Origin of the sequence: Pontibacter kalidii (assembly GCF_026278245.1) — a bacterium.
Classification (GTDB): Bacteria; Bacteroidota; Bacteroidia; order Cytophagales; family Hymenobacteraceae; genus Pontibacter; species Pontibacter kalidii.
Genome location: NZ_CP111079.1, coordinates 1 through 115,343, shown reverse-complemented (window position 1 = coordinate 115,343; position 115,343 = coordinate 1). Strand labels below are relative to the sequence as shown.

General features: G+C 52.3%; 100 protein-coding genes and 1 pseudogene (1 of these 101 running past the window's edge). 35 read left to right on the top strand and 66 right to left on the bottom strand.

From position 1 onward, the window contains the following. Window positions 1-599, bottom strand: the 5' end (the start) of a protein-coding gene (gene metG, locus OH144_RS00505; protein WP_407676620.1) for a methionine--tRNA ligase. It extends 1,441 nt beyond the left edge of the window; the window shows 599 of its 2,040 coding nt (coding positions 1-599); its start codon is at window positions 597-599; the stop codon falls past the left edge of the window. Window positions 600-739: 140 nt separating this feature from the next. Between metG and OH144_RS00500 the strand changes: the two genes are divergently transcribed. Next, window positions 740-967 carry a hypothetical protein gene (locus tag OH144_RS00500; protein ID WP_266204336.1) on the top strand — a complete coding sequence of 76 codons (228 nt, stop codon included), beginning with the start codon at window positions 740-742 and terminating at the stop codon, window positions 965-967. A 55-nt stretch (window positions 968-1,022) separates the two neighbouring features. Here the strand turns inward: OH144_RS00500 and OH144_RS00495 are convergent, their stop codons facing one another. The 3 genes from OH144_RS00495 to msrB form a co-directional block, all read right to left on the bottom strand. Next, window positions 1,023-1,370, bottom strand: coding sequence for a hypothetical protein (locus OH144_RS00495; protein WP_266204335.1), 348 nt, complete (start codon window positions 1,368-1,370; stop codon window positions 1,023-1,025). Between the two features lie 220 nt (window positions 1,371-1,590). Beyond that, window positions 1,591-1,860 carry a hypothetical protein gene (locus OH144_RS00490; protein WP_266204334.1) on the bottom strand — a complete coding sequence of 90 codons (270 nt, stop codon included), beginning with the start codon at window positions 1,858-1,860 and terminating at the stop codon, window positions 1,591-1,593. A gap of 191 nt (window positions 1,861-2,051) precedes the next feature. Continuing rightward, on the bottom strand, window positions 2,052-2,600 hold the full coding sequence (msrB, locus tag OH144_RS00485) for a peptide-methionine (R)-S-oxide reductase MsrB (protein ID WP_323134760.1): 549 nt from the start codon (window positions 2,598-2,600) through the stop codon (window positions 2,052-2,054). Window positions 2,601-2,827: 227 nt separating this feature from the next. On the opposite strand from msrB, the gene typA reads away from it, so the two are divergent. Next, window positions 2,828-4,636: a translational GTPase TypA gene (gene typA / locus OH144_RS00480; RefSeq protein ID WP_266204332.1), complete on the top strand. Its 1,809-nt coding sequence runs from the start codon at window positions 2,828-2,830 to the stop codon at window positions 4,634-4,636. Window positions 4,637-4,729: 93 nt separating this feature from the next. On the opposite strand, the gene OH144_RS00475 is transcribed toward typA, so the two are convergent. After that, window positions 4,730-5,695 carry a hypothetical protein gene (locus tag OH144_RS00475; protein WP_266204331.1) on the bottom strand — a complete coding sequence of 322 codons (966 nt, stop codon included), beginning with the start codon at window positions 5,693-5,695 and terminating at the stop codon, window positions 4,730-4,732. A gap of 484 nt (window positions 5,696-6,179) precedes the next feature. On the opposite strand from OH144_RS00475, the gene OH144_RS00470 reads away from it, so the two are divergent. The 3 genes from OH144_RS00470 (at window position 6,180) to OH144_RS00460 (ending at window position 11,060) form a co-directional block, all read left to right on the top strand. Then, the gene (locus OH144_RS00470) at window positions 6,180-7,388 is read left to right on the top strand and encodes an OmpA family protein (protein ID WP_266204330.1); all 1,209 of its coding nucleotides are present in this window, start codon (window positions 6,180-6,182) and stop codon (window positions 7,386-7,388) included. Window positions 7,389-7,609: 221 nt separating this feature from the next. Further along, window positions 7,610-9,952: a TonB-dependent receptor gene (locus OH144_RS00465; protein WP_266204329.1), complete on the top strand. Its 2,343-nt coding sequence runs from the start codon at window positions 7,610-7,612 to the stop codon at window positions 9,950-9,952. A gap of 4 nt (window positions 9,953-9,956) precedes the next feature. Continuing rightward, on the top strand, window positions 9,957-11,060 hold the full coding sequence (locus OH144_RS00460) for a PepSY-associated TM helix domain-containing protein (protein WP_266204328.1): 1,104 nt from the start codon (window positions 9,957-9,959) through the stop codon (window positions 11,058-11,060). A 529-nt stretch (window positions 11,061-11,589) separates the two neighbouring features. On the opposite strand, the gene OH144_RS00455 is transcribed toward OH144_RS00460, so the two are convergent. Further along, window positions 11,590-14,076: a DUF5686 and carboxypeptidase-like regulatory domain-containing protein gene (locus tag OH144_RS00455; protein ID WP_266204327.1), complete on the bottom strand. Its 2,487-nt coding sequence runs from the start codon at window positions 14,074-14,076 to the stop codon at window positions 11,590-11,592. A 298-nt stretch (window positions 14,077-14,374) separates the two neighbouring features. Between OH144_RS00455 and OH144_RS00450 the strand changes: the two genes are divergently transcribed. Next, complete coding sequence (locus OH144_RS00450) at window positions 14,375-15,967, top strand: hypothetical protein (RefSeq protein WP_266204326.1); 1,593 nt, start codon at window positions 14,375-14,377, stop codon at window positions 15,965-15,967. Window positions 15,968-16,075: 108 nt separating this feature from the next. On the opposite strand, the gene OH144_RS00445 is transcribed toward OH144_RS00450, so the two are convergent. From OH144_RS00445 to OH144_RS00430, 4 genes are all read right to left on the bottom strand, one after another. After that, window positions 16,076-16,828 carry an SDR family NAD(P)-dependent oxidoreductase gene (locus tag OH144_RS00445; protein WP_266204325.1) on the bottom strand — a complete coding sequence of 251 codons (753 nt, stop codon included), beginning with the start codon at window positions 16,826-16,828 and terminating at the stop codon, window positions 16,076-16,078. Between the two features lie 3 nt (window positions 16,829-16,831). Beyond that, on the bottom strand, window positions 16,832-17,596 hold the full coding sequence (gene porT / locus OH144_RS00440; protein ID WP_266204324.1) for a type IX secretion/gliding motility protein PorT/SprT: 765 nt from the start codon (window positions 17,594-17,596) through the stop codon (window positions 16,832-16,834). Then, on the bottom strand, window positions 17,545-18,267 hold the full coding sequence (gene ubiE / locus OH144_RS00435) for a bifunctional demethylmenaquinone methyltransferase/2-methoxy-6-polyprenyl-1,4-benzoquinol methylase UbiE (protein WP_266204323.1): 723 nt from the start codon (window positions 18,265-18,267) through the stop codon (window positions 17,545-17,547). The genes porT and ubiE overlap by 52 nt, the downstream gene beginning before the upstream one ends. Before the next feature lie 153 nt (window positions 18,268-18,420). After that, window positions 18,421-20,412 carry an OmpA family protein gene (locus tag OH144_RS00430; protein WP_266204322.1) on the bottom strand — a complete coding sequence of 664 codons (1,992 nt, stop codon included), beginning with the start codon at window positions 20,410-20,412 and terminating at the stop codon, window positions 18,421-18,423. A 559-nt stretch (window positions 20,413-20,971) separates the two neighbouring features. On the opposite strand from OH144_RS00430, the gene yihA reads away from it, so the two are divergent. The 4 genes from yihA to OH144_RS00410 all read left to right on the top strand — a co-directional run bounded on the left by yihA (window position 20,972) and on the right by OH144_RS00410 (window position 23,666). Then, on the top strand, window positions 20,972-21,580 hold the full coding sequence (gene yihA / locus OH144_RS00425; protein ID WP_266204321.1) for a ribosome biogenesis GTP-binding protein YihA/YsxC: 609 nt from the start codon (window positions 20,972-20,974) through the stop codon (window positions 21,578-21,580). Window positions 21,581-21,653: 73 nt separating this feature from the next. Continuing rightward, window positions 21,654-22,061 (top strand): energy transducer TonB, encoded by a 408-nt coding sequence (locus tag OH144_RS00420; RefSeq protein WP_266204320.1) that lies wholly within the window; start codon window positions 21,654-21,656, stop codon window positions 22,059-22,061. A 20-nt stretch (window positions 22,062-22,081) separates the two neighbouring features. Continuing rightward, on the top strand, window positions 22,082-22,582 hold the full coding sequence (locus OH144_RS00415; protein WP_266204319.1) for a DUF5606 family protein: 501 nt from the start codon (window positions 22,082-22,084) through the stop codon (window positions 22,580-22,582). Between the two features lie 775 nt (window positions 22,583-23,357). Further along, window positions 23,358-23,666, top strand: a complete 309-nt coding sequence (locus OH144_RS00410; protein ID WP_266204318.1) for a hypothetical protein — start codon at window positions 23,358-23,360, stop codon at window positions 23,664-23,666. Window positions 23,667-23,753: 87 nt separating this feature from the next. On the opposite strand, the gene fbp is transcribed toward OH144_RS00410, so the two are convergent. Further along, window positions 23,754-24,761 carry a class 1 fructose-bisphosphatase gene (gene fbp, locus OH144_RS00405; protein ID WP_266204317.1) on the bottom strand — a complete coding sequence of 336 codons (1,008 nt, stop codon included), beginning with the start codon at window positions 24,759-24,761 and terminating at the stop codon, window positions 23,754-23,756. 87 nt (window positions 24,762-24,848) lie between these two features. On the opposite strand from fbp, the gene OH144_RS00400 reads away from it, so the two are divergent. Continuing rightward, window positions 24,849-26,123 carry an aspartate kinase gene (locus OH144_RS00400; protein ID WP_266204316.1) on the top strand — a complete coding sequence of 425 codons (1,275 nt, stop codon included), beginning with the start codon at window positions 24,849-24,851 and terminating at the stop codon, window positions 26,121-26,123. A gap of 75 nt (window positions 26,124-26,198) precedes the next feature. After that, window positions 26,199-26,972 carry an enoyl-CoA hydratase-related protein gene (locus tag OH144_RS00395; protein ID WP_266204315.1) on the top strand — a complete coding sequence of 258 codons (774 nt, stop codon included), beginning with the start codon at window positions 26,199-26,201 and terminating at the stop codon, window positions 26,970-26,972. A 245-nt stretch (window positions 26,973-27,217) separates the two neighbouring features. On the opposite strand, the gene OH144_RS00390 is transcribed toward OH144_RS00395, so the two are convergent. Next, window positions 27,218-27,637, bottom strand: coding sequence for a hypothetical protein (locus OH144_RS00390; protein ID WP_266204314.1), 420 nt, complete (start codon window positions 27,635-27,637; stop codon window positions 27,218-27,220). 131 nt (window positions 27,638-27,768) lie between these two features. Here OH144_RS00390 and OH144_RS00385 point away from each other — a divergent pair, with 131 nt between their 5' ends. The 3 genes from OH144_RS00385 (at window position 27,769) to OH144_RS00375 (ending at window position 30,456) form a co-directional block, all read left to right on the top strand. Beyond that, window positions 27,769-28,953 (top strand): IS4 family transposase, encoded by a 1,185-nt coding sequence (locus tag OH144_RS00385; protein ID WP_266203304.1) that lies wholly within the window; start codon window positions 27,769-27,771, stop codon window positions 28,951-28,953. A gap of 375 nt (window positions 28,954-29,328) precedes the next feature. Further along, the gene (locus OH144_RS00380) at window positions 29,329-29,796 is read left to right on the top strand and encodes a Fur family transcriptional regulator (protein WP_266204313.1); all 468 of its coding nucleotides are present in this window, start codon (window positions 29,329-29,331) and stop codon (window positions 29,794-29,796) included. 30 nt (window positions 29,797-29,826) lie between these two features. Next, window positions 29,827-30,456 carry a peroxiredoxin gene (locus OH144_RS00375; protein ID WP_266204312.1) on the top strand — a complete coding sequence of 210 codons (630 nt, stop codon included), beginning with the start codon at window positions 29,827-29,829 and terminating at the stop codon, window positions 30,454-30,456. Window positions 30,457-31,069: 613 nt separating this feature from the next. Here OH144_RS00375 and OH144_RS00370 read toward each other — a convergent pair. Then, window positions 31,070-31,981 (bottom strand): ClpXP adapter SpxH family protein, encoded by a 912-nt coding sequence (locus tag OH144_RS00370; protein WP_266204311.1) that lies wholly within the window; start codon window positions 31,979-31,981, stop codon window positions 31,070-31,072. A 123-nt stretch (window positions 31,982-32,104) separates the two neighbouring features. Between OH144_RS00370 and OH144_RS00365 the strand changes: the two genes are divergently transcribed. Next, window positions 32,105-32,419, top strand: a complete 315-nt coding sequence (locus OH144_RS00365) for a winged helix-turn-helix transcriptional regulator (protein WP_266204310.1) — start codon at window positions 32,105-32,107, stop codon at window positions 32,417-32,419. A gap of 4 nt (window positions 32,420-32,423) precedes the next feature. Here the strand turns inward: OH144_RS00365 and crcB are convergent, their stop codons facing one another. The 8 genes from crcB to OH144_RS00325 all read right to left on the bottom strand — a co-directional run bounded on the left by crcB (window position 32,424) and on the right by OH144_RS00325 (window position 36,832). Continuing rightward, window positions 32,424-32,795: a fluoride efflux transporter CrcB gene (gene crcB / locus OH144_RS00360; protein ID WP_266204309.1), complete on the bottom strand. Its 372-nt coding sequence runs from the start codon at window positions 32,793-32,795 to the stop codon at window positions 32,424-32,426. Window positions 32,796-32,831: 36 nt separating this feature from the next. Further along, entirely contained in the window at window positions 32,832-33,458 is a 627-nt protein-coding gene (locus OH144_RS00355) for a class I SAM-dependent methyltransferase (protein ID WP_266204308.1), read from the bottom strand. Further along, a complete protein-coding gene (locus OH144_RS00350; RefSeq protein WP_266204307.1) occupies window positions 33,455-33,937 on the bottom strand; it encodes a GNAT family N-acetyltransferase in 483 nt (160 codons plus the stop codon). Before OH144_RS00350 ends, OH144_RS00355 begins: the two co-directional genes overlap by 4 nt. Window positions 33,938-34,018: 81 nt before the next feature. Next, window positions 34,019-34,897 carry a dimethylarginine dimethylaminohydrolase family protein gene (locus tag OH144_RS00345; protein ID WP_266204306.1) on the bottom strand — a complete coding sequence of 293 codons (879 nt, stop codon included), beginning with the start codon at window positions 34,895-34,897 and terminating at the stop codon, window positions 34,019-34,021. A 164-nt stretch (window positions 34,898-35,061) separates the two neighbouring features. Beyond that, the gene (locus OH144_RS00340) at window positions 35,062-35,517 is read right to left on the bottom strand and encodes a DinB family protein (RefSeq protein WP_266204305.1); all 456 of its coding nucleotides are present in this window, start codon (window positions 35,515-35,517) and stop codon (window positions 35,062-35,064) included. Window positions 35,518-35,602: 85 nt separating this feature from the next. Further along, a complete protein-coding gene (locus tag OH144_RS00335) occupies window positions 35,603-36,166 on the bottom strand; it encodes a hypothetical protein (RefSeq protein WP_266204304.1) in 564 nt (187 codons plus the stop codon). A gap of 74 nt (window positions 36,167-36,240) precedes the next feature. Continuing rightward, a complete protein-coding gene (locus tag OH144_RS00330; protein ID WP_266204303.1) occupies window positions 36,241-36,540 on the bottom strand; it encodes a HigA family addiction module antitoxin in 300 nt (99 codons plus the stop codon). 10 nt (window positions 36,541-36,550) lie between these two features. Beyond that, on the bottom strand, window positions 36,551-36,832 hold the full coding sequence (locus OH144_RS00325) for a type II toxin-antitoxin system RelE/ParE family toxin (RefSeq protein WP_266204302.1): 282 nt from the start codon (window positions 36,830-36,832) through the stop codon (window positions 36,551-36,553). A 290-nt stretch (window positions 36,833-37,122) separates the two neighbouring features. On the opposite strand from OH144_RS00325, the gene OH144_RS00320 reads away from it, so the two are divergent. From OH144_RS00320 to OH144_RS00310, 3 genes are all read left to right on the top strand, one after another. Then, window positions 37,123-38,364 (top strand): 3-deoxy-D-manno-octulosonic acid transferase, encoded by a 1,242-nt coding sequence (locus OH144_RS00320; protein WP_266204301.1) that lies wholly within the window; start codon window positions 37,123-37,125, stop codon window positions 38,362-38,364. Window positions 38,365-38,369: 5 nt separating this feature from the next. Next, window positions 38,370-39,293: a ribosome small subunit-dependent GTPase A gene (gene rsgA / locus OH144_RS00315; protein ID WP_266204300.1), complete on the top strand. Its 924-nt coding sequence runs from the start codon at window positions 38,370-38,372 to the stop codon at window positions 39,291-39,293. A 704-nt stretch (window positions 39,294-39,997) separates the two neighbouring features. After that, window positions 39,998-40,699 (top strand): SDR family oxidoreductase, encoded by a 702-nt coding sequence (locus OH144_RS00310; RefSeq protein WP_266204299.1) that lies wholly within the window; start codon window positions 39,998-40,000, stop codon window positions 40,697-40,699. Between the two features lie 71 nt (window positions 40,700-40,770). On the opposite strand, the gene OH144_RS00305 is transcribed toward OH144_RS00310, so the two are convergent. After that, window positions 40,771-41,442 carry a fasciclin domain-containing protein gene (locus tag OH144_RS00305; protein ID WP_266204298.1) on the bottom strand — a complete coding sequence of 224 codons (672 nt, stop codon included), beginning with the start codon at window positions 41,440-41,442 and terminating at the stop codon, window positions 40,771-40,773. 139 nt (window positions 41,443-41,581) lie between these two features. Here OH144_RS00305 and OH144_RS00300 point away from each other — a divergent pair, with 139 nt between their 5' ends. Continuing rightward, the gene (locus OH144_RS00300; RefSeq protein WP_266204297.1) at window positions 41,582-42,040 is read left to right on the top strand and encodes a peptidylprolyl isomerase; all 459 of its coding nucleotides are present in this window, start codon (window positions 41,582-41,584) and stop codon (window positions 42,038-42,040) included. Between the two features lie 327 nt (window positions 42,041-42,367). Further along, the gene (locus OH144_RS00295) at window positions 42,368-43,672 is read left to right on the top strand and encodes a dicarboxylate/amino acid:cation symporter (protein ID WP_266204296.1); all 1,305 of its coding nucleotides are present in this window, start codon (window positions 42,368-42,370) and stop codon (window positions 43,670-43,672) included. On the opposite strand, the gene OH144_RS00290 is transcribed toward OH144_RS00295, so the two are convergent. Next, complete coding sequence (locus tag OH144_RS00290) at window positions 43,650-44,381, bottom strand: hypothetical protein (RefSeq protein WP_266204295.1); 732 nt, start codon at window positions 44,379-44,381, stop codon at window positions 43,650-43,652. The two genes, OH144_RS00295 and OH144_RS00290, sit on opposite strands and share 23 nt — an antisense overlap. A 184-nt stretch (window positions 44,382-44,565) precedes the next feature. On the opposite strand from OH144_RS00290, the gene OH144_RS00285 reads away from it, so the two are divergent. Beyond that, complete coding sequence (locus OH144_RS00285) at window positions 44,566-45,579, top strand: hypothetical protein (protein WP_266204294.1); 1,014 nt, start codon at window positions 44,566-44,568, stop codon at window positions 45,577-45,579. 19 nt (window positions 45,580-45,598) lie between these two features. After that, on the top strand, window positions 45,599-45,889 hold the full coding sequence (locus tag OH144_RS00280; protein ID WP_266204293.1) for a hypothetical protein: 291 nt from the start codon (window positions 45,599-45,601) through the stop codon (window positions 45,887-45,889). Between the two features lie 101 nt (window positions 45,890-45,990). Here the strand turns inward: OH144_RS00280 and OH144_RS00275 are convergent, their stop codons facing one another. The 7 genes from OH144_RS00275 to OH144_RS00245 all read right to left on the bottom strand — a co-directional run bounded on the left by OH144_RS00275 (window position 45,991) and on the right by OH144_RS00245 (window position 53,829). Beyond that, window positions 45,991-47,517, bottom strand: coding sequence for a sigma 54-interacting transcriptional regulator (locus OH144_RS00275; RefSeq protein WP_266204292.1), 1,527 nt, complete (start codon window positions 47,515-47,517; stop codon window positions 45,991-45,993). A 294-nt stretch (window positions 47,518-47,811) separates the two neighbouring features. Further along, window positions 47,812-48,912, bottom strand: coding sequence for a vWA domain-containing protein (locus OH144_RS00270; RefSeq protein ID WP_266204291.1), 1,101 nt, complete (start codon window positions 48,910-48,912; stop codon window positions 47,812-47,814). 309 nt (window positions 48,913-49,221) lie between these two features. Continuing rightward, window positions 49,222-50,202 (bottom strand): acyl-ACP desaturase, encoded by a 981-nt coding sequence (locus OH144_RS00265; RefSeq protein WP_266204290.1) that lies wholly within the window; start codon window positions 50,200-50,202, stop codon window positions 49,222-49,224. Window positions 50,203-50,393: 191 nt separating this feature from the next. Then, window positions 50,394-51,335: a glycosyltransferase gene (locus tag OH144_RS00260; protein ID WP_266204289.1), complete on the bottom strand. Its 942-nt coding sequence runs from the start codon at window positions 51,333-51,335 to the stop codon at window positions 50,394-50,396. Window positions 51,336-51,448: 113 nt separating this feature from the next. Further along, a complete protein-coding gene (locus OH144_RS00255) occupies window positions 51,449-51,670 on the bottom strand; it encodes a hypothetical protein (protein WP_266204288.1) in 222 nt (73 codons plus the stop codon). A gap of 495 nt (window positions 51,671-52,165) precedes the next feature. After that, a complete protein-coding gene (locus OH144_RS00250; RefSeq protein WP_266204287.1) occupies window positions 52,166-53,275 on the bottom strand; it encodes a DegT/DnrJ/EryC1/StrS family aminotransferase in 1,110 nt (369 codons plus the stop codon). Window positions 53,276-53,415: 140 nt separating this feature from the next. After that, complete coding sequence (locus OH144_RS00245) at window positions 53,416-53,829, bottom strand: sugar 3,4-ketoisomerase (RefSeq protein WP_266204286.1); 414 nt, start codon at window positions 53,827-53,829, stop codon at window positions 53,416-53,418. A gap of 114 nt (window positions 53,830-53,943) precedes the next feature. Here OH144_RS00245 and OH144_RS00240 point away from each other — a divergent pair, with 114 nt between their 5' ends. Together OH144_RS00240 and corA are read left to right on the top strand one after the other, a co-directional pair. Beyond that, window positions 53,944-54,558 carry an IMPACT family protein gene (locus OH144_RS00240; RefSeq protein ID WP_266204285.1) on the top strand — a complete coding sequence of 205 codons (615 nt, stop codon included), beginning with the start codon at window positions 53,944-53,946 and terminating at the stop codon, window positions 54,556-54,558. A gap of 39 nt (window positions 54,559-54,597) precedes the next feature. After that, window positions 54,598-55,728, top strand: coding sequence for a magnesium/cobalt transporter CorA (gene corA, locus OH144_RS00235; protein ID WP_266204284.1), 1,131 nt, complete (start codon window positions 54,598-54,600; stop codon window positions 55,726-55,728). Window positions 55,729-55,937: 209 nt separating this feature from the next. Here corA and OH144_RS00230 read toward each other — a convergent pair whose 3' ends face one another. Further along, the gene (locus tag OH144_RS00230; RefSeq protein WP_266204283.1) at window positions 55,938-58,658 is read right to left on the bottom strand and encodes a hypothetical protein; all 2,721 of its coding nucleotides are present in this window, start codon (window positions 58,656-58,658) and stop codon (window positions 55,938-55,940) included. Between the two features lie 149 nt (window positions 58,659-58,807). On the opposite strand from OH144_RS00230, the gene OH144_RS00225 reads away from it, so the two are divergent. Further along, a complete protein-coding gene (locus OH144_RS00225) occupies window positions 58,808-59,713 on the top strand; it encodes a universal stress protein (protein ID WP_266204282.1) in 906 nt (301 codons plus the stop codon). A 2-nt stretch (window positions 59,714-59,715) separates the two neighbouring features. Here the strand turns inward: OH144_RS00225 and OH144_RS00220 are convergent, their stop codons facing one another. Next, window positions 59,716-60,612: an ATP-grasp domain-containing protein gene (locus tag OH144_RS00220; RefSeq protein ID WP_266204281.1), complete on the bottom strand. Its 897-nt coding sequence runs from the start codon at window positions 60,610-60,612 to the stop codon at window positions 59,716-59,718. Between the two features lie 145 nt (window positions 60,613-60,757). On the opposite strand from OH144_RS00220, the gene OH144_RS00215 reads away from it, so the two are divergent. The 3 genes from OH144_RS00215 (at window position 60,758) to OH144_RS00205 (ending at window position 62,324) form a co-directional block, all read left to right on the top strand. Beyond that, the gene (locus OH144_RS00215; RefSeq protein WP_266204280.1) at window positions 60,758-61,396 is read left to right on the top strand and encodes a hypothetical protein; all 639 of its coding nucleotides are present in this window, start codon (window positions 60,758-60,760) and stop codon (window positions 61,394-61,396) included. Window positions 61,397-61,536: 140 nt separating this feature from the next. Then, a complete protein-coding gene (gene dtd / locus OH144_RS00210; protein ID WP_266204279.1) occupies window positions 61,537-61,995 on the top strand; it encodes a D-aminoacyl-tRNA deacylase in 459 nt (152 codons plus the stop codon). Window positions 61,996-61,997: 2 nt separating this feature from the next. Then, window positions 61,998-62,324 carry a nucleotide pyrophosphohydrolase gene (locus OH144_RS00205; protein WP_266204278.1) on the top strand — a complete coding sequence of 109 codons (327 nt, stop codon included), beginning with the start codon at window positions 61,998-62,000 and terminating at the stop codon, window positions 62,322-62,324. 684 nt (window positions 62,325-63,008) lie between these two features. Here OH144_RS00205 and OH144_RS00200 read toward each other — a convergent pair. Together OH144_RS00200 and gcvT are read right to left on the bottom strand one after the other, a co-directional pair. Then, complete coding sequence (locus OH144_RS00200) at window positions 63,009-63,734, bottom strand: 2-phosphosulfolactate phosphatase (protein ID WP_266204277.1); 726 nt, start codon at window positions 63,732-63,734, stop codon at window positions 63,009-63,011. Window positions 63,735-63,829: 95 nt separating this feature from the next. Further along, the gene (gene gcvT / locus OH144_RS00195) at window positions 63,830-64,918 is read right to left on the bottom strand and encodes a glycine cleavage system aminomethyltransferase GcvT (RefSeq protein ID WP_266204276.1); all 1,089 of its coding nucleotides are present in this window, start codon (window positions 64,916-64,918) and stop codon (window positions 63,830-63,832) included. Window positions 64,919-65,257: 339 nt separating this feature from the next. Between gcvT and OH144_RS00190 the strand changes: the two genes are divergently transcribed. Further along, window positions 65,258-66,751 (top strand): sensor histidine kinase, encoded by a 1,494-nt coding sequence (locus OH144_RS00190; RefSeq protein ID WP_266204275.1) that lies wholly within the window; start codon window positions 65,258-65,260, stop codon window positions 66,749-66,751. A gap of 32 nt (window positions 66,752-66,783) precedes the next feature. Beyond that, on the top strand, window positions 66,784-67,221 hold the full coding sequence (locus OH144_RS00185; RefSeq protein ID WP_266204274.1) for a response regulator: 438 nt from the start codon (window positions 66,784-66,786) through the stop codon (window positions 67,219-67,221). A gap of 155 nt (window positions 67,222-67,376) precedes the next feature. Here the strand turns inward: OH144_RS00185 and OH144_RS00180 are convergent, their stop codons facing one another. From OH144_RS00180 to lon, 26 genes and pseudogenes are all read right to left on the bottom strand, one after another. Continuing rightward, window positions 67,377-67,973, bottom strand: coding sequence for a ribonuclease HII (locus OH144_RS00180; RefSeq protein ID WP_266204273.1), 597 nt, complete (start codon window positions 67,971-67,973; stop codon window positions 67,377-67,379). Between the two features lie 84 nt (window positions 67,974-68,057). Next, complete coding sequence (locus OH144_RS00175; RefSeq protein ID WP_266204272.1) at window positions 68,058-69,575, bottom strand: RagB/SusD family nutrient uptake outer membrane protein; 1,518 nt, start codon at window positions 69,573-69,575, stop codon at window positions 68,058-68,060. Window positions 69,576-69,584: 9 nt separating this feature from the next. Next, window positions 69,585-72,806: a SusC/RagA family TonB-linked outer membrane protein gene (locus tag OH144_RS00170; protein WP_266204271.1), complete on the bottom strand. Its 3,222-nt coding sequence runs from the start codon at window positions 72,804-72,806 to the stop codon at window positions 69,585-69,587. A gap of 945 nt (window positions 72,807-73,751) precedes the next feature. Continuing rightward, a complete protein-coding gene (locus OH144_RS00165) occupies window positions 73,752-74,801 on the bottom strand; it encodes a porin family protein (RefSeq protein WP_266204270.1) in 1,050 nt (349 codons plus the stop codon). 492 nt (window positions 74,802-75,293) lie between these two features. After that, window positions 75,294-76,730, bottom strand: a complete 1,437-nt coding sequence (locus tag OH144_RS00160) for a SusD/RagB family nutrient-binding outer membrane lipoprotein (protein ID WP_266204269.1) — start codon at window positions 76,728-76,730, stop codon at window positions 75,294-75,296. Between the two features lie 18 nt (window positions 76,731-76,748). Further along, window positions 76,749-79,010, bottom strand: coding sequence for a TonB-dependent receptor domain-containing protein (locus tag OH144_RS00155; RefSeq protein WP_266204268.1), 2,262 nt, complete (start codon window positions 79,008-79,010; stop codon window positions 76,749-76,751). A gap of 5 nt (window positions 79,011-79,015) precedes the next feature. After that, entirely contained in the window at window positions 79,016-79,357 is a 342-nt protein-coding gene (locus OH144_RS00150; protein ID WP_266204267.1) for a TonB-dependent receptor plug domain-containing protein, read from the bottom strand. Window positions 79,358-79,362: 5 nt separating this feature from the next. After that, the gene (locus OH144_RS00145; RefSeq protein ID WP_266204266.1) at window positions 79,363-79,914 is read right to left on the bottom strand and encodes a carboxypeptidase-like regulatory domain-containing protein; all 552 of its coding nucleotides are present in this window, start codon (window positions 79,912-79,914) and stop codon (window positions 79,363-79,365) included. Between the two features lie 611 nt (window positions 79,915-80,525). Then, window positions 80,526-81,603, bottom strand: a protein-coding gene (gene prfB / locus OH144_RS00140; RefSeq protein WP_266204265.1) for a peptide chain release factor 2 whose coding sequence is annotated in 2 segments (ribosomal slippage) — window positions 80,526-81,542 and window positions 81,544-81,603 — 1,077 coding nt in all. Because the reading frame shifts where the segments join, the coding sequence is not laid out codon by codon here. Between the two features lie 92 nt (window positions 81,604-81,695). Continuing rightward, window positions 81,696-82,769 carry a branched-chain amino acid aminotransferase gene (locus OH144_RS00135; protein ID WP_266204264.1) on the bottom strand — a complete coding sequence of 358 codons (1,074 nt, stop codon included), beginning with the start codon at window positions 82,767-82,769 and terminating at the stop codon, window positions 81,696-81,698. Between the two features lie 47 nt (window positions 82,770-82,816). Further along, window positions 82,817-83,368, bottom strand: coding sequence for a cob(I)yrinic acid a,c-diamide adenosyltransferase (locus OH144_RS00130; RefSeq protein WP_266204263.1), 552 nt, complete (start codon window positions 83,366-83,368; stop codon window positions 82,817-82,819). Further along, on the bottom strand, window positions 83,369-84,097 hold the full coding sequence (locus OH144_RS00125; RefSeq protein ID WP_323134758.1) for an ABC transporter ATP-binding protein: 729 nt from the start codon (window positions 84,095-84,097) through the stop codon (window positions 83,369-83,371). A gap of 10 nt (window positions 84,098-84,107) precedes the next feature. Further along, window positions 84,108-87,143: a tetratricopeptide repeat protein gene (locus OH144_RS00120; protein WP_266204262.1), complete on the bottom strand. Its 3,036-nt coding sequence runs from the start codon at window positions 87,141-87,143 to the stop codon at window positions 84,108-84,110. 121 nt (window positions 87,144-87,264) lie between these two features. Further along, the gene (gatC, locus tag OH144_RS00115) at window positions 87,265-87,552 is read right to left on the bottom strand and encodes an Asp-tRNA(Asn)/Glu-tRNA(Gln) amidotransferase subunit GatC (protein ID WP_266204261.1); all 288 of its coding nucleotides are present in this window, start codon (window positions 87,550-87,552) and stop codon (window positions 87,265-87,267) included. After that, window positions 87,494-88,300, bottom strand: a complete 807-nt coding sequence (locus tag OH144_RS00110) for a lysophospholipid acyltransferase family protein (protein WP_266204260.1) — start codon at window positions 88,298-88,300, stop codon at window positions 87,494-87,496. Before OH144_RS00110 ends, gatC begins: the two co-directional genes overlap by 59 nt. 105 nt (window positions 88,301-88,405) lie before the next feature. After that, on the bottom strand, window positions 88,406-88,969 hold the full coding sequence (locus tag OH144_RS00105) for an NUDIX domain-containing protein (RefSeq protein WP_266204259.1): 564 nt from the start codon (window positions 88,967-88,969) through the stop codon (window positions 88,406-88,408). A 68-nt stretch (window positions 88,970-89,037) separates the two neighbouring features. Continuing rightward, window positions 89,038-89,421, bottom strand: coding sequence for a RidA family protein (locus OH144_RS00100; protein WP_266204258.1), 384 nt, complete (start codon window positions 89,419-89,421; stop codon window positions 89,038-89,040). 76 nt (window positions 89,422-89,497) lie between these two features. Next, on the bottom strand, window positions 89,498-89,986 hold the full coding sequence (locus tag OH144_RS00095; protein ID WP_266204257.1) for a hypothetical protein: 489 nt from the start codon (window positions 89,984-89,986) through the stop codon (window positions 89,498-89,500). Window positions 89,987-90,231: 245 nt separating this feature from the next. After that, window positions 90,232-92,172, bottom strand: coding sequence for an acetate--CoA ligase (gene acs / locus OH144_RS21560; RefSeq protein WP_266206367.1), 1,941 nt, complete (start codon window positions 92,170-92,172; stop codon window positions 90,232-90,234). Window positions 92,173-92,211: 39 nt separating this feature from the next. After that, a pseudogene (locus tag OH144_RS21555) lies at window positions 92,212-94,089 on the bottom strand (propionyl-CoA synthetase); the annotation flags it as partial. A gap of 109 nt (window positions 94,090-94,198) precedes the next feature. Further along, the gene (locus OH144_RS00080) at window positions 94,199-95,893 is read right to left on the bottom strand and encodes a sodium:solute symporter family protein (RefSeq protein WP_266204256.1); all 1,695 of its coding nucleotides are present in this window, start codon (window positions 95,891-95,893) and stop codon (window positions 94,199-94,201) included. A gap of 28 nt (window positions 95,894-95,921) precedes the next feature. Continuing rightward, window positions 95,922-96,164 (bottom strand): DUF4212 domain-containing protein, encoded by a 243-nt coding sequence (locus OH144_RS00075; RefSeq protein WP_323134756.1) that lies wholly within the window; start codon window positions 96,162-96,164, stop codon window positions 95,922-95,924. Between the two features lie 398 nt (window positions 96,165-96,562). Beyond that, complete coding sequence (locus tag OH144_RS00070) at window positions 96,563-97,291, bottom strand: SDR family NAD(P)-dependent oxidoreductase (RefSeq protein WP_266204254.1); 729 nt, start codon at window positions 97,289-97,291, stop codon at window positions 96,563-96,565. 380 nt (window positions 97,292-97,671) lie between these two features. Beyond that, entirely contained in the window at window positions 97,672-99,063 is a 1,392-nt protein-coding gene (gene hslU / locus OH144_RS00065) for an ATP-dependent protease ATPase subunit HslU (protein WP_266204253.1), read from the bottom strand. A gap of 68 nt (window positions 99,064-99,131) precedes the next feature. Further along, window positions 99,132-100,175 (bottom strand): type IX secretion system protein PorQ, encoded by a 1,044-nt coding sequence (gene porQ / locus OH144_RS00060; RefSeq protein WP_266204252.1) that lies wholly within the window; start codon window positions 100,173-100,175, stop codon window positions 99,132-99,134. A gap of 166 nt (window positions 100,176-100,341) precedes the next feature. Then, a complete protein-coding gene (gene lon, locus OH144_RS00055; RefSeq protein ID WP_266204251.1) occupies window positions 100,342-102,828 on the bottom strand; it encodes an endopeptidase La in 2,487 nt (828 codons plus the stop codon). A gap of 225 nt (window positions 102,829-103,053) precedes the next feature. Here lon and OH144_RS00050 point away from each other — a divergent pair, with 225 nt between their 5' ends. Next, window positions 103,054-105,027, top strand: coding sequence for an OmpA family protein (locus tag OH144_RS00050; protein WP_266204250.1), 1,974 nt, complete (start codon window positions 103,054-103,056; stop codon window positions 105,025-105,027). Window positions 105,028-105,392: 365 nt separating this feature from the next. After that, window positions 105,393-106,154, top strand: coding sequence for a DUF4184 family protein (locus OH144_RS00045; RefSeq protein WP_266204249.1), 762 nt, complete (start codon window positions 105,393-105,395; stop codon window positions 106,152-106,154). A 52-nt stretch (window positions 106,155-106,206) separates the two neighbouring features. Here the strand turns inward: OH144_RS00045 and OH144_RS00040 are convergent, their stop codons facing one another. The 5 genes from OH144_RS00040 to OH144_RS00020 all read right to left on the bottom strand — a co-directional run bounded on the left by OH144_RS00040 (window position 106,207) and on the right by OH144_RS00020 (window position 112,672). After that, a complete protein-coding gene (locus OH144_RS00040) occupies window positions 106,207-106,713 on the bottom strand; it encodes a DUF6702 family protein (protein ID WP_266204248.1) in 507 nt (168 codons plus the stop codon). A 57-nt stretch (window positions 106,714-106,770) separates the two neighbouring features. Further along, window positions 106,771-107,937, bottom strand: a complete 1,167-nt coding sequence (locus OH144_RS00035) for a LysM peptidoglycan-binding domain-containing protein (protein ID WP_266204247.1) — start codon at window positions 107,935-107,937, stop codon at window positions 106,771-106,773. 13 nt (window positions 107,938-107,950) lie between these two features. Beyond that, a complete protein-coding gene (rseP, locus tag OH144_RS00030; protein WP_266204246.1) occupies window positions 107,951-109,264 on the bottom strand; it encodes an RIP metalloprotease RseP in 1,314 nt (437 codons plus the stop codon). A 53-nt stretch (window positions 109,265-109,317) separates the two neighbouring features. Next, window positions 109,318-110,469 (bottom strand): 1-deoxy-D-xylulose-5-phosphate reductoisomerase, encoded by a 1,152-nt coding sequence (locus OH144_RS00025; RefSeq protein ID WP_266204245.1) that lies wholly within the window; start codon window positions 110,467-110,469, stop codon window positions 109,318-109,320. Between the two features lie 700 nt (window positions 110,470-111,169). Continuing rightward, a complete protein-coding gene (locus OH144_RS00020; RefSeq protein ID WP_266204244.1) occupies window positions 111,170-112,672 on the bottom strand; it encodes a GH3 auxin-responsive promoter family protein in 1,503 nt (500 codons plus the stop codon). Between the two features lie 163 nt (window positions 112,673-112,835). On the opposite strand from OH144_RS00020, the gene OH144_RS00015 reads away from it, so the two are divergent. Continuing rightward, a complete protein-coding gene (locus OH144_RS00015; RefSeq protein WP_266204243.1) occupies window positions 112,836-113,270 on the top strand; it encodes an OsmC family peroxiredoxin in 435 nt (144 codons plus the stop codon). 60 nt (window positions 113,271-113,330) lie between these two features. Next, entirely contained in the window at window positions 113,331-113,840 is a 510-nt protein-coding gene (locus OH144_RS00010; protein WP_266204242.1) for a hypothetical protein, read from the top strand. A 78-nt stretch (window positions 113,841-113,918) separates the two neighbouring features. On the opposite strand, the gene dnaA is transcribed toward OH144_RS00010, so the two are convergent. After that, window positions 113,919-115,343 (bottom strand): chromosomal replication initiator protein DnaA, encoded by a 1,425-nt coding sequence (gene dnaA, locus OH144_RS00005; protein ID WP_266204241.1) that lies wholly within the window; start codon window positions 115,341-115,343, stop codon window positions 113,919-113,921.

The following is a 115,343-nucleotide window of genomic DNA, read 5'->3' as shown; positions in this document are numbered from 1 at the left end:
TCATACTCGTTCAAGGGCAGGTACCAGTGTTTCGTTTCGCGCATAACCGGCACAGCGCCGCTCAGCGTGCTTTTGGGGTTGATCAGGTCGGTGGCATTCAGCGAGGTACCGCAGCTCTCGCATTGGTCGCCGTAGGCATTCTCGTTGCCGCACTTGGGGCAGGTGCCTACGATGTAACGGTCGGCCAGGAATTGCTGCGCCTTCTCATCGTAGTACTGCTGCGTGGTCTGCTCGATGAACTTGCCGTCGTTGTAGAGTTGCAGGAAGAAATCAGAAGCTGTTTCGTGGTGGATCTTAGAAGAAGTACGGTCATATACATCAAACGACACCCTAAAATCCTCGAACGACTTTTTGATCAGCTCATGATACTTATCCACGGCCTGCTGCGGCGTGATGCCTTCTTTCTTGGCACGAATCGTGATCGGTACGCCGTGCTCATCCGATCCGCAGATAAACTTCACGTCGCGGCCCTGCAGGCGCAGGTAGCGCACATAGATATCGGCTGGCAGGTATACCCCGGCCAGGTGCCCGATGTGAACAGGTCCGTTGGCGTACGGCAGCGCGGCCGTAACAGTATAGCGTTTTGGTGTAGTGGTCATGTTTTGTCTTATAGGTGCAAATATACAAATCCGGCGCGATTGCGCCGCGCCTCCCTGGCAATTGGCAAAAACAGCTTTCAGCTATGACTTACGCTTCATTTTTCCGTAAGACAAAGCATCACCTTAAAGTATACTTGTTTATGAAGCATAACGATAGCGAAAAATCGAGGAGAGACGACGGGGAGAACCTAGGGAAAAAGGATCATGAGAACAAAGTATCTAAAAAACCCTCACCCAGGGAAGTAGACCGGGAATCTGAGAACACGCCGCCCGAGAATGAAGTGTACGTGGACCTGGAGCCGGACGAGCTGCACTTGGGCGATGACCAGAAACCGGAGAATGTGAACCGGAAGAAGAAGAAAAAGTAATATCATACTTCCTCAACAGAAAAGGCCTCCGCTACAAGTATAGCGGAGGCCTTTTTTACTGGTCGTTAGTTGGAGGTAGCGGCTGCACCTCCCATTGCATTGGCCAGTACAGGAAGTGTCTTGTAGAGTCTATTGGCGCCAGAGGGAGCAGCAACGGGCGAAGGGTGTTGGGTGTCATGGCTGGTTTGTTGAGATCAAACTGCTCTATATTACGCTTCCGGTTAATCTCGCTGGCCTGGTTATCCATATGCTCAAGCAAGGTCTCGTCTAGGTTATGCTGAAGCGTTACCCGCTTATTGGCGGGAATAGGGGGCGGCAGGTTCTCCTGGCCCTCACTTAAAGAGGTACAGGCTCCCAATCCTGCCAAACTTAGCCCTATACTGTACATTATATACTTATTCATGGTCTGGTATCGCTGTTTTAAACTTAGCTGTTTACACAAGCCTGTATTAAGGTATACGCACAGACCACAGCTTAGCACTGATTTTACACATTTCACTGACCAGCACTGCCTTCTACTTCTGCCGGGATTAGCTTAACTGCTTACATTTTAAAATAAGAAAAGCCGCTGACACAGGTTAATCAACCTGTGTCAGCGGCTTTAAACTTGCTATGCCTGAGCATCAGCGGCCTTCGCCACCCCACACGTACTCATGCCCTACCTGCGTCAGCATCAGACCGTCCGGGGCGGGGTTAATGTAGCCTTCCTTTGCCAGGTGATGCTCCGCCTCCTTCTGCACATCCTTGTAGTGCGGGTATCGTTCCTGCAGGTAGGGGTACAGCTGCTGGTAGTGAAGCACGCTGCCTTCACGCACCTCAAACGCTTTGAAGGCCTCGATGATGCACTGTGCGGTGTTCTCTATATTTTCAGCTTCTGAATGTAGCTCTTCCATAGTTCTGTTCTGTTTGGTTCAGAGTTAGAGTACGGCAGAGGGTAGTTGTTAGTTAATGGTTGTGTTGGTTATGGGCTGCTGGTTTGTACTTTACAGGAGAGGCACGCTCCGGTAGAGGAAGTATAACAACACCTGCCTCACGCCTATGGCTGAGAATCCAATAACTAATAACGAACAACTAGCAACCAACCTTACTTCTTCTCCCTGAAATCGAGGGCCGCCGAGTTAAGACAGTAGCGCAGGCCGGTCGGTTTGGGGCCATCCTCAAACACGTGGCCGATGTGGGAGCCGCAGCGGGCGCACTCCACCTCTGTGCGCACCTCCCCCGGAAACGACCTATCCTCCACCGCTTTTATCTGCTTTCGGGCAATAGGCGCGTAAAAGCTGGGCCAGCCGGTGCCGGACTCGAATTTGGTAGCGGAACTGAACAGGGGGTTACCGCAGGCGCCGCAGTAGTAGGTGCCCTTCTTCTTATTGCTGTTATACTTATTCTTAAAGGGTGGCTCGGTTCCCTCCTGCCGCAGCACATAGTACTGCTCTGGCGTGAGCTGCCTGCGCCACTCCACCTCCGTTTTCACGACCGTGTCCTGCAGGGCTGCCTCGCTCAGTTCGGCCTCCAGCTCCTGATCCAGCGGCTCATCGCCAGCTAAGGCCGTGGCAGACATAAATGCGGCACTGGTTTCTGGCTGGTTGCAGGCTGTGAGGTGTAGCAGGGCTATCAACAAAAATATTTGGATCATTTTCATACTTGTTTAGGCAGGCAAAAAGCTTGCCCCTTTTATGTATACGTTAAAATTTCCTAACCCCTTAGGAAACAAACTCTAACAAGATAATGTTTGCCCTATACCCTGTATCAGCTACGGCCACTACAGAATAAATTTAATACAACTATAACCTGTTTATTTCGAGGTACCTAGTGAAAGTCTGAAGCCTTTTCAGTATTTTTGCGGCTCGAAAAATCTATTCAATGCAAAATATTCGAAATATTGCGATCATCGCACACGTAGACCACGGCAAGACGACGCTCGTGGACAAGATCATCCATGCTTCCAAGCTATTCGCAGAGCACCAGCAGTTTGACGACCTTATTCTGGACAACAACGACCTGGAGCGCGAGCGTGGTATCACGATCGTTTCTAAGAACGTGTCGGTTCGCTATAAGGGCGTTAAGATCAATGTGATTGACACGCCTGGTCACGCCGACTTCGGTGGTGAGGTAGAGCGCGTGCTTAAAATGGCCGACGGGGTGTTACTTCTGGTGGATGCCTTTGAAGGCGCCATGCCACAGACCCGCTTCGTGCTTGGTAAAGCGATACAGCTTGGCCTGAAGCCGATTGTAGTGGTAAATAAAGTAGACAAGGAAAACTGCCGCCCCGACGAGGTGCATGAGCAGGTGTTCGACCTGATGTTTAACCTGGATGCCTCGGAAGACCAGCTGGATTTCACCACGCTGTATGGCTCTTCGAAGCAAGGCTGGATGAGCACCGACTGGACTCAGCCCACAACTGACATCACGCCGCTTCTGGATGCTATCATCGATGTGATTCCTGCCGCGCCTTACCGCGAAGGTTCGCCGCAAATGCAGATCACGTCCCTGGACTACTCTTCATTCGTGGGCCGTATCGCCATTGGCCGCGTGCACCGTGGAACACTGAAGGAAGGTATGCCGATCTCGCTTTGCAAAGCAGACGGTTCCATCAAGAAAGGCCGCATCAAAGAACTGCAGGTATTCGAAGGTCTGGGCAAGAAAGCTGTTCAGGAAGTAACTGCCGGCGAGATCTGCGCCGTGACAGGTATAGAAGGATTCGACATTGGCGATACGATCGCTGATGCGGAGAACCCCGAGCCACTTACCCGTATTTCCATCGACGAGCCAACCATGAACATGTTGTTCACGATCAACAACTCTCCTTTCTTCGGTAAAGAGGGCAAGTTCGTAACATCACGTCACCTGCGCGACCGTCTGATGAAGGAAACAGAGAAGAACCTGGCCCTGCGCGTTCAGGAAACCGACCGTGAGGACTCTTTCCTGGTATTCGGTCGTGGTATCCTGCACTTGTCTGTTCTGATCGAAACCATGCGCCGCGAAGGCTATGAGCTTCAGGTTGGTCAGCCGCAGGTAATCTTTAAAGAAATAGACGGCGTACGCCACGAACCAATCGAGCACCTGGTAGTAGACGTTCCGGAGGAAACCTCTGGCAAGGTTATCGAGCTGGTATCGATGCGCAAAGGTGAGCTTACCATCATGGAGCCAAAGGGCGACCTACAGCACCTGGAGTTTAACATCCCGGCACGCGGTCTGATCGGCCTCCGTAACAACGTGCTGACAGCTACTGCCGGTGAGGCCATCATGAACCACCGTTTCCAGAGCTATGAGCCGTACAAAGGCCCTATCCCGGGTCGTAACAACGGCTCTATCATCTCTATGGAGACCGGCCCTGGCACTGCTTACTCTATCGATAAGCTGCAGGACAGAGGCGTATTCTTCGTTGATCCGGGTGTAGATGTATACATGGGCCAGGTTATCGGGGAGCACAACCGCCAGAACGATATCACGGTTAACATCCAGAAGGGCAAGAAGCTGACGAACATGCGTGCTTCCGGTTCTGATGACAACGCGAAGATCGCTCCAGCCAAGAATTTCTCGCTGGAAGAGGCCATGGAATACATCCAGAAGGATGAGTACCTGGAGGTGACGCCAAAGAGCCTGCGCATGCGCAAGATCTATTTGGACGAGAACGAGCGTAACCGTATGTCAAGAGCTGACAACGCTTAAGTCTACGACTTATACTTACAAAAACGCCTGCTACAGCAATGTGGCAGGCGTTTTACTTTTAAGTGCAGCTGTAGCAGCTGCCTACGACACGAATCAAACAGGTCGGACCCCATCATCGCCGGTTGCAACCAGGTCTTTTGGTTCTCCTACCTTGCCTCCTATGGCTGCTACTATGGCTCCCAGCAGCAACCCAAAGAAGGCATAGATAGCCGCCTTCGAGATGGCAGAGGCGACATCACCACCTATTTGCTGGGCACGTTGCCCTACCTGTGCCCTTGTCTCCTTGTACTGTGACTTTACCTGCTCATACGTTTTGGCCCAGCTGTCCACAATCTCATTTGCCTCCGCCCTGCTTTTGCCGGTGCGCTCCATGATAACATTTACGGCCGCCTCACGGTCTGCAGCACTTGCTATCTCTGCCCCCTGGCCATACAGCCTGTCCATCACTTCATCAAAAGTAGAGCCAGCAGACTGAGGGTCTGCAGCGGCCTCGCCTACCTGGCTTTGTACGGTGCTACCTGCCTGTTTTGCCTCTTGTTCAATATTCTCAGGCTGCAGTTCAGGCTTTCCTGTTTGTTGTAATATCTGTCGGGCTTCCTGCTTAGCTGTTTGGAAATCGATGCCTCGCTGCTCCAGTTCAGTTCCTATCGCATCTGCTGCTCTGGGTGCTACTGCCGCCACACCCTGGCCGGCAAGTGAAAGCGTTTTGCCTACCACACTCCCAACGCCACTGATAACACTACCAACAGCAGTGGTTAGTAAATAGAAGGATACCAGTGTGAAGAGGCTCCAGGTCAGGATACCATGCAGAATACTATCAAACGCGGTAGGCATGCCTGCCAAGCGACCCGCCACCCAGCCGCCGGCAAAAAGAGCAAGCAACATACTTACAACCCACCATATCAGGGTGCCTGTACCAAGACCTGACATAGGGTTTTGCTCCTCTACAGGATCGATTGACCCCATACCTATACTCAAACCCAGCAGGCTAAGCGTCAGGTGTACTACCAACGCCACTGCCAGTCCCGCAAATACGGCTCCCCAGGAAATCCTTTTCATAGTACTATATCCTCTTGCAGGTCTTGTTCCTGCATATGAGGCAGGCCTGTATCCTCTTTCATTATGTAATTCATCGTTCATAGCTTTATACTTTTATGTTATTCCAAGACATTTATTTAACGGCCACAGCAGTTTCTAGTTATAGTTAATTGGTTTACAGCTGCTTAGAGCTAGATAAAGATCGCCGCGGCACCGTCAGTGGTTGTACAACTCATCCTACATGATCATTACTACACATCTTGGCACCCACTATCAGTAAGAGATGGACGGCAGCCGATTGAAAGCGCAGGTTCAAAGTGGCGCTGAGCAGCAGATAGGCTTACCTCTGCTGAGGAAAAAGCAGCACAAAGCTTTGGAATCTCCTTCACCCTGTGTATCTGTCTATTCACACAAACACAAGGTCATTAAGATAAATATTTCTATTTACATTATAATTATAACCATAAATAGTATTTATTTGCTCCTTCAACTCTACCTCTTAGCTATGAAAAAAACATTAGTAACACTCGGATGCACGGCAGCCCTGGTAGCCATTTTTTCCGTCTCTTCTCACGCCCAGTTCGATATCGGCAACAAGGTCAAAAATAAGCTGAACCAGAAAGTGGATCAGAAGATCGACAAGACGATTGATGAGTCGCTGGACGGCAAAAAGAAGAAGACAGCTGCCACTGGTGATGTAGCAGCCGATGACGGAGGCAGTAGTGCTGCTGCCAAAACACCGGAAACCAGAATGAAGGCCTGGACCAAGTATGATTTCGTGCCGGGCGATAAGGTGATGTTCTCCGATAACTTGGCCGGCGAGGAAGTGGGCGAGTTTCCGTCGCGCTGGGACCTGAACAAGGGCAATGCCGAAGTAGCCGTGCTGGGCGATGAAAAGGTTATCAGCCTGGTACAGTCAGGCACCAGCATTCACCCGCTGATGAAAGGGGAGCAGTGGCTGCCGGAAACCTTTACCATAGAAATGGATGTGTTCTTCGACAGCGATAACCCCAACGTGGCCTATTACATATTTCTGGTGGATGACATGAAAAGCTATAACACCGAGGTCAATGGTGATTTTTGGGACCCTATTGATGTAAGGGCAACTCAAGTAAAGCTTAAAACCTTTGGCTCAGAGTCGGAGGAACTGGCGGCTAAGGAAGTGAAGAACCAGTGGCGGCACGTGGCCATCTCGTTTAACAAGCGCAGCATGAAAGTATACCTTGACGAGCACCGCCTGATCAACATACCCAACGTGAACGGCAAGCCCACCGGTCTGCGCATTGAGGTGGACAAGCGGGTGGACGCCAACACCATGGTGAAAAACGTGATGATTGCTCAGGGAGGCAAAAAGCTCTACGACCAGGTAATGACCGACGGCAAAATCGTGACCTACGGCATTAAGTTCGACGTGAACCAGGCCACTATCCGGCCGGAGTCGGTGGGCACGCTGGCAAGTATAGCCAAACTGATGCAGGACGAGCCATCGCTTAAGTTTACGGTTGAGGGCCACACCGACAGCGACGGCGATGAGAACACCAACCTGAAACTGAGCCAGCAGCGGGCCGAGGCCGTGAAATCATACCTGGTAGAGCAAGGCATAGCCGAAGACAGGCTGGCTGCCAAAGGCCTCGGCGAGTCGAGGCCGCTCGACAAGAACAGCACCCCAGAGGCCAAATCAAATAACCGGCGGGTGGAGTTCGTGAAGTTGTAACCACACCGGCAGGTCCTGGCCAGGAGCTGTCATCCCTTTAATCTATACTAATGAAAGTGCCTGCTACAGTCCTGTGGCAGGCACTTTTCGTTTGTCAGGCTGCCCTAGGCTCCGGTGTTGGCACGCTTATTTAGATTTAATTTAAATAAGTCTTGCCTGTTAAAGTCCTAGCATATACTTTTGCCTTATCTATAATCAGTCTAAATAAAATTTACTTATACATGCGAAAGTATCTACTCCTGATTCTCTGGCTTTTTGCTTTGTCCGCTGGGCAGGCGCAAAGCCAAAACGCCAGCATCAGCGGCAAGGTAACCTCACCGAAAGGGCAGGCCCTGGAGCTGCTGACGGTAGCTCTGGAGGGCACCGTGCTCGGAACAAACACCAATGCGGCCGGCGAGTTCACCATCAGCAACATCAAACCGGGCACCTATACTTTGCGCGTGGGAGGCGTGGGCTATAAGGCCGTGCGCCAGCCGGTAACCCTTAACGCCGGCGATAACTTAAACCTCAGCTTCACGGTAGAGCCCAGCACCAGCTCTCTGGATGAAGTAGTGGTGTCGGCGAGCCGCACGGTGGAAACGCTGGACGAGACCCCCGCCTCAGTGTACGTGCTGGATTCGCGCACGCTGCAGGTGCAGTCGCAGATCAGCACTGACCTGTCTAACATACTCGCCAACACCGTGCCCGGCTTGGCGCTTAACAGCAACACCACCAGCAACGTAGGCCAAACCCTGCGCGGCCGCAATGCCTTGGTTATGGTGGACGGCATTCCGCAGTCTACGCCCTTGCGCAACGGCAGCCGCGATGTGCGCACCATCGACCCAAGCGCCATTGAGCGTGTGGAAATAGTAAAGGGAGCCACCGCCGTGTATGGCAACGGGGCCGACGGCGGCCTGATCAACTACATCACCAAGCAACCTAACACCAGCAAACCGTTTAGCGCCTATACTTCACTTACCGGCACCGGCATGCTCTTTCATCCGGATGAATCATTGGGCGGCCGTATTTCCCAGCAGTTTACCGGTAAGATTGAAAACTTCGACTACGTAGCCAGCGGCACCTATGAGAAAACCGGCGTGCTGCGCGACGGCGAGGGTGAGGTAATCTCCCCGGTATATGGCCTGGGCGAGACAAAGATGTACAACGGCTTTGCCAAGGCGGGCTATAATTTCAGCTCCGACCACCGCGTAGAAGCCATGTACAACTACTTCGGCAGCCGCCAGAACTCTGACTACGTGCTACAGGAGGGCGTATATGGCGTGACGCCTTCTATCGGCGTAAAGGGCGAAGTACAGGGCGAGCCGGAGGGCACCAAGTATAACCATAACGCCCAGCTGCGTTACATCGGCAAGAATCTCTCCCTGAACACAAGTATGGAGCTGAGCGCCTACCTGCAAGACTTTTATACCGTCTACGGCTATACGCCCTACTTCGAGGGCGGCGGGCAGTCTACCATTAAATCAGCAAAACACGGGGTGCGCCTGAACCTGAACACACCTTTTAGCATCAGCAGTGATGTAGAAGGCAGCGTGGTGTATGGTGCCGATTATCTGAACGACGTTACTTCACAGCCACTGGTGGACGGCCGCACTTGGGTACCGGAAATGGACCTGAAGAACCTGGCGCCTTACGCTCAGTTGCAGCTCAACATCCTGCAGCACCTGAACTTTAAGGCCGGTTACCGTTTCGATAACGTGTCTATCAACGTGGATGATTTCCAGCAGTTGGTGCTGGCCAGCGGCGCCGGCGGCGATTATGTGCAGGGCGGCGAGCTGAAGTTCAATGCCAGTACCTTTAATGCCGGCCTCCGCTACTCTGCCCTAGAGTACTTCAAGCCCTTCATTAGCTACTCACAAGGGTTCTCCATGATCGATGTGGGCCGTTATGTACGCAGCGCCAAGGAGGACTTCATCTCGCAGATGGACCTGGAGCCGGTGATTGTGAACAACTACGAAGCCGGTTTCCACAGCCAGATCGGCATTGCCTCTTTCAGCGGCGCCTACTACATAAGCACCTCCAAGCTGGGCGCCAACCTGATTGCCAACGAGGCCGGTGTATACGAAATAGAGCGTGCGCCCGAGCGTGTGGAAGGCTTTGAGGCTTTGGTAGACCTGTTCATCTCTCAAAAGATCACGCTGGGGGCCAATGCCTCTTACAGCGAGGGCAAGGCCGACATCAACAACAACGGCGAGTATAACGACACCGAAGACAAATACCTAACCAGTCTGCGCATCCCGCCCTTCAAATTTACCTCATACCTCAACCTGACACCGGTAAACAACCTAAGCGTGAACCTGCAGTGGGTTTACTCCGGCGAGCGTGATCGCTTTGAGCCAAACGCCAAAGGAGGCTATTCCTCCGGTCAGGGACCGGTAGAGGCATTCAATGTGTTCAACGTGGCCGCCTCTTACCAGGCCACCGAGAAACTGAGCCTGAACCTGGGCGTGGAGAACCTGCTCGACAAGGCCTACTACCTGCCGCAGGCCTACTGGTACGGCCGCCACGACAACTTTACAAGAGCTAACGGCGCCAGGTTCCAGTTGGGGGCTGCCTATAAGTGGTAATATTTTGAAGAGACGCGTAAAACGTACATTTTCCATTCACCATTGGTGCGGACTGATAGCCGGGATATTCATCCTGGTTATCAGCCTTTCTGGTGTTATACTTGTTTTTGATGATGACATCGACGAGGCCATGTTCGCCAGCCACTCGCAGCTGGAAAGGCCCGCCTCGTCGCTTCAGGTGGATAAATCGATCGGCTGGGTGAGGGCGGAAAACCCGGGCTGGGACATACGCGTGCCGTCGCTTCCGGCCTCGCCCAACGAGGCGCTGCTGTATGAGCTGCGGCAGGGGCAGCTGCGCAGGTGGCTCTTTGTACACTCTGAGACCGGCGAGAGACTTCATACGGTGGGCCAGGCGCACAATCGTTTCTCTTACGTGGTGCTCAACATCCACTACAACCTGCTCTCGGGCACGCCGGGTAAGATTGTGGTGCTGCTGGTGGGCGTGGCGCTGCTTTTCCTCACCATCACCGGGTTTATACTTTACCGCCGGTCTGTTATAAAGGTGCTCACTTTCCGGCAGAAGATCAGCTTTAGCAGCCGCCGCAGTATGTTCTCCGGCCTGCACCGCGTGGTGGGGGTATGGGCGCTGGCGTTTAACCTGCTGATGTGCGTCACCGGTCTGTCACTGGCTATTACGGTGGTAAATGCTGCCCTGAAGGGAGGCCCGAAAGAAGTAGCCGTGCCGGAGATAACCGCCTCCGTAGATGCGGCTTTGGCAGAGGCGCGCGCCGCATATCCTGATTTCGAGATCACCTACCTCCGCTTCCCGGTTAACGAGGAGGGGAAGATACAGCTGCTGGGCCGCCTGCACTCCGACCCCTCCTACTACGGCAGGTTCTACAGTAAGCTACAGGCAGACTATACCACCGGCGAGCTGGGTGCGCCATACTTTGTCCGCGACCAGCCCTGGCTCGACCGCTTCCTCACCTCGCTGCACCCCATCCACTTCGGCGACTTTGCCGGGCTGTTCGTGCAGCTGCTCTATGCCTTTTTCGGGTTGATGCCGGGCATACTTTCCATCTCCGGCTTCGCGATCTGGTACTACCGTCAGCCACAGCAGGAGCCAAAACCAGTGCAGAGAAGAAGGATGAAAGTGGTAAGGCAGTAGGTTGCGATCGTTTAAATAACCTTATACTACCCTTAAGTTATTGCCTGCCGCAAGATTGTATCTTGTGGCTTTCCTGGGGCCAGTTTTCAACTGGCGATGCAAAACTAAGAGCGGCTCATACTTCGCTCTTCCGGATTTGTAATCCGGAAGCACTTCATATAAGGATTTGCAATCCGGTTTTATACTTTGCGAGCGCAGTGAACCAACTACGGACTGGAAAGGGATTACAAATCCCAATAGTAGTTACTTTCAGATTGCAAATCCGAAAGAGCAATCATCCCTTCTCAGCTGCCCTCGCTCGCCTCTGGCGAGTGTGCATTACTTGGTGGCGTCCCGCCACGTGACATAATAAGTATAAAAGTATAGGCGTGAAAGTATAAACTTCAGCGGCCAGAGGACGTGGGATTGTTTACACCCGCCAGAGGCGAGCGAGGGCCATTTGTGAGAGTCATACTTATACTAGCCAAAAAGGCCGGAGCCGCAGGTTTATACTTGCGGCTCCGGCCTTTTTATACTTTAACTTATACTTCTACAGCTTAAACTGCACCGAGAACTTGAGCCCAAACTTCCGGGTCCCCTCGTCCAGGTGGGTGAGGCGGTGGAAAGCATCCACACGAAGCACTTTAAAGATGTTCTCAATGCCATAGCCCAACTCTACGTAGGGCGTGTGCCCCAGCTGCTTAAACGACTCCTGCCGATTACCTGCGGGTGTTAGCTCCGGCATCAGGTTCTGGTTACTTTGGCTGAGGCTGCCGTAGAGGATGTTGGCCGAGCCCAAAACACGCCACTTGAGCTTCTTGATGAGCGGCAGCCGGTTGAACAGCAGCCCCTCGAAATACTGCTCGTAGTGCAGCGCGGCATAGGTATCGCTGGCGAACTCAAAGTAATCCATCAGGTTATAGGTGGCGTCGTAGTAGAAGGGGGTTTCGTTGCCGGTGTGCACCTCCAGCAGCGGGTACGGCACCGGCGAGAAGATCCTGCCAGCCTCCAGCCTGTAGAGCGCATTGCCCAGGCGGCCCATCACGAACTCCTGCTCCACCCCCAGGTCCACGCGCTGGTAATCCACCGTAGAGCCCAAGGCGTTGTTAAGCCCTAGCGTATACTTCAGGCTCAGCACCGGATAACTGCCGCTGCCCAGGCTGATGCGCTCGTTGTCGTTCTCCACGTACACCTCATCTTTGGCGTAGCGCGTCAGGAAGCTTACCTCCGTGGAGGTAAAACTGCTGGAGATATCATCGGGCTTGTCGGGCCCATTCTTGTAGTAGGCAAAATCGTACTGCGGGTTAAAATAGCGTTTGCGCAGGCTGATGCGCTCGGTCACGCCGCGCAGCACGTCGCGCTGCAGGTATAAGTTGGTCTCGCGCACCATGATCGGGCGGCGTAGCTCCCCAAACCTGGAAAAGCCCAGGAAGAACGGGCTCGACTCGAGTTTATCTGACATCAACCCCACCTGCCCCAGATCCTCCGAGTGCGTAAACCCAACTTCGCTCCAGCGCTTGCGGCTGAAGATATAGCGCCCGCCCAGGCTATATTTATACTTCTGGTCGTCGGTGCCGTAGGCTGCATACCCGCGCAGCTCCAGTTTGTTGCTGAAGTTGATGTTGGTCTTGCCGCCCATCTGAAAGCGGTGCCCCTCCACGTCGTTGTAAGCATACGTATACGGCCAAGGCCCCCAACTTACCTTCCCAAAACTCTTGTAGCCGGTACCCAGCACCGTCACCACTTCTGTAAAGCGCTTCACTTTGGGCGTTTCGCGGAGGGCGTTGATGGTGGCGTATACCTGCTGGTCGGCTACACTGAGGGTATCGTGGCGGCGCTGCTCCCAGAAATCCGCTGCCTGCCTGTCGGCCCCGGCCAGTAGCTCCACCGGCTTATCGAAGAAGGTCGTCTCCTCGGGCTGGTTCACCACCACATCCCGGTAAGAAGTATACACCTTGGCTAATATGCCCGGGCGCTTCGGTGTAAGGCCCACGATCTTGATCTTCACCTCCGTGCCAGCCGGCATCCAGGCCTTCTCCCCCACCTGCTGCAGCTCCTGCTTCAGGGCAATACCCTCCACAAAGTTGATGTTGGCTGATTTACTGACAGTAGCCTCCAGCTTGCGCAGCGCGTAGCCATCCGCCGTAACCCACATGCGGCCGTTAAAGGCCAGGTCCTGCGGGCGCTTCTGTTTAAAGCTTAGCTCGTAGCACCAGTCGTCGCCGATGTAGGTGCTGTCCTCCAGTTCGTAGTTGTAGTAGCCCTTCCAGCCGTCGGCAATCGGGCTGATAAAGTTCTTCTGCAGCACGCTCACCCAATTCTGGTAGAAGTTATAGTCCTGGTAGCTGCTGCCGATCACCTGCGAGACCAGCGTACCGTCCTGCAGGCCTATGCCTGTTACCTTTGTGGCTTTGATGATCTCCTTGTTTCGCTTCGGGTCGCGGGTATAGTAAAAATCAGAGAGGGACTCGGAGATAAAGAACGGTAGTAGCTTTTTGCCATCCTCGCCGGCCAGGTACATTTGCGAGTCTACCAGCGAGGTGATGGCCTTGCCCACGACGCCCTTGCCTTTTTGCTGCCCCACGTTGTCCACATCGAACTGCATTTTAGTGTAGGCCTCGTATTGGTAAGCGGTAAGCTTGCGCTTATCGTTGGCATTTTTGTTTTCCATCACGCGGCGCATGATGGGCCAGGCCGGGTTTTCGCCGGGGCGGATCACCACCTCCTGCAGCTGCTGCGCGTTGGTGCGCAGCTTAAAGTCCAGCGTCTGCACGGCCACCCCCTTCTGCACCGGCAGCGTGAGCGGCAGGTATCCCACAAAGGCAGCCGTCAGGGAGTCGGGCGTGGTGGATAGACGGATGCTATACTTGCCCTCCACATCCGTGGAAGTACCAATAGAGGAATTCTTAACGAAGATGCCCACAAAAGGAAGGGCCTCGCCCGTCGCGGCATCCGTTACCTGTCCCGAAATACGGGTTTGCGCGTGGCTCACCAGGGAGGCAAGTATCAGCAGGAAGAAAACAATATATCTTTGCAAAGCTATATTTTTAAAAGCGAGCAAAGGTAGGAGTATTTCTCTAATTCTCCACAATATTTGTTTAGACAACAATCCACCTAAAGCACTGAATCTGTATCGGGTTTCCTGGAGTCGGACCAAGCGCACCTCTATACTTTCCCATAACATAAATCGTATTTGGCCTGTTTGGAGTATAAACATACTCCAAATTACCTTCACTGCTTTATTTCGTCCCTTGCCTAAAGCATGACCTCCGTTCACATGAAAACATTACTGTCGTTTTACGTTAAATAAGCTACTAAACAGAATCTACATCTGTATGAAACCATATTGGAGGCAGGTTATTCTTGCCCTTATCTTAATCACTTCGGCTGGCTGTGCCAGGAAGAACTTCTATGCCGAAACCCCGGTAGTAGATGCTGAAGTATACCAACGCCTGAAAACCGACCCTAAGGCCACAGACAGCGTGACGGTTAAAGCAGGCGCGCATTATAAGCGCGGTTTCCTGCACCGCCTGTTCTGGGGACAGCACCACCGCCCGCTCTGGAGTGCTCCCGTTACCGTGCCGGTGTTCGAGATGGATACCACCTGGGGCGGCCTGAAGGTGGAGAAGCTCGGCGGCGGTTTCCAGACAACCAGCTTTACCATGGTCGGCCCCAACAATAAGACGTATGCCCTCCGCTCCCTCGACAAGGAGCCCTCTGAAGTGCTGCCCAACGTATGGCGCAAGACCTTTGTGGTAAACATCCTCCGCGACCAGATCTCGGCCATTAACCCGTACGGTGCGCTGGTCCTTCCGCCCATGGCCAGGGCAGCCGGCATTCCGCACGCCGCGCCGCAGCTGGTGTATGTGCGCCCCCACGATGCCGACTTTGGCGAGCACGAGGAAGTAGCCAGCAACAAGGTATACATGCTGGAAGAAAAGTATACCGACGAGCGCATGGTGGACGAGATCACTGGCAACCCCAGCGACATAGTGGGCAGCGGCAAAATGCTAAATCATCGGTTCGGAGAGGACGATCATTTCATAGACCAGACAGCCTTCGCCAAGGCGCGCCTATTCGACTTGCTCATCAACGACTGGGATCGCCACGAGGGGCAGTGGGAATGGGCAGAGTTCGAGCGCGGCGGCAACCACTACTACCGCCCCATTCCCAAAGACCGCGACAACGCCTTTTACCGGTTCCAGGACGGCATCATCCCCTGGATCTTCAGCCGCAACTGGGCTATCCGTAAGTTCGAGTCGTTTGATGAAGACTTTGAGGATGTATATGCCCTTACCATTAACTCGCAGTTTATAGACCAGCGGGCGCTCTCTAAAGTCACCCGTGAGCAGTTCGACTCGCTGGCCGTGGCGCTGCAGCAAAGTATAACCGACGAGGTAATAGCGCAGGCGGTGCGCCAGTTCCCGGAGGCTATCTATGAGTTGGAGGGGGAGCGCACGAGCGAGAAGCTCATCAGCCGCCGGAATCAGCTGCGCGAGGCGGCTGCTAAATTCTATGAAATTCTGGCAAAGGAAGTATTAGTAATAGGCACCGACGAGGAGGACAAATTTGAGGTGAAGCGCCTGAACGACGAGGAAACAGAGGTAACCGTGCGCCGCAAGTCTGATGATATGGTGACGTACCACCGCATCTTTAAGCGCCCGGAAACAAAGCTGATCACCCTGCATGGTCTGGCTGAAGACGATAAGTTTGAGGTTAGCGGAGAGGTCAGGAAAAGCATCAAGGTAAAGATTGTGGGTGGCCGTGGGGAAGATGAGATAACGGATAAGTCCAGAGTTGGCGGCTGGGGGAAGAAAACCCGCGTGTACGACACTGTACGTGGTACGGAGTTGGAGGCCGGCCCGGAAACAAAAGACAAGCGCACCAGCGACGTACGCGTACACGCCTTCGACCGGGAGGGGTTTTAAGCAATACTTCTACCAGTAGGCGAAAAAGAGGGGTAAAAGCAGAAGTCCCCGCCTCCCTGAACTTTATACTTCAGGGAGGCGGGGACTTCTGCTTTATACTTTGCCAGCTTACTGCTCTTTCACCACAATGGTAGATGAAGCCTGGGCAGCAGGCAGCACCAGCACCTCCGCCAAATTCACATGCGCAGGGCGCGTCACGATAAAAGCGATCAACTCGGCAATATCCTGGGCCTGCAGCGGCTCGAAACCCTTGTACACCGAGGCAGCGCGCTCAACGTCTCCCTTAAAGCGGACCTCCGAGAACTCCGTCTCTACCAGCCCCGGGTTTATCTCTGATACCTTAATGCCATACTGCACCAGGTCCATGCGCATCGCCTTAGATAGGGCATCCACAGCATGCTTGGAGGCGCAGTACACGTTACCGTTCGGATACACTTCCTTGCCGGCAATAGAGCCGATGTTGACAATATGGCCGCTGCCCTGCTCCTGCAGCAGCGGCAGCACAGCTTTGGTCACGTACAGCAGCCCTTTTACGTTAATGTCTATCATGGCGTCCCAGTCTTCCAAAGAGCCATCCTGTACCGGCGCCAGGCCATGGGCGTTTCCGGCATTGTTCACCAGCACCTCCACCTTCCGCCACGCATCCGGCAACGAAGCAACGGCCTCCAGCACCGCCTCCCTGTCGCGCACGTCGAACACCAGCGGGTATACTTTGTCAGTACCCAGCTTTTGCTGCAGCTCCTGCAGGCGTTCCTCACGGCGACCCGTTGCGATGATGCGGTATCCTTTTTGCGCCAACTCTATGGCAGTGGCAAGCCCGATGCCTGAGGTGGCCCCGGTAACTAATGCAATCCTGGTCATTTCTTATTCAAAGAAAAGTATGAGTGATACGTTGTGATGGGTCAGCTTGTCGATAGAACGGCTGTAGGTACTATTTGACAAAAGCTTATGCTGGTTCATCAGGCCGTGCGAGAAACGCAGCTCCGGGGCAAACTTAAAGTAGGGGTAAAAGATATCGACGCCGATGCCATACTCCAGCGCGAGGTCAAACTTCTCCACCTCCAGGTTATTATCAACCTTAGCACCATTAGTACCTTTTCCTAAATCGATACCCGGTTTAACGCCTGCCACGATGTAAGGCCTGTAGTTGGAGCGGCGCTTGGACTTATACTTCAGCAGCACCGGCAACTCGATCATGGTGTTGCTGATCGTCTCAAACATGACGTCCTCCGTTTCCTCAACAGTAGGCACCCGGGTAAACTCTAGGGTACGGCTGTAAAACCCTACCCCCGGCACAAAGCGGGCATCCAGGTAATCGGCCAGGCGCACGTTCAGCACTAGACCGGTATAAAAGCCCAGGGAGTTTTTGGGGTTGATGGCTTCATCACTACCTTGCGCAATACGGTCAACATACTCCTGCGAGTGATGCACGTTATACTTGGTGAGCGGCAGGGACAGGTAAAAACCGTAGTGCACGGGCCGCTCGTCGTAGCCGGGCTTGTTCAGGGCGTTTACTTTTTGCTGGGCCTGGGCTGTGCCGCATAGCAGCAGACCAAGTATAAACAGGCCGCAAAAGGTTATTTTTTGCCTGTGTAGATCGAGCTTATGCCAAATGTGAGTGAATGCCATTTCGTGGTCCTAAATCCGACTTTTTGATAGATGTCTAAAAAACGCTGCCCGTCCGGGAACGCCTGCACCGACTCGGGCAGGTACGTATAGGCAGCAGTATCCTTAGAAACGAGTTTACCTACCGCTGGTAGTATATTCTTGAAATAAAATTGATAGAGCTGCTTCATCGGGAAGGCGCGCGGCATGGAGAACTCCAGCACCACGGCCATTCCGCCCGGCTTCAGCACGCGGTACATCTCCGAGAGGCCCTTCTCCAGGTTCTCAAAGTTGCGCACGCCAAAGGCCACCGTAATGGCATCAAACGTATTATCGGCAAACGGCAGGTTCTCCGAGTCGCCATACTTCAGCTCAATCTTATCGGTGAGGCCCTTCTTGGCCAGCTTCTCCCGTCCTACGGCCAGCATGCCCTCCGAGATGTCCACGCCCGTGATTTTATCCGGGTTCAGGCGCAGGGTCTCAATGGCAAAGTCGGCAGTACCGGTGGCAATGTCCAGCACCTGCTTTGGCTTTTGGGGAGCCAGCAGGCTTACGGCCTTCTTTCTCCAGATAATATCGATGCCAGCGCTCAAAAAGTGGTTCAGGAAATCATACTTGCCGGCAATGTTGTTAAACATCGTGGCCACCTGCGACTTCTTGTTCTCGTTCTGGTCTTTATAAGGTACTACCGCCATGGGTTAGGATAAAATGATTGTAACAGGGCAAAAATACTGTACCTAAAACTATATTCCGCAGATTATGTTCCGAAATATAAAAAAAGCAGGCCGGGCATGTGCCGGCCTGCTTCTGGAGTATAGTTCTGCTGGCGCGAAGGCCATGCTTTCAGTTTACTGCACTTCCTGTCCCTGCTGAATCTCCTCACGCTTCAGCACACGGAAGATCGTTCTGCGGTTCAGCTGCATGTTGTCAGCCGATGTGTTCGGCACAGCTGGTCTGCTCTCGCCGTAGCTTACCGTTACCATACGCTTAGCCGAGATGTCCTTGCCCACCAGGTAATCGAAAGCGGCGTCAGCACGGTTCTGGCCCAGTGTCATGTTGTAAGAGTCGCTGGCACGTGAGTCGGTGTGGCCTTCGATGCTGATGTTCAGCGTTGGGTTTGCCTTCATGATCTCAGCAATTCTGTCCAGCTCCTGGATTGCCTCCGGGCGCAGGTCATACTTGTCTGTAGCGAAGTAGATGTTTTCCATCTGGAAATCACCCACAGCCGCGTCCGGCGCAAGTCGCGCGATACGGGCAGCCGTCGTGTCATCCAAAGTCACGAAGAAGTCTTTTCTGATCGTCGTCGTATCGTCGAGTACAACCGGCACTTCAAACTCCTGCGTCTCCAGCACCTCGCCGTCCAGAGAGAGCTGCACCTGGTAGTTACGGCCAGACAGCACGTTCACGTTATAGGTAGCGGAGTCCGGCTTGCTCACATCGCGGTAAGAGATCGGGCGGTTATCCGCCTGCTGACCGTTGAAGATCAGTTCCACGCCTGGCAGTGTCAGGGTGCTGTCGCCCTGCACCAGCACACGGCCTTTCACATCCGCGTTTTTGATGTAGTTGATGGTGTAGATATCCTTCTCTCCGTAGCCACCAATGCGGTAAGACGACAGGTAAGCGTAGCTTCCGTCCGGCGCCAAACGGTAGTAGGTGTCATCATCCGGCGTGTTGATCGGGGAGCCCAGGTTTTCCGGACGGGCCCAGCGGCGTGCCACCGAGTCATACTTGGAAGCGAAGATATCGTAGCCACCCATGCTGTTGTGTCCACGCGAGGCGAAGAACAGGGTACCGTCAGCCGACAGGTAGGGGCTGTCCTCGTCGAAACGGGAGTTAATCGTTCTGCCCAGGCTCTTGGGGTTGCCCCAGTTGCCGCCTTTGTCGCGCTGCACCATATACAGGTCCAGGTCACCGTTCTCAGAGTAGTGGCTGGTGGAGAAGAACAGCGTGGTTCCGTCTGGCGTGATGTAGGCGTCAGACTCAAAGTCGCGGGTGTTTACTTTGTCGCTGATGCTCTTCGGTGTGCCCCAGCTTCCGTCGGGCTGGCGCTCAGACACCATAATGTCGCCGTTGTTAACCGATTGGTAGAGCAGCAGCTTTGTATCGTTGTCGAACAGTTGGATAGAGGCATCGTGGCCGGGGCTGTTCAGGGCACCTGGCACAATGCGCGGTTTCTCCCAAGAGTCCACGCCAGTACGGTTGGTCTCAAAGATATCCTCGAAGTACTCGCCATCCTCGGCTGCCTTACCACCGGTGGCTCCCTCCGCGCGGGAGGTGAACAGCAGGTAGTTGTAGTCTGACGAAATAACCGGGCTGTGCTCCGAGAATGCCGTGTTTACGTCACCACCCAGGTTCTTCACAAACACGTCCTTAGGGTTTGCTACCTCGCGCTTGGCGTTCTTAGCGTACTGGATCAGCTGCGCCACTTCCTCCTTACGCTCTACGTTTCGGGGTTTGATGGTTTTCTGGTAGTTCTGGAAGTGCTCGATGGCGCTGTCGAAGCGGTAGTTAATGTGGTCGGTACGGCCCAGCCAGTACTCCAGCTCTTTGTCCACTTTCGGGTTCAGCTCTGCAGCGCGGTACAGGTAATCAGCCGACTTCTCCTTGTCGAAGGTCAGGTAGCTGATGCCTGCAAAGTACAGGGCCTTGGCATTGTTAGGGTCCGCAGCCAGCACCTGGTCATAGTAAGGCAGCGCCGCGCGGTAATTTTCCTTCTTAAAAAATTTGTTGGCGGTTCGCATTTGTTTCCTGGTGCTTTGTGCCGATGCAGTGGCAGCCAAAAGGCATACCATGGCAAGCAGCAGAGAAACCCGCGAGAACGATTTGGCTAAATAATTCATGTGATAAAGGGTTTGTTATACTTTCCTAAATGTTTGGGTGATGGTAAATACTTTCGGATCATGATGCAGCCTCTACAGTCGGCATAGCTAATCCTGCATCTATACGAGATATATAAAATTTAGTATATGTTAAACACATATATCCCTATAAAACTTTCTGAACTGTGTACGTATTGGATCTCCGAAAAGAGTAAGCGGGCTTTTCGGGCTGCCTGCCAGCAAAGGAGGCGTAGGTATAAAGTTACTCACACGAAATTGAATCGACAGCAAATATATATAATATATTATATTAACAAGCGATATTTTTTCCACTAATCAGACAACTTTTCACAGGGTAGTTCCTATACAAGTATGAGCAAGGCCGGCGCGCTCCGAAAATTTTCTGCCGGTTTCTGCGTTACAGGTAAGGCGGCCATAAACGCCGCCAGCCGTGGAGAATTTATTCGCTACCTTTGGGGTTTATACGTTGCGCCTCCCTTAGAAACGGGGGCCTGAGGGGTGCCTCTCCTGCTAAAAACAGCGAGGGACCTCACTTACCAGAACCACAAAACGTTATAGCATGGTTATTAAGGAAGCTAAATTCTTGATGAGTAACACAAAGGTGGAGGCCTGCCCTACCCCCGATAAGCCAGAGTACGCCTTTATCGGGCGCTCCAATGTGGGCAAATCGTCGCTCATCAACATGCTTACCGAGCAGAAGAAGCTTGCCAAAACATCGGGGCAGCCAGGCAAAACCCAACTCATCAACCACTTCCTTATTAATGATGAGTGGTACCTGGTGGATTTGCCCGGCTACGGCTACGCCAAAGTGAGCAAGAGCTCGCGCGAGGAATGGCGCCGTATGATCAACTATTACCTGCAGAAGCGGGAAAACCTGACCTGCGTATTTGTGCTGATAGACAGCCGCCACGACCCGATGGCCCCAGACGTGGAGTTCATCCACCAGCTCGGCAACATGGGCGTGCCGTTTGTTATCGTGTTCACCAAACTCGACAAGCAGTCGTCCATCAAGACAGACTCAACCATAGCCGCGTGGAAGCGTAAACTGCGTGAAACATGGGATGAACTGCCCCAGATGTTCCGCACTTCCTCAGAAAAGCAGATTGGCCGCGACGAGATCCTTACCTTTATAGACGAGGTGAACGCGCAGGTGCAGAATCAGCACTGAGCGAACCAAGGTTAACATTTAACTGGAGAGGCGGCAGGCCCCGTGATGTAGAAAATTTTAAATGTTTACCCTTATGAGAACCAGAATTTCATTTTTGTTTATTTTATTTGCCATGCTGGCAGTTACGGCGAGTGCCCAAAGCGGCAGCAAGGCAACGGCTCAGGCCTCTAAAGAGGAAAACGTTTGGGTACCTGACAAGCCCATTCCTGTGGCAGACTTCTATGAGGGAGGCCAGGAGGCCATGTACAAAGCCATCTATAAGGAGCTGCAGTACCCGATGCTGGCCAAGCGCAACCGCGTGCAGGGCGACTGCATCATCAGCTTCACTGTGAACCCGGATGGGTCCACGTCTAATTTTAAAGTATTGCGCAATGCCGGTGCAGGCACTGGCGAGGAGGCGCTGCGCGTGGCCAGGCTGCTTAAGTTTAAGGCGCCCGGCTTTGGCGTGGATGCCAGCATCCCAATCGTATTTAAATTATAAACGAAACAGACATACTACCTATGCCTATTGATTTAAGACAAGTTGCAGCAGTTTCTGGCCAGAGTGGCCTGTACCGTGTAGTAAAGCCTACACGCACCGGTGTGATTTTGGAGAGCCTGGAGGAGAACCCTAAGACCATGGTAGCGCAGGCGCGCCACCGCATGTCGCTGCTCGACGAGATCTCTATCTATACTACTGACGGGGAGGGCACCGTGCCGCTTGCAGAAGTGTTTGACCGCGTAAACGAAAAGTATGGCGAGAGCCTGCCGCTGAGCGATAAGCCCGGAAACGAAGACTACAAGGAGTTTATGGCCAGCGTGCTGCCAAACTACGACGAGGACCGCGTATACGTGTCGGACATGAAAAAGCTGGCGACCTGGTACGCCATCGTGCGACAACACGTTGGCTTTACTGAGGCAGCTAAACCTGAATCAAAAAAGGCAACAGAAAAACCAGAGGCTGAGGAAAAAGCCCCTGCCGAGAAAAAGCCTTCCAAGAAGAAATCCGAGAAGGAAGCATAAATATAAAAGCCCTCCCCAACGGAGGGCTTTTTGTTTCAGCCGGCTTATACATAGCCTGAAGTATGGAAGCATAGGAGCGTCTACTTTATACTTGAGCTGTACTTTGCCCATACTTCTGCTGGCGCGGGCTTGCAGCCCGTGTCTTTTTATTCGTTGGGTTTTCAACTCGACCGGCTCCCTTTCGCTGTTCCGGACATCCCTGTCCGGAACCTTCTCTGCTACGGATTTCCTAATCCGCGTAGGGCATACTGTATACTTGATTTATACTTCCCTAGCCGCCGCTTTCCGCAACTTGAGCCAAGCTATACTTTGTAGCTCCCGGATCCTCCAGACTTACATACCTACTGTTGCATTTCATACTTTGGCTCCCTCCAGGCCGGGAGGCCTCGTCTTCCCGCATCGCGCTGTGTACATTTCCTGCCCTCGTACCTCGGGCTGCCTCGCCTCCGGCTCGGCACCGTAAATTTACAAGGCGCTCAACGGAAAGACTGGGATCAGATTCAGTAGCTGCAGCTTTAGCGTTGCCACAAGTATAAGCATGAGAAGCATAAGTGCTTTTATACTCTGTCCTTTGGCAAATAGCCTTTCGTCCAGAATCCTTGATAGCTCCCCTCGGGGTGGGGACGGGGTAATCGCAACGTGGGCTATAACGCATAAGCGGGGGAGGCATAAAAGTATACTTTATACCCTAATCAAAGTATAAAGTATAAACATTGCCGCTTTCAGCTATTTATAGTTTCAGCAGCATTTTCTAAAGTATACGTACCTTTGCCTGATGCCGTACTCACCTGCCATACTTACGGGCACCACCAACCACCTGCAGCGCATTTTTGAGGTGGATAACTTGCCCTCTACCAACCTGGAGGCGCTGGAGTTTAAGCTGGCTCACCTCGTGCAGCAGCTCCTCCGCAACGACTTCAGCCGCCTGTTGCACATCCTCTACCGTATTGACGTGGACGAGCAAAAGGTAAAACAGGCCATGGTGGATGCCGACGAGGAGATCATTGCCACCCGCATTGCCCGCCTTATACTCAAGCGGGAGATCCAGAAAGCCGAAACCAGGCTAAGGTACAGCAGCCGCTAAAAGCAAGAAAGGCAGAGAGCTTTCCGCCCGCTGCCTTTGTGATGCTGTTGTTGATTACTAATTCCAGATGTGTTGGGATGGGTTGGGTTAGTTTACGGCCACTTCGGCCTTCAGGAATTCCTCCGCCTTGTCTACCATCTCGGGCGAGCCGATAAACAGCGGGCAGCGTTGGTGCAGTTCTGTTGGCACCAGCTCCATGATGCGCTGCGAGCCGTCGGTAGCCTTTCCGCCGGCCTGTTCCACAATAAACGCCAGCGCGTTGCACTCATACATCAGGCGCAGCTTGCCCTTGGGCACTTTAGTAGTGGAGGGGTAGATGTAAATGCCGCCCTTGAGCAGGTTTCGGTGGAAATCGCCCACCAGCGAGCCAATATAGCGCGCCGAGTACTCGTTGTCCTTGCAATACTGTACATACTGCTTCACCCCTTCCGGGAAAAAGTTGTAGGTACCCTCGTTGATGGAGTAGATCTTACCCGTTTTTGGCGTGCAGATGTTCGGGTGCGAGAGGAAGAACTCGCCCAGCGTCGGGTCGTAGGTGAAGCCGTTTACGCCTGCGCCTGTGGTATACACCAGCATGGTGGAGGAGCCGTAGATGATGTAACCCGCCCCTACCTGGCGCACGCCCGGCTGCAGGCAATCTTCCATGGTGCCGTCGCAGCCTTGGTCGGAGGTGCGGCGGTAGATCGAGAAGATCGTGCCGATGGACACGTTCACATCGATGTTGGAAGAGCCGTCCAGCGGATCGATGGCAACGATGTACTTGCCGCGGGTATTGCCCGTCTGGATCGCCTCGTCTTCCTCCTCCGAAATGATGGTGCACACTTCGCCGCCGTTGCGCAAGGCACGTATAAAGCGGATGTTTGCGATCACGTCCAGCTTCTGCTGGTCCTCGCCCTGCACGTTCTGCTGACCGTAGGCGCCGGTGACATCCAGCAGGCCCGCGCGGTTAATTTCGCGGTTCACGATCTTCGCCGCCAGGGCAATGTCGCGAAGCAACTGAGACAGCTCCCCGGTAGCGAACGGGAAGTCCTCTTGCTTTCTCATGATAAACCTGTCCAGCGTTGTGCCTACAGGCAGTCCGAGTTTGTCATTCATAAAGATGATTTTTACCTATAGCTTTAAATTTATTACAAAAATATCATTTTTAGGCTATATTCCGAATGATGCCTAATTTTACCGTGTATGAGTATAGAAAGGATTAAAGTATACAAATTTGGCGGCGCCTCTGTAAAAAGCGCCGGATCGTTCCGGAACCTGGCCCGCATCCTTAAAACGCAGGGCCATGAGGGCCAGCTGCTGGTGGTGGTGTCGGCTATGGGCAAGACCACCAATGCCTTGGAGGCGCTGCTGCACCTGGCTTACCGGCAGCAAAGCTTCTCTTCTGAGTTAGCAAGCCTGAAGGATTATCACCTGCAGGTGCTGCGCGAACTGTTGGTAGATCAGGAGCACCCGGCCTTTCAGCGGCTGGAGCATTTGTTCGAGCTACTGCACGATCAGCTAAAGGGAATCACCCCGAACGACAATTTTGATAGGGTATACGATCAAACTGTCAGTTTTGGCGAACTTTTTTCGTCGGCCATACTGCATTATTTTCTGGCGGAGCAGGATATTTATAACACCCTGATAGACAGCCGGAAGTATATCCAAACCGATACTAACTGGCGCGAGGGCAAGGTAGACTGGGCCTGGACCGAGCGCCTGATCCGCCGCGACGTGCCCCACCTGTTGCAGCAAGGACTGGTGGTAACGCAGGGCTTCCTGGGGGGCACCAACAACGGCCTCACCACTACCCTGGGCCGCGAGGGCTCCGATTTTAGCGCCGCCATCTTTGCCTTCTGCCTCGATGCCGACAGCATGTACATCTGGAAGGATGTGGAAGGTCTGCTCAACGCTGACCCCAAATATTTTGCGGATACCGTGCGCTACCCGGAGATATCTTACCAGGAAACGGTGGAGATGGCCTATTACGGCGCCTCTGTGATCCATCCCAAAACCATAAAACCGCTGGCCAATAAAAAGATACCGCTCTATGTGAAGTCTTTCCTGAACCCGGAGGGCGAAGGCACTAAAATCTGCGACTGCCGCTTTGAGGTGATTGCACCGGCTTACATTATCAAAGAGAAGCAGTGCCTGGTGTCGTTTGGGGTGAAGGATTTTACCTTTATCTCGGAGAAGAACCTGGGCACGATCTTTAACGCGCTCTCGGAACTGCGGATTAAGATCAACCTGATGCAAAACTCGGCTATCTCCTTCTCCATCTGCACCGATTACAACCAGGAGCGCCTGCAGCGGCTGATACAGACGCTGCAGGACCAGTTCGTAATCCACTACAACACCAACCTGCAGCTGTATACCATCAAGAACTACAATGCAGAAAGTATAAAGCGCATCTCAGAGGGCAGGGAGGTGCTGCTGGAGCAACGCACGCGTACTACCTTCCAGATCGTGAGCCGGTAGTTTATACTTTGCTCGTTTCCATACTTGCAGCAAAAAGCTAACTTCATACGTCATTAACCGAAACTTATCTAAACTATGGAATTTATACTTGTAACCCCGCAGGCGCAGCCGCACGTGGCGCTTATCCAATTAAACAGACCTAAAGAGCTGAACGCCCTGAACCTGCAGCTGATGGGCGAGTTGCGCGATGCCCTGAAAGCGCTGGATGAGGACGATGCCGTGCGGGCCATCATCATCACCGGTAACGAACGCGCCTTTGCCGCCGGCGCTGACATTAAACAAATGGCCGGCAAAACCGCCATCGACATGCTCAACATCGACCAGTTCTCTACCTGGGACCAGATCCGCAAGACGAAGAAACCAATCATTGCTGCCGTATCCGGTTTCGCACTGGGCGGCGGCTGCGAACTGGCCATGACCTGCGATATGATCGTGGCCTCGGAAACGGCGCAGTTCGGCCAGCCGGAGATCAAGATCGGGGTGATGCCGGGAGCCGGAGGCACGCAGCGCCTGACAAAAGCCATCGGCAAGGCCAAAGCCATGGAAATGGTGCTGACCGGAAAGTTCATGAGCGCCGACGAAGCAGAGAAGCATGGGTTGGTAAACCGTGTGGTGCCGGTGGAGCTGTACCTGGAAGAGGCCTTTAAACTGGCCTCGGAAGTAGCGCAGATGTCACCGGTAGCGGCAAAACTCGCCAAGGAAGCCGTGAACCGCTCCTTCGAAACCAACCTGGACGAAGGCCTATACTTTGAACGCAAGAACTTCTACCTCTGCTTCGCCTCCGAAGACCAGACCGAAGGCATGAATGCCTTTGTAGAGAAACGCAAGCCGGAGTTTAAGGGAAGGTGATTGGATTTAGAGCGTTGGGGAGTTAGAAAGCTATTTACCCCCTCCTTGTCTAAGGAGGGGAGTTTTTACTTACTACTTTGAACTGTATTGCACGTCACTACATGTTCTTACTAAAGTAAGCTTTTATTTCCTCAGGCACTGCCTCCAACTGCTGGCAAACATCTTTAAAGGCGAAGGAACTGGATACCTAATTCCTTCAGTATTTGAGCGCGGCCAGGGTCTGCTAATTCTACACCTGTCCCGCTTCAGCCTTTTAAAATATTGTTGTTAACCCACTCCACGGCTTCCAATTTATGATAAAAGAACCTTATCTCCGGGCCATGGACACTTTCAGGAGTTGCTCTTGGTATTGTGGCCCCTGGGCTTACTACATTGGCTATAAGCCGAATATCCGAGTTGCTCCCCGCTTTTTTAATCCAATCATATTTTATTATGTCTGTCAGGAATTCGGTAGAAGCATCAAAGAAATCCTGTACATCGATTATAACGGCGCGGCAATCATGCCTTCCGATAAACTCCCGTATTCCATCCTCCACCTCTTTTATACTTTCTCCGGTGGCGGTGCCTTTCCAGATAATCGATAGTGCTTTATTGTTTTCCAGGTACCTGATTGTGCAGTAACGCCGGCCCAGGCTGTTCTTGTAATGTATAAAATTCTGCTCCATTGGCTGGGTTAGGTTTCCTTTACAGTTGTATACGGAATGCAAGGGCCTATCTGTCCGCTCTTTCGGGTTTGTAATTAGGAGTGTTCGGAAGAGTTATGGAATCGTAAAAGAAAGGATAATGCATAAAAGTTATGGCCGCTATTATATCCTCTACCAAAGTAAGTGTGGAATCCTTACTGCAGTATATTCCCGAGGAGAGCTTTTCTGCTCTTGCCCATCAGACGAGAGTTGATTACAAGGTGCATAAGTTGTATGGGCGCAGCATGTTTTACCTGCTGCTCTACGGTCTGATAAGTGATGAGAGAATAGGGCAGCGGAGCCTAGCAGATTATTTCAACACAGCCAAGTTCCGGGCGTTTGCCAAGCTCGATGCCTCTTCCCAGATCAGCCACAGCTCCCTCTCCGACAGGCTGGCCACCATGCCAGTGAGCTTTTTTGAGCAGGCCTATCAGCAGGTCTATCACCTCTTCTCGCGCCACTACGGGGAGCAGCAGGCAGCAGGCCACTCCATTACCCGGGTTGACTCGACCATGGTTTGCGAGCAGGCCAACAAATTGGAGGCCGGTATGCGTGTGGGGCGCAAGAAGGACGGCAAAAAACAGATCAAGTACACGCTGGCCCTGCAGGACCTGTTTCCCTCCTCCGTGGAGCTGTTTTCCAAACAATCCGAGTTGAGCGAGGACAAGACCATTGCCAGGCTTATCCTGGGCCAGGTAGCAGCCGAGGACAACGTGGTTGTCTTCGACAGGGGCGTGCAGCAGCGCAGGAGCTTTTGCCGGATAGATGCAAAGCAGCTTTGGTTTATCACCCGGCTCAAGAAGAATGCCCGCTGCCAAACCGGCACTTGTTTCTCGACGGCGGCTGGAGAGCGGGTAGGCAACGTGCGCATCCTCAGCGATGAGTTGTGTTGGCTCTACTCCCATGGCAAGCAGGTCGAGGTGCCTTTTCGCCTCATCAAAGCTGTGACCGACAAAGGCAAAGTGATTCCCTTGCTCACCAACCGCTTTGACGTATCGGCTAAGGCCATTGCCAGGCTCTACCGCAGGCGCTGGGACATAGAGGTCTTCTTCCGCTTTCTCAAGCAGGAGCTCAACCTCTCCCATCTGCTCACGGTCAGCCTCAACGGTATCAAAATCATCCTTTACATGACGCTGATACTGGCCATGATGCTGTTGGTCTACAGGAAAGTAAATGAGCTGGGATACAAAACCGCCAAAAGAAGATTTGCCATGGAGCTTGATGAACGTATCACGGCCTTGCTTATCGTCATAGCAGGAGGAAAACCAGAGATTGTCTTTGCCAATATGAAAACGTAAACAACTTCCGAACACTCCTAGTTTGTAATCCGGAAGTGTAGAACTATTTATTTTGTAATCCGCAGAGGAAATGTTTCGCTCATGTAAGCGGGCGGATTGCAAACCCAGAACAGAAGTTGGTATACTTCGGCCACATTTTCCCACCCTTGTTAGGGTTATCCCCAACAAGTTATACTTCGCCAGCTTTTAAAGTATACACCAACGTCTATGCCGTTTCTGCACTGCTGCCATACGTAGTCATGGGCTGCGCTATCGCTCAACTTGTTTTATGATCAAGAAGACTTTCTAATTTTTTAACTTCCTCAGCTTTTAACTCTTAACTATAAGCCTTACCTTTGCAGGAATATTTCCTAGTTAGGAATAATTCTTACTTATATGCAGCAAAACCTGACACGAGACGAATTACGACAGCGCCTGACGGAGGGTGGCCTGAAAGCCACACACCAGCGCATTGTTGTGTTCGAGTCGGTAATGGAGCTGCATGGGCACCACCCCACCGCCGAGGATGTGTTCCAGCGCCTGAAACCGGCAAACCCAAGTATATCGCTTGGCACGGTTTACAAAACGCTCGATACGTTTGTAGAAACAGGCCTGATCAAGCGTGCCCTCTCTGAGGAAGGCGGTAAGCGCTACGATGCCAACACACACGTGCACAACCACATCTTTTGCAGCAAAACAAAAGAAATCGTTGATTTTGAGGATGAGGAGCTGGAGGCTCTGCTAACAGAGTTCTTTAGTAAACGAAAGCTGGAGAACTTCGAGATAAAAGGGTTCTCGGTGCAGCTGACAGGCAATAAAGTGGAGCCCGACAAACAAATAAGCATTACACGAGTTTCTAAATAGATTTTTCAATAACCCAAAAACAAATAACACATGGCAGTTTTAGTAGGTAAAAAAGCACCTTCTTTTAAAGCAACAGCCGTAGAGAACGGCGAATTCGTTGAGAACTTTTCACTGGAGCAGTACATTGGCAAGAAGCACGTAGTTTTCTACTTCTACCCAATGGACTTCACGTTTGTGTGCCCAACTGAGATCATCGCCTTCCAGGACAGAATGGAAGAGTTTGAGCGCAAAGGTGTAGCTGTAGTAGGTTGCTCTACCGACACGCACTTCTCTCACTTCGCATGGCTGAACACTCCGCGTGAGCAGGGTGGTATCGAGGGTGTGAACTACCCACTTGTAGCAGATGCGTCTAAGACTATCGCGCAGAACTATGACGTATTGGCTGGTCACTACGACTACAATGAAGAAGGTGAAGTAACTTTTGTTGGCGAGCCGGTTGCTTACCGCGGCCTGTTCCTGATCGACAAAGAAGGTGTAGTTCGTCACCAGGTTGTTAATGACCTGCCGCTTGGCCGCTCTATCGACGAGGCCCTGCGTATGGTAGACGCCCTGCAGTATTTCGAAGAGAAAGGCGAAGTTTGCCCAGCCAACTGGTCTGAAGGCAAAGAGGCGATGCAGGCCACGAAAGAAGGCGTATCAAACTACCTTGCAAAGCACTAAGCATTATTAAGTAGCTTATTGATAGAAAAGCCCCGGCACTTGTCGGGGCTTTTTGTTTTATACTATAAGTTTCGAGTCACTAGTCCTGCTCAGGTGTAAACCCACTCTTCCCATGGAAGCAGGCTGTAAAGTCATCCTTTTTTGTCATCCTGAAAGGATCTTAGTGGCAGGTAGCATAAGCATAACTTCCCGGGGGAAGGGGCTCTCTATTTCTACCAAGTTTCTTAACAGAATGACAGGGTTACCTCCGCTCTTTCGGATTTGCAATCCGAAAGTAAGTTATTATCAGGATTTATAATCCGGTTTTATACTTTGTCAGCCATCAGACTGGGGCTAAAAGTAAAAAGAGTCGGATTGCAAATCCTCATAACAGGAACTTCGGGATTGCAAATCCCGAAGAGCAGAGAATAAACCCACCCCTACCCCTCCGAGGAGGGGAATCAGATGGCAGCTGCCGGGACTTCTCTTTTGCTGGCGCGGGTTTGTAACCCATGTCTTATTATCTCGTCGGATTTGTAATCCGACTGGGCTGGAGGCCCATGCCATAACCAGTCACGAGCGTGGACGCTCGCGCCATAGGGATACTTACAGTCTAAGCTTTATACTTGCCAGCTTACTGCTTTATCCACAGGGCACCGTTCTTGGAAGCATACTTCCCGATCTGGCCTTGTGTGTGCAAAGCCCGCAGGTAAGCTTCCGCCTCACCGGTTTTCATTCCGGAAATTACCGAAAACTCCTTAGATGTAAGCGTGCTATACTTGGCGAAAAGGGATGTAAAGGCAGTTTCGTACACCTGCTTCTTTACCTCCGGGTGCAGCTGCAGCAGCGCCTGCTCATACTGCTCGTAAGGGCGGGAGCCGTATACCAGCACACGCTTATCGTTCTCGTCTGTCACAAAGATAGTCGGGAAGCCCCGCACGCCCAGCTGGCGCGCCAGCGCCAGGTCCTGCTGGAACAACTCCACGGCCTTGCCCTCAAAATCTGCCTCAAACTGTGCTACATCCAGACCGGTTTGTTCGGCGGCGAGCGCCAGATTCTCCCAGCGGGCAATGTTTTTCTTCTCCAGGAAGATCATCTCCTTTATCCTTCGCAGGAACGCTGCGGCTTTCTCTTCGCCCTGCAATTGGGCCGCCTTAAAGGCGATGGAAGGCGGGTAAGAGGATGGCAATGGGTCTTCCAGCCACAGGTCGCCGTCTATGGGCATCTCATAATGGGCACCGGCCTCTTCCCAGTGCTGGGCCACGCTGGCTGGGCCGTTCACGTCGCGGCCACCGTAGGTTTCCCAGCTCGGCAGCAGTCCGCCCATGCGGTACTCGACCTCGAAGTATGGTCCGTACTCCAACGCCAGTTTCTTTAGCTGCGGGTCGATGCCCCAGCACGAAGAGCAGATCGGGTCGGTAAAGTATAGTAGCTTGATCGGCTTCTGTGCTGCGGCAATATTAGTAGCTTCTGTGGTTACCTGTGTTGCCGGTATTTCACACACACCAGTTTCCATATCGCAGTGCATCATTGGTTTTATCTCCATGGTCTTCTATTTTGCGTTAAACTTTGTAAAAGTTGGCCGGTTAGCTAGTAGCCAACCGGCCGTACTGAATTTCTTTTACAAAGGTCAGGCTATACTTCAGGAGAGTCAATTAGTCAAAAAAACATGACTACCAATAATATACACAGGGAGGAGGCGTGCTGCCCCGCCACAGAAATTTTAAAGCAGTTAGCAGGCAAATGGAAGCCCGAGATTTTCAGGCTGGCGCTGGATGGACCGGTGCGGTTTAATTCTTTGCTGCGTCAGCTGCCGGGCTCCAACAAGCAGTCGGTGGCCACGGCGCTCAAGGAGATGGAGGAGGCGGACATCCTCGTGAAGACCGTGGTACAGGAGAAGCCCCTGCACATAGAGTATACTTTGTCGGAAAGAGGACGGGCGATGGTGACGGTGTTTAGAAGTATGGAAGGGTTGCTAGGCTGATCTGTTACACCAGCTTTACCAGCCACATACCGGCAAAGGTAGCCAGCAGGCCCAGCACCACGCTGGCCAGGATGTAAAGTATAGCCTGCCCGTACTGCTCTGCCTGCAACAGGCTAACCGACTCCAGCGAGAAAGCAGAAAACGTAGTGAAGCCCCCAAGTATACCTGTAGCCAAAAAAGGGCGCCACTCCCCAGGCATATCCCCCTTGGCGATCAGCTCAAAGACCAGCCCCATTAAAAAGCAGCCGATAAGGTTGACTCCCAACGTGCCAAACGGAAAAGCAACAGTAGCACGAGATTGAATAAACAAGGTGAGCAGGTAACGCAGCACACCGCCTATAAAGCTGCCCGCCCCTACAACTAAAAGTATCTTCATGTATGATTGATCCTGAAAGTATAAAAGTAAAGCTTTCTATACTTTCTGCAAGAATATCGTCAGGATGCGGGGAATAGTCGTGCGGTCGTTGTCGTCGAAGTACTCGTTCAGGTCTACCAGCCGGAGGCCATTCTGCCGGGCGGCTTGCACAAAATCCGACACATGATGGGTGTAGCACTCCACTTCCTGCCTTCCCTCCTCGGTATCGAAGCGGGCCTTGGTACCGCTGTACTGCTTAAAAGGGTGCAGCTCGCCGATATACACGTGCCCGCCGTGGTTCAGCGCAAGGGCCGCCTGCTTAAAAATATACTCCAGGTCCGCGATGTGCTCCAGCACCAGGCTAAAGCTGACCAGGTCGTATGGTTGCGTGGCAAAACTCCAGCTTTGGGTAATATCGGCAAGTATAAACTCTGCCTTGTTGGAGCTTACCTTCTTCCTGGCCCGCTCCAGCATCTCCTCCGACAGGTCCACGGCCGTTACGTGCATGACCCGGCGCACCAACCACTCCGTATTTTTACCCGTGCCGCAACCGATCTCCAGGCATCGCTCGAAAGTTATACTTTTCAGCGTAGCGCGCAAGGCCACGGCCTCCAGGTCGCGGGTGCGGTTCTTGTTGGTGTCGTACTGCGGAGCCCAACGGTTATAGGCGCGTTCTATACTCATAGATCTTTCAACATCCAGATGGTGCAGGCATAGTGGCCGGAGTTGCCCAGTGCGTGCGGCAAAGGCTCGAATCCTGCTTTTTCATACATTGATACGGCTTTCGCAAGCTCTGGGAACGACTCCAAGTATAGCTGTTTATAGCCCAGTGCCCTGGCTGCTGCTATACTTTGCTGCATCAGTTTGTTGCCAATGCCCTTGCCTCGGGCCTCGGCAGTGAGGTAAAACTTAACCAACTCTGCACAGCCCTCCGGCAAGCCTTCTGTCGGATAAACGCCGCAACCGCCTACTAGCACACCATTTTCTTCCGCAACAAAATAGGTGCTGCCAGGGTGCTGGAACAGCTGGTACAAAGCATCGGTAGTAGGATCGGTGTATACCGTGCCGGGTTTGTCGATCTTAAACTCGCGGAAAACAGCGCGGATCAGCGTTGCCAGTGGCTCGTTGTCGGATGCTTGAATAGGGCGAATATGGAGCGGCATGAGGTTCTTATACTTTGAAACCTTAAGCTAATCAAAATTGCTTTTGTTTAGGCTTCCACTGGCCCCAATTTTATGCTCTTGCTAGCCTCTTCTTAAAGGCAGACTGCAACACCTGAATGAGCCACCCGTGGCCGGGGCCGCATCAAACGTTATCTCCGTTACCTCTATACCCGCCTTCCGGATCTCCTCGTTAATAGGCTTGCACAGTGGGTGGTCGCGGCTGATGATCCGGTCCTGCGACAGGGAAAGGATATTGGTGGCCAGCTCCCGCTGCTGCTCCTTGTTCACCCGGATCAGGTCGTAGTTATCGAGGATCTCACGTGGAACATGCTTGAAGCCTTCCTCATAGATAAGCGCTGCCTTGCCTCCTACGGGGTTAAACATGCAATCCAGGTGCAGCACGTTCTCGCCTTCTGCCAAGGTTCGCGCCTCAATCGGCACCACATTGAATGCATCGCCAAACTGCTCCTCCAGAAAAGCCACGCCTTCCGGGTTGGTGCGCTGCGACACAGCCACAAAGATGTTCCCTTTGTCTACCAATATGTCGCCTCCCTCTATAAAGCAGGTGGGTGAGTCCGGTATGATGATGTTGGCTTCGTGGCCGGGAATATCGTGCAGGTAGCGGAAAATACCGGCGCTCTCGTAGCGGCGGCTTTTCTTCACCATGTTGCAGAGCAGGAACTTCTCCCCGATCACCATGCCTAGGTCGCGCGGCGTGAGCTGGTCGTACACAAACTTGCCCACATAATCCGGCACCAGCACCTCCACACCGGCCTCCGTCAGCACTTGCCGGAAGGTATCGAATTCCTCCTTCAGCTGCTCTTTTTGTGGCAGCCCGTTCTTCTGATCCTCGTTCACCAGCTCCACATAGGCCGGCGCCTCACTGTAGTTCTCGTACCTCCCGATAATAACCTTCTGCAGCGTATCGGTCTCGCTGTACTGCTTTATGCTCTTACTCAATTCTATACTAGCTAAGGGTGCTTTCTGCGGTGCAAAAATAAGGCCTTAAATTGGATTTGTTATAATTTGGATTTGCGGGAGGTTTGGCAGAACAGTGTCGACAGAAGGCAGCTGGCGGCTGCACGGGACGGAGGTGAAGGGGGCTGGCATTTTCCTTCAGGGCCTTAAACAAATTTCCTGATGCTCATCATAACCCCCAAGTGGAGCGCTTCGTGGTAATTGTTAAATTGTATAGCGTCTGTTAAAGAGGCTACCTGAAAGCCCGTGCCTGTCATACGCGCATTATACGTCACAAATTTACCGGCATAGTAGTCTGCTTTCGTTTGCGCTATCAACGAGATCAAAAGCTCCTTTAACTCCGCCACCTCTTCCTCCGAAGTAGTGCCGGTAGGCTTTGTGCCTGGCTTGTATAACGCGAACAGCTCGTCGGGTACGTACCCGGGCAGGCCGGACGACTTATAAACCAGGCCTTGCTGTGCTACAATAATGTGCCCGATGTTCCAGATCAGGTTATTACTAAACCCCTCCGGCACCTTGTTGAGCTGCTCTAAAGTATATTTCTCCAGAAAACCCGAGTATAAGTTTCTGCTGGTTTCCCAAATCTTGAAGGCTGATTCCATTTGGTTGATTTGTGATGGAGGTGTGGAACGTGGTGGTCTATAAGGTGGCGTAGCTATCTCATAGATGTGGTTAGGTGCTGTTATTTTAGTTAAGTAAATTTATATTATCTCCTGTTAGATTTTTTATAATATAATCTAGTGTGTCTTTTTCTATCACTTTATTAAGTGCCAAATCAATTAGTTTACCTTTCGCCACTTCAGTCCAGTTTTTCTTTTTGAGTGATTTGCTCAGATCCTTTAATTCAATCAATTCATCAAAAAGAATTTCATTCCCAACATTTGCTTTTTTTAATTCTTTAATGATGACATCAATCTTATTTTTGATTTCTTGTATATCAGAAGGCGTATTGTTTGTTTCTCCATCTAAAGCCTGTAGATTTTTTAATTCATTTTCTATAACATAAAGCGCTATTGCTAACCCTTTCTCAATCAAACAATTTCTGTCATCACACGTTTTGATGTGTTGAGATTTATCTTCCTTGACAGCAGATTCTAAGTATTGTAGAAACACTATTTTCTCTTGAGTCAGATAAAACTCTTGTATAGAAGTCTCTACATCCGACTTACAGGATGAAATGGTGATATCGTAATGGTTTGTCCACCAATAAACACACAGGTCTTCAGCTCTTTCTTTTATTACTTTCTTCATTTGTTTTAATGGAGCCTAACGGTGTTCGTGCAGCCGGTGGGTGAGGCAGAGCCAAGCATAAAGGCTGAACCGGGTTAGGCTGCGTTCTTCTCAAAGCGCTTTATCGTTTCTAGCTCTTTTTGCTTAATGGTCATTTCTTCTTCCAAATCAAAATCGTCTTGGAGGCCGAGCCAGAATTTTGGGGAATTGCCAAAGTAGTAACTTAATCTTAAGGCTGTATCTGCTGTAATGCGCCTGTTTCCTTTCAAAATTTCAGACACTCTCGTCTGAGGTATACCAATGTCCTTTGAAAGCCTGTAGGCCGTGATGTTTAAAGGAACAAGAAACTCTTCTTTCAGTATTTCTCCTGGATGAATATTAGGTAATCGTTCCATTCTTTTCTTCTTAGTGGTAATCTATAATTTTTACTTCTGATGCTTGGCCGTTGTTCCACTGAAAAGTAATTCTCCATTGGCTGTTTATCCGGATACTGTAGAACTCTTTCAGGTTTCCTGCTAACTTCTCTAATCTGTTGGAGGGAGGAATCCGAAGGTCAGCAATATCTTGAGAGTTATGAAGCATCCTTAATTTACGTCTGCCAATTGTCTGGATTTCCATAGGCAGCTTCGCTACCCTTTCTCCATTCCAGATTTTTTCAGTTTCTTTTGACCCGAAGGATACAATCATACTTACTTATTGCGTTACTAACGTCAAAGGTAAGTATTGAGTTTAATACTTAAAAGGATTGAGTTTAATTTTTAGAAATGTAGCCTAACTACCGGCTAAACGTAACAACCTACGCTTATCCTACCTAATATAGCTGTTAACTATAACTCACCAAGTACACAAAGCCTCCCGATCCACAAACTGCACCTCCTTTGCCAACTATCCCTCCGCAAAGCGCTATATTTGCACCAGAACCAGACACTCGCAGGAGCTGCGCACGCTGCGAGGTCTTTGTAAACTAAGTATAAAACTTGAAGTTACTCTACGACATCGGCCTGAAGGCTTACAGTACAGCCATTGCCCTGGCGGCCCCCTTTAACGAGAAAGCGAAGCTGATGCGGCAGGGGCGCGAGGGGCAGTTCGAGAAGCTGCAGCAAGCGCTGCAGCAGAACCAGGCGCCGCTGGTGTGGTTCCACTGCGCCTCGCTAGGAGAGTTTGAGCAGGGGCGTCCGGTGATTGAGGCGTTTCGGGAGGCGTTCCCAACGTATAAAGTGCTGCTGACCTTCTTCTCCCCTTCCGGCTACGAGGTGCGCAAAAATTACGCGGGTGCCGATTACATCTTTTACCTCCCGTTGGATAGCGCCTCCAATGCCAAACACTTTCTGGACATCACCCAGCCCGGGCTGGCCGTGTTCGTGAAGTATGAGTTCTGGCATTATTACCTGCAGGAGCTGCAGCGCAGAAGTATACCAGTGCTTTCCATCTCTGCTATTTTCCGGCAGGAGCAGGTTTTCTTTAAAGGCTACGGCGATTTTTACCGCAATATCCTGCGCCGCTTCACGCACCTCTACACCCAAAACCGAACCTCGCTGGAGCTGCTACACCGTATAAACATCCGCAACGCCAGTATAGCCGGCGACACGCGCTTTGACCGGGTACTGCAAACGGCCACAAGCGTAAAAACCATACCTTTGGTAGAGGCTTTCGCGGCCGGGCAAGAGGTATTTATGGTAGGCAGCAGCTGGCCTGCCGATTTGGAAGTGCTGCTACCGCTAATTCAAAAGTATAAAGCAAGTATAAAATTCATCATCGCGCCGCACGAGGTGAACGAGGCGAGTATACATACCGTGATGCAGACCTTCGGCGAAGGAACCGTGCGCTTCTCCCAGACCTCTGAGGCAGATGCAGCCAAGTATAAGGTGCTGGTGATCGATAACATTGGCATGCTCTCCTCGCTCTACAGCTATGGCACCTACGCCTACATTGGCGGGGCCTTCGGCAAGGGGCTGCACAACACCCTGGAGGCGGCTGTGTTCGGGTTGCCGCTGTTCTTCGGGCCGAAGTATGACAAGTTTCAGGAGGCGAAAGAACTGGTAGCGCTGGGCTGTGCTTTTCCGGTGCAAAACGCAGAGGAGCTGCTAGAGGCTTTCGAGCGGGTGCATACAACTCCGGGGCTGCGCCAAAGTATAACTGACAAAGAAAAAGAATACGTACAAGAGCAGGCGGGCGCTACGGCAGCCATCATGGCCGATGTAAAGCAACTGCTGAAATAAACTGCATGAAAGGAGTAGTAGTAAAATCGACGGGATCATGGTATCTGGTGCGCGACGAAGAAGGTAAATTGCACCGGGCACGCCTACGCGGCAAGTTCAAGATAAAGGGCCTGAAGGTGAGCAACCCGCTGGCCGTAGGCGACCGCGTAGAATTTGACGTAGAGACAACGGGCGAGGATACGGCTGTGATCCATAAGATTACGGAGCGTGAAAACTACATCATCCGCCAGAGCACGCACAAAACAGCCTACTCCCATATCATTGCTGCCAACCTCGATTTGGCCATGCTCATCGTGACGCTGGTATCGCCGCGCACTTCCTTTGGTTTTATCGATCGCTTTCTGGTGACGGCCGAGGCCTACGATATTCCGGCCATGCTTATCTTCAACAAAACCGACCTGTACGACGAGGACATTATGGAGTACCAGCGCCAGATCAGCCACATGTATGAGAAGATCGGCTACCCGAGCCTGGCAGTGTCTGCCCATAACAACGAGGGCATAGACGAGGTGAAAGCGCTGCTGCACGGCAAAACCACACTCCTTTCCGGCCACTCCGGTGTGGGCAAGTCCTCGCTCATCAACCTTATCGTGCCCGACCTGGAACTGAAAACCTCCGAGATATCCGGCTTCTCCGACAAAGGCGTGCACACCACCACCTTTGCCGAGATGTTCGAGATCGACCCCGAAACGTTTGTTATCGATACGCCCGGCATCAAGGAACTAGGCATTGTAGATATTCCGGCGGCGGAGTTGAGCCACTTCTTTCCGGAGATGCGCGAGCGCCTGAACCAGTGCCGCTTCAACAACTGCACTCACTTTAACGAGCCTGGCTGCGCCGTGATTGAGGCCGTGCGCCACAATGATATCTCCCTCACCCGCTACGAAAGTTACCTGAGTATGCTCCATGGCGGCGATAACCGGAAGTAGTTGGAGAGCTAGAAGGTTAAAATTTAGAAAGTCACACTTATAGGGGCGCAATTCGTTACGCTTTTTCTTTTGCCACCGGATTGGTTAATCTATGGCGCAAGCGTCCGCTTGTACTTGCCTTTAGTCCTAGCTTCCTGCAGTTGGAACCAAGCTATCCTTACTAGCCCCCGCTAGCGCGAGCTTGTAGCTCGTGCTTTCTCTATTGCCACTGCTTCCCGTAGCTTGAACCAAGCAACTTTAATCTAGCCGCTGCTGATCCTCAGTCTTACAAGCCTACAGTTGCATAGTATACTTTCTGCTCTCCAGCCCGAGAGGGCTCGTCTTCGGGTATCGCGCTGTCTACATTTCCTTTGCTGTCGCAATTTCGCTAAAGCGAAACCGGAAATCTAGAAGGCGCTCAACCCAAGGACTGGGTTCTAGTTCGATAGCCACTGCTGACGGAGCTTCAGCCAAGTTCCCCTTGAAAGGGGCAGAGAGATGATAATCGTCTGCTAATTCCCCTCCTGGGAGGGGTTGGGGTGGGTTTACCTAAATAGCCAAAACTACAGCGCTTATACCTAGACTGTAGTAACTACAGAACTCCCCTCCTTAAACAAGGAGGGGCAGGGGTGGTTGGATAACCTCCTGCCCTATCCAGCTTCCAACCAATCCCTATCCGCTCCGTTACACAGGCTATACTTCTCCTCATTAATCCTCGCAAGACTATGAAACTCGAAAACGCGAATATCCTGATCACCGGCGGCACCATGGGTATCGGCTACGCCACAGCCAAACTACTCATCGGGAACGGAGCCAACGTAGCCATTACGGGCCGCGACGAAAAACGCACCCACAAAGCCGCCCGCGACCTCGGGGCCATGCCCATCACTGCCGATGTGGCCAACCCGGAGGACGTGAAGCGCACTTTTCATCTATTTATGGAGGAATACGGCCGGTTGGATGTGCTGATCAACAATGCCGGTATTGGCTTTTCTAAAGCCATAGATCAGCTGACGCTGGACGATTTCGAGCACATATACCGGGTAAACGTGTTCGGAGCGGCCATGATGGCGGCAAAAGCAGCAAAGATCTTTAAAAAGCAGAATTATGGCAACATCATCAACATCGGCTCCACGGCAGCGCTCAAAGGGTATGAGGGCGGTTCAATTTACGCATCATCGAAGGCAGCGCTTAGAAGTATGACACAGAGTTGGCAGGCTGAACTGCGCCGGTATAATGTGCGCGTGATGCTGGTAAACCCCAGCGAGGTAACCACCGCCTTCGGCCAGCCAGACCGCCAGGAGCGCGACGACCAGCCCAACAAACTGCGCAGCGAGGAAATTGCCTGGGCCATCAAGAGCGCCCTGCAGATGGACAACCGTGGCTTTGTGCCGGAGCTAACCGTGTGGGCAACCAACCCTTTCTAACCATCGCGCCAGCATATAAAAAGGGCAGGCTCCGTGAAAGCGCCTGCCCTCTCTGTCTTGTTGGCGGAGGCTTACTTCTCCGTTGCCAGCACGTCCTCCACAATATGGATCACGCCGTTGCTGCTCACCACGTCTGCCTGCACTACCCTGGCTCCGTTCACCATCACCTCGTTGCCCTTTTGGGTAACGGAGAGCTGCTTGCCGGAGGCAGTTTTGAGCGTGGTACCGTCTGTCAGATCGGCGGCAGTCAGTTTGCCGGCCACCACGTGATTGTTCAGCAGGTTGGCCAGGCGCTGCTTGTTCTCGGGCTGCATCAGGTCTTCCAAAGTGCCGTTTGGCAAGTCCTCAAAAGCGCCGTTCCTCGGAGCAAACACTGTATAAGGTCCCGTTCCGTTCAGCGTTCTCACCAGCCCGGCCTGCCGTAACGCCCCCATCAGCACGCTCAGGTCATTGTTAGCGGAAATATTCTCCACTATCTTTTGAGACGGCAGCATCTCGTTGCCACCGATTCTGGGGCCAGTCATTTCTGCATCTACATCATCCTCGTCTAATTCGCCTTCGCCGGCTTGTTTGCCAGGTGTATTTGGGTTGGTCATTCCTTCAACATCCTCTGCCCCAGGGTTAGGCACTGTTTCGTCCTGCATCTCATTGGCAGCGTTCTCATCGTTTGTGCCGCCGCAGCTCCCTAACAGCATGCTGCAGCACAGGGCCAGCGTGTACCCTGCTCTCGTTATTGTTTTCATAGTGTGTTGTTTATACTTGCGCGTGAATTATACTTGTTAAGGGTGCCCGGCGCGTAAAGCCTGGCTTATTGCTCTCTTAAACTATAATTTTCGTACTTTTGTTATCTGTACCAATTGTTAAAACCAAACAGAACCATACATGAAAACCGCAGAAATCCATACTGGCAAGGGTATAATGAAAGTTGAGTTTTATGAGAAAGACGCTCCTAAAACGGTAGATAACTTTGTAAAGCTGGCAAAAGACGGCTTCTACGACGGCCTTACGTTCCACCGCGTTATTCCTGACTTCGTAATACAGGGGGGCTGCCCAAACTCGCGCGAGGGCGCTAAGGGCGTGCCAGGCACCGGTGGCCCGGGCTACAAGATCGACTGCGAGCTGACAGGCGAGAACCAGTACCACGACCGTGGCGTGCTGAGCATGGCCCATGCCGGCCGCAACACCGGTGGCTCCCAGTTCTTCATCTGCCACAGCCGCAAAAACACCGCCCACCTCGACCGTAACCACACCTGCTTCGGCAAAGTGGTAGAAGGCGTGGACGTGATCGACCAGATCCGCGCGAACGATCGCATCGAGAAAATCGTGGTGAACGAGGAATAAACCTCCCGCAGCGCCGCTGCTAAAGTATGAAGCCGCCCCCTACAAAGTATGGGGCGGCTTTTTTCGTTATGCTGCACCAGAGCAAGGCGGTAAAACAAGGCCGGCATCCCTAAAAACAGCGTGCCGCAGCCTGATTTTTTAAAGCGAGCCCGTGCATCCTGCATAAATATGCTTATTTTTACCTAACATCTGTATGGCATCTTCAATAGAGAAACGATACTTTACCTGCCCTGCAGTGAGGATGCCACACCAGCAGAACATCATAATTACTTTACACAAATAACAGAGACGCAGGTGCATACCCTTCATCTGCCTGCAAACCCACGTATGAAGAAACTCGCTCTACACTGGCAAATCCTCATCGGTATGGCACTTGGTATAGCCTGGGGCATGTCGTCCAGCACCCTTGGCCTCAACAGCTTTACCACAGATTGGATCAGCCCTTTTGGCACCATCTTTATTAACTTGCTTAAACTCATCGCTGTGCCGCTGGTGCTCGTCTCGCTTGTCACCGGAGTTACCAGCCTCAGCGACATCAGCCGCCTCTCCCGCATCGGCACCAAGACCATCGGCATCTATCTGGCCACCACGGTGCTGGCCGTAACCATGGGGCTTATACTTGTCAACATGTTTGAGCCAGGTAAGGCCTTCTCGCCGGAGAAGCGCGAGGAGTTTAAGGAGCAGTTCGCCGCCACCACCACCGCAAGGTCCTCGGATGCCGCCGCTGTGGAGCAGCAGGGGCCGCTGCAGCCACTCGTAGACATTGTGCCCAGCAACATCTTCCGCTCCATGACCGATAACGGCAGCATGCTGCAGGTTATCTTCTTTGCCCTGCTCTTTGGTATTGCACTGATCCTCATTCCTCCTGACAAGGCACAGCCCGTGAATGACTTCTTTGAAGGGGCGAACATGGCCATCCTCAAGATCGTGGATATCATCATGATGACCGCACCCTATGGCGTTTTTGCGCTGCTGGCCGGCCTGGTGGTAGACTTTGCCGGAAACGACCCGGGGGCGGCCCTGGAGCTGCTGCTCGTGCTGGGCTATTACTGCATTGTGGTAGCCATAGGCCTGGCAGTGATGATCTTTATAGTATACCCTGCCCTGGTCGTGACGGTAGGCAAAACAAAGTATATGCATTTCCTGAAAGGAATCTTCCCGGCCCAGATGCTGGCTTTCTCTACCTCCTCCAGCGCTGCCACGCTCCCTGTTACCATGGAGTGCGCCGAGAAGAACCTGGGTATCAATAAAGAGATCTCCAGCTTTGTGCTGCCACTCGGCGCTACGGTTAACATGGACGGAACAAGCCTTTACCAATCTGTGGCGGCTGTGTTTATAGCCCAGGCCTACGGCATAGACCTGAGCCTGACGGCGCAACTGGGCATTGTGATGACCGCCACGCTGGCCTCTATTGGTGCCGCTGCCGTACCAGGCGCTGGCATTGTGATGCTGGTGATCGTGCTGCAGCAGGCAGGTATACCGATAGAGGGTATCGCCCTGATACTTGCACCGGACAGGCTGCTGGACATGCTGCGCACCACCGTGAATGTAACCGGCGACGCCACCGTATCGATGATGGTGGCCCGCACCGAGGGGCAGCTGCACCCGCCTACAGAGATAACAGTAAAATAGTATACAGACCTGCCCCGAGCGCAAAAGCCCAGTAACGGCTTTTGCGTTCTTCGGGCAACTCCTCCTTCAGTACGTTCAGGATCACTCCACCTCCAATAAAGGCTGTCAGTATTACTACAATTGTTTCAGAGACTTCCTTTACGTAGCCTACCGTCCAGCCCGCAACCAAGGCCAGCACCAGTACCCAACGTCCATACTTTTTGTAGTTGTTCCGATGGTGCTCCAGCAGGCCAAAATCGTTCACCAGAAAGTGTAGCCCCATGGCAATGGTAAACAGCAACGCTGTTTCGGTGGGATCCTCCTCCCGTTGATACAAGATGTAGCCAATAATAGCATTGTACAAGGCAAAAGAGCCAATGTGTAGCCAAAATACCCCCTGAGAGGACTTTTGCTCCTGCTGCTCTTTCGCCTGCTTTCGCTTCTCCGACACAACCGACCGCTCTAACCCATAGAATACCATCAGGCCCAAGAGCGCCACCAGGTAAATATGGTGCTCCAGAAACTCTTCCACCCAAGGTACATGCTCCTGAAGGTGCTCCTGCCCCCTGTGCAGTTCAGGAAACAGGTGCATGAATACATAAGCCACTGAAACGCCCCCCGCTCCGGATAGCCAGACACTGCGGGGCACACCTGCCAGAAAACGCAGCCGGCTGCCAAAGAAATGAATCAAAGCCAACACCAGTATTGGCCAAACTGATACGTGTCCCATACCACCAAGCTACTTCGTTTAGCAGGGTTAGGTTTTGTGCCAGCTTTATACTTTAGCCGGCTGAGAGTATTTATATTTTACTATATTGTACTTTGTATAATCTACTTAGGACTCGTTTGCTCAAAGCAAGTTAAAGCGTGCTTTGCTCAGTTACTACTCTGAAGTGTTGGTAGAAGTAAAAGCTATGAAGAAGGAGGTTATCGCCGTGCTGGAGGCAAGTTCAAGAAACTGTATATCCCAAAATATATTTAACTGCTCAAGTTCCAACCTCCAAAATATGAACAAACAAAATCCTTTTTCTCTCTATGACTTCTTAGGTTATTTAATCCCGGGAGCACTTGCAATCTATGCTGTTTTAACTATCAACTACATTGACAAATCGGCGGAGTTTAATCTTGATCTGTTTATTGATAAATTTTCTAAAGTTAACCTAGAGAACGTTTTTGTTTTTGTAATCACGGCCTACTCACTAGGCCATCTATTAAGTTACATTTCTTCCATCACAATAGAAGCTTATGCAAATTGGATGTATACCTACCCTTCAAAGTATTTACTTAGAAAAGAACAGGATAATCAGGATGAAGGAAGGAGGCATAGTTATTGGAAGAAACCTTTTCTCAAAAATTGGAAATACAATTTTTGGCGTTCAATCTTATTAATCTTGCTGCTACCATGCGTTGTTCTTGATTTTATATTAGGACAATCTCTTGGTTTCAAAACTTTATATCGAAAGGCAATTGATCCTTTCCTAAGAGATGCCATACTCTATAAAGTGATCGCTCTGACAGACAAGCTTGGCTTAACAGATCGGGCTGGCAACAATGCCATCGATATTGAGAAGCACGACTTTCATAGAATAGTCTCCCATTACACTTTTGAGAATGCAAAACAGCATCAGTTTAGAATGGTGAACTATGTAGCATTATATGGCTTCCTCAGAAACTCATGCTTGATATTCAATGTACTTTCTTGGCTTTTTGCTGTTCAGCTAGCCAGGGATTTTAGTCATCACCAGGTGCTTAGTCGTGCTAAGACAATACTTCTTTTAGCTCTAGTATGCTCCACATATATAGCATTTATGGCCTTTATGAAGTTCTATAGAAGATACACTCTGGAGGGATTAATGCTTCTTGTTGTAGATGAAAGTATAATCCCAAAAGTTAACTTTAGGGTAAAAGAAAATGTAGCAACGTTTTAGAGTAGCAGTACAAGTAGTTATGACCCTCACCACCTTCAAAGCCAGCCTCTCTGCTCCCACTCCGCCACCGGAAGCCTCGGTATACCTGCAGGCGCTGTGGCACGAAGCCAAAGGCGATTGGGACAAGGCCCATGAACTGATACAGGACCTGCCGGATAAAAACGCCGCCTGGATACACGCTTACCTGCACCGCCAGGAGGGCGACACGTGGAACGCTGACTACTGGTACAGCCGCGCAGGAAGAAAGAGGCCGCAGCAAACGCTGGAGCAAGAGTGGGAAAGCATTGCCACTGCCCTGCTATCAAACTAACCTTCCTTCCCTCTGAGCCATAAATAAAAAAGCGAAGGCACAAACACCTTGCACCTTCGCTTTGAGTAAATAAACTCTCTAACTCCTAAACTCTCAAACTCCTAAAACTGATCATCGTCCTCATCCTCCTCTTCCCCAAAGCTGGGCATCGTGAACATGCCACTGAGCAGGTCCTTGAACTGCAGCCCGGTGCTGAGGCGGCTTTTGCTGAGTTGGCTGTGCTCAGCCAGGCCATGCAGGGCGAACTCCATCATAAACAGCTTCTCCTCGCCTTTGGCTTTGGGCTGCTGCTTTTCCACCAGCTCGGCCAGGCCGGGTATACTTTGCAGCGCTTTTTTATACTCCTCGGCAGAGGCATCATTCAAAATATCCACCGTGTTGCCGTCGCCAAACCAGTCGGTTACTTTCTTGTACGGATTGCCCTCTTTGGCTTTCTTGGCTTTGTCGGGGTCGGGAAAGTATTTGAGGAACTGCGTGCGGATAGCCTTGCCCATCAGCACCTGCGCCACATGGCCGGCTCCCTCCTGCTCGCCCTCGTACACCAGCTCCACTTTACCCGTTACCGATGGTATGGTATTCAGGAAATCTGCCACGCGCACGTAGGTTCCGCTCTCGCCATTCAGCAGCGCACGACGCTCGGCGGCACTCAGCAGGTTCTCAAAAGCTGAGATCGTCAGTCGGGCCGACACACCACTTTTAGGATCTACGTACTCGCTTTCGCGGGCCTCAAAGGCCACCTGCTCTATCAGGTCTCCGATCAGATCGTTGGTCTGCACCAGTTCGTCCTGCCCGTCTTTCACACGCGCTTCCTGCTGCGTGATCTTCTTACCTGTTTCGATGGTCTTCGGGTAGTGCGTGATGATCTGGGAGTCGATCCTGTCTTTGAGCGGTGTTACAATGGAGCCGCGGTTGGTATAGTCCTCCGGGTTGGCCGTGAACACAAACTGGATATCAAGCGGCATGCGCACCTTAAACCCACGTATCTGAATATCCCCTTCCTGCAGAATGTTAAAAAGGGCAACTTGTATGCGCGCCTGCAAATCCGGCAGCTCGTTAATCACAAAAATGCCGCGGTGCGAACGCGGGATCAAGCCGAAGTGAATCACGCGCTCGTCAGAATACGGAAGCTTCAAGGTTGCCGCTTTTATCGGGTCGGCATCTCCTATCAGGTCGGCTACCGAAACGTCAGGGGTGGCCAGTTTCTCGGTATAGCGGTCTGACCGGTGCAGCCAGTTGATGGGTGTATCGTCGCCGTGCTCGTGCACCAGGTCTTTGGCATAGCGCGAGAGCGGGTGCAGCGGGTCGTCATTCAGCTCGGAGCCTTGCACTACCGGAATGTACTCGTCCAGCAGGTCGATCATCTGCCGCGCAATACGGGTTTTGGCCTGCCCGCGCAAACCCAGCAGGTTAATGTGGTGCATCGATAGTATGGCCCGCTGCATGTCCGGAATCACGGTTTCCTCGTACCCCCAGATGCCCGGGAAAACCTCCTCCTTGTTTTGCAGCCTTCTGATCAGGTTGCGGCGCAGTTCCTGCCTTACCGACTGTGGCTCGTAGCCGGCTGCCTTCAGCTGGCCCAGTGTTTTTATCTGTTGTAGTTTATCGGCTGGTATGTCGTTGTAGTTCATTTGTGCAGTTATCAGTTAGCAATTATCAGTAACCAGTTTATTGGTTGTGATGGTTTATTCTATTATTCTAACAGCTTTCCCCTTGAGGGGACTACAGGGGTGTAATCATACTTCTTTTTTATCATCCTGGAAGAATCTTGGTAGCTAGTAGTTTGAGCTTAACCTCCCTTTAACCAAACTTCTTAACAGAATGACAAAGATCCTTTTTCTCCATCTCATTAAATGAAATACCCTTATTGGGCGGTGCTCGCAAACGGCGAACTCTCGCTCTTGTTTGTCCTCAAGGGATAATTTCTAAAAGCTCTTTTTGCGGTTGCGGCCATAGTCGCGGAACACCAGGTGGCCAAGGCCTTTCAGGCTGCTGTAATAGGCCTGCCCGTTATTTACCTTCGTGAACTCGTCTACGAATTGCTGCAGGTAAGGGTCTGAGGCGATCATAAACGTGGTGATCGGGATCTTGAGGCGGCGGCACTGGGCGGCCAGGTTCAGCGTTTTGTTCACCACTTTCCGGTCCAGCCCGAAGCTGTTTTTATAGTAGCGCAACCCCTCCTTAAGGCAGGTGGGCTTTCCGTCGGTGATCATGAAGATCTGCTTGTTCGGCGTTTTGCGCTTGCGGAGAATATCCATGGCCAGCTCCAGTCCTGCTACGGTATTGGTATGATAGGGCCCCACCTCCAAGTATGGCAGGTCCTTTACCTCTATCTGCCAGGCATCGTTGCCAAACACCAGTATGTCCAGGGTATCTTTCGGGTACTTTTGCTTGATGAGCTCGGCCAGCGCCATGGCTACTTTTTTGGCAGGCGTGATGCGGTCTTCACCATACAGGATCATGGAGTGCGAGATGTCGATCATCAGCACCGTGGAGGCCTGCGTTTTATGCTCTGTTTCGGTTACCTCCAGGTCCTGCTCGGTCAGGCGCAGGTCGCCGATGCCGTGGTTTACCTGGGCGTTGCGCAGCGAGTCGGTCATGGAGATCTGCTCCAGCGCGTCGCCGAAGCGGTACTCGCGGCGGTCGGTGCTGGCTTCGTCGCCGATGCCGGTGTGCGGCGTGGCGTGGCTGCCTTTGGTGCCTTTCTTCAGTTTGCCGAAGATCTCTTCCAGCGCACTCCTTCTTATACTTTGCTCACTCTTGGCGGTAAGCTGGAAAGCGCCCCGCTCCTGCGGGTTTTCATCGAGGTAACCTTTCTTTTTCAGATCCTCTATAAAGTCGCCGATGCCGTACTCGTCGCCGGTCAGGTTATACTGCTTGTCCAGCGAACTGAGCCAGTTGAGCGCCTCCCCCACATCGCCCGAGGTAATGGTCACGAGCTGCATAAAGATCTTCAGCAGCGACTCGAAGCCCGGCTTATCATCCTGCGGAGGTACATAATCTGTGAATCGATATCCTAAAGCCATACATTATCTGGTTTATACTTCAACAACGCAGCGCCCTCTAATGTTCTTGCATAGTGTTTTATACGGTGGTAGAGGATTTATACTTGTAAAAGAAAAGATGGCCCTGTACACGGTATCCTTCACCCTATAATACATGGCGCAAGCGTCCGCTTGTGCCTCCGTACATGCAGCTATGAGGCACAAGCGGACGCTTGCGGCAGATTCTTTAACTCCCCTTCCTGTTTTTAGTAAGGGGCCGGGGGATGGTAACATAAAGAAGGGCAGGCTGCTGCTGCAACCTGCCCTTCTTTATACTTTATTTCCTGCTGCTTACGCTATCCAGCGGAACTTGTATTCTAACTCTGGCACTTTCATGCGTTCTGCCACGCGCTTCAGGCGGGCTGGCAGGGCCATTACATAGTCACGGGCACGCTCGCCGGCCTCGTCCAAGCCAGTAAGCGTTTCGATCTTCCATTCCTTGATCAGGCCGTCCAGGATATCGGTGTAGTCTGCCGAGGTATAAACGCCCATGCGTTGCGCGGCATCTGTAAAGTGGCCGAAGGTTTTACCCAGGTCTACTCCCAGTTCGCGCATATAATGAGCCGGCATCACGATCTTCTTGCGCATCATGTCTTCGAAGGCCAGCATCATCTCGTTCGGGTCGGCCTCAAAAATCTTGCTTACGAACGCTTTGTAGGCCTTGGCGTGGCGGGCCTCATCGGCTGCTACGTGGCCACACAGTTTAGCCAACTGGTTATCGCCCTGCTTCTTGGCAATCTGGGCCACGCGGCGGTGCGAGATATTGGTAGCTGTCTCCTGGAAAGAAGTATAAACAAACGAGCGGTATGGGTCATCATCTGTCTGCAGGTCAAATCCGTCAGCGATCAGGTACTGCGTAGAGGCCTCCATCTCACGCATGTTGATTCGCCCGCTCAGGTACAAGTAACGGTTCAGGGCGTCGCCATGGCGGTTTTCCTCGGCCGTCCAGGCGCGGTTCCACTTCATCCATGGGCCTTGCGGGTCTTTCGGCAGGCCTTCTATCGTCATCAGCCAGCTCTCATAGGTAGGCAGTGCCTCTTCTGTAATGGTGTCGCCCACCAGCACGGCCAGCAGGTCGTAGCTCAAGTCGCGGGCACGCTCGCGCAATTCCTTTACTTCATCAAAGAAGTTATCAACGGTGGCGTCCGGTAAAAGGTCGGCTGGTTGCCAGCTATCTTCTACGGTTTTAAGAAACTCGGAGATCTTTTCTCCCACGAAGTCTTCCATCCATTTTATAACTTCTGCACGGGAGGCGAGTGCTGATGTAATCATGTTGCTGTTGTTTAATTGAATGCCAAATATAGCTATTAAAATATTGATAGTGACCCGTAACCCTGACAAATTAGCTGCAGAAACACCTAATTTTGGTGATTAAGGGGCTCACTATACCGAAAAATCCATTAAAAGCCGGTTTAACTCTAGCTTACGGATAATTGAAGAGAAGGTAAACAAATCAGTGCTATTTACTGCCGATACCGTAGCCTGTTGTAGTACTTGCGGAGGAAACCGAGGTCGATTTTGCACCTGTTTAAATGCCCGATAAGCCGGTACAAAAATGGGGTGCGTGTGGTTTGTTTCAGTAGCTGCAGCAACTGCTCCGCCTCGGTAAAATTCCCGGTCAGGTAAGCATGCCGCGCCTCATACTTCAGCCGCCCGGCCAGTGCGTTGCGTTCGTGCTCCGTCTGTACCAGCTCTGCGGCTCTCTTGCATACTACAACAGTGGAAGCCAGCAATTGGTTGCCTTTCCCATACCATCCACTAGAAAGGGAGCTATGGTGCAGGCGTCGTTGGGTGGTTATTTCGGGCAGGTAGGCATACTTATACTTCCGGGCGGAGCGCACCCAGAAGTCGAAGTCTTCATAGGCTAACCCTTCGTCGTAACCGTGTAATTCCTCAAACACCTCACGGCGGATGAGCATGGTAGGCGGACAGATAAAGTATCTTTCCAGCACCTCAGCAAACACATCACCATCCGGGGCAGCTTTATACTTCTGGCTGTGGTAGTACAAGTGCTTAGAATCATCAGAGATATACTCCGCATCACTGTATACCACCCCATACTCCGGGCCCAGGCTCTGAAACTGCGCTACCTGCTGCGCCACCCGCTCGGGCAGCAGCACATCGTCGGTGGCAAAGTCGAGTATGAATTCGCCTGCACTGGCGCGCCAGCCAATGTTAAAGGCCTTGGTGTTGCCCTGGTTCTGACCCGTGCTGATGAACTTTAGCTGCGGGTGCGCCCGCACGTACTCGCGGATAATGCGGACGCTGTTGTCGGTGCTGCAGTCGTCTACGATGAGGATCTCCAGGTTCGGGTAAGTCTGCGCTAAAACAGAATCCAAGGCTTCGCGCAGGAAGCGCTCATGGTTATAGCACAGGCAGATGATGGAGACGAGCGGTTGGGGCATGGGCGAAGATAGGGATTATACTTCATACACTTCTGGCGCAAGTATGTATACTTGTGTCCTACTATGGTGTTGGATTTGTAACTCAACTGGCTTGGAAAGCTATCTTACTTTAGCTATACTTTATACTTTTCTGGCGCAAGCGTCCGCTTGTTCCTTTTCTTAGCCCCTGCTTCCTGCTGTTTGGCACAAGCTATACTTGCTAGCTGCCGTTCATCCTCCAGAATACATTTGCTGGCGCGGGTTTGCAACCCGTGCCTTGTTATACTCTCGGATGTGTAATCCGAGTGGCTCGCAGAGCCATACTTATACTTGCCAGTTTGTACTTTATAATTCACTAGCTGCCTCTATTAGCTGCTGCTTCCTTCCACATGAACCAAGCTATCCTTGCTAGCTACTGCTGATCCACAGCTTTACACCCTACTCGTTTCATTTTCGACTGTGGTGCTCTCCAGCCCGAGCGGGCTCGTCCTTTGGCATCGCGCGGCCTATTGAAGCTGCTCCTCACTCCGCTCCGGGCTGCTGAGCAAGCTCAGCACCGCATCAATAGAAGGCGCTCAACCCAAGGACTGGGTATCATTTCGATAGCTGCTGCTAACGGAGCTTGAACCAAGTCCCCCTTTGAAGGGGGCAGGGGGATGTAATCGCCTGCGGATAATTCCCCTCCTCGGAGGGGCTAGGGGTGGGTTTATACTTGTAGGGACAGGCCGCTACCTGTCCACGCGAGAACATTGGCTATAGCATTTATACTTCAACTATAGCAACCACCCCTGCCCCTCCTTGGCTAAGGAGGGGCAGGGGTGGTTGGATTCGGTGCAGTCAAGCAATAATCACTACCGCCCGAAAAACGCCTTTACCTTCTCCACCACCCGCTGCTGCTCAGCCTCGGTTAGGCCGGGAAAAAGCGGCAGACTGAGGCTGGTGCTAGCCAATTTCTCTGCTATCGGGAAATCACCTGCTCTGTGACTCAAGAAAGTATAAGCCGGTTGCAGGTGCATTGGTATGGGGTAATGAATGGCTGTGCCTATGCCCTGCTCCTGCAGGTAGGCCTGCAGCTCGTTTCTATACCTGGTGCGGATGTTGAAGATGTGGTAAACATGCCCGCAGTGGGGTGCTGTTTGCGGAAGTATAAGGTCACCGGTGTTTTGCAACTCCTGCAGGTATACGTGTGCCAGGCGCTTCCGCTCGGTATTCAGTGCCTCCAGGTGCTGCAGCTTTACCCGCAACACCGCCGCCTGCAGCTCATCCAGCCGCGAGTTTATACCTACCTGCTCCGAAGTATACTTTTGGCTCTCACCATAATTCCTATACTTTCTGGCAAAGGCTTCCACAGCATTATCAGAAGTCACCACGGCACCGGCATCGCCTAAGGCGCCCAGGTTTTTGGTAGGGTAAAAGCTGAACGCTGCGGCATCGCCTATACTTCCTGCCAGCTGGTTTTTATACGTTGCACCATGTGCCTGTGCGGCATCCTCCAGCAGCTTTATATTTTGGGATTGTGACAACCCCTGCAACTCTTCCATCGGGCAGACCTGCCCGTAGAGGTGCACGGCCAATATGGCCTTCGTTTTGGGGGTGATGTAGCGGGCGGCAGTTTCAGCGGTGAGGTTATAGGTATACTTATCCGGCTCGGCCAGCACCGGCTTTGCCCCCACCTGCAGCACTGCGTTTACCGTGGCGATAAAGGTATGCACCGGCAGTACCACCTCATCTCCGGCTCCCACTCCTAACGCTCTCAAGGCAATGACCAAGGCGTCGTAGCCATTGCCCACGCCTACCGCTGCGCCAGCTCCCAAGTAGGTAGCAAACTCCCGCTCAAAGGCCTGTACCTGCGGCCCCAGCACGTACTGCCTTCCGGTCACAGCCTCCTGTAATGCCTGCTGTACCTGCGCCTCCAGGCCCGCCGGAAAATCTCTGAACTGGAAGTATGGCAATGGCTGCATGGGAGAGTTTATAAGTTAGAGAGTTTAGGAGTTACAGCTTTGTAGGGACTGGTCACCACCTGTCCAACTTGTGCATTTTTTTAATCCTGTGCATCCTCTCATCCTGCAAATCCTGATTCAGACAATTAACAAGTATACTTCTACAACGCCGCATGCTCTGCCAGCTGCAGAAAGCGGCCGTAGTTGCGAATATAGTCGGCCTCGCTAAAGTCGGTGGAGGTGAGGCAGAGGGCAGTGGCACCTTCCGAGAAGCGCAGCTCGGTCCAGCACATGGCCGGTATGTAGAGCCCCTGCTGCGGGTGCGTGAGCTCGAACTTCTGCTTTTCGCGACCGGTGTCGGTCAGCACGCTTATACTTCCGCTCAGGGCAACCAGTACCTCCTCGGTAGCCATGTTGGCATGGTGCCCCCGCTCCACCCCCGGCGGCGTTGCCTGTGTCCAGAACACCCGCTTTATATCAAACGGAATATTCCCGGCAAACTGCGTGCTGGTGATGTAGCCCGTTTCGGGGCTGCCCACATGGTGCAAGGGTATGAGGTATGGTGATGCCGGCAAAAGAATAAGATTTTGTACAGTTGCAAATGTACGTCATTTAAGAGAGGATCGGTATAATTTTTACCCTTGGCTGCCTTTGGTTATCTTGCAGAACTGCTATCAGCAGAAGCAACCATGGAGGATACTTACAAAACCATAGCAGAACCCGCCGAGGGCTTATACAAAGAGAAAGGCAGCAAGTTTATTGCGCTGGCCTACCCGGTGTACTCGGAAGAGGAGGTGAAAGAGGTGCTGACGGAGCTTCGGAAGAAATACTATGATGCCCGCCACCATTGCTATGCCTACATCCTGGGGGCAGACCAAAGCCGCTATCGCGCCAACGACGACGGCGAGCCTAACCACTCCGCAGGCGACCCTATACTTGGCCAGATCCGCTCCGCCGGGCTTAGCAATGTGCTGGTGGTAGTAGTGCGTTACTTCGGCGGCACCAAGCTGGGCGTCAGCGGCCTGATAAACGCCTACAAAGTATCCACTGCCGATGCCCTGGCCAGCGCCACCTTCGTAGAGAAGCACGAAACGATACTGCTGCAGGCACATTACGCCTACCCGCAGATGAACGATGTGATGAGCCTGGTGAAAGAGTACGACCTGCCCGTGCGCGACCAGCAGTTTGAGCTCGACTGCCGCCTCACACTGGAGGTACGCCGCAAACTGCAGGAGGAGATCACCACGAAACTACAGGAGATGGAAGGCGTTAAAGTCGCCATTATAGCAGAGGAAACCTTCTAATTTTCTAACTTCCCAACTTTCTAACTCTTAAACTCCTCCATGTCGAAACGCAACAGGCAACACCGCCGAAACAAGATTCTGGAGCGCAAGGCCGGCATAAAGCCTGGCTCACTGGTAGTACCTGTCGAGGCTTTTGCGCCGCGCTTTTTCCTGATGTCGTTTAGCGAGGATATGTTCGAGGAGCAGGAGTTTGGCACGTACGGCGAACTCCTGCAAAGCGTAAAGGAAAATCCTGATGCAAGGCACTGGATCGACATAAGGGGCTACGGCAAACAGGAAATGCTGGAGGTACTAATGCAGGACTTCGAGCTGCACGCACTGCAGATGGAGGACGTGATAAACGACTATCAGCGGCCAAAAGTAGAGGAGTTTGGCCGCAACCGCCTGTTTGTCATCACAAGGATGCTGCGCTGGTCGCCGGAATTTAGAAGACTAGATGACATCCAGCTCTCGCTGTTTACAGGGCCTAACTACGTACTCAGCCTGCAAAGCGACTACGGCGACTGCCTGAACCCGCTGCGCGAGCGCATCCGGGCTGGCAAGGGCATTATCCGCCAGCGGCCGGCAATTTATATTGCCTACGCCATACTCGATGTGGTGCTGGATTACTACTTCCCGGTGATGGCCGACATTGGCGCCTACATAGAGGACCTGGAGCAACAGGTGCTGCGAGAGCCCAATAAGTCTACGCTTAGCCAGATTCTGGACCTGAAGAGCGAGTTGGTGAAGCTGCGTCGCATTACCTGGCCTGCCCGCGACCTGATGAACGAGCTCCTGCGCATGGACGAGAACACCATCCCTGACAACCTGAAAGTATACTTCCGGGATGCCTACGACCACGCCGTGCAGCTGATAGACCTGGTGGATAATCACCGCGAAATGGCATCGAGCCTGGTGGAGCTGTACATGTCCACGGTAAGCAACCGCATGAATGAGATCATGAAAGTGCTCACCATCATCTCCAGCATCTTTATCCCGCTCAGTTTTATTGTGGGCCTGTACGGCATGAACTTCTCGCGCGAGGACCCTGAAACCGGACAGGTTTTCCCGCACAGCATGCCCGAGCTTTACCAACCCTACTCCTACCCTATCCTGCTCGGGCTGATGGCTACGCTTATCATGCTGCAGTTATACTTCTTCTACAGGAAAGGCTGGTTCAGGAGCTTTTAATTCTTGGACGTAGCACGTATCAAGTAGCACGACGTATCAAGTAGCACGACTTTTCTGATAATTAGACAAAAGATGGCTTGACAAAGGACATAACGATCAAGAGTAGACGTTCTAACTTGCTTCTGTCAAAAGATCTTTTGTTCCGGCGTCTTTTATTAGAAGTCGAGCTCCGTTTGTCGTGATACGTGATACGCACCAGTTGTTGCGCGCTACTCCCCTACACTGAACCGCAGCTTTTTGAGCTGGTTGCCGGAGCTGTAGTATAAGGTGTAATCGTTGGCGGTTTCGTTGTAGAAGATGGTAACGGGGTGGCTGTTCTCCAGAGAGCGGCCGCCGATGAGCCTGCCGTTGGAGTCATATAGGTAAGTTTTGCGGGGGCCGGTCTCGGTGATGGCGTATATTTTATTGTCGCCGCCGAAGCGGAAGTACTGCACGATTTTAGGCGCCGAGGTAACGTAGTCCTTCTCAAACAGCTCCTTCAGATCTTGGTCCAGCACAGCGACCTTGCCCTGCTCCTGCCGCACAATGACGTGGGAACGGCCGTTGCTGCTCTCCGGCACCAGTTCGAACATGGCGCGCTTGCTCGGGCGCACCAACTGCTCCTGCCGCAGCACCCGCCCCTGCAGGTTAAAAGTAACCACGTTGCCATACTTCGTTACGGCCGACACCTCCGTGCGGCGCAGGTCTGCCCCTACTTTAGCCGTTACACCCGAGGTAAGGGGCACCTTCAGGTTCATTGGGAAGCCGGGATAGGTATCTCCGTTGCGGTTAAGGGCATAGATGTAGCCATTCTCCAGCGCCACCAGAATTACGTCCTGGCCACCCACGCGCAGGTGCTGCGGCTCTGCCGACAGGCGGTAATCCATACGGCGCGGCTGCCAGCCCTGCACGGCCGCGCCGCGCATGTTGTACATGTACAGGTTGCCCAGGTTATCGTCCACCAGCAGGCGGTAATTCCCGTCCTTCTCGTAATCAAACACCGCCAGGTGCTGCAGGTCCAACGTGTCGGGCAGGTTAAACGGGAAGTTCTCGAGCGGCTGCCCCTGGTTGTTGATGGCGTGGATGCGGTTGGCGGTGATAAAGAGGTTGCGTAGTTTTTTGTCCGGCCCATACTCTACCTGCTTGATGTCGCTGCGCAGGGCGGTGCCAAGGCTGTCAGTCCAGCCGCGCCTACCCATCGCTGTCAGGTTGATGAGGACATTGGCTGAGTCCTGCACCACCAGCTCACGGCTGCGGTCTACGGCGTTCTGTATCGGGAAGGGCCGGGTGTCCAGCCGGTTATCCAGGGTTATACTTTCCTCCTCCTCAAAACCATCCTGCGCACCTGTCTTGCCCTGGTCTGGCCGGCGAATAACGAGGCTGGTGTAGTAACGGCCCTCCACTACCGAGAACTGCAGCCCCACCTGCGCAAAGCGCTTGATCAGGGTGGCATTCTGCAGCAGGTCCTCCCGCTCCTCCTCGGAGGTGTAGCGGTTAAGAATGTACCACGCGTTTACCGTATTCAGGTACAGGCTGAAGTTCGCCTCCTGCAGCGTCTCCTCCATAAATGCCTTCTGCGCCACCGATTTTCCCCACACGCTCCCCTCCGCAATGTCATCGAGGAGGTGCCGGAGCGCGGCCACCTCTTCCGCCATCAGCAGGTAGTTACCCACCTGCACCACGTAACTCTGCTCAAAGCCCTTAAACATGCGGCCCAGCAACTGCTCCGGCAGCTCCGGCACGTTCAGCAGCTGTATGGTGTGGTTCCCATACTTCTCGGCGTATGGTTTCTCCTGGCGGGCATCGGCCAGTTGGTTACTTAGTTTGGTGAGCAGGCGCCCTGTGCGGGCAGGGCTGCCGGTATGGGCGAATGCCACCTTCTCAGGACTCTGGCTGATACTATGGGACTCCAGATACACCAGGGCGGCCTCCTGGCTAAAGCTGCCGGCCAGGCTATCCACCGTAGCAGCATAGTTAGATTTGTTGGGTTTCTGGGGCTGGCGCAGGCGGGCAATGTCCTGCAGGCCAAAGTGCAGCATCATGGCCGTGCGATTGGGCAGGTATGCCCTTACGCCCAGCGGCTGCGGCTTCTGCGGCTGCATGTTGTTGTGCAGCGAGTTGTTTAGCCTCTCGGGAATGGAGAAACCGTTCAGGAAGAGTTTGTTCCGCTCCAGCTTCAGCTCCAGCATGGCGCTCTGGCACAGGGTGGAGAGGTAGCGCACCTGCGGCATCACATCCTCTTTCAGGAAAAGCCCCAGCAAGTCGGGCAGCACGCGGTAGTTTACGAACACGTTGGCGTATACATCGGGCTGGTTCAGGAAGTTCACGTTTCTAAAGTCCGCCGCGACAGACTTGGGTTGCCCCCTGGTAATGCGCCTAGCGATCTCCTCCACCAGCACAGGCGAGGCACTCAGGATGATATTATTATGGAAGGTAAAGTAGGTAAAACTGCTGCCATTGCGTGTGTTGGAGATATCAGTGAGCAGGTGGTCCTGGTAGGTACGGGAGCTTTGCTCAAATACGTCGCTTTTGTTGATGTTTTCGGTAAGGGTGCGCAGAAAGCGGTGCTCGCCCACGGAGCTGACCGGCACGTAGAACACGTACGACACGTCTGATTTGCCCTCCACGTGCAGCGAGGTAAGTATGTTCTTCTCGTTGAGGAAGCGGTCGAGGCGCTGGTTGCCGGGAGAGATGCTGTCGAGGTAAGCCATGTTCTCCTGAAAGCGGTTGACCACCGGCAGCACCGCAAGGCTCTGCCACAGCTCCGTTTCCCGCAGGTGCTCCACCAGCTCCTGATGGTTGTTGGTCTCCACCACAAGCGCCGCATTATCGGGTACCAGCGCCCAAAGGTCTACCTTTTCCCGGGAGTCCTTCCAGCGGCTAAAGCCGTAGAAAACGAGGGAGGCAATTACTACAAAGCCGATAAAGAGAAGTACGATGCGTTTTGGCATGTCGGGTGCTTACTGGCTACAAAAATAGGGGAATTTTCGGAACTGCACCGGGAGGCCGGATTTAAGTATGAATGGAGCGCAGAATCGGCACAACTACTTTTCCGGCTGTGCACGTATACATCATCCAAACACAATAAAAAAACGACTGCATGTTTAGAATACTTATACCCGTTGACTTCACAGATGGCTCCACGAACGCCTGCCGCTTCGCCCTGCACATGGGCGCCGCCCTGCCGCAGGCAGAGATACTGCTGCTGCACTGCTTCAGCGATTACCTGCTGCAGCCCCAGCTCGACGACCCGCTGAACGACGCCGGCCGTAGCCCCCTGAGTCCGGGCTCCGAAATCATAACGGACCGCGTGCTGCACCGCAACCAGATGGATGAGCAGGAGAAGCTGGAGAACCTCTACAAGGAGCTGCAGGCTGAAGCCCACACGATTGGGCAGCACATCCACCTGAAGCACGCCTTTATAAACGGCCTGCCGGAGGATGTGATACCGGATGAGATAAGCCGCTTTAAGCCAGACCTGCTGCTGATGGGCACCAAAGGCGAGGACAATGTTGCCCGCTCGCTTTTCGGCACCATCACCACCAAGATGGTGGAGGACGCGAAGGTGCCGCTGTTGACGGTGCCGGAACCGTACAGGCAGCACAGCCTGAGCCGCGTGCTCTACGCCACCGATTTCGACAAGACGGACGCAGAGGCGCTGACGGCGCTGATGCACCTGCTCAAGCCATTTAACTCCGAAATCCTCTGTGCCCACATCGGCACAGAGGACTCTGAGCGGGACGACAGCCACAGGATGGAGCAGCTGCAGGCACGGCTGTATGCCGCCCTACCCGATCATAACCTGCAGTTTGTCATACTCCCGAGCGATGACGACGTGGCCGACGCGCTGCAGGAGTTTGTGGCGCGGGAGCAGATTGGCCTGGTAGCCATCAACAACCACCAGCGCTCCCTGTTCAGCAGCATCTTCAAGCCGAGCCTCAGCAAAAAGCTGGTGCTGGAGGCGCAGGTGCCCTTGCTGGTCTTCCACAGTTCTGAGAAAGTATAGTTTTATACTTGGGCTTGCTGCTGCAGCTGCTCTACCAGGGCCTCGTAGTACCGCTCAATGGCGCCCTCGCTGGTGGCCATGAACAGGAAAGGTTCTATCAGCTCCAGCTCCATCAGCACCAGTTCACCGTCCTGCTCCACGCCGTCCACGCGGGCGTAGAGGCAGCCCTGGGCATACTTATCCACCAGGTTGTGGGCAGCCTCCAGCAGCTGTGCCGGCGGCTCCGGGGTGTGTATGGTTCCTCCAAAGAAATGCTGCACCCTGAAGTCGCCGGCCTTGGCGGTTTTGAGCACCGTGTGGCTGTGCGTGCCGTTAAAGAAAAGGAACGACCACTCGCCTTTGGTCTGGATCTCGGGGATGAAGGGCTGCGCCAGAAAGCTCTCCTCCTGCAGCAGCGCGTTTATACTTGTAGCCTGGGCCTCGGCCTCCTCCCGGGTGAGGGCAAAGGTGTTTTTGGCGCCCCCGCTCACGGCCGGTTTCACGATGATCTTCTCTGACTGTAGCTGCCCAAAGGCCGCTGCCACGTTCAACCGGGAGCCCCGCTCCAGCCATACCGTCGGCACTACCTTCTCGCCTTTCTCCTGCAGCTCCACCAGGTAGCGTTTGTCGGTGTTCCAGCGCACGATATGGATCGGGTTTAGCACCCGCACCTGCAGCTCCTCCAGCTTCCTTAGCCAGGCATAAAACACCTCGATCTTGTCGAAGTAATCCCACGGCGACTTCAGCAGCACCAGGTCATACCGGCTCCAGTCCACGGCCGGGTCGTCCCAAATTTCTGGCGTAACCTGCAGCCCTTTCTGCGTCAGGAACCCGTGCAGGCGGGCATTCTCCTCCTCCGAAACCCCTGTATATTTTCCGGCATCTTTATAAGTGATGAGTGCTATTTGCGGTGTGTTCATTTTTTATCATCTTTGCCGCCAAATTATACTTTATCCCGGGCCTAAACAAACCAATGGTGGCTGTTTCGCTATAACATTTGGGCGGTAGATTCTCGTATGCAAGTATAGTTTACCCGCACCAGCTTACACCTATACATCGTTCACTATGCTTCTCCGCCCTCACAGCACCTGCTACAATGGCAGCCTCAAAGCCCGGCTGCTGCTGCTCTTGCTGCTAATCCATACGTTTGCCACGGCCTGCACCGATAATCCGGCGGAGGAAGAGGCCGACACCCCCGTGGAGCGCCGCACCGCCGAGCCTGACACGACCGCCGTGAACAGCTCCCGCGCCCCCGGCACCCACGACCTGCTGGGCAATCCCTTTGTGGCCAACCGCCAGCAAAGCAACAACCTCGCGACTTACTTCGACCGCATCAACACCGACTTTACCGTGGATGCCGATGCCGTGGAGAACCGCCACAAGGCAAGTATAACCGACACTATTTACACGATCCGTTTCGGCAATTCTGCCATGGAGTTTTACGCCCCTACCCACTCGGGCGAGCTGCTGCTGCAAATGGCCGACATCCGGGGCACCGACATTAAGCTGCGCAACAACCTGCGCGTAGGAATGCCGCAGGCCGAGTTGCTAAACCGCCTGAAAAGCCAGGGGGAGGACCTTAAGATTATCCAGACACCCAACGAAATTGTTGCCACGGCCAGAGAAGGGGCGCCCGCTACCTTACACTTTTACCTGGAGAAGGGCAAGGTGAGCCGCATCCTGTATGAGGGGTATGTGGATTAAAGTTGAGTGTTGACTTGCTGGATTGTTAAATTGTTGGTTGCTCTATAGTGATCCTATAAAGGGGACTTCCCCACCTCCAAATTCCCAAATTTAAAATCTCCAAATTATTACCTTTGCCCCGAACCAAAGTATAGCATACCATGCGAATTGTGATTCAGCGGGTGACGCAGGCTGCTGTGGAAATAGAGGGCAGCACCAAAGGGAAAATCGGGCCAGGATTGCTGCTACTGGCCGGTTTCACCGCCGACGACACTGAGGAAGACCTGAAATGGATGGCGGGCAAAGTGGCCGCCCTGCGTATCTTCTCCGACGCCGAGGGCAAGATGAATTTAAGTATAAAGGATGTGGATGGCGAGGCGCTCGTGATCAGCCAGTTCACCCTTTACGCCAGCACCAAGAAAGGCAACCGCCCCTCCTACACCAACGCCGCCCCACCGGCTGTTTCCATACCTTTGTATGAGCGATTTGTGAACCTGCTGGAGGAGGCGCTGGGCAAGCCGGTGCAGACCGGGGAGTTCGGCGCCGACATGAAGGTATCGCTGCTGAACGACGGCCCCGTAACGATTGTGATGGACACCAAACAGAAAGACCTTTTTTAACTATGACCATAGCCGAAGCACAAGCCCTGGTAGACAAGTGGATTCAGGAGAATGGGGTCCGTTATTTCAACGAACTCACAAACATGGCCATACTTACGGAAGAAGTTGGTGAAGTAGCCCGCATCATCTCCCGCCAATATGGAGAGCAGTCGTTTAAGAAGAGTGATGAGGGCAAGCAGTTAGGCGATGAGTTGGCCGACGTGCTGTTCGTGCTGATCTGCCTGGCTAACCAAACCGGTGTAAACCTGACCGAGGCGCTAGAGAAAAACCTGGAGAAAAAGACCAACCGCGACAGCAACAGGCATAAGCAGAATGAGAAACTGAGGTGAGTTGGGGAGTTAGAGAGTTAGAGAGTTTAGGAGTTAGAGAGTTGGGGAGTTGGGGAGTTTGGGAGTTAGAGGGTTAGAGAGTATAAAAGTGAGTCTTAGATTTGCGAGGGAGCTACCACTGGCGCCGGTATCCAACCGGTGCCGCCCAGTGTGCTGCGAGTCTCCAGACTCGCTATTGAACAGGTTTATACTTTAGCTATACTTTGAAGCTTATCGAAGTATAAATTGACAGTGATAGCACCAATAATGGCGGGATTGATGAGTTATGCAACAAGTTTAACGGTAGCGTAATTGTGGTTACGTATGGCAGAAGTCTGCGAATTCTTTGCTTTGAAAAAGCAAGGGTTGCCAGGACGCTGGCTATACTTTATACTTTGGTTAAAGAGCATTTATAGTTCGTCCTTACAGTCCGCCGAAGTATGAATTGGTGATCATCAAAAGGGAAGAGATCCCGGCTATACTTTGGCCACGGTCAATCGAAGTATAAAGTATCTGCTAATCTATATTTTTCTTCTTACGCAGAATGCAAGTTGCAAACTTGCCTCATGCACAGCCACAAGTTGCGCTACGCTAAACTTGCGGCAGGAAAATATTAAGTATAAAATGGGAGCGGCTGGCACTTCTAAGATGCCAGCCGCTCCCATTTTATACTTTAGAGAATTAACTCTCTAACTCCCAAACTCTTTAACTCTCTAACTCTTTAACCTTAAGGTCTACCAGCCTGCCATCGCGCCACACGGGCAGCACGCTGTATACATCGTGGCGGAGGCAGAATGCGATGTCTTTGTGGATCTCGAGGTGCTCGAGCCGGCGCACGTGCGATGACTGCCGCAGAAAACCCAGCAAGTCTGCTTTGGCGGTCTGGTACAAGTATAAAGCAGCCAGGGCACTGTCGTTCTCTTTCGAGAATTTCTCCTGCAGGCGCTCTACCAGGGCCCCGGCAAACAGGGTATCTTCCAGGTTAAACTGCCCTTTCCAGCCAGCACATACGACCAGCACATCCAGACCCAGTTCTGCCAGGTGGTCGGCCACGGCTTGCAGGTTCAGGAAAGCACCCACCACGATCTCCTCAGCCGCCTCCGACAAACGAATGGCGCGAGTGCCGTTGGTGGTGGTGATGGCAATATCGCGCCCCTGCACGCTACCATCCATATAGGCGAACGGGGAGTTGCCCAGGTCAAAGCCCTCCGCCTTTATACCGTTTCGCTCAGCCGCCGTCAGGCAACCTTGCCTGGCAAAATCGCGGCACTCCTCCAACTCCATCACCGGAAAGATCTGGGCGGCCCCCTCGGCAAACGCCGTCACCATGGTAGAGGTAGCGCGCAGAATATCCACCGCCACCACAGCTTTCCCCTTTAAATTATACAGGTGCAGCAGCTCCGGGCTAAAGCACACGTCTATACTTGGCATTACTTAATTGTTGATTGTTAGATTGTTGATTGTTGGTCTTAAAATTGTTCGTTAGTGCAAACAACAATTAACAACCAGCAATCAACAATTAATATTTACTTCTTGACGAAAGGCGGCTTCACTACCTGTGCTTTCATGTCTTTGTTGCGGATGCGGATGAAGATCTCGGTACCGGCCTTGCTGTAGTCGTTGGCCACATAGCCCAGGCCAATGCCCTTGCCCAGTGATGGCGACATGGTGCCGGAGGTTACCTCTCCTATCTTCTCCCCTTCGGCGTTCACGATCTCGTAATGCGAGCGTGGAATCGCCTTCTCCAGCATCTCGAAACCGATCAGCTTGCGGCTCACACCCTGTTCCTTCTGCGCCTTCAGGTCTTCGGCGTTCACAAAGTCCTTGTTAAACTTCGTGATCCAGCCCAAGCCAGCCTCCAACGGGGAAGTCGTGTCGTCGATGTCGTTGCCGTAGAGGCAGAAGCCCATTTCCAGACGCAGCGTATCGCGGGCGCCCAGGCCGATTGGCTTAATGCCATACGGTTTGCCGGCTTCCATAATGGCGTCGAACACTTTCCTGGCGTCCTCGTTCTTCACGTAGATCTCAAAACCGCCCGCACCGGTGTATCCAGTCGCTGACACGATCACATCCTGCGCACCGGCAAACTCCCCTTTCTCAAAAGTATAGTAGGCCATGCCGGACAGGTCCACCTTGGTTAGCGACTGCAGCGCCTCGGCAGCTTTCGGCCCCTGTACCGCAAACAGCGAGATGTTGTCAGAGATGTTCTCCATCTCTACGCCTCCGGTGTTATACTTGCTGATCCAGTTCCAATCCTTCTCAATGTTGGAGGCGTTTACCACCAGCAGGTACTCCTCTTCCGCAAGGCGGTACACCAGCAGGTCGTCCACGATGCCGCCATCTTCGTTGGGCAGGCAGGAATATTGTATTTTGCCGTTCTCCAGTTTAGAGGCGTCGTTGGAGGTAACACGCTGGATCAGGTCCAGGGCCTTTGGGCCCCGCAGCCTAAACTCGCCCATATGCGACACGTCGAAAATGCCGACAGCCTCGCGCACAGTTTTATGTTCCTCTATATCTGAAGAGTAGCGCACAGGCATATTGTAGCCGGCGAAAGGTACCATCTTAGCGCCCAGCGCCTCGTGCACCTCATTTAAAGCGATCTTCTTAAGTTCCATGTCAGGTTAACTGTAATTATTATTTAAAGCAAAATTAAGTAAATTTCGGGCTCATCCTAAATTAATCCGCAGGTAGCTGCCAGCGCCTCCGGGCCTTTATGGGTGTATTTTGCAACAAATAAACCTGGCCCCCGTATGAGCGAAAACCACAATAATAGCCAAAGGAAATATATGCTTACCCCCATCACACAGCATCGCACCGCTGCTGCGGCCCCGCGAGAACAGGACAACTTCATACTTTCGCGAACCCAAATCTCCCATTACTCGGATCTGTAGCCACCGCCTGCGGCTACCCAGCACGCCATAGCCGCGACCAACGTATAGCTTCAACCCTTATACATGAAACTTTCCGTAAAATTATTTATCGGGTTCCTGCTGATCTCGGTGCTCTTTACTGCCGTGGCCATCGTAAACTTCCGCCTGTCGGAGGCAGTGATCGAAAACACGCAGTGGGTGGGCCGCTCCCAGATTATTGTACGGAACTCGGCAGCCCTGCAGCGGAACATCATCGACATGGAGACCGGTTTGCGCGGCTTCCTGCTAAACGGCAACGAAACCTTCCTGAAGCCCTACTGGCAGGCCCGGGAGCAGATGCCGGAGCTGATGCAGGAGACCCGTGACTTTGTGACCAACTCACCGGACCAGCAAACAAAGCTGGATGAGATCGTGAGCCTGCAGCGGCGCCTGGAAAAAGAGTTTGCAGAGCCCCTCATCCAGATGAAGCGCGGCCACCAGGACACCATCATGACGGACCGTGAGCTTGATGCCAAGCTGGAGACCCTGGTGCTGGGGGAGCAGCAGGTGATGGACTCGATAAGAGCCGCTTTCCGGGCCTTTAACGCCTTTGAGTACAAAGTGCGCGAGGAACGCAGCGAGCGCCTCAACAAAAGTATCAACAACACGCGCCAGCTCTCCACCATTCTCACCATCCTCTCGGTGATCATAGGCCTGGGCTGGGCCTACTATATTACACGCCTGATCTCCAACCGGATCATGAAGATGGTAACGCTGGCCGAGAGAATCTCGAGGGGCGAGTATAAGACGCAGATCGTGGACACGAGCAATGACGAACTGAGCCGGCTCTCGCACTCGCTCAACCGCATGTCGGCCACCATTGATGGCACCTTTACCGAGCTGGACCTTAAGAACAAGGAGCTGGACCAGTATGCCTACGTGGTCTCGCATGACCTGAAGGCACCGCTGCGCGGCATCGAGGTAGCCTCCCGTTGGGTTGAGGAGGACATGGGCACACAGCTGCCGCCAAACGTGCAGGAGTACCTGTTGATGATGCGCGCGCGCGTGCACCGGATGGAGAACCTGATCAACGGCATACTTGCCCTGGCGCGCATTGGCCGCACGAGCCAGGCCGAGGAGGAGGTAGACGTAAACGAACTCCTGACCGAAGTAGTGGACCTGCTCTCGCCGCCTGCCGGCTTCCAGGTAGATGTGCAGCACAACCTACCTACCCTGTACACCGTTCGTATACAGTTGCAGCAGGTGTTCAGCAACCTGATCAGTAATGCTATTAAATATCACAATGAAAAGGAGGGGCAGATTACCATCCGCCACAACGAGACCGATGAGTTCCATGTTTTCTCGGTGGCGGACGATGGGCCGGGCATTGACCCGGAGTACCACTCCCGAATTTTTGTGATATTCCAGACCTTGCAGGAGCGCGACGCTATGGAGAGTACCGGCGTAGGCCTCAGCATCGTAAAAAAGATTGTTGAGTTGCAGGGAGGCACTATCTGGGTGAACTCAGAGCTAAGTTTAGGCTCAACTTTCACCTTTACCTGGCCAAAACAGAAAGGTAAAGATCAAAAATTTTTATAGCTTTGTCTAATTCGATCAGAAGCACAAGTATAATGAGCGAGAAAGAAGTAGTGAATATCCTGCTGGTGGAGGATGATTACCTGGATACCATGAATGTGGAGCGGGAGCTGAAGAAGATCGGCATCACACACCCGATTTTTGAGGCTCGCAACGGGAAGGAGGCACTGAATATGCTGCGTGGTAATGATACGCCTAAGATCTCCCCCGCCCCAAGCGTCATACTTCTGGACATCAACATGCCTAAAATGAACGGGCTTGAGTTTCTGGCAGAGTTACGACGCGACCCGGAGTTCAGCCACATACCCGTGTTCATCATGACGACCTCCAACGAGGAGACTGACCGCCTGGCTGCCCAGCGCCTTAATGTATCCGGCTACATCGTAAAGCCCCTGTCCTTCGACAGCTTCGAGCGTAGCGACTCCTCCCTTGACAGCTTCAGCCTTTTCCTGGACCTGATAAAGCTTAAGTAAGAAAACAAGCATTCGTTATAAGTGTAAAAGCCGCTGTACATACTTGTGCAGCGGCTTTTATATTGATGGCCATTCCCTTGCCCGCTTATACTTTGGCGGGCTTTTGCAGTTATACTTATACTTTTAGTAAGTATGGCCGCCCGGCAGAGGTGCGGTTAAAGAAGCTCCAGTTGGCGGGGCAGTAAGGTAAATGATTTCCGGTGATGCACAGTAGGCCCGTGGCTGGCGATGCCGGCCCGGTGCGCCTTTGTGGGATACCCTGCATTCTGCTCCCAGCCATAGTAGGGGTGCGCCCCCGCCAGCCGGCACATCAGCTCGTCGCGGTGCGTCTTTGCCAGCACCGAGGCCGCCGCAATAGACAGGAACCTCCCATCGCCCTTCACCATGCAACTATACGGCAAGTCCTGATAAGGCTTAAAGCGGTTACCATCCACCAGCAGGTACTCCGGCTGTTGTAGCAGCGCATCCAAGGCCCGGTGCATGGCCAGGTAGGTAGCGTTCAGGATGTTTATTTTATCGATCTCCTCCGGCGAGGCCTCTCCTATAGCCCAACACACTGCATCCCGCGTAATCTCCCCCCGCAGTTGCTCGCGCAGCTTTTTGGTCAGCTTCTTGGAGTCGTTGAGGAGCGGGTGCTTATAGTTTGGCGGAAGTATAACGGCTGCAGCCACCACCGGCCCGGCCAGGCAACCCCTGCCTACCTCGTCTACGCCAGCCTCTAAGGTGTACCCGCTGTGGTTTGGTAATAGCATAAGAGTAAAGTATAGCTGCAAGTATAAAGAGAAAAGCCCGCCAGTCAAACGACGGCGGGCTTTAATATACAACCAAATAATCTATTACAGCTCGTTCTGGAACATACCAGTGTTTCTGTTTGCATTCAGCTCATCCTGCGGGATCAGCCACTGCCAACGCTTGTCGCCGGCTGCTACCTGGAACAGGTTGTCAGCAAGGGTGGCATCGTGGTTAGCACCCGTTCTGTCGAGGGCGCTGTTCGTGCGCTTCAGGTCGAAGAAGCGGAAGCCTTCGCCCCACAGCTCAATACGGCGCTGCGTCAGAATCTCATCCACCAGGTCCTGACCAATCAGTTCAAGCGGCGTATAGTCTTTGTCACGAGCCTTCATCAGGTTAGTCAGTACCAGTGCCGCCTCAACGCTCTTGCCCTGGCGAGCCAAAGCTTCAGCCTCAATCAGGTACATCTCAGCAGCCCTCATGTATGGCACGTCGCCAATACTGCTGGCGCCACCGTCTGCCATGAACTTTCTGTTCATGTATGGCTTGGCCGAGAAGTTAGAAGGAATAACATACCCATTTACGTCGTAGCCTATGGTCTTACCATCAGCATCCTTCACCGCTTCAGGCTTTGGATCCCAAAGCTGCTTACGCACATCGGTATCCGCGATCTCAGCATACAGCTTGCTGTTGATTGCTTTAGGGTTAGACCTGATGTTGGTTGAGCTAAAGTTAGCCGACATATAGGCGAAGAAAGAGTAGAAGTATGTGGTCTGGTCAGCAATCTGATCGCTGCCCCACATCCATTCTTTGTTCTCCACGTTGTTAAAGCCTGCCAGATAGTCTTCAGTGCCCATCAGCGGATAGCCCTGACGTGCTTCGTTTGCGTACTGGGCAGCAGTTTCCCAATCCTGCATTGTCAGTGCCACGCGAGCCTTTAAGCCTTTGGCAACATTAACGTTGAAGTGAGACTTGGCACCACGCCCTGCCGGCAGCAAGGAGATTGCCTCATCAAGATCCTTGTTAATCTGCGCGTACACTGCCTCAACCGTTTCACGGGGCTGTCCTTCTATCGTGTTTACCGTCAGAACAGGAACACCAGCCTGGTTATTAGTACCCTTCGTGGCATCATAACGCTCTGCAAAGAGCTGCACCAGTTGGTGGTGCGCCCAAGCTCTATAGGCTAGCGCCTGGCCTTTAATCTCTCGCTTATCCGCATCCGGACCATCAACTTTCTCAATGTTGTTGATGATCATATTGGCATTAGCGATGAGCTTATAGTAGAACCTGTAGGTGAAGTATACTGTAGTGGCGTTGGCATTGCGGTGCGTTAACCACTTGTAGGTGCTGTTAAACCAGCCGTTACCGGCTGCCGTCATTACAACATCCTCCCCTAACATATCCATGTTGATCATTACTGACCCCTGACCAGCCTGATCCTGGGTGCTGTACTGCATGAACATTGCTCTGTGGATGCCGTTCAGGGCAGCCCAGGCGTTGGTAGTAGTTGTAAATACAGACTCTTCAGAAACAGCGTCTGTCGGCTGTGTCTCCAAATATTCCTTTTCGCAGGAGGAGAAAACCAGCATGCAGGCTGCAAGCGAACTATATAATACTTTCTTCATTTTCAAAAATTAAAGGGTAACGTTCAAACCAACAGTGTAGATACGAGCAGGTGAGTACGTGTTGGAGGTAACACCTGAGTAAGACTGATTCACGTTCATACCATCACGCTTCGAGAACAGGCCAAGGTTTTCACCTGAAGCGAATACGCTAGCATTCTTTAAGAACACCTTAGAGGTGATGCTGGAAGGCAGCACGTAGTTTAGGTTCACAGAGCGGATGTTCAGGTATGAAGCGTCGATCAGCCAACGGTCTGACTGCGCGTTATACTGCGTAGCGGCTGTCAGGTCCATGCGCGGCACGTCGGTTACGTCGCCTGGCTGCTGCCAACGGTTTAGGATGTCAGTGTGCAGTGCACCACCCTGCGTACCAGCGTTCATCAGAGAGGCATAGTTGGCATCGTATACTTTGCCACCCACCTGGTAAGTCAGCAACACTGACAGCGACAGGTTCTTGTAAGCAAACGTGTTGGTGATACCACCGGCAAAATCAGGAATAGCAGAACCTGCATAGTGGTACTTGGCACCGTTAGATTGCGTAGTTACCATTGTGCCGTTTAACTCATAAGCGTTCTTGTCTTCCGGGTTATCGGCAACAAACACACCGTTACCTGTGTTCGGGTCTACTCCGTACCAGTCACGCAGCCAGTAATCATAGATAGATCTGCCAACCATGTACTTTTTCGTACCGCTGATGATCTCTTCCTGGCCTTCCGGTAACTCCTTAACCTCGTTCTTGTACGTTGCCACGTTCACGCTCACATTCCATGTAAAGTCTTTTGCCTTCACAACATCAGCAGCTAACTGTGCTTCCACGCCAGTGTTGGCCATGGTTCCGATGTTCTGCCATCTTGTAAGCACACCGCCTGAAAGCGGAAGCGGCACCTGGAACAGCAGGTTCTCAGACTCTCTCTTGAAATACTCTACACTACCGTTAACTCTGCCAAACAGGTCGAACTCAACGCCAATGTCATAGCTGTTGTTAGACTCCCACAGCAAGTCCTGGCTAGCAAGGCTTTCCTGAAGTATACCAGGCTCAGCAGCATTGTTATAGCCCAGGCCGTAAAGTGGCTGCCAGCCATAATATCTGGTAGTGCCATCAAGGTTAAGGAGAGCGTCGTTACCAACCTGTCCGTAAGAACCTCTCAGCTTCAGCATGTCAACCCACTCCGGCATGGCGATAAAGGTTTCTCTGTCAAGACGCCATGATGCACCTACTGACCAGAAATCACCCCAACGCACGTCTGTGGAGAATCTTGACGATCCATCGCGGCGGTAAGAACCAGACACGGTGTACTTATCATCAAATGTATAGTTTAAGCGGGAGAAGTAGCCTTCTGTTTTGTACGTGTCGGTGCGTGAGGTAAGATCGTTGGTCGTTGTGAAGTTGCCAAGCTCCGTGTTACCTTCGCCGATCACCTTCTGGCGCATACCGTACAGGTACTTATACTCATAGCTGTAGTTCTCGTGGCCCAGCAACACCTCTACATAGTGCCTGTCATTGAAGGTATTGGCATAGTTCAACAACTGGTTCAGGTTGTAGCTAGTTGTAGTTGAGCTAGTGCGGCTAGCTCTACCTGCCGGTGCACCATCCCCTACTTTGTTGTTATCATACTCAGCAGCCAGGTAGTTAGAGATGTCTACACTTAGGTTCGTGGTGAATTTGAAATCCTTCAGGAAAGTAACTTCACCAAAAGTTCTGGCACTTAACACATTGCGGTTGTAAAGATTATCGTTCCACATGGTCTCTGCTACCACATGGCGCCCTACGCTTGCGCTGCTACCACGGTTTGGCAAACCATATTCAGACAAGTTACCGTAGTCATAGATTTTGTTACCGTTCTGGTCCAGCAGGTAAGCACCTGTTACTGGATCGTGCGCATACACAGGGTAAATAGGGCCTATGTTACGGGCAAAGAAGAACGGGTTAACGTACCCTGTGCTGCTTGCTGTGTTAGCTTGGTTAGACTCTGTGATAGTACCAGCTATGTTCAGGCCTGTCTTAAACCAATCAGTAGCCTGCGTATTCACATTCACACGACCTGTAAAGCGCTCATAGTCAGACTTAATAACAAAGCCTTTCTCGTTCAGGTAACCCATAGACACAAAGTAATCGCTCTTTTCGCTGCCACCGCTGAAGTTCAGGCCATAGTCGCTACGGCTGCCGTTACGCTCGATTGGCTCAAACCAGTCCAGGTCATCTGCGTACAGGAGGTTCGCGTTAGGATTCAAAGTACCATCCGGGCGAACGATGTCTGTGTTTGCGACATTAAAGGGGTTATAGCCAAGGATTTGCGAAACATCAGAAACAGCTTTACCATTGTAGTTCTGTTTGCCGGCATTAGCACCTGTTGTAAACCTGGTAGGCCATGTGCCTGATGCTAGCTTGTTTGCATCCTCCAACGGCACTGCACCTGTAGTAGCATAGGCAAGTGCGTTACGCTGTGCTTCCCAAACCAATGGGTAGTACTCATAGGCATTCACACGGTCGTACTCTTTTAAGCCTCTGTTGGTAACCCCCTGAGAGATCTTCAGGTTGATCTGATTGCGGCCACTCTTGCCCTTCTTTGTAGTAACCATTACCACACCGTTAGCGGCGCGGGCGCCGTAAAGCGCTGAAGATGAGGCATCTTTTAAAATAGAAATATTCTCGATGTCATCCACGTTCAAGTTCGCAATGTTGCCTGAGTAAGGCACACCGTCCACCACATAAAGCGGATCGTTAGAAGAATAAATAGAACCAATACCGCGGATACGGATATCAGGGCCAGAACCTGGTTGGCCGCTACCTGCGTTAGCCTGTACACCTGCAGCCTGGCCAGCGATAGCGTTGGTAATGTTGGTTACCGGGCGCTGTGCAATTTTCTCAGTAGTGATTTGTGCAGCTGAGCCGGTGAAAGAGCCTTTATCGGCTGTGCCGTAGGCTACAACTACTACCTCTTCCAGTTGCTTGTCGTCCACACCCAGTGCAACGTTAACAGTAGATGAGTTGCCGATCGCACGCTCTACGGTTTTGTAGCCAATAAAGCGGAATATCAGCGTGCTGCCTTCCGCGGGAACGTTAATGGTATAAGAACCATCAAGCCCAGTGGTGGTACCCACCGTAGTGCCCTTCACAATTACTGCCACCCCCGGCAGGCCTTGTGATGTGCCTTGGTCCGTAACCGTACCAGACACAGCTCTGCTTTGTGCGTACACTTGCTGGGCAAGTACCAACACTAAAGCAAGGCTCATGAGTAATAATCTCCTCATAAAAATTGACATAAAGTAGAATAGTTAGATAATAGATTGATTGTTAAAATTGTACTAAGAAAAGACATAGCTCTGCCACCCTACAGCTATGTAAGGTTTTGTTTTAAGAGTGCACAAAAGAGTTGGCTGAATTCAATTAGCCTGTTGTGCCCTGTTATTAAGTTTATCTAATTATGGATAGTTAGTGCCCGGACGGGCAAAAGAGCAGGAGAGGCTCAAACGTACTCTCGTGTCTCAGCGGAGGTATTTGCATTTTTAATCCTATAGTAATCCCTGTTAAGCCTTTGTTAAGAAATTTCCGCCAATAATAAGAAGTTGTTATCTTAAATACAATAGACTTTCTATAACTATGCTCACAAATATAGCGGCCCACCTCCTAGGCTTAACACCGGACAAACATAAAGTACCAATAGCTTTTAAGCTGTATCATTTTTATCTTCCTGATACCTTTAATTTTATATCGAAGGGAAAGAATGTATGGAAGAACCAGTACAGATTTAATCTAATTCTCATTATTCACCTCATACTGCAAAAAGATTATGTATAGCTGGTTAAAACACGCCAATTGCATACCTAGTAGGTATCCTAGATTAGGGAGGTTCTAAAGCAACTACTTTGGACCTACACAAGGGCAGGCTATATTACATTCTCATTAAAGCTGAACTAACTAGCAAGAGCAATAGCTCTCTTAAAGTAGTTGCAAATAGACTATCATGCTCTTATCCAAGAACATGGAACCCGTTAGATTATGAAGAGCAAAAATACCCGTTCAGCTGTACCTCTAGTTAAGACTCTAAAGAGTCAGATCTTGAGTTATTATAGACAACCCCTTTTCTTGAAGACACTGCACCTCTTACGCTGTGCATAGGCGCATCCACTTTGCTTGTTCACAAAACCTTCAACAGCACCATAAAAATTTGGCTATCACTACTGTGTTAGAATAGTTACCATCCAAATTCCAGGCTTGCTGATTTCTAGTTCTAAATTACTCTCAATTGTCCCTGATCCAATAGAAGACTTAGTTGAAAACCTCACCCCCCCTTTGAAAGGGACCTGTATATCTCTAAAGCCTTTGTAAAGCGGGGTTTGCTCCTCAAAACCACTCGTGCCCATCAGTAACACATTGCTTGGCGTGTGGCTGCCAATGGAATTAAAAACGTATTGAACCTCCGACCTGGTTGCCTCTCCTACTTTTACAACACTAATACGCTGTATGTTTTGCTTAAATAGCACCTTATATCCATCTTGCCTTCTTCTTGCCTTGGAGAGGTCAAAGTATTCCTCAAAGTTATCTGTACTCGTATTTCCGGTGCTCCTCTCCTTATAGGCTCTATACCCTAATGTATAGGTAATGGAGGTCTGTATTAAAACGTTTTTCTGCCAATTTGCTCGCTTTACTACTTCCCGAAAGCCTTGATTGTACCTAAAGTTAAAGCCTAGGCCTGAATTCATCTGATACCCGACACCTGCAACAAAACCTATATCTATGGGCTCAATAACACTGTGGGAATAATAGCCAGACTGTACTTTAACAGCATTGTTTTTTTGGTTCAGCAAATATTCATCACGGCTCTTACTACTTAACAAGAAGCCAAACTGGGGCCCAGCCTCAAAAAAGATTTTCCCGAGGTGAAATTTTATAAGCAGAGGCACGTCTAAATAATTCAATTTCATATTTTGACGGAATTGCAACGTGTCTCCTGATATTGCTTTATCCTCTGAATATTGTTTTGTATACTCGTAGCCTCTTGAGCTATAAAGTAACTCTGGTTGAAAAAAGATTCTGTCTCCTATGTTGCTGTACACAAAAATGCCGCTATGATAGCCTTGTCTCCAGTCAAAGTTGTTGCTCGTGCTACCTATCCCATTAATACTACTGAAATTCATACCTGCTCGGGCACCTATCAATGTTTGAGCCTTCGCTCCAAAAGGAACCAAGAAAAAAACCGTAAACACAGCAATAAGAATCCTGTTCATTGTATTGATAAGTTTGATTATGAATAACCTGTTAGTTAGATTGCTTTTTGTATTGGTATTCTTCTCATTAAGCCCGATTCCTAGAGGCAAAGATTATTAAAAGTTCCCCCTCTTATGCTAGGGCCGTTTAGATCTCGCTACACCGCTGTTAAAACACCTGTCATTCTGTTAAGAAACTTGATGGAAAAGGGGCCACTACTACTGGCCATCAGGATTCTTCTAGGATGGCAAAAAACGTAGAATATAACGGTCCTACTACTCTTATGCTTACAGGAAAATAAATGTAGCTAAAACGAAAGGTAATCCTAATGTTTGCGAAACCTTATAATATAACCATTAGTGAATTTACTTCCAAAATAAGAATTAAACTTTTCCCAGGATTTTGTCTTAAAACTTTTTATAAATCATCGGCTTAATAACTAAGATATTCAAAGCAAAAAGGTCAGGCGTAGTGCCTGACCTTTTTGCTTTGAATGTAAATTAATCTGTAAATTAATCCTCTGTTTTATCATCCCACCAAACGCCGTCAGTGTAAATTTGCACATTAGGAACATTATCTCCATTGGCGGCAATTTCACTTGTTGTGTAAGCAAAGCGCAGTGGAGGAGCTGAAATCTGATGCTCATTAATCAGACCAGGGTAGCCCGTTCTTCTCCAATCATTGTACGCTTCAAATGGCTGGAAAAGCCAGAAGGCAATCCACTTCTGTAAAATAATATCCTCTACCTGCAAGGCAGCTCCTGACTGTGGAAGTTCCGCAAAATAAGCTGTGATAGCCTCATCAGTTGCTCCAATTTGACGCTTCATTGCTGCTGAAACACCTGCTTGATAGGCTGTGAATGCTTCTGTCGCATTGTTCAGTCTTAGGTTAGCTTCAGCCTCGATGAACTTTAACTCATCATATGTCATCAACGGCATAGATGATGTCGCACTTAGCACAGTAACGGTGGGATCCGAGTATTGTGTACTTGCTTGGTCGTTTGTCTGCGCCCCATTAGGGAAGCCTGTGATAACACCTGTACTAGGCACTGGTTTCACCATAGCAGTTAAACGCGGATCATCAAGCCCAGACAATGTGCTCACGAAGGCATCACTTACTGCATGATGCGCTCTGTCGTTTGACTCCTGGAACCACGGATGCTCTCCAATTGCTGTTGCTGTATACTTGTTGAAAGTAAAGTTATCCGCAGCACTTGTAAAGCCCTTTGATGCCGCATTAAGGGCTGCTGTAGCAGAACCTTGAGGATCAATGTTACTCAGCCTATTATAGTATCTGGCTTTTAGAGACCAAGCTGCTTTCGTCCATTTGGCAACATCACCCTGATAAATCAAATCAGTTGAACCAGGGTTTACGCCACCTTTTGCAAGATCAGCAATAGCCTCGTCAAGCAAAGTCTGAATTGATGCATAAATACTTTCCTGCGTATCAAACTTAGGCTTACGGAGATCACTACCCTTACCTATCTCTTGGAAAGGCACACGCCCCCATGCATCTGTTGCTACGGCAACAGTATAAGCTTTTAGAACCTTAGCTATACCAACATGAATGTTACTTCCGGCTTCACTTCCACCTTCAGAGCCTTTCTGAATGATAAGATTAAGGTCGGGCAAAACACCAGCATAAATGTTGTTCCAAACGTTGTTCACGACAGAGGATGCTTCTTGTCCTGAGCGTCTGTCGGCTTCCTGTAGCTGACCGTGGGCACCCGCCGTATGCCTTACATACACAGATGAATACCACGCTAAGTCAGTACCAGTTACAGCCGTTGGAATGTTCACCGTAACCTGTGGCATTAAAAGGCTAAGCGACACATCTTCTGGTGAGTTTGGATTAGTATCAATCTCATCCAGCACATCGTCGTTGCAAGAGCCGGCACTAAATATAATCCCAGCTGCAAGCAGAAAAGTTAAAAATTTATTAGTCTTCATATTTGATTTCCCTTTCAATTAAAATCCAATTTTCAATCCAACACCATAGCTTCTAGCTTGTGGCAACGAAACATACTCTAGTCCTTGGAAGTTACCAGACCCACCTACACTTGTCTCAGGGTCGAAGTTTGGATAATCAGTTAGCAAGAACAAGTTACGGCCCGTGAGCACAATAGAGGCGCTTCTTATAGGGGTTTTAGAAAGTAAGGAGGTTGGTAAAGAGTAGCTTAGAGCAACTTCTCTTAATCTTACAAAAGATGTAGAGTAGACGTTCGATTCGGTAATCGCATCCATTCTAGTTCCCCAGAAAGTTTCGCCTCTAACAATCTCAATATCATTGTTGCCCTCTACTACCAACTCACCGTTCTCGTTTAGGTACCCTTTTGAGCCTGGATATACATATGGTTCTTCACGGTCTTCAGTAACGGCATCCATACCATACAGCTTCAACAACCTTGTGTTGCCCGCGTACATATTACCACCTTTTCTCCAGTCTACCTGAGCAGTAAGGTTTACACCTTTATAAGTAAAACCATTGGTGAATGTAAACTCGAAATCAGGCTGTACGTTCCCAATATTAGTCTCTGGTCCAACCAATGGCATACCGAAATACGGGTTTGCTTTTCCGTTTGCTAAAGTTGGTCTGCTATCTACTACTACATTACCTTTATCATCTTTCACAAATGAAGATCCGAAAATAATAGGATAAGCTGCACCTGCCTCGGCTCTAATGTTTGGTGTCACGAAGCCTCCAAGGAAGATGTTATCAACACCCTCTGCCAGTTCTAAAACCTCGTTCTTGTAAGAGGAGAAGTTAGTAGTCAAGGACCATTCGAAGTTATCAGTTTTTACAGGTATAACTGTTGCGATTAACTCATGGCCTTTGGTTTCCAATTTACCTGCATTTCTAAACTCAGAAGTAAAACCAGCTGATGGAGAAAGCGGTACGGCAAAGATCTGATCTGTAGTAGTCTGAACGTAGTAGGTATAATCTAAGCTCAAGCGATTACTGAAGAACCGAAGGTCACCGCCAAATTCAATCGTCTTTGTATTTTGAGGTCTAAGCAAAGGAGAGTTCAGCGTATTGCTAAGCGTACGCCCGTTCAATCCATTGAAAGGGAAGGAAATGCCATCTGTTAAGAAGCCTGAGCCAGCACCTCCAGCAACAAAAACATTCTTTGTGATATATGCTGATTCAGGTGCTTGACCAACTTCTGCATAAGATGCTCTGATCTTACCAAAGTCGAGTACTTTACTATCCACACCAAACGCATCAGTAAACACAAAGCCAGCACCAACAGATGGGTAGAAGAACGCGCGGTTGCCTCGTGCGAGGTTAGAAACATAGTCTTGACGGGCAGAGGCGTTTAAGAATAGGTAGTCTTTGTAACCTAACTCTAGGTTTGAGTAAAAACCAACTGTTCTTCTGCTTGACATCGTCTCAGATGTTGTCTGCACAGTAGTGTTGCCAATGTTACGCAGACCTCCTATACCAATACCACGGCCTACGTTGTTAAGAAACCGTGTATTGATTTCGTAAAGCTCACTACCTAAGAGCAAGTTTACGTTCAAGTCCTCAGTAACGTCGCGGTTGATGTTAGCTGAGATATTTGAGTTAATTTGGTTCTGCTGAAATGAATAGTCATTGATTTGTCCACCAGAAGGCGTAGCTGTTCTACCACCAGTAAATCCAGAGCCCAGTTCATATACTTCTTTGCCGTCTGTAACAAAGAAGTCATTACCAAGTCTATAGTTTAAAGATAGCCAATCAAGAGGCTTGTAATTTAAGCTTGCACTACCAATGAAGCGACGTGTGTCTTCATAAAACTGGTTATTTGCCACTGACCACCTTGGGTTATCAATCGCGCCACGGTAGTTATACTGCTTGTATGGGTTTGTAGGATCTGCAAAAGGGAGTCCCCACAAGTTAAAGTTTCTTGGAGCAGCATACAGTGTAAATAAAGGATTCGAGGTATTAGATCCACCGGCGATTTTATCTACATGCGTGTCTGAGTAGTTGGCGCTAGCTCCAAGCGTAACCTTAGGGTTTAGCTTGAAATCTCCACCCACTTTAGCATTCATACGTTCCATACCAGTTGTAGGAACAATGCCTTCCTGATCCGTATAACCTAAAGAAACGGCATAGTTCCCAATCTCCCCGCTGTTCGCAACTGAGATACCATTAGTAGCTGTATGACCTGTCTGGAAGAATGGCTCGACGTTTTCGAAAATCCTGTTTCCAGGCACTGTATTACCTGTAGCATCTTCAACATCTCCCAAAGAGCTTATTCTTGGCCCCCAAGAGAGAGAGAGGAGGATTTGTTATAAGCACCTCCTGATCCTTGGGAATAGGTACTTTGGAGATCAGGTAGAACAGAAACTTTATCAATAGAGTAGTCTGAGTTGAACGTTACTGTTGCGCCTTTTCTATCCCCAAGGCCTTTGCCTTTTTTCGTTGTGATTACGACCACACCATTTGACGCACGCACACCATACAATGCAGCAGCTGCGCCTCCTTTAAGAACAGAAATAGACTCAATATCATTGGGGTTGATATCTAATGCACGAGAAGAGGCATCTGTACCACTAACCCCTTGAGCAAAGGCCGCGTTACTTTCAATAGGCATACCGTCTACAACATACAGGGCTGGTTATTACCAGTAAAGGAGCGGTTGCCACGGATGGTTATTGTGGAGGAAGAACCAGGCAATCCGCTAGATTGACGAACGATAACACCTGCTACTTTACCCTGAAGGGCATTGGTAACGTTTGGCTGGTTTGCTCTTGTTATTTCCTCAGTACCTAACTGCTGAACGGAGTAACTCAGTGCTTTCTCCTCTTTCTCAATACCAAATGCTGTTACCACCACTTCATCCAGAAGCTTCTGGTCTGTGGCAAGGTCTGCATTTACTACGCTTGCATTACCAATTGCCTTCTCTAAGGTCTTGTATCCGATAAAACGGAACACCAGCGTGTTGCCGTCTGCCGGTACAGCGATGGAGTAAGTACCGTCAGCTCCAGTGGTGGTACCCACTGTGGTCCCTTTTACAATTACTGCAACCCCCGGCAGCGCTTGTGATGTGCTCTGGTCGGTAACCGTACCAGTCACAGTTTTGCTCTGGGCGTGCGCCTGCTGCAGCAGGGCCAGCACCATTACAAAACTCATTAGTAATAGTTTTCTCATTTGTAGTTTGAATTAAGGTGAATAGAATTAATTGGTTGGTTTTAAAATTTCACACGTACTTAAGGTATAGGCAAAGCTGCGCCATGCTCATATCGCTATGATTTTTAAATTTTGGATGTACCAGTATCAGGGCTGCCTATGGCAAGCCGCCTTGATAATCCAAGAAAAAGTTTGGTATTGAGTTATAGACACGAATGCTTTACAAATACATCCACTGCCTAATAGAAAGAGCCGCCCTCGTCCCCTTAGCTGCTGGCCTTAAAACAGCTATATATGGGGATAGGCATCTATTCAGATCCAATAATATGGACTTATAAATTGAAATGCAATAGTAGCTTCACATTCTTATTCAATGTTAAAACATTGGAAGATAACCCCTTAGCATGCCTCTTTTACAAAGACTGTAAATGAAGACCTCTACGACATCGGGCTAAAACCCTCTTAAGACCCTGATAAAGCATTTTTTGCTATACATTTTATTTTCAATGTTTTAACGCTGGACCACTGGTTCTTACCTCCCTCAGGCAAAATTTTCCTATAGAGCGGAAAATAATTTTATTAAAAATAAAAAAGGCACCTATCACGGTGCCTTTTTAGTGCTTCATACTTTTCTATGCCTGCATCAGGAAAGCTTTGATGTATTCATCCAAGTCCCCGTCCAGCACATTCTGCACGTCGGTGCGCTCCACTCCGGTGCGTACATCTTTCACTAGTTTGTATGGGTGCAGCACATAGTTACGGATCTGTGAACCAAAATCTATTCGCTTTTTTGTGCTCTCTATGCGATCCCGTTCTGCGTTGCGCTTCTCCAGTTCTATTTGGTACAGCCTGGAACGGAGCATCCGCAGGGCGTGCTCCTTATTCATGAGCTGCGAGCGCTCTATCTGGCACTCAATCACGATACCCGTTGGCTTATGCTTCAGGCGCACCGCCGTTTCTACCTTGTTCACGTTCTGCCCCCCGGCACCGCCGGAGCGGAAGGTATCCCACTCAATGTCGCTGGGGTTTACCTCTATCTGGATGGTGTCGTCTACCACAGGATAGGCAAACACCGAGGCAAACGAAGTATGGCGACGCCCCCCTGAGTCGAAGGGAGAAATGCGCACCAGGCGGTGCACCCCGATCTCAGCCTTCAGGTAGCCATAGGCAAAATCACCGGTTATCTCCAGCGTAGCTGACTTTATGCCTGCCCCGTCCCCAGCATGGTAGTTAATCTGCTTCACTCCGAAACCGTGCGACTCAGCCCACATAATATACATGCGCATGAGCATCTCTGCCCAGTCCTGACTTTCGGTGCCGCCTGCGCCGGGGTTAATCTCCAGTATGGCACTCAGCTGGTCTTCCTCGCCGCTGAGCATGCGCTTAAACTCCAGCCCTTCCACGGCCGCCTCCGCTTTGGCAAATTCCTGCTGAATGTCTTCCGCGGATACATCGCCCTCTTTGTAGAAATCGAATAGCACCTCAAAGTCAGACACGGCCTTCTCTACTTCTTCGTAGTGGTCGGTCCACACTTTCACCGATTTAATATCCTTTAGGATCTTCTCGGCCTCTTTGGGGTCATCCCAGAAATTGGGGGCAGTGGTTTGGGCCTCCGTCTCCTTTATCTGTTCCTTCTTGGCATCGTAGTCAAAGATACCTCCTCAAGGCCTCTACTCTGGCCTTCAACTCTTTTACTTGCTCAGTTGTCATTAGCGTATGGGGTTATACTTCTTTTAAAACAAGAAAATGCTGAAGCATAAACTTAAGCCTATACTTCAGCATTTTATACTTTACGTTATACTTTACAGGCTGATGCGGCGCACCCAGTTGTGCTTGTCCGGTGCTTGGCCTGTTTTTATCTTATCCAGCTCGGTAGCAACACGGTTCGATATCTCGCGGTCCTCTATGGCCGGTAGGTCCATATCCTCGCCATTATAGTGGATGGTGGCAATCTGTGCGATGGTGGCCGCTGTGCCTGTACCAAAGGCCTCCTGCAGCTTACCTTTTCTTTGCGCCTCCACCAGTTCCTCCACGGTCACCTTGCGTTCCTCCACCGCATAGCCCATATCCTTTGCCAGTTGCAGCACGCTGTCCCTGGTGATGCCGGCCAGAATAGTAGTGCTTACAGGCGGTGTTATGAGTTTTCCATCGATCACGAACATCAGGTTCATCGTACCGGATTCCTCAATATATCTATGCTCTTTCGCATCGGTCCAGACAAGCTGGTGGTAGCCGCGCTCCTGCATTTTGCGTGCAGGTAGTAAGGCCGCTCCATAGTTACCGGCCGCTTTGGCAAAACCGGCTCCCCCCTCTGCAGAGCGCACATAGTGCGGCTCGATGGCTACTTTCAGCGGTTGGCCATAGTATGCTCCCACCGGACAAGTAAAGACAGTGAAGCGGTAGCTAGCCGAGGGGCGAACTCCTATAAATTCATCAGTCGCAAACATAAACGGGCGGATGTACAGCGCGCAGCCGCTTGTCGGCGGCACCCAGGCCGCGTCCAGGCGCAACAGCTGCTCCAGGCCCTGCAGGAAGATGTCCTCTGTAATTGCCGGCATGCACATGCGCTCGGCAGATTTGTTGAGCCGGTGGAAGTTATCCAGCGGTCGGAACAGCAGGATATCGCCGTTGGCATCTTTGTACGCCTTCATCCCCTCAAAAATAGACTGCCCGTAATGCAGGGCCGACGTAGCCGGGCTCAGCGACATGTTCCCATACGGCAGTATCTGCGGGTTCTGCCAGGCTCCTTCTTTAAAGTCAGCCACCAGCATGTGGTCTGAGAAGATCTTGCCGAACTCAATGTTATTATAATCCAGCTCCGAGATGCGTGATTCTGCCACGCACTGAGCCGGTATGGTTAGCATATCCAGTGACATAGTTCAGTTTGGTTTTTAATTCCGTAAAGGTTGTAGGGTACAGGAGGCTACATTCTTGGTTTCCAGGTTATCTCCTCAGCACCGAGCTCCTGTGTCATTACGCGGCACAGCGCAAATAGGTAATCGGAGAGCCTGTTTAAATACTTTATCACCAGTTCATCTACCTCCGACACCTCCTGCAGGCCAATGGCTAGGCGCTCGGCACGGCGGCACACGCAGCGGGCCAGGTGGCAGAACGATACGGACTGATGCCCACCCGGAAGTATGAAGGCGCGCAGCGGCGCCACTTCTGCAGTATACTTGTCTATTTCGCGCTCCAGCAGCACCACATCCTCCTCGTGCAGGTCTGGCGTGGCCATTCTGGTGTGCTTTTCCGGGTCAGTGGCCAGTGTGGCGCCGATGGTAAACAGGCGGTCCTGAATCTCCTTCAGAACCTCAAGCCTGCTTTTGTTCACTTCCTGGTCGCGCACCAGCCCGATGTAGGAGTTAAGCTCATCCACGGTGCCGTATACTTCTATGCGCAGGTGCGATTTCGGCACCCTGGTTCCACCAATCAGTGCGGTGGTTCCTTTATCGCCTGTTTTGGTGTAGATCTTCATTTACACTTGCTGTTCTGCCCGCATGCGGGCAGCGTTAGTTATGTCTGGGTTTAGCGTATCGGACTCCACCAGGCCGTCGCGCAGGCGCACGATGCGGTGCGCGTACCGGGCGATGTCCTCTTCGTGGGTTACCATGATGATGGTATTGCCTTTGGCATGCAGGTTCTCGAAGAGCTCCATGATCTCGTAGGAGGTTTTGGAGTCGAGGTTACCCGTTGGCTCGTCGGCGAGAATGATGCTGGGGTCGTTTATCAGGGCGCGTGCAATGGCCACACGCTGCCGCTGCCCACCCGACAGCTCATTGGGCTTGTGCTTGCCACGTGTGCCCAGGCCAACGCTTTCCAGCGCGTGCTGCGCCTTCTCCTCGCGCTGGCTCTTGTTGAAGCCGGCATAAATGAGGGGCAATGCCACGTTCTCCAGCGACGACTGGCGCGGCAGCAGGTTAAAGGTCTGGAACACAAAGCCGATCTCCTTGTTGCGCACCTCCGCCAGCTCATTGTCCGACATATTGCTCACGTCCTGCCCGTTCAGGATATAGGTCCCGCCGGTTGGTGTATCGAGACAGCCGATGATATTCATGAACGTGGATTTGCCCGAGCCCGATGGCCCCATAAAGGCCACATACTCGCCTTTATCGATGCTGATGGATACCGACTTCAGGGCATTGATGGTCTCCGTACCCATACGGTATACTTTGGAGATGTCGTGGGTTTCGATGATGGTGCTCATTCGGCTTATGTCATTGTTGCCAGTTTTCGGCACGGGCCTCCACTTCTTGGCGCTTTTGTTCTAATTTCTCTATAAATGTAGCATATTCGGAGGGAGGAACCAAATCCTTCAGTGTTTCTGCGGCCTGGTCTGCGTAAGAATATAAGCCCTGCTCTATACTCTCCAGCGCGTAGGCCTTATGCAGCTCTGCGGCATAGGGGTTGTAGGTGATGCCAGCCAGGAGGATATTGTAGGCCTTCTCCTCTTCAGGTGCATGCTTCTTGAAGAAATTAGCAGCGGCCAGCAGTGTTTCCTCGTCGTAAACCAGCATCTTCACAGCTTGCTCATAGCGGGCGGCGGCCTCTTCCTTCCGGCCCCTTACTTCAGCTACGCGCGCTTTAAAATACAGCTGCATGCGCTTGTCGCGGTCAGTCAGATAGAGGCGGTCCATCCGGTTTAGCAACACGTCATACTTCTCGGTGTAGAGCCATAGCTTTAGCTGCAGCAGGTTAAGGGCCGAACGCAGTTCCCCCTCCGGGCGCTGCATGGCACTTGCCTCCTGGATGGCATCGTAGGCAGTCTTCCAACGCCCCTTGCGCAGCAGGTAGTCCACGCGCGTCACCACGGCATGGCGCTTCAGGTCTTTTTCCTGCACGGCGTTTACGAGCGTGTTCACCTGTTCCTGCGTTAGGGTGGGCAGGTACGTGAGCAGGTACTGTAGTTTTTCTTTATCTGTTCCCTCCGTAAGCACGGTATCCAGGTCCTGCCGCAGCAGCGCGGCCAGTTCCTGTGCCACGGCTATGGCCGCCTCATTCTCGGTATAGGCTACTTCCTCCAGGGCTTCTACGGCTGCCTCCGGCTGGTGTGCGATGGCCAGTGCGTAGCCATGCGAGAGGTATGCCTGGGTGTAACCCCGGTCCTTTGCCTGCTTAAAGTAGGCGGCGGCGGCGCGGTAGTTCTTTTCCTCCAGCATCCACAGGGCGAGGGTATTGTAGTAATAGCCGCTCTGGCTCTCCATCTGCAGGGCCAGGTTCTCCACCACGCGCCTTCCCTCACGCGGCAGGCCGTTGTAATGGTGCACCAACCCTTTCAGGAAGAGCAGGTCGCTGTAAAATATCTGGTTGCCCGGGGTATTCAGGTAACTGTCGATGGGTTGAAGGCGGGCAGTATCGCTTTTGCTGAGGCTGCTGATGGTCTGGTTGTAGAACAGCGTGAAGTCCTCCACCTGCTCCAGTGAGTCGGGCATAAAACGTTCCCCATGCGGGTCCATGCCCAGCAGTTGGCGCAGTATGGCCTGGTTGCTGCGCAGTGCTTCGTACTTTCCTTTCCTGGACTCCTCCAGCACGGCCTTGGCAGGCTCCAGCATGGCCTGGCGGGTATAGTAGGCAAGGCGGTTGCTGCGCACCACGTCGTTGCCGGGACCAAACTCCTGCGCCAGGTTAAAGTAGTACTCGGTGCTGTCCTGCACGCTGGTCTGGGTATACAACAGGGCCAGGTTATTGTAGATCTCGGCACTCTCCGGAAACTTCTCTGCCCCTTGCTGCAGCACATACAACTTCTCGAAGAAATACTGCTTCTCGTCGTAGAGGTTGGCCAGGCGCACGTACAGTTTTGGGTTCGGTCGGCGCTCCAGCGCGTCTTTCAGCAGCAGGATTTCACGGTTCCGCTCATCCTGCTGGCGGTACATTGCCGACAGACTGTAATTGGCCTTCACGTTGCCGTTGTCATATATATCGCTCTCCTCGTAGAAGCGCTTGGCCAGGATATCGTTGCCGGAGGCCCGGTACAGGTCGCCGATGTAGCTGTAGTAGCCGGCCTGCGCCTGGAAGTAGGAGCGGTACTGCGTGCGCATGATCAGCACCACACAGATGACCAAACTCATGATGAAGAACGAGAAAAGCGAGAAGGTCTTAGGCTCGTACACTACCTTGTGCACCGGCAGCCGCTGCTCCAGCAAGCGCCCGAAGTTGATCATCACATACACCAGAAAGCCAAAGCCAAAGGCCAGGTGCGTGTACACGATCAGGTTGCGATACAGCAGGGTGAGGGAATCGTTGGCGGTGGCAAAGGCATAACCAATGCTCAGGAAGGCCATCGTGGCAAACACCAGGTACAGCACCGCGCCGGTGGGCCGGAACGGGAACAGCTTGCCGTAGTATGCCTCGCGCTGGCGCATGCCCCAGAAGCCCGTCACCGTGGACAGCAGCAGGATAACATAGGCGTTCAGTGGAAGCACCTCAGCACTGATGTAGCCGACCTGCCGCAGGTACATGAGCAGCAGGCTGGACACGTAGAGCACACTGATGAGCAGGAAGTGCCACATACTGAAGCGGCGCTCCGGCGTTTTAGCCTGCGTGTTTATCCAGAGCAGGGCGTTTACGTTCTCGTAGCTCACCCACAGCAAGAACAATACGGTAGCCGCCAGCAGGCCCAGCGAGCTGTAGCTTACCAGGTGCAATGTTATCAGATCGGCGGTAAATTCGGCTTCTGTAAAGAGCAAAAGGGCCAGCACCGCCACAACGCCCAGCATAGCCAGCACCCGCAGGCCAAAGCCGGTGTTCGGGAAGAAGGCCTGAAACGCGTAACTGCTCAGCGCGAAAAGCAGGATGCTCACCAGTAGCGTGGTTTGCCCGGCACCGCCGAATATGTCCAGCAGATCGAAGTTGAAAGTGGCCAGGAACAGCATCAGCAGCAGCATGCCTGTAAAGTATGGCAACTGCCGCATAGTGCTGATAGCAGCTGTATAAAAGGCCACGCAAATGGCCAGGATAAACAGCAGCAGGCCTGCCGCCACCGTGTTTACGCCGGGCAGGGCCACATCATACTGCTCAAACAGCAGGTAGCCATCGGCCGAGAGGGTGAAGCGCTCCAGTAGCCCCGGCACTTCGCTTACCGGCACCGGCACCACCTGCAGGTCGGTTATTTTATCCCAGGCAAAAACGGACGCCTCGCCGGCGAAGTAATAGTATACCCCCAGCGCCAGCGCCAGCACACCCAGCAGCAGTAAAAAAAGATAGGGATACCTGGTGTGCGTATCCCATTCTTGCCAAAACTTAATCTTACTCATATATTCTTTTGAGACATAAGACTCAAGACATTTAAACGATACTTCTTGCTGTTAGCCTGAAAGTAAAAGGCGTTCTCTAAAGCCAACAGACAAGGTTTGTCCTTATACTTATGTCTGCGGCTTATTCCAGCACCTTTGGCACCCGGAAGTAGTCGGAGTCCTTTTTAGGAGCGTTCAGCAATGCCTGCTCGTGAGTGATGGTGTTGCGCGGTTCATCCTCGCGCAGTACGTTCACCTCTTCCGACATGTGGATCAGTGGGGCCACGTGCTCTGTGTCGAGCTGGCGCAGCTGGTCCACCCAGTTCAGGATCTTGTTCAGGTCCTGCAGCACCTCCTGCTCCTTCTCCTCGTTAAACTCCAGCCTTGCTAAGTGCGCTATCTTGCGGATGGTTTGAATATCTGTTGACATGTACTTTTGTATGTTTCGTAATTTCTGTTTGTATGATGTTGAACACCTGCTCCTTTAGCTGCGGCAGGTCCTCCAGCGTCAACCCCTTCGTCTCGATCGGCTCATGGATCACGATCTTGAGCGGGTGCCAACGCACTTTCAGCTTGCCGTCCAGGTCGGGCAGGAAGTGTTGGTTGTAGGGCATGGTTACCGGCACCACCGGCACCTGCTTCTCGATGGCCAGCTTAAAGGGCCCATCCTTGAAAGCCATCAGCTGCTCGCCGGCAGTTTTGGGGATCGTGCCCTCCGGAAAAATTACCAGGCTACGCCCCTCCTCCAGCGTCCTGGCCGACTTTATGTAGCTCCTGGCACTGCTGATGGGGTTTCTGCGGTCTACGGAAATGTATAGTTTTTCGTAGACTTTGCCCCAAAGCGGCACCTTGCACAGGTCAGCCTTGCCCACAAAGTTAAGGAATCCGGGGATGGCGTGCAGCATCACGGGGATATCGAGGTATGAACTGTGGTTCGGTGCGAAAACATAGCGATCCGTTTGGTTATACTTCATGCGCCACTCCACCTCCAGCGGCGTCAGGAACATGCGTAAGGCGGAGCTGGACCAGAACCTGTTCACGCCGTGCAGGTGCCTGTACCACTTTTCCCGGCGCATCAGCACCGCCTGCAGCGGATAGGTGACCACAAAGGGAAGCACAAACCAGGTAACGCACCAGGTAGTATAAATCCGCTGTGATATGTACTTAATGGCCTTCATGTATTCAAATGTAAGTATAATCCCTTAGTTTGCCATTGCCCTGGCTGCCAGTATAACGCAGAAATTTTCTGCAGCCATACTTTATACTTTGCTGTAACAGCAAAGCTACAGCCTCCCCTGCTCCTGTAGCAGAAAAGCAGCCTTCAGGATACCGGCTACGCTAATGGCGTCGGTAATCTCGTTGTTCAGGGCCATGCGCACCGCCTCCTTAAAAGGCACCTTTTTAATGTGCAGCACTTCTGTTTCTTCAAAAGCCGTTTCGCCGGCGGTTAGTTCCTCGGCCAGAAAAACAAACCCCTCTTCATCGGTTACGGAGTTGGACGTATGCAGGCGGCAGATGTTGGTCCATTTGGCAGCGGTAAAACCGGTCTCCTCCTGCAACTCGCGCTTGGCCGACTCCAGGATATCATGCTCCAGCAGGCCTCCGCCCATAGGTATCTCCCAACTGTACTCGTGCAGAGGGTAGCGGTACTGGCCGATCAGGTAGGTATAGCCTTCGTCATCAATGGGAATGATGCCGATGGCTTTGTTTTTCATGCTCACCACCCCGTAAATGCCTTCGCTGCCGCTGGGGGTGAGCACTTTGTCTTCACGCACTTTGATCCAGGGGTTCTGGTAAACAGGCTCACTGGACAGGGTAGTCCAGGGGTTGTGTGTCTCGTCGATCATAGCTTGTATTTGTTGCAGCTGCAAAGATAGGACTGCTGAAGTATGGATGGCAAAAGTATAGGTATAACTTATCTGCCTCTCCTGGCGATCATCTCTAGCTCTACCTGTGCGCCTAACGGAAGCGAAGCCACGCCGATGGTAGTGCGGGCCGGATATGGCTCGGAGAACTGGGCCTTGTATACTTCGTTCATGGCGCTGAAATTAGCCATGTCGGTCAGGAACACGTTCACTTTCACCACGTGCTCCGGCGTTAAGACTGCCGCAGCCAGCACCTGAAAGAGGTTTTTAAAGCACTGCTCCGTTTGGGCGCTAATATCTCCCTCCACCAGCCTTCCTGTAGCGGCATCAATCGGTGTTTGGCCGGAGAGATAAACCAGATCGCCAGACTCCACGGCATGGGAGTAGGGGCCTACGGCTACGGCGCCTTCGGCGGTAAATGCTTTTCTTGACATGGTGTGGATTGTTTTAGTTTAACAGCTTTGCTATGATGCGTTTATGCACTATAGCTCTTGTTGGCGAGCGATTTTCTTATATGGTTATTTCTATCAAGCCAAAGACAACCTTATCACCGTACTTTGCCTGTGCTTCTGCCTTGTTTAGAAACTTAATATTTTTTACCTGTTCAACTCTAAACTTGCTAAGCTGGTTTCGTCTGTCTGTGTGGTTAAAGGTAAGCTTTCCATTTACTGCAATTGGAATTTTATACTTGGTCCCAATCTGCTGTACCTGTTTATGTACTTGTCTATAGATATAACCCTCAATGTCGAGGTCAGCTGATGATTTGACCATCACACATTGGCTGTTGCCAAAACCAAGCTTTTCCAACTTTTCTTGGCTCACTGCCTGTTCAAAATGAGCAAGTTTGTCGGGAACACTCTCATTGGGGGAAGAAATCAGACCATCAATGACATGGATGCAGTCTTTGTCATTCATGTTTACTTCCATTATCTTTTGGGAATACCCTTTGGTGTAGGTTGCGAAAATGAGGAAGCCGAGGATTAGGAGTTTGGTCTTCATAGTTAATTTTATTTTAAAGTTTTAATTGTTTGCCAACTAGTAGATAAGGGGATAAAACATACGCTTTTTGTCGAAAATAACAGATAACCGTATTTGTGCTGGCGCAAACAGAATGCTACAGTAACTTTCCTATAATGGTTATCTGTGCCCTTGGCAGTAGCTTAGGCAGAAGCATCACTTCAGTTTGCTGAATAAAAAAGCCCCGCAGCAAACGCCGCAGGGCCTCTAACAACTAAACTAAAATCCTATAACGCGCCAGCCTTGATCTCATCCACTACTTCCGGATCGAGCAGCGTAGAGGTATCTCCCAGGTTTGAGGTATCGCCTTCGGCCACTTTGCGCAGGATGCGGCGCATGATTTTGCCGGAGCGGGTTTTCGGAAGGCCGCTCACGATCTGGATCTTGTCCGGCTTAGCGATCTTGCCGATCTTCTCTACCACCGTCTCGATGATCTCGGCACGTAGATACTCTTCTTTCTCCGGTATGTCTTTGATGATAACGAAGGCGTAGATGCCCTGGCCCTTCACGTCGTGCGGGTAGCCTACCACCGCCGACTCCACCACGTGCTCGTTGTGGTTGATGGCTTCCTCGATCTCAGCGGTTCCAAAGCGGTGCCCCGACACGTTGATCACATCGTCCACGCGGCCAATGATGCGGTACAGGCCATTCTCGTCGCGCTTGGCGCCATCGCCGGTAAAGTACAAACCTTTGTAAGTAGAGAAGTAGCTCAGGCGGGCACGCTCGTGGTCGCCGTAGGTAGTGCGGATGATGCTTGGCCACGGGAACTTCATGCACAGGTAGCCTTCCACGCCGTTCTCCGTAATTTCATTGCCGTCGCTGTCTACCAGTATCGGCTGTATGCCTGGCAGCGGCAGGGCGGCATGGCTTGGCTTCATTGGCGTTACGCCCGCAATAGTAGAGATCATGATGCCGCCGGTTTCGGTCTGCCACCAGGTATCCACCACCGGACAGCGCTCCTTACCCACGTGGGTATGGTACCAGTGCCAGGCCTCCTCGTTTATCGGCTCGCCTACCGAGCCCAGCACTTTCAGCGAGTCGAGGCTGTAGGAAAGCACATCGTCAATATCGCCGGCCATGAGAGCACGGATAGCGGTTGGGGCGGTATAGAAGATGGTAACACCAAATTTATCCACCACTTGCCAGAAGCGGCCATTATCCGGGTAGGTTGGCACACCCTCGAACATCAGCGTGGTAGCGCCGCTCAGCAGCGGGCCGTAGAGCAGGTACGTATGGCCCGTGATCCAGCCGATATCAGCCGTACACCAGTAAATATCGCTCTCTTCGTACTGGAATACGTTACAGAAGCTGTACTGCGCATACACCATATAGCCGCCGCAGGTATGCACCACGCCTTTCGGTTTGCCCGTGGAGCCTGACGTGTAAAGTATAAACAGCATGTCTTCGGCGTCCATTTCCTCGGCAGGGCAGTCTTTGCTTACCGTCTGCACCTCATCGTGGTACCACACGTCGCGGCCTTCCACCATGTTCACGGTCCAGCCCAGGCGTTCCACCACAATCACCTTCTCCACGGAGGCACAGCTCTCCAGCGCCTCGTCCACCACGCGCTTCACCGGTATCTGCTTCGTGCCGCGGTTCAGGCCGTCAGAAGTAAGGACCATGCTGCACTGGGCATCGTTGATGCGGTCGGCCATGGCTACGGCTGAGAAACCGGCAAATACTACAGAGTGTATCGCGCCGATACGGGCACAGGCTAGCACGGCTATCGCCAGCTCCGGAATCATCGGCATATAGATACAGATGCGGTCGCCTTTCTTAGCCCCGTTCTTCTTGAGCACGTTGGCAAACTGGCATACTTTCTCGTGCAGCTCGCGGTAAGTATAGCGGATAAAGCGCTCTTTCGGGTCATTTGGCTCCCAGATCAGGGCCAGTTTGTTGCCACGGGTCTTCAGGTGGCGGTCCAGGCAGTTTTCGGTGATGTTCATTTTACCGCCCTGGAACCATTTTACGTTTGGCTCCTCAAAATTCCACTCCAGTGTTTTGTCCCACTTCTTGCGCCAGGTAAAAGTGTCGGCAATATCGCTCCAGAATCCTTCCGGATCCTCCACACTGCGTTTGTAAGCTTCCTGGTACTCCTCGTAGGTCTTCAATTGGTAATTTGTCATGGCAAGGTTAAATTCCTGGTTAGTTTGAGTTTTAAGGTTTATAAAAGCATTTCCGATACGTCTCTTTTTCAGGAGATCACGGATTTCGGTTAGTATGACCGGGTCATCAATCGTGGATGGCACGGCGTAAGGCGTCCCGTCGGCGATGTGGCGCAGGATGCGACGCAGTATCTTGCCGGAACGCGTTTTGGGCAGGCGCTGTACCTGCAGGGCTGTTTTAAAGTACGCCACCGCCCCGATTTTATCCCGCAGCATGGCCACCAGCTCCTGCTCCAGTTGCTCCTCTCCTATGGTCTGGCCATCCTTGAGCACTACCAGGCCGATGGGCCGCTGGCCGCGCAACTCGTCGGCAATGCCAATTACGGCGCACTCGGCCACGGCAGGGTGCGCCGACACCATCTCCTCCATTTCGCCGGTAGAAAGCCTGTGGCCCGACACGTTGATCACATCGTCGATGCGGCCCATGATGTATACGTAGCCGTCCTCGTCGATATAGCCGCCGTCGCCGGTCATGTAGTAGCCCGGGAACTGTTCTAAGTATGATTTGCGGAAGCGCTCGTCGTCCTGCCACAGCGTGGGCAGGCAACCCGGGGGCAGCGGCAGTTTCACGGCCACAATCCCTTCCTGATTCGGGATAAGCGGCCTTCCTTCCTCATTCAGGATCTGCACGTCGTACCCACAAACAGGCTTCCCCGCTGAGCCCGGTTTGGCAGGGAAAGCCTCCAGCCCCATCATGTTCGCTACCATCGGCCAGCCCGATTCTGTCTGCCACCAGTGGTCTATCACCGGCACTTGCAACAGGTCTTTTGCCCAGAAGTAGGTAGCCGGATCGCAGCGCTCACCAGCTAAAAATAAGTATTTTAGAGAAGACGTGTCATACTTTTTCTTAAAAACTCCGTCCGGGTCCTCTTTTTTGATGGCCCGGAAAGCCGTTGGCGCCGTGAAAAGCACCTTCACCTGGTGTTGCTGAATGATGCGCCAGAAGGTGCCGGCATCGGGCGTGCGCACGGGTTTGCCCTCGAAAAGTATGGACGTGCAACCATGAATCAGCGGCGCATAGACCAAGTAGGAGTGGCCCACCGCCCAGCCCACATCCGAAGCCGCCCAGAACACATCCCCCGGGTCCACATCATACACAGCTTTCATGCTATACTTCAGTGCCACGGCATGGCCGCCGTTGTCGCGCACGATGCCTTTTGGCTTGCCGGTGGTGCCCGAAGTATACAGGATGTATAGCGGATCGGTAGCCTCTACGGGTACGCAGGCAGCGGGTTCGGCCTCCTCCAGCACCTCCATGTAGTCCAGGTCTCGGCCACGCTGCATCTCCGCTTGTATTTGCGGGCGCTGGAAAATGATGGTGTGGTCTGGCTGGTGCGTGCTGTTCTCAAGGGCTTTGTCCAGCAGCGGCTTGTACGGGATTACCTTGTCGAACTCAATGCCGCAGGAGGCGGAAATAACAACCTTGGGCCTGGCATCATCCACCCGCACACTTAGCTCGTGCGGGGCAAAGCCCCCGAACACCACCGAGTGGATGGCGCCCAAGCGCGCGCAAGCCAGCATCGCCACTACAGCCTCGGGTATCACCGGCATGTAGATCACTACGGTATCGCCTTTGCCTACGCCCAGGTGCTGCAGCGCCCCGGCAAAGCGGGCCACAAAATCGCGCAGCTCCGCATAGGTATACTTCTTCATCACACCTGTTACCGGCGAGTCATAGATGAGCGCAGGCTGGTCGGCGCGGCCGTTCTCTACGTGGTAATCCAGGGCTAGGTAAGCGGTGTTGAGTTTACCCCCCTTAAACCAGCGGTAAAAACCGTTCTCGTCGGTACTCAGGATCTGCTCAGGCTCCTCGTACCAGGCAATTTGGCCGGCCTGCTCACCCCAGAAACTTTCGGGGTTGGCGATACTTCGGGCGTACGCTTGGTCATAACCTCCTGATGTTCGGTTTGAAGTTTCCATAGTTCCAGTGCGCTGAATTTCTGTTTAAGCATCGGGGCTCCTGCCCCCTAATCCATAAACGCATAAAGCAAGAATTTGGGATGTGCTGACGTTCCTGCCGCATCAAAATTTATAAATGGTGCGCCACAGCAGCACCTGACCCTCTCGGAACGCGGATGTCTTCTACCAGCTCCTGAATATGCATCGGTGGCGGCGGCGTCACGCGCGATATCAAAAAGGACACTGCGAAATTGAGCAGCATCCCCAGCGTACCGATGCCTTCCGGGGAGATGCCTAACCACCAGTTTTCCGGCAGGTTCGCGTCCGGGTTGATGAACTTAAAGTAGGATATGTAGGAAATGGTAAAGGCAAGCCCTACCACCATGCCCCAGATGGCTCCCTGCTTGTTCATGCGGGTAGAGAAGATGCCCATGATGATGACCGGGAAAAAGGATGCCGCCGCCAGGCCAAAGGCAAAGGCCACCACCTCGGCCACAAAGCCCGGAGGGTTGATGCCGAAGTAGCCTGCCACCACCACGGCCGCCGTAGCTGCCACACGTGCCGCGATCAACTCGCTTTTCTCGGTAATCTCCGGCATAAACGACTTCTTGAGCAGGTCATGGGAGATGGAGGTAGAGATAACCAGCAACAGGCCAGCCGCCGTAGAAAGCGCCGCCGCCAGGCCACCGGCCGCCACCAGAGCAATCACCCAGTTGGGCAGCCCTGCAATCTCCGGGTTAGCCAGCACCATGATATCCTTATCAATGGTCAGCTCGTTTGCGGCGGGGTTGCTTACGTACTGTATGCGTCCGTCGCCGTTCTTATCCTCAATACTGATGAGGTTGGTTTTCTGCCAGTTCTGCACCCACTGCGGCATCTCCGAGACAGGTCGGTTACTGATGTTGTTAAGCATATTATAGCGGCCAAAAGCCCCAATAGCGGGGGCCGTGGTATACAGTATGGCGATAAACACCAGCGCATAGCCCGCAGACTTTCTCGCATCCCTTACCTTAGGTACGGTAAAAAAGCGGACGATCACGTGGGGCAATCCGGCAGTACCCACCATCAGCGCCGCCGTAATAAAGAATATGTCGATCGTTGACTTGGTCCCACTGGTGTAGGGGGCAAAGCCCAGTTCAGCCAGCATGCCATCGAGCTTCTGCAGCAACGGCGTACCGTCCTCCAAAGTGCCTCCTAAGCCGAGTTGCGGGATCGGGTTACCTGTCAGCATGACGGAGATAAAAATAGCCGGCACCATGTAAGCAAAGATCAGCACGCAGTACTGCGCCACCTGTGTATACGTAATGCCTTTCATACCGCCCAGCACCGCATAGAACAGCACGATCACCATACCGATAATCACCCCCGTCTCGATCTGTACTTCCAGGAAGCGGGAGAACACAATGCCCACGCCCCGCATCTGGCCTGCCACATAGGTAAACGAAACGAAGATGGCACAGACCACGGCCACCAAACGGGCGGTTTTGGAATAGTAGCGGTCGCCTACAAAGTCTGGTACGGTAAATTTGCCGAACTTGCGCAGGTAGGGGGCCAGCAGCAGGGCCAGCAGCACGTAACCACCCGTCCAGCCCAGCAGGTAAACCGAGCCGTCGTAGCCCATAAACGAGATAAGGCCGGCCATCGAGATAAAGGAGGCTGCGCTCATCCAGTCGGCGGCGGTGGCCATGCCGTTTGCCAGCGGGCTCACGCCGCCCCCGGCCACATAAAACTCTTTGGTGGATCCGGCGCGCGACCAGATGGCGATGCCGATGTAGAGGGCAAACGTGAGGCCCACGATCAGGTATGTCCAGGCTAAGATGCTCATGGTTTTCTTGATTTAAGGTGAGATAAGGCTAATCTTCGTGCACGTCGAACTCCCGGTCGAGCCTGTTCATCAGCCACACATAAGCAAAGATGATGAGTACGAAAAAGTAGATAGCCCCCTGCTGTGCAAACCAGAACCCCAGCTTAAAGCCACCCAGCATAAACCGGTTAAGCTCCTCTACAAGCAGGATTCCGCAGAGGTACGACACAGCAAACCAAATCCCAAGCAGGATAAACAGAATGCGCAGGTTGCGCTTCCAGTATGACTGCATCTTTTGCCTTTTATTTCCCATTGTTCACTGTCGGTTAGAAGTATAAATGTGGTGTATTAAGGGTACAAATGTCTTTTATAGCCTGAGCTCTCAGTACATGTATAGAAATACCCTTTTTAAGCCCCAGGTTAATGCTCATACTTTGCCGGTCGCTTTTACTCAATGGAGCTTCTACAAACCTGCTTTCGGCATCGTATGGGGTTAGTTAACTGCACGTCGGCACCCTCGATAGCAGGCAAAAGCTCAGCTTCCTGTCTCCACTTAGAGAAGTAGTGAATTAGAAATATAAGAAAAAGCTTTTATACTTCAACCTCTGCACTTTAGCCACGAGAGGTTTTAGAATAAAAAAAGCCCTGCCGTGTAGCAGAGCCTGAAAAAAAGACACTTCGGAAGAAAGATCACATGTCCCGCACCGACACCAGTACCTCCTTGTAGTTACCTGTGTTATGGAGGAAGTTCACGATTTTGACGGCTGCTTCCTCTGGCGCGGCCAGTTCGTTATTGGCTTTGTAGTCGCGGAACTTCCCCACAGAGCTAAAGCGGCTCTCGTCGCTCTCGCGTATCTGGCCCTGCATGTTCGTGTCCACCACGCCCGGCGAGAGCGCAAACACCCTGGCGCCGGTACCCCGCTTATCCTGCTCCAGCTGCACCACCTGCGACAACATATCGATGGCGGCCTTGGAGGCGCAGTAGCTGGCCCAGCCATCCACCGGGTACTTGCCGGCACCGGAGCTGATGTTCACTACCACCTTCTGCGCCTGCTGCTCCCGGTATACTTCCAGAAACGTGTTCATCAACATGGCCGGCACAATCACGTTCACATCAAACACGAAGCCGAAGCGCTCGTTTGGCATACCCTCGCCTACGTAGCCAATATCGCCCAACACGCCGGCGTTGTTGATCAGCACCAGCTTCTCGGCATCCTTGTAAGGCAGGAATACCTTCTGCAGGTTGTGCTCCACGGCAGGGATATCGGAGAAATCGAGGGGCTGGTGGCGGTAGTTCGGGTGCTTTATGCTGCAGCTGCGCGATACGCCCACTACATGGTTGTTCCCGTCTTTTAGTAGCTCTTCCGCTATGGCTTTGCCTATGCCTTTGCTGGTTCCGGTGATGATGTAGATGTTCACAGGTTTGGGAGTTAGAGGGTTAAAGAGTTTAGGAATTTAAGGTACGGATACAAAGAATGGAAAGGTTAATGACAACCGGATCATCTTCCAAGTACAAAGTATAAAATCGCCACCAAAACAAAAAGCCAGCGTCCCTGCCTTTGCAGAAACACTGGCTTTTAAAGTATAGCCAAAGTATAAAACTGTTCAAAAGCGAGTCTGGCGACTCGCGGCACACTAGCGGCAACGGTTAAATACCGGCGCCAGTGGCACCTTTTATACTTGGGCACGGAAGTGAATCCGCCTAAGTTATGGTTTATACTTTCTAACCTTCTAACTTTTTAACTTTCTAACTATAGAGGCGCAAGGTATTGCGTCTCCACAACTCCCAAACTCTCTAACTACAGAATATACTGGCTCAGATCGCGGTTTTTCACCATACCCGACAGTTTCTCCTGCACCATTTCGCGGGTAACCAGGATGCGGGCGTTGGCGCCGATCTTGTCCGGCACGTCGAAGAGGATGTCGTTGAGCAGGCGGCTCATGACCGTGTGCAGGCGGCGGGCCCCGATGTTCTCCACTTCTGCGTTCACCTCATAGGCTATGGAGGCGATCTCATCCAGCGATTCGTCGTTAAAGGTCAGCTCCACATCCTCTGCCGACAGCAGTGCCTCGTATTGCTTGGTAAGCGCGTTCTTCGGGAACTTCAGGATCTGGTAGAAGTCATCCTTGGTCAGGCTGTCCAGCTCCACGCGGATCGGGAAACGACCCTGAAGCTCCGGGATCAAATCAGATGGCTTGGCTACGTGGAACGCTCCGGCGGCAATGAACAGGATATGGTCGGTGTTGATGATGCCATACTTGGTGTTCACCGTGGAACCCTCCACAATCGGCAACAGGTCGCGCTGCACGCCTTCACGGCTCACGTCCGGGCCGCTGCCTTTCTTACTGGAGCTCGCTACTTTATCGATCTCATCGATAAAGATCACGCCCGAATTCTCAGCTTTGAAGATCGCCTCCTCCTTCACCTCGTCCATGTCGATGAGTTTGGCAGCTTCTTCCTCCAGCAGGATCTTACGCGCCTCGGCAATACTTACCTTGCGCTTCTTGGTCTTCTTGGGCATCATGCCGCTGATCATCTCCTGGATGTTCATCATGGAGGCTTCATCCATGCCCGGGCCCATCACGCCCATACCTGGCATAGCGCTTTGCTGTACCCTGATCTCGATTTTACGGTCTTCCAGTTCGCCGTTGCGGATCTTCTCCCGGAATTTCTCGCGGGTGCGCTCGTTGAGCTCGAAATCGTTGTCCGGCATGGCATTCGGATCGGACGTGGAGGAATAGCCCGGCGTGGCGCGGCCCTGGATCGGCGGGATCAGCGCATCCAGTATGATATCTTCCACCACCTCTGCGGCCTTCTGCTTCACCTCTTCCTTTTTCTTCTGCTTCACCATGTTCACCGACTGCTCTACCAGGTCGCGCACCATGCTTTCCACGTCGCGACCCACGTAGCCCACTTCGGTAAACTTAGAGGCCTCTACTTTGGTGAAGGGCGCATCAGCGATCTTGGCCAGGCGGCGGGCGATCTCCGTCTTACCCACGCCTGTCGCCCCGATCATCAGGATGTTGTTCGGCACAATGTCGCTTTGGATGCTTTTATCAGCATTCATGCGGCGCCAGCGGTTGCGCAGCGCAATGGCCACGTTTCGTTTGGCGTCCTTCTGCCCGATGATGTATTTATCCAGCTCCGCTACAATCTGGGCTGGTGTTAAGGATGCAATATTATCTAACATGTCTTCTTCTTGTGTTTATAAATCAAACCCGGCCTAAAGCTAATACAAGCCACAAGGCCGTTTAGTTATCAACTGCTCTTCTTTTTGAGGAACGTGCCGGTGTTGGTGGCGATGGTGATGTAATGCGTAGCGCCCGATGGGTGAAAAAAGGCACTGCCATAGTTCAGTTCAAAGCTCCGCACCCGCAGCATGGCCCCCATCGAGAAGCCCGCTCCTCCTGCCTTACTATCTAACCGCAGCTCTTTGCGGCGCAGGTGGTTATAACCTGCCCGCAGCTGAAAGTTCTTGCTGAACACAAACTCGGCTCCTGCCACAAAATGCCTTGCAATCTTATCCCCCAGCTTCTTCTCCTCCTCTATTTCGTTGCCGTTCGCATCCAGCTTTCCGGGTGCATCAGGGTCCAGGTACACAATATCAAACTGATACAGGCGATGTGCCGTGAGCGAGAGCCGCACGGGCATATGCTCCGGTTTATAGCTTACGCCCAACTGCGCATCCCAGGGCATCTGCTGCCGCTCCGCGTTATCGAACGGCTTTACCTGGTAGCCTACATTCTTAAACGCTATACCCACGGTAAAGTCTTTCTCCGGATGATTAAATGCTGCTCCTGCGTCTGCCAACACACCCACGGCCTGGTCACCGGCTATACTGGATATGGCCGCTTTTACCGTAGCACCGATGGTAAAAGCCTCTACCTGGCGGGCGTGGGAAAGGGCCAAAGTATAATCGTTCACGTTAAAAGTGCCGATCTCCGCACCTGTGGCGTCGCGCTGCACAAAATCCCCATAGCTCAGGTAATTTATACTTGCCGCCCAGCGCCCCAGCTTCTCCGAATTAAAGGCATACACGGCATGGCTCTGCTTGATGTCGGCCAGATAGCCTACATAACTCAGGCTCACCTGCCCGTCCATTTCCTCATTCAACAGCGCCGGGTTTGCCGTCACCATGTTCACGTCGTGGCCGCCTGCCGTTACGTTTATGCCTCCCAAAGCCGCCTGCTTGGCACTGGCCGGCAGCTCCAGGAACGGAAATCCCCGCTGCCCTCCCACCTGCGCCTGCGCCGTGAGCGCGAAGCCCAGCAGCGTGCAAAGTATGAGTGGGGCGAGTTTCATTATATATAATTTTGAATAAGCGAATGAGTGACTGCGTGAATAACTACTTTAGAGTGTTGTTGTCATTTCGAACGCAGTGAGAAATCCGGAGTATTTTGTAACTGTGAAAAGCTTCAGATTTTACACCCGCATTCGAAATGGCTGAGAGATTCACTCATTCGCTCACTCACTCATTCTCAATTTTTTCCTCCCGCACCACCAGCTTCAGCGGATGCTTCACCTTCTCCTTCAGCAGGGCTATCTTGACCACATCATCCACACGGTCTACATAATGGATGGTGAGGCCTTTGATGTACTGCTCCGGAATCTCGTTGATGTCCTTTTTGTTCTTCTGACTTAGGATGATATCAGTGATACCGGCGCGTTTGGCTGCCAGAATCTTCTCTTTTATACCTCCCACCGGCAGCACCTTGCCACGAAGCGTAATCTCACCGGTCATGGCCAACCTGGACCTGACCTTGCGCTGCGTAAACACCGAGGCAATGGAGGTGAAGATGGCGATACCCGCCGATGGCCCGTCTTTCGGCACGGCTCCCTCCGGGAAGTGGATGTGCAGGTCGTACTGGTCGAACAGGCGGTAGTCGATGTTAAGCAACTCGGCATGCGCTTTTAAGTAGGAGATGGCCGTCATCGCCGATTCCTTCATCACATCCCCCAACTGGCCCGACAGCGTGAGCTTGCCCTTGCCGCGGCTCAGTATACTTTCGATGAACAGAATATCGCCACCCACCGAAGTCCAGGCAAGGCCCGTCACCACACCAGCCGTGTCAATGTCCTGATAAATTTCTTTGTCGAAGATCTCGGAGCCCATGATCTTCACCACGTCCTCCGGCTTAATGGATTTGGTAAACTCCTCCTCCATCGCCTTCTGCTTGGCCGTGTTGCGCACCAGCTGCCCGATCTTGCGCTCCAGGTTTCTAACGCCCGATTCGCGGGTATAGTCTTCGATCAGCTTGTGGATGGTGGCTTTCGGTATCTTCACATCCTCCGCCTCCAGCCCGTGCTCGGTGACCTGCTTGGGCACCAGGTGGCGCTTGGCGATCTCGGTTTTCTCCTCCAACGTATAACCCGTCAGCTCGATGATCTCCATACGGTCGCGCAGGGCGGGCTGTATGGTTTCCAGAGAGTTGGCAGTAGCAATGAATAACACCTTCGAGAGGTCGTACTCCACATCGAGGTAGTTATCCATAAAGGTATGGTTCTGCTCCGGGTCCAGCACCTCCAGCAGCGCTGAGGATGGGTCGCCACGGAAATCAGAGGCCAGTTTATCAATTTCATCCAGTATAATGACCGGGTTAGAGGAGCCCGTCTTTTTGATCTGGCTAATGATCTTACCCGGCATGGCCCCCACATAGGTACGGCGGTGGCCACGGATCTCGGCTTCATCGCGTACGCCACCCAGCGACATACGCACATAGTTGCGACCCAACGCTTTGGCAACGGAACGGCCCAGGGAGGTTTTACCCACGCCCGGAGGTCCGTACAGGCAAAGGATAGGTGCCTTCATGTCGTTCTTCAGCTTGAGCACGGCCAGGTACTCCAGAATACGCTCTTTCACCTTCTCCAGCCCGTAATGGTCGGCGTCCAGTATCTTTTTGGTGCGCTTCAGGTTAAAGTTATCCTTGGTATACTCGCTCCAGGGCAGGTCCAGCAGAAACTCCAGGTAGCTTACCGCCACCGGGTACTCGGCCGCTTGCGGGTTGAGGCGGGCCAGCTTGTCAATCTCTTTCTTAAAATGCAGCGCCACCGGCTCAGGCCATTTCTTCTTCAGGGCACGTTCCCGGAAGCGCTCTATCTCCTGGTCCGGCCCCTCCTGGCCCAACTCGTCCTGCAGCACCTTTATCTGCTGACGCAGAAAGTAGTCGCGCTGCTGCTGGTCCAAATCGGTATGTACTTTTGTATGGATCTCCTGCTTGAGCTCCAGCAGCTGAATTTCACGCAGCATGAGTTCCAGCAACTGCGTGCCGCGCTCCTTGCCGTCGTTCACCTCCAGCAGTTCCTGTTTCTGGGCCACCTCCACGTTCAGGTTGCTCGACAGGAAGTGCGTCAGGAAGCTTGGGCTGTCGATGTTGTCCAGCGCCACCTGTGCCTCCTGCGGAATCTCAGGGTTCAGTTTCAGCATTTTGGCGGCCGCATCCTTAAGCGACTGCACCAGCGCCTTCACCTCCTTGCTTTTCTTATCCATCGGGGTTTCCTCGCACAGGCTTACCTTGGCAGCCAGGTACGGGTCCTCTTGCGTTACCTCATCTATCTGAAAGCGGCTATGGCCTTGTATGATGATGGTGGTGTTACCATCCGGCAGCACCAGCATCTTCAGGATCTTGGCAACAGTGCCCACGTTGAAGAGGTCTTCTGCCGTTGGATCGTCTGAAAGGGTATTCTTCTGCGCCACCACGCCTATCACGGCGCCTCCACTGTGCGACTTGCGCACCAGCTTGATAGATTTTTTGCGGCTCACCGTAATCGGCAGCACCACGCCCGGAAAGAGCACCGTATTGCGCACCGCCAGTATCGGCAGTTCATCAGGCAGGTCCACCGGTTTCATTTCGTCCTCTATTTCAGCAGTTATCACAGGTATAAGTTCCATGCTGTCGTCGTCCGACGCGCTACTGAGAAGCAGGTTTTGCAGAAAATGCTTAAATGTTTGGTTCATATTTTAGATCAGTGCCATTTTGGCAGGAAAACACCGTTTCTCCCCCGGTTTTCCTGTACTGCTTTTATTATTCAAGACTTGTGCCAAGGGTGCCGGCCTGTTGATTTGTCCGCTCCGGGAAAAGCCCCGAAGTTCCCACAAAAAAATAGCACTAACCGGAAGCACGTTTACAATAATATAGCGCAAAATTAATATCTTTGGGCGTTGGGCAAAATTGCATCGCTGATGAAACGCTTGTTCCTGTTGGTATTCCTCCTGCTCACGTTCCTGGCACCTGCCATGGTGCAGGCACAGCAAATAAAACACGTCGACCCCGACGATAAGGCTGAGTCTAACCTACAGGTCAGCAAATCACAGCCAGCACCGGAGCTGCACCTCGATTTCCCCAATTTAAATAAAATCCGTTATTATCACGACCGTAAGAAGCTATCTCTTATACATAGGCTGGAGAAACGTAAGCAGTATAACAAGGTTCTTCCGTTGTTGGAGGAGTACGTGCACCATTTTGGGGTACAGAACTTTTACAAGGATACCCAGCTTCTCTGGCGGCTGGGCCAGTTGCACGAGCGCCAGGGCAACCCCGAGAAAGCCAAGGCCCTGTATCGCCTGGTGCTGAAGCACCACCGTGCCGATGTAAGGAACGTGATGTCTTACTACGACTCGCTGGAGCAGAACACCAAGGACTACTACGTGCCGCTGGACTATTACTATGAACTGGTGGAGTACCGCAAGTCCATCGCCACGTTTAAGCCGCCCAAAGGTGTTTACCTGAACATGGGCAACGCCATCAACTCCCCCTATGCCGACTACGGCCCTACCTTGAACGACGAGAACGAGCTGCTCATCTTTACCTCCAAGCGCAATGTGGGCGGCCTGCAAAACCGCTCCAACGAGGATTTATACTTTAGCAAGCAGAACAACGGTTTCTGGCAGGAGGCGCAGTCGTTTGGCAAGCCGATTAACAGCATCTACAATGAGGGATCGGCCTGCCTGAGCCGCGACGGCAGCACCCTGTACTTTGCCCGCTGCGAGGCACCCGACAGCTACGGCAACTGCGACATTTACATGGCTACCCGCCAGGAGGATGGCAGCTGGGGACAGATCCGGAACCTGGGCGCCAACGTGAACAGCGATGCCTGGGATTCGCAGCCAACCCTCTCGAAGCAGGAGGACACCCTATACTTTGCCTCCGACCGCCTGGGCGGCTTTGGCCTCTCCGATATCTACTTTACCTATAAAACTAAGTCGGGCGGTTGGGCTCCGGCGCAGAACATGGGCCCCGTGATCAACACCCGCGAGAGTGAGGTAAGTCCTTTCCTGCACCCGAAGTTCCAGGTTTTATACTTTAGCTCGCGCGGTCAGCTCAACCACTTCGGCGATTTCGACATTTACAAAACATACCTGGTGCAGGGGCACTGGCAGGAGCCGCGCAACATTGGCCCGCTCGTAAACGGCCGTGGCAGCGAGTACTACTTCACCATCGATGCCGATTCCAGAAACCTATACTACGCCCGCTCCGAGGCTAACGACATCCAGAACCTGGACCTCTACTCCTTCCCGCTGCCGATGGAGGCACACCCGCTGGCCGTAACCAAGGTGGAGGGCATCCTTACTGACTCCGTTACCCAAAAGCCGCTCTCAGCCGTTGTCTCGGTCATCGACATGGATAACGGTATCGAGATATCGAGCAAGTACGTGCGCCCGGACGGCTCCTTTGAGTTTAACCTCATCGACAACACGCGTTACATGATCCTCATCCAGAGCCCTGACTTTTTCACGATAGAGCGGGAGCTGGAGCTTAGGGGGGATACCTCGATAGACTTTATGACCTCGGTGATCGATTACAGCATCCCGATGGTGTTTGAAAATATTGAGTTTGACCCAATGCAGTCGGATATCACGCCGGAGATGGAGCCGATCCTGGATGAGGTGGCTTACTTTATGATCGATCACCCGACGCACCGCCTCGAGATTGCCGGCCACACCGACAGTGCCGGCGACCCGGACTTCAACCTCACCCTCTCCCAGGACCGCGCCGATGCCATCAAACGGTACATTGAGCGCAAAGTGAATATCGGCAGCGACCGCATCGACGCCATTGGCTACGGCAGCAGCATGCCGATACGGGAGGAAGTGACCGAGGAGGACCGCCGCATTAACCGCCGCGTGGAGTTCAAGATTATTAAGCTGAGAAACTAAAGCCCTCCTAACCAAAAGCGGCGGCATGTGTACTTTGCAACAAGCCAGATATGATTGAAAGCCTTATGTCAGGTTCGCTGATTTTGGAACACCTGGGTGCTTCTACACGCTGGCTTTACTACCTTATACACAGCGAACTGACCAGCAGCAGGCGCAGAAAGTATAGTGAATTTTATGACGGCAAAAAGGGCTGGAGATTCTCCCGAAAAACCAAGAATGCCATCTACAACAACTTTATTGGCACAATTACCCTGGTTGTTATAATTTGGGTGCTGGTATTTATATCAAACAACTTTTACTGAAGTATAAAAGGCTGAGCCTCTTACCTAAAATTTTCGTTAGTAGGTAAGACTCACAGAAGCCCTATGCCCTTCACCGCTGCCCATCCGGCCATTATACTTCCGCTCCTTTGCCGGCGCTGGTTTTCGGCTACGGCGCTGGTTATGGGCAGCATGGCCCCTGACTTTGAGTATTTCTTCCGACTCGAGACCCGAAGCCAGATCAGCCATACCCTGCCGGGCCTCTTTCTGTTTAACCTGCCGGTAACCTTGTTGCTGTGCGTGCTCTTCCATACCCTGGTGCGCGACCAAGCCATCCAGTATCTGCCTCCCTACTTCAGGCAACGCGCGCTGGCTGTCGCTTATCCTGCAGACTGGCTACTATACCTGCGCAGGCACTGGCTCGTGGTGTCTTTATCTGCTCTGATAGGCGCTTTCTCGCACTTGTTCTGGGATAGCTTTACCCATACAGGCCTCTACTTTGTAAACCTGCTACCGGTCTTGTCCTCTACTTTCACGATACCCTTTCTTGGCCAGGAGATAGCACTGCACCGCCTGGTGCAGCATGCAAGCACGGTGGTGGGATTTTCGTTTATACTTTGGCATGTGCACCTGGCGCCGGCAAAGCCATTGCCGAAAGAGCAGGAAGGCGATCCCTGGCTTGGGTTCTGGCTTCTTATTGCCACGGCAGGCTACCTGTTCCTGCTCTTTAACCTAATGGTGCGCAGGCATTTGGAGCGCAAGCCTGGGCATATGATCGTAACGCTCATAAGCGGATGGCTGATTGCCCTGTTTATCTCCGGGCTTGTGGCAAGGCTCCAGCGCCAATCCGCAAGCAAAAAAGGCTGAGCCTCCTGAGCGGAAACACAGCCTTTTTTATACTTTATACTTTCTGCTTATACTACAGCGCCACCTTTTTCTGCGTCTCGCCGCGCTGCAGCAGCACGCTTTCTGTTTTGCCTTTGTAGTTGATGTTGACGATGTTCATCTGGTCGGAGAACAGCTCCGTGAGCACGGCGTTCCTGACGTACAGTTGCGGCAGAGACGCTTGCTGCACCGGCACCTCCATATATAGCCACACCACATCGGCATCCTCCTCAGAGCCCAGGAACTTCTGTTTTAGCGGCTTTCCCTTCTCCACCTCCAGCGCCAGGTTGGCCGCCAGGTAATCGGTTATGTACTTTTTCACCTGCTCCGATGCAGGATTGTATACTACTTTGGTCTTGTTCCGCTGCGAAAGGGCGTTCTCCAGATCATCCATAAACACCTTCACGGCCACCTCCAGGCTTTGCGTACGGGAATTAAAGCGCACATCGGCAATGCTGGCGTGGTAATCGTGGGCGGCAGCTGGCATGGCGACAAAGGCTGCGAGCAGCAGCACCAGAAAGGGCAGGAATTTATACTTCATGGGGCCGTTTTATCTTAAGTAAATGCTAGCAAACGTTGTACCAACCCCTGCGGCAGTTTATTTCCGGGCCGTTGGCAGATCAGAAAGGACGCGTTTGGCCATATTCGGCATGCTGTCGCTTACAATGCGCTGCACATCGTTGATGTTGGACTCATAGGGCACTTTTACCTTATTACCGGATACCAACTGACCCTTGCTGTCGTAGATGCTGTAGTGCACCGTAAAATCGCGCTGGTAGTTCTGGGCGGCCCGGTCGAGGCAGTTTTCGTAAATGGTCTGCACCTCAAACTGGTTGATGAAGACGTAGTAGTCGATGCCGTACTGGTTGTTGAAGTAGCTGAAGAAGTTCGGGTCCTTTACGGTAACACCGAAGTGCTTTTCCGGATCCTGCGCCACGGGCAATACAGCTGGCTGTCCTTTAATCCCCAGTTTGCCTTTCTGGTCCTTCACCCAGTTCAGCATCCCTCCTTTTTCCTCCCTGGCAGCCGGCTGGTGGTTATACCTGCTCTGCTTATTGTCGGCATAGGCATAGTTCAGCGACTTGTACAGGCGGCTCAACTCGCTCACACTGTCGCGGTACACGCCGCCCAGCAGGTGAATCGTTTCGTAGCCTTCCGGCGCCATCATGGCGTTCAGGCGGGCACGGAACACGTGGCGCACATTCTGGAGCGGAATCCTGGACTGGCGCGCAATCTCCATATCAGCATCGGAGAAGTAGAGGTGCGGGTCGAAAGGCACGACCAGAATGCGGCTCTTAGTTTTGTAGGCTGCCGGTTTTGGCTCCGGTGCTGGAGAGGCAGAAGTGCTCTCCGCAGCTTTCTGAGCCACTGCGGCCTTTGCAGGAGCAGGCTTTGGGGCTGGAGGAGTAGTGGATGCAGCCTGCGCTACCGGAGTTGGTTTAGCGGCCGGTTTTGCAGAAGGCGCCGCTGCCGGCTTGACCGCGGCCTGCTTTTTACGGGCAGGGTTAGTAAGGTAGAGCGTCTGCCCGATCTGAAGAATGTTCCCGTTCCAGGTCTGAAGCGAGTCCAGGGGCACATTGAACCGACGCGACAGGCTATAATAGGTATCGCCCTGCTGCACCTGGTACACGCTGTCGCTTTGTGCCGCGACAGCGCCCAGGGTTATACTTTCAGGCCAAGGTGCGGGGGCAGCCTTAGCTTGGTTAAATGCAAAAACAAAAAGAAGGATTAAGTTTGCCAGTGCTACTCTTACGATGGAATTCATGGGAAAATCTTTGTTAGAAGATTATCTTAAATACATCGTTAAAGATAGCAAATGCCATTAAGCCTAACAATAAAACCATGCCCACTTTCTGAGCATTTTCCAAAAAGTTATCTGACGGCTTGCGGCCGCTGATCATTTCATAGGTCAGGAAAACCACGTGGCCGCCATCTAGCGCCGGAATCGGCAGGAAGTTCATAAAAGCCAGCACCATCGAGAGCATGCCGGTGATGCTCCAGAACTTGTACCAGTTAAACGTATCGCCGAAGATCTGTGCAATACCGATCGGGCCACTCAGTGACTTGGAGGCCGATACCTCGCCGCGGAAAATCTTGCCGAAGCCCTTCAGGTTGGCAGTGATCACGCTGAAGGCCTGGTCCGTACCCATCGGGATGGCCTCTGCCAGGCTATACTGCTTTGTAGCCGTCTGCAGCAGTGGCACCGCCTGGAAACCGATCGTTCCGTCCTCGCCCACTTCGGCCTTCAGCTTCACCAGCTTATCGTTGCGCTCCACGGTCATGGTAATGGCTTTACCTGCATTGGCTTTCAGGGCCTCCTGGAACTCGTGGAAGAACTTCACGCTCTCCCCATTTATCATCGTGATGAAGTCGCCCTCCTGCAGGCCTGCCTTGGAGGCGGCGCTGCCTTTAACCACCTGGCCTACCTTAAACGGCATGCGGGGCTCAACAAAGAACATTTGGTTCTTATCATCGGCCAGCTTATCCATCAAATCTACCGGCACTTTCAGGTCCACTAGTTGGCCGTTGCGCTCCACAGTATAGTAGGAGTTACTGCCTAGCAGGGCATCCATGGAACGGACATCCTCAAAGCGCTCCAGTTCCTTGCCGTTCACGGCTACTACCTTATCCCCTGTCTGGAAACCGATTTCCTGGCCCAGCTCGTTGGCCACCACGCCATACTTTACCTCTTTGGCAGGTATGTACTGCTCGCCATAGGTATAAGTAAGGGCGATAAAGATAACGATGCCTGTGATCACGTTCACGATAATGCCGCCCATCATCACGATCAGGCGCTGCCAGGCGGGTTTGGCGCGGAACTCCCATGGCTTCGGCTCCTCTTTCAGGGCTTCCGTATCCATCGACTCATCCACCATGCCCGAGATCTTCACGAAACCGCCCAGCGGGATCAGCCCCAGCATGTACTCTGTCTCACCAAACTTCTTGCTGAAGATCTTCGGAGGAAAGCCGATCGCATACTTCTCTACACGCATTCCGAACCATTTGGCCGTCAGCATGTGCCCCAACTCGTGTAAGCCAACTAAAATTGTGAGGCCCAGTATCAACTGGCCCACCATGATCAATATATCCATCTAAAAAAATCTGTTTCTGTGGCGCTGCCGGCAAAGGCAACAGGAAGTATAGTTTATTTGTTTATCAGTTCTGCAGCCCGTTTGCGTGCCTCCTCATCTGTAGTAACATAGTCTTCGTAAGAAGGATTCGCAATATACGTAACTTTTGCCATACAGCTTTCGATGATGTCGGACATCTGTAGAAAACCCACCTCATCACGCAGAAAGGCGCTGACTGCCACCTCGTTGGCAGCGTTTAGGATACAGGGCATGTTGCCACCGCGCTCCATGGCATCGAAGGCCAACTGCAGGTTGCGGAAGGTCTTCAGGTCCGGCTGTTCAAAGGTGAGTTGCGGGTAGTCCAGAAAGCTGAAGCGCGGAAAATCGGACCTCAGGCGCTGCGGATACCCCAAGGCATACTGAATCGGCAGCTTCATGTCAGGCAGGCCGAGCTGCGCCTTTATGGAGCCGTCCTCAAACTGTACCAGCGAGTGAATGATGGATTGCGGATGCACCACTACCTCTATCTGCTCGTTCCTCAAACCGAAAAGCCACTTGGCCTCGATCACCTCCAGGCCCTTGTTCATTAAGGAAGCCGAGTCGATGGTGATTTTGGCGCCCATGTCCCAGTTCGGGTGCTTCAGGGCCTGCGCCTTGGTTACCTCGGCCAGGTCTGCGGCGGTTCTTCCTCTAAACGGTCCACCGGAGGCGGTAAGTATGATTTTCTCGATCGGGTTGTGGAATTCGCCAGCCAGGCACTGAAAAATAGCGCTGTGCTCCGAATCCACGGGGTAGATGTTGACGCCTTTCTCACGGGCCAGGCTGGTGATAAGCTGCCCCGCCACCACCAGCGTCTCTTTGTTGGCCAGCGCGATCTGTTTGCCGGCCTCAATGGCACGGATAGTGGGCAGCAGGCCGGCATAGCCTACCATGGCGGTGAGCACCATGTCCACAGTGCCCATCTCCACCACGGAGCAAAGGGCTTTGCTGCCGGCGTATACTTTCATATCCTCGTGCTGCAGTGCCTGCTGCACCTGCTCGTACAGGTCTTCGCGGGCGATAACGACGACGTTGGGCTTAAACTCCAGTGCCTGCTGCACCAGCAGGTCGGCGTTGCTGTGGGCGGTGATCACCTCCAGCTCAAAGCTCTCCGGATTCGCCCTGATCACATCCAACGCCTGCACGCCAATGGAGCCGGTGGAGCCAAGTATGGCTATTCTTTTCATTTTATGTTTTTAGTAGTGAGCAACTTTAGCAGACGCTCTCTTTATCCTTTGCTTCTCTTATTATGTCCTGCTGTTTCGGGCATCCTTGTCTGGAACCTTCGCTGCTGCGGATTTCCAGATGCGCGTTTGTCATTCTCTCCTCCGCTGGCGCGAGTTTGTAACTCGTGCCTTGCTATGGTGTCGGGTTTGCAACCCGGCTAGGTCGCAGAGCCATACATTCTACTTTGTTTATACTTGCTGCTATACTTGCCAATTACAGCGACAACACCGTCCCTTTTTTGTCATCCTGAAAGGATCTTGTGGGCAAGCTGCTGCAAGCGTATCCTTCCTACTTTCAGGTTGCTTGCAAAACAACAGTTCCTCTTTATACTTGCATAGCCGCTGCTTTCTGCAACTGGACACAAGCTATACTTGCTAGCTGCCGATCATCCTCAGCTTTACAACCAACTTGTTCCATAGTATACTTTCTGCCCTCACGGCCGGGAGGCCTCGTCCTGGGGCATCGCGCTGTGTTCCCTCCTTGCCTCGCCCCCGCTCAGCATGCCCTTGGCGGGCACCGGATCTCACAAGGCGCTCAACCCAAGGACTGGGTTCATTTCGATAGCCACGGCTAACGGAGCCAGAACAGAGTTCCCCTCCTTGGCTAAGGAGGGGCAGGGGTGGTTAGACCCGGTATAGTTAAGCCCCCCCTGCTAAGCCCTTATCCCTGTTTACTCACCTCCAGCAAACCATCCGCCAGCTTTCTGTCATTACTAAGCCTCGGCACTTTGTTCTGCCCTCCCAGCTTGCCCTCCGACTTCATATATCTCTGAAACGCCCCTTTTGGCAGCGCCGTCAGCTTTAGCTTCTGTAATATGTTGCCCGTAATCAGGTCGTCGTAGTAGGAGTTGAGCTGCCGCAGTTGCTTGTCCAGTTCCTCGGCGAAGGCATCGGGGCTGTGCGGCTTCCGCGAAAACTCCACCAGCCACTCGTGGTACGACTGGCCTTGGTTCTGGCTCACGAAGGGTGCCACGGTAAACTCGATCAGCTCTACCTCCTTAAACTTCTGCATCGCCTGCTTCATGGCCTTCTCCACCTCCTCGCCTATCACGTGCTCACCAAAGGCTGAGATAAAGTGTTTGATGCGCCCACTCACCACTAGCTTGTAAGGCTTTACAGACACAAACTTTACAGTGTCGCCAACCGAGTAACTCCAGAGGCCGGCGTTGCTGCTGATCACCAGGGCGTAGTTTACCCCCGGCTCCACCTGGTCGATGGTGAGGCGGGTCGGGTTATCGCTGAAGTACTCTTCCGTAGGTATAAACTCGTAGAAGATACCCGTGTTCAGGAGCAGTAGCAGCCCTGGGTCGGTCTGGCTGTTCTGGTAGGCAAAAAAGCCCTCAGAAGCCGGGAAAGTCTCTATTGAATCTATCTGCCTGCCAATGGATTCGTAGAGCTTTTTGCGGTAAGGCTCAAAATTCACGCCACCGTATACAAACAGGCCGAAATTCGGGAAGATATCCTGTATCTGCTTACCCGTCTGCCTTATCAGCTTGTCGAAATACATCTGTACCCAGGGCGGAATGCCCGAGATCAGCGTCATGTTCTGGTCTATGGTTTCCTCGATGATCTGGTCGAGCTTGGTTTCCCAATCCTCGATGCAGTTGGTGCGGTAGCTGGGCAGTTGGTTGGTGCGCAGGTAGCCCGGCACGTGGTGATTGGCAATCCCCGAGAGCCTTCCGGTTTTAATGCCGCCCACTTCCTCCAGCTCGGGGCTCCCCGACAAGAAAATCATCTTCCCGTCCAGGAAAGCGGATTTACCCGTTTCATGCACATAAGCCAAAAGCGCGTCGCGGGCGCCGTTGATGTGGTTGGAAATGGAATCGGAGGAAATGGGGATATACTTGGTACCGGAGGTGGTACCGGAGGTTTTGGCCAGATAAAGCGGCTTTCCGGGCCATAGCACATCCTTCTGGCCCTGCTTTACCAGGCTGAAGTATGGCAGCAGCTCCTCGTAGTCGCGCACGGGCACGGCCTGCACGTAGTCGGCATGCGTTCTTATACTTCCAAAGCCATGGTCGCGGCCAAACTTGGTGTGCTGCGCCTTGGTTATAATCTCTTTAAATACAGCTTGCTGCGCCTCCGTCGGATGCTCTATCCAACCCTGGTTTTTCTGATGCACATAGGCCGCAAAGGGCTTGCTCAACAACGCTCTAACACCCATACAGTCAGTTCTAGTAACAAGTAAAGATAACCAGATAATGGCGCAATGCCACACCTGCAGGCAAGTTAGGTGCAAAAGCTTTTAAATTCGGCAAACATCAACCTAAACCTGCGGACACAGTATTAGTTATACATAAACTCTTGAAACTATAAAGACACCAACTATGAGAAAACACAGAGCAGAAGCCCGCTGGAACAAAGGCCTGAAAAACGGCGAGGGTGAAGTAAAATCGGCTACCGGGGCCTTTCAGTCAAAGTATAGCTTCGCCTCCCGCTTCGGCGACAGCAACAGCGGCACCTCGCCCGAGGAACTGATCGGTGCGGCACACTCCGGCTGCTTTTCGATGTTCCTGAGCGGCTTGCTGGAAAAAGAAAACCTCTCGCCAGCCTATGTGGAAACAAAGGCCGTAGTTACCTTAGGCGAAGTAGACGGGGCGCCGACCATCACCAAGATCGAGCTAAACACCGAAGTAAAAGCCGAGGGACTGGACAACGAGAAGCTGCAGCAGCTGGCACAGGATGCCAAGAAAGGGTGCCCGGTTTCGAAGGCCCTGAACGCCGTGCCTGAAATAACGCTGCAGGCCACGCTTAAAGAATAAATTTACTATATTGCGGTGAGGCCGTGCCTGGCCAACGATGTTTCACGAAATAATTAAATAATGGCAGTATCTGGTAGTAGCGCCCGATCGACGTTGATTGTGCAGCTAAGCCCCACGCGTAACGCAAAACTCTCTTTCACAGTGCAGCTTATACTTACACTGTTCTGGTTGGCCTGGGCCGCTATGCTCCTTTTCTCTGCCGACCGCACGTATGAGCAGAGCTACTTGTATTACGCCTTCTTTGGGCTGGCGGTAATTTTCTTTTTCTATGTGATTCTGCAAAATACTTCCATTTTCGGGGTGCAGTCTTATATCGAGGTAACGCCGCAGTACATTGTCCAGAAATTCGGAGTGTTTCGCACCAAGCACATCATCCAGATCCCGGATATTGCCGCCGTGCACATTACGCCCCTGGCGTTGCGCGTTACGCTGAAAGACGGCGACCAGGTTTACCTGGACCTGAAGCAGGTGCGCAAGAAGCGCGACCTCAACCGCATCAAGCACAAGATCCGCGACCTGTCGGAAGCGCACCAGTTTGAACTGACAGACAATGTGGGCAACAACGTGTAAGCAAGTACAAGTATAAAAAGAGCGGCGGCCATACTTTGCAAAGTATGGCCGCCGCTCTTTTTATACTTGGTTATACTTTTAACCGGCTTTGGACTTGAACTTCTTCTGGAGCTCCTGAATGCTAGCCTTGAACTTCTTGTCGGTGTCGATCAGGTCGGAGACGGTTTGCACCGAATGAATAACGGTGCTGTGGTCGCGGCCGCCGAAGTGGTAACCGATGGACTTAAGCGAGTGGCTGGTGAACTCCTTGGCAAAGTACATGGCCACCTGGCGCGCCGTCACAATCTCTTTCTTACGCGTTTTGGCCTTCAGTGAGTCCAGGCTCACCTGGAAGTACTCGGCCACGGTTTTCTGGATGAAGTCGAGGTTCACCTCCGTCTCCACGTCCTCGATGATATGCTTCAGAGCCTGCTTGGCAAGCTCCAGGTCAATTTCTTTTCTATTGAGCGATGACTGTGCGATCAAAGAGATCAGCACGCCCTCCAGCTCACGCACGTTCGTATCCACGCTGTAGGCCAGGTACTCCACTACGTTGTCCGGAATGTCGATGCCGTCACTCTGCATTTTCTTGTGGATGATAGCCATGCGCGTCTCGAAGTCCGGGCTTTGCAGGTCAGCGGTAAGGCCCCACTTAAAGCGGGACAGCAGGCGCTCCTCCAGGCCCTTCAGGTCGCGTGGCGGGCAGTCGGAGGTCATCACGATCTGCTTGCCCGACTGGTGCAGGTGGTTAAAGATGTGGAAGAACATCTCCTGCGTCTTTTCCTTCCCGCTCAAAAACTGCACGTCGTCTATGATCAGGATATCCACCAGCAGGTAGAAGTTGGCAAAGTCCTGCACGTTGTTCGTCTTCAGGGACTCGATGAACTGGTTCACGAACTTCTCCGACGACACGTAGAGGACAAACTTCTCGGGGTTGCTGTTTTTGATGTTGTTGCCGATGGCCTGCACCAGGTGCGTTTTGCCAAGGCCCACGCCGCCATAAATCATCAGCGGGTTAAAAGAGGTTGTGCCCGGCTTGTTGGCCACGGCATAGCCTGCCGAGCGCGCCAAACGGTTACAGTCCCCCTCAATGTAGTTCTCAAAAGTATAAGCCGGGTTCAGCTGCGAGTTCAGGAAGTTCCGGTCTATTGTCTTCGACTCAAACGGGCTCTTGATGAAGTTTTGCTCCGGCCGGTAAGAATTTACTACTGCCTGCGGTATCTTCTTGGTGGGGATGTTTACGGTCTGAGGCTTGTTAGACTCATTCCCCCTATCCACGATAATAGAGTACTCGAGGCGGCCCTCACTGCCAAGTTCCTGATAAATGACCTTTTTCAGAAGCTGCACATAGTGCTCCTCCAGCCACTCATAAAAGAACTGGCTGGGCACTTGTATGGTAAGTACGCCGTCGCGCAGGGATACAGGTTTGATTGGCTCGAACCAAGTCTTAAAGCTCTGTTCGCCAATGTTTTCCTTTATCACCTGGAGGCAGTTATGCCATACAGTTGAACAGTCTTTGATCAT

Coding starts and splice junctions, on each gene's coding strand:
- OH144_RS00365 (WP_266204310.1), top strand. CDS start 32,105: ATGACTACCAATAATATACACAGGGAGGAGGCGTGCTGCCCCGCCACA.
- msrB (WP_323134760.1), bottom strand. CDS start 2,600: ATGATCCAAATATTTTTGTTGATAGCCCTGCTACACCTCACAGCCTGC.
- OH144_RS00050 (WP_266204250.1), top strand. CDS start 103,054: ATGAAACGCTTGTTCCTGTTGGTATTCCTCCTGCTCACGTTCCTGGCA.
- OH144_RS00010 (WP_266204242.1), top strand. CDS start 113,331: ATGGCAGTATCTGGTAGTAGCGCCCGATCGACGTTGATTGTGCAGCTA.
- OH144_RS00300 (WP_266204297.1), top strand. CDS start 41,582: ATGAAAACCGCAGAAATCCATACTGGCAAGGGTATAATGAAAGTTGAG.
- porQ (WP_266204252.1), bottom strand. CDS start 100,175: ATGAAACTCGCCCCACTCATACTTTGCACGCTGCTGGGCTTCGCGCTC.
- OH144_RS00175 (WP_266204272.1), bottom strand. CDS start 69,575: ATGAAGAAAGTATTATATAGTTCGCTTGCAGCCTGCATGCTGGTTTTC.
- OH144_RS00160 (WP_266204269.1), bottom strand. CDS start 76,730: ATGAAGACTAATAAATTTTTAACTTTTCTGCTTGCAGCTGGGATTATA.
- OH144_RS00295 (WP_266204296.1), top strand. CDS start 42,368: ATGAAGAAACTCGCTCTACACTGGCAAATCCTCATCGGTATGGCACTT.
- OH144_RS00465 (WP_266204329.1), top strand. CDS start 7,610: ATGCGAAAGTATCTACTCCTGATTCTCTGGCTTTTTGCTTTGTCCGCT.
- OH144_RS00385 (WP_266203304.1), top strand. CDS start 27,769: ATGGCCGCTATTATATCCTCTACCAAAGTAAGTGTGGAATCCTTACTG.
- OH144_RS00190 (WP_266204275.1), top strand. CDS start 65,258: ATGAAACTTTCCGTAAAATTATTTATCGGGTTCCTGCTGATCTCGGTG.
- OH144_RS00335 (WP_266204304.1), bottom strand. CDS start 36,166: ATGAAGAAAGTAATAAAAGAAAGAGCTGAAGACCTGTGTGTTTATTGG.
- OH144_RS00020 (WP_266204244.1), bottom strand. CDS start 112,672: ATGGGTGTTAGAGCGTTGTTGAGCAAGCCCTTTGCGGCCTATGTGCAT.
- OH144_RS00355 (WP_266204308.1), bottom strand. CDS start 33,458: ATGAGTATAGAACGCGCCTATAACCGTTGGGCTCCGCAGTACGACACC.
- OH144_RS00220 (WP_266204281.1), bottom strand. CDS start 60,612: ATGAACACACCGCAAATAGCACTCATCACTTATAAAGATGCCGGAAAA.
- OH144_RS00040 (WP_266204248.1), bottom strand. CDS start 106,713: ATGAAGTATAAATTCCTGCCCTTTCTGGTGCTGCTGCTCGCAGCCTTT.
- OH144_RS00470 (WP_266204330.1), top strand. CDS start 6,180: ATGAAAAAAACATTAGTAACACTCGGATGCACGGCAGCCCTGGTAGCC.
- OH144_RS00110 (WP_266204260.1), bottom strand. CDS start 88,300: ATGAAGGCCATTAAGTACATATCACAGCGGATTTATACTACCTGGTGC.
- dnaA (WP_266204241.1), bottom strand. CDS start 115,343: ATGATCAAAGACTGTTCAACTGTATGGCATAACTGCCTCCAGGTGATA.
- lon (WP_266204251.1), bottom strand. CDS start 102,828: ATGAACCAAACATTTAAGCATTTTCTGCAAAACCTGCTTCTCAGTAGC.
- OH144_RS00275 (WP_266204292.1), bottom strand. CDS start 47,517: ATGAACTACAACGACATACCAGCCGATAAACTACAACAGATAAAAACA.
- OH144_RS00285 (WP_266204294.1), top strand. CDS start 44,566: ATGAAGAAGGAGGTTATCGCCGTGCTGGAGGCAAGTTCAAGAAACTGT.
- gatC (WP_266204261.1), bottom strand. CDS start 87,552: ATGTCAACAGATATTCAAACCATCCGCAAGATAGCGCACTTAGCAAGG.
- OH144_RS00170 (WP_266204271.1), bottom strand. CDS start 72,806: ATGAGCCTTGCTTTAGTGTTGGTACTTGCCCAGCAAGTGTACGCACAA.
- OH144_RS00200 (WP_266204277.1), bottom strand. CDS start 63,734: ATGCCAAGTATAGACGTGTGCTTTAGCCCGGAGCTGCTGCACCTGTAT.
- OH144_RS00025 (WP_266204245.1), bottom strand. CDS start 110,469: ATGAAAAGAATAGCCATACTTGGCTCCACCGGCTCCATTGGCGTGCAG.
- OH144_RS00330 (WP_266204303.1), bottom strand. CDS start 36,540: ATGGAACGATTACCTAATATTCATCCAGGAGAAATACTGAAAGAAGAG.
- rsgA (WP_266204300.1), top strand. CDS start 38,370: ATGAAAGGAGTAGTAGTAAAATCGACGGGATCATGGTATCTGGTGCGC.
- OH144_RS00015 (WP_266204243.1), top strand. CDS start 112,836: ATGAGAAAACACAGAGCAGAAGCCCGCTGGAACAAAGGCCTGAAAAAC.
- OH144_RS00340 (WP_266204305.1), bottom strand. CDS start 35,517: ATGGAATCAGCCTTCAAGATTTGGGAAACCAGCAGAAACTTATACTCG.
- OH144_RS00280 (WP_266204293.1), top strand. CDS start 45,599: ATGACCCTCACCACCTTCAAAGCCAGCCTCTCTGCTCCCACTCCGCCA.
- OH144_RS00305 (WP_266204298.1), bottom strand. CDS start 41,442: ATGAAAACAATAACGAGAGCAGGGTACACGCTGGCCCTGTGCTGCAGC.
- OH144_RS00375 (WP_266204312.1), top strand. CDS start 29,827: ATGGCAGTTTTAGTAGGTAAAAAAGCACCTTCTTTTAAAGCAACAGCC.
- dtd (WP_266204279.1), top strand. CDS start 61,537: ATGCGAATTGTGATTCAGCGGGTGACGCAGGCTGCTGTGGAAATAGAG.
- OH144_RS00035 (WP_266204247.1), bottom strand. CDS start 107,937: ATGAATTCCATCGTAAGAGTAGCACTGGCAAACTTAATCCTTCTTTTT.
- OH144_RS00225 (WP_266204282.1), top strand. CDS start 58,808: ATGTTTAGAATACTTATACCCGTTGACTTCACAGATGGCTCCACGAAC.
- OH144_RS00165 (WP_266204270.1), bottom strand. CDS start 74,801: ATGAACAGGATTCTTATTGCTGTGTTTACGGTTTTTTTCTTGGTTCCT.
- OH144_RS00420 (WP_266204320.1), top strand. CDS start 21,654: ATGAGAACCAGAATTTCATTTTTGTTTATTTTATTTGCCATGCTGGCA.
- OH144_RS00080 (WP_266204256.1), bottom strand. CDS start 95,893: ATGAGCATCTTAGCCTGGACATACCTGATCGTGGGCCTCACGTTTGCC.
- OH144_RS00430 (WP_266204322.1), bottom strand. CDS start 20,412: ATGAATTATTTAGCCAAATCGTTCTCGCGGGTTTCTCTGCTGCTTGCC.
- OH144_RS00230 (WP_266204283.1), bottom strand. CDS start 58,658: ATGCCAAAACGCATCGTACTTCTCTTTATCGGCTTTGTAGTAATTGCC.
- OH144_RS00500 (WP_266204336.1), top strand. CDS start 740: ATGAAGCATAACGATAGCGAAAAATCGAGGAGAGACGACGGGGAGAAC.
- OH144_RS00045 (WP_266204249.1), top strand. CDS start 105,393: ATGCCCTTCACCGCTGCCCATCCGGCCATTATACTTCCGCTCCTTTGC.
- corA (WP_266204284.1), top strand. CDS start 54,598: ATGTCGAAACGCAACAGGCAACACCGCCGAAACAAGATTCTGGAGCGC.
- OH144_RS00325 (WP_266204302.1), bottom strand. CDS start 36,832: ATGATTGTATCCTTCGGGTCAAAAGAAACTGAAAAAATCTGGAATGGA.
- porT (WP_266204324.1), bottom strand. CDS start 17,596: ATGGCATTCACTCACATTTGGCATAAGCTCGATCTACACAGGCAAAAA.
- OH144_RS00105 (WP_266204259.1), bottom strand. CDS start 88,969: ATGATCGACGAGACACACAACCCCTGGACTACCCTGTCCAGTGAGCCT.
- OH144_RS00410 (WP_266204318.1), top strand. CDS start 23,358: ATGCCGTACTCACCTGCCATACTTACGGGCACCACCAACCACCTGCAG.
- OH144_RS00495 (WP_266204335.1), bottom strand. CDS start 1,370: ATGAATAAGTATATAATGTACAGTATAGGGCTAAGTTTGGCAGGATTG.
- OH144_RS00415 (WP_266204319.1), top strand. CDS start 22,082: ATGCCTATTGATTTAAGACAAGTTGCAGCAGTTTCTGGCCAGAGTGGC.
- OH144_RS00270 (WP_266204291.1), bottom strand. CDS start 48,912: ATGGCTTTAGGATATCGATTCACAGATTATGTACCTCCGCAGGATGAT.
- OH144_RS00475 (WP_266204331.1), bottom strand. CDS start 5,695: ATGAAAAGGATTTCCTGGGGAGCCGTATTTGCGGGACTGGCAGTGGCG.
- OH144_RS00490 (WP_266204334.1), bottom strand. CDS start 1,860: ATGGAAGAGCTACATTCAGAAGCTGAAAATATAGAGAACACCGCACAG.
- OH144_RS00135 (WP_266204264.1), bottom strand. CDS start 82,769: ATGTCACTGGATATGCTAACCATACCGGCTCAGTGCGTGGCAGAATCA.
- OH144_RS00380 (WP_266204313.1), top strand. CDS start 29,329: ATGCAGCAAAACCTGACACGAGACGAATTACGACAGCGCCTGACGGAG.
- OH144_RS00130 (WP_266204263.1), bottom strand. CDS start 83,368: ATGAAGATCTACACCAAAACAGGCGATAAAGGAACCACCGCACTGATT.
- OH144_RS00095 (WP_266204257.1), bottom strand. CDS start 89,986: ATGAAGACCAAACTCCTAATCCTCGGCTTCCTCATTTTCGCAACCTAC.
- OH144_RS00120 (WP_266204262.1), bottom strand. CDS start 87,143: ATGAGTAAGATTAAGTTTTGGCAAGAATGGGATACGCACACCAGGTAT.
- OH144_RS00400 (WP_266204316.1), top strand. CDS start 24,849: ATGAGTATAGAAAGGATTAAAGTATACAAATTTGGCGGCGCCTCTGTA.
- hslU (WP_266204253.1), bottom strand. CDS start 99,063: ATGTTAGATAATATTGCATCCTTAACACCAGCCCAGATTGTAGCGGAG.
- OH144_RS00370 (WP_266204311.1), bottom strand. CDS start 31,981: ATGGAGATAAAACCAATGATGCACTGCGATATGGAAACTGGTGTGTGT.
- typA (WP_266204332.1), top strand. CDS start 2,828: ATGCAAAATATTCGAAATATTGCGATCATCGCACACGTAGACCACGGC.
- OH144_RS00150 (WP_266204267.1), bottom strand. CDS start 79,357: ATGCCTATTGAAAGTAACGCGGCCTTTGCTCAAGGGGTTAGTGGTACA.
- OH144_RS00100 (WP_266204258.1), bottom strand. CDS start 89,421: ATGTCAAGAAAAGCATTTACCGCCGAAGGCGCCGTAGCCGTAGGCCCC.
- yihA (WP_266204321.1), top strand. CDS start 20,972: ATGGTTATTAAGGAAGCTAAATTCTTGATGAGTAACACAAAGGTGGAG.
- OH144_RS00185 (WP_266204274.1), top strand. CDS start 66,784: ATGAGCGAGAAAGAAGTAGTGAATATCCTGCTGGTGGAGGATGATTAC.
- OH144_RS00145 (WP_266204266.1), bottom strand. CDS start 79,914: ATGAGAAAACTATTACTAATGAGTTTTGTAATGGTGCTGGCCCTGCTG.
- rseP (WP_266204246.1), bottom strand. CDS start 109,264: ATGGATATATTGATCATGGTGGGCCAGTTGATACTGGGCCTCACAATT.
- ubiE (WP_266204323.1), bottom strand. CDS start 18,267: ATGGCGGTAGTACCTTATAAAGACCAGAACGAGAACAAGAAGTCGCAG.
- OH144_RS00350 (WP_266204307.1), bottom strand. CDS start 33,937: ATGCCGCTCCATATTCGCCCTATTCAAGCATCCGACAACGAGCCACTG.
- OH144_RS00240 (WP_266204285.1), top strand. CDS start 53,944: ATGGAGGATACTTACAAAACCATAGCAGAACCCGCCGAGGGCTTATAC.
- OH144_RS00450 (WP_266204326.1), top strand. CDS start 14,375: ATGAAACCATATTGGAGGCAGGTTATTCTTGCCCTTATCTTAATCACT.
- crcB (WP_266204309.1), bottom strand. CDS start 32,795: ATGAAGATACTTTTAGTTGTAGGGGCGGGCAGCTTTATAGGCGGTGTG.
- OH144_RS00265 (WP_266204290.1), bottom strand. CDS start 50,202: ATGATTACATCAGCACTCGCCTCCCGTGCAGAAGTTATAAAATGGATG.
- OH144_RS00215 (WP_266204280.1), top strand. CDS start 60,758: ATGCTTCTCCGCCCTCACAGCACCTGCTACAATGGCAGCCTCAAAGCC.
- OH144_RS00310 (WP_266204299.1), top strand. CDS start 39,998: ATGAAACTCGAAAACGCGAATATCCTGATCACCGGCGGCACCATGGGT.
- fbp (WP_266204317.1), bottom strand. CDS start 24,761: ATGAATGACAAACTCGGACTGCCTGTAGGCACAACGCTGGACAGGTTT.
- OH144_RS00260 (WP_266204289.1), bottom strand. CDS start 51,335: ATGCCCCAACCGCTCGTCTCCATCATCTGCCTGTGCTATAACCATGAG.
- OH144_RS00445 (WP_266204325.1), bottom strand. CDS start 16,828: ATGACCAGGATTGCATTAGTTACCGGGGCCACCTCAGGCATCGGGCTT.
- OH144_RS00395 (WP_266204315.1), top strand. CDS start 26,199: ATGGAATTTATACTTGTAACCCCGCAGGCGCAGCCGCACGTGGCGCTT.
- OH144_RS00180 (WP_266204273.1), bottom strand. CDS start 67,973: ATGCTATTACCAAACCACAGCGGGTACACCTTAGAGGCTGGCGTAGAC.
- OH144_RS00390 (WP_266204314.1), bottom strand. CDS start 27,637: ATGGAGCAGAATTTTATACATTACAAGAACAGCCTGGGCCGGCGTTAC.
- OH144_RS00125 (WP_323134758.1), bottom strand. CDS start 84,097: ATGAGCACCATCATCGAAACCCACGACATCTCCAAAGTATACCGTATG.
- OH144_RS00075 (WP_323134756.1), bottom strand. CDS start 96,164: ATGCAGTCATACTGGAAGCGCAACCTGCGCATTCTGTTTATCCTGCTT.
- gcvT (WP_266204276.1), bottom strand. CDS start 64,918: ATGGAACTTAAGAAGATCGCTTTAAATGAGGTGCACGAGGCGCTGGGC.
- OH144_RS00250 (WP_266204287.1), bottom strand. CDS start 53,275: ATGCAGCCATTGCCATACTTCCAGTTCAGAGATTTTCCGGCGGGCCTG.
- OH144_RS00205 (WP_266204278.1), top strand. CDS start 61,998: ATGACCATAGCCGAAGCACAAGCCCTGGTAGACAAGTGGATTCAGGAG.
- OH144_RS00290 (WP_266204295.1), bottom strand. CDS start 44,381: ATGGGACACGTATCAGTTTGGCCAATACTGGTGTTGGCTTTGATTCAT.